General features: G+C 35.9%; 106 protein-coding genes and 1 pseudogene. 73 read left to right on the forward strand and 34 right to left on the reverse strand.

Going from position 1 to position 115,343, the window contains the following annotated elements; genetic code table 11:
- Window positions 1–859 precede the first annotated feature (859 nt).
- The gene (locus tag D1B17_RS00245; protein WP_120144060.1) at window positions 860–1,126 is read left to right on the forward strand and encodes a hypothetical protein; all 267 of its coding nucleotides are present in this window, start codon (window positions 860–862) and stop codon (window positions 1,124–1,126) included.
- Window positions 1,127–1,254: 128 nt separating this feature from the next.
- On the opposite strand, the gene D1B17_RS00250 is transcribed toward D1B17_RS00245, so the two are convergent.
- The 6 genes from D1B17_RS00250 to hflX all read right to left on the reverse strand — a co-directional run bounded on the left by D1B17_RS00250 (window position 1,255) and on the right by hflX (window position 8,704).
- On the reverse strand, window positions 1,255–2,181 hold the full coding sequence (locus tag D1B17_RS00250; protein ID WP_120144058.1) for an ABC transporter ATP-binding protein: 927 nt from the start codon (window positions 2,179–2,181) through the stop codon (window positions 1,255–1,257).
- Window positions 2,181–3,227 carry an ABC transporter ATP-binding protein gene (locus tag D1B17_RS00255; protein WP_120144055.1) on the reverse strand — a complete coding sequence of 349 codons (1,047 nt, stop codon included), beginning with the start codon at window positions 3,225–3,227 and terminating at the stop codon, window positions 2,181–2,183. Before D1B17_RS00255 ends, D1B17_RS00250 begins: the two co-directional genes overlap by 1 nt.
- Window positions 3,228–3,243: 16 nt before the next feature.
- Window positions 3,244–4,269, reverse strand: coding sequence for an ABC transporter permease (locus D1B17_RS00260; RefSeq protein ID WP_120144052.1), 1,026 nt, complete (start codon window positions 4,267–4,269; stop codon window positions 3,244–3,246).
- Window positions 4,269–5,201 (reverse strand): oligopeptide ABC transporter permease, encoded by a 933-nt coding sequence (gene opp3b, locus D1B17_RS00265; protein ID WP_120144049.1) that lies wholly within the window; start codon window positions 5,199–5,201, stop codon window positions 4,269–4,271. Before opp3b ends, D1B17_RS00260 begins: the two co-directional genes overlap by 1 nt.
- Window positions 5,202–5,224: 23 nt before the next feature.
- Window positions 5,225–6,862 (reverse strand): peptide ABC transporter substrate-binding protein, encoded by a 1,638-nt coding sequence (locus D1B17_RS00270; protein WP_120144046.1) that lies wholly within the window; start codon window positions 6,860–6,862, stop codon window positions 5,225–5,227.
- Between the two features lie 549 nt (window positions 6,863–7,411).
- Window positions 7,412–8,704, reverse strand: a complete 1,293-nt coding sequence (gene hflX, locus D1B17_RS00275) for a GTPase HflX (protein ID WP_120144044.1) — start codon at window positions 8,702–8,704, stop codon at window positions 7,412–7,414.
- 498 nt (window positions 8,705–9,202) lie between these two features.
- Between hflX and D1B17_RS00280 the strand changes: the two genes are divergently transcribed.
- A complete protein-coding gene (locus D1B17_RS00280) occupies window positions 9,203–9,484 on the forward strand; it encodes a bacteriocin immunity protein (RefSeq protein ID WP_166806577.1) in 282 nt (93 codons plus the stop codon).
- A gap of 115 nt (window positions 9,485–9,599) precedes the next feature.
- On the opposite strand, the gene D1B17_RS00285 is transcribed toward D1B17_RS00280, so the two are convergent.
- The gene (locus tag D1B17_RS00285; protein ID WP_120144039.1) at window positions 9,600–9,806 is read right to left on the reverse strand and encodes a hypothetical protein; all 207 of its coding nucleotides are present in this window, start codon (window positions 9,804–9,806) and stop codon (window positions 9,600–9,602) included.
- A gap of 386 nt (window positions 9,807–10,192) precedes the next feature.
- On the opposite strand from D1B17_RS00285, the gene D1B17_RS00290 reads away from it, so the two are divergent.
- A complete protein-coding gene (locus tag D1B17_RS00290; RefSeq protein ID WP_120144036.1) occupies window positions 10,193–10,543 on the forward strand; it encodes a hypothetical protein in 351 nt (116 codons plus the stop codon).
- Between the two features lie 12 nt (window positions 10,544–10,555).
- Here the strand turns inward: D1B17_RS00290 and D1B17_RS00295 are convergent, their stop codons facing one another.
- The 6 genes from D1B17_RS00295 to D1B17_RS00320 all read right to left on the reverse strand — a co-directional run bounded on the left by D1B17_RS00295 (window position 10,556) and on the right by D1B17_RS00320 (window position 16,429).
- Window positions 10,556–11,146: a hypothetical protein gene (locus tag D1B17_RS00295; RefSeq protein WP_120144034.1), complete on the reverse strand. Its 591-nt coding sequence runs from the start codon at window positions 11,144–11,146 to the stop codon at window positions 10,556–10,558.
- A 114-nt stretch (window positions 11,147–11,260) separates the two neighbouring features.
- Window positions 11,261–11,866, reverse strand: coding sequence for a hypothetical protein (locus tag D1B17_RS00300; protein WP_120144031.1), 606 nt, complete (start codon window positions 11,864–11,866; stop codon window positions 11,261–11,263).
- 123 nt (window positions 11,867–11,989) lie between these two features.
- Window positions 11,990–12,592, reverse strand: coding sequence for a hypothetical protein (locus D1B17_RS00305; protein WP_120144028.1), 603 nt, complete (start codon window positions 12,590–12,592; stop codon window positions 11,990–11,992).
- Between the two features lie 500 nt (window positions 12,593–13,092).
- The gene (locus tag D1B17_RS00310; RefSeq protein WP_120144025.1) at window positions 13,093–13,842 is read right to left on the reverse strand and encodes a response regulator transcription factor; all 750 of its coding nucleotides are present in this window, start codon (window positions 13,840–13,842) and stop codon (window positions 13,093–13,095) included.
- On the reverse strand, window positions 13,839–14,666 hold the full coding sequence (locus tag D1B17_RS12495) for a GHKL domain-containing protein (RefSeq protein ID WP_166806578.1): 828 nt from the start codon (window positions 14,664–14,666) through the stop codon (window positions 13,839–13,841). The genes D1B17_RS00310 and D1B17_RS12495 overlap by 4 nt, the downstream gene beginning before the upstream one ends.
- 467 nt (window positions 14,667–15,133) lie before the next feature.
- Window positions 15,134–16,429, reverse strand: coding sequence for a GHKL domain-containing protein (locus tag D1B17_RS00320; RefSeq protein WP_120144020.1), 1,296 nt, complete (start codon window positions 16,427–16,429; stop codon window positions 15,134–15,136).
- Between the two features lie 200 nt (window positions 16,430–16,629).
- Between D1B17_RS00320 and D1B17_RS00325 the strand changes: the two genes are divergently transcribed.
- Both D1B17_RS00325 and D1B17_RS00330 read left to right on the forward strand, forming a co-directional pair.
- On the forward strand, window positions 16,630–16,842 hold the full coding sequence (locus D1B17_RS00325; RefSeq protein WP_120144018.1) for a hypothetical protein: 213 nt from the start codon (window positions 16,630–16,632) through the stop codon (window positions 16,840–16,842).
- A 14-nt stretch (window positions 16,843–16,856) separates the two neighbouring features.
- The gene (locus D1B17_RS00330; RefSeq protein ID WP_120144016.1) at window positions 16,857–17,210 is read left to right on the forward strand and encodes a bacteriocin immunity protein; all 354 of its coding nucleotides are present in this window, start codon (window positions 16,857–16,859) and stop codon (window positions 17,208–17,210) included.
- Window positions 17,211–17,538: 328 nt separating this feature from the next.
- Here D1B17_RS00330 and D1B17_RS00335 read toward each other — a convergent pair whose 3' ends face one another.
- On the reverse strand, window positions 17,539–18,150 hold the full coding sequence (locus tag D1B17_RS00335) for a hypothetical protein (RefSeq protein ID WP_120144011.1): 612 nt from the start codon (window positions 18,148–18,150) through the stop codon (window positions 17,539–17,541).
- Window positions 18,151–18,347: 197 nt separating this feature from the next.
- Between D1B17_RS00335 and D1B17_RS00340 the strand changes: the two genes are divergently transcribed.
- The 13 genes from D1B17_RS00340 to D1B17_RS00395 all read left to right on the forward strand — a co-directional run bounded on the left by D1B17_RS00340 (window position 18,348) and on the right by D1B17_RS00395 (window position 27,311).
- On the forward strand, window positions 18,348–18,725 hold the full coding sequence (locus D1B17_RS00340; RefSeq protein WP_338026081.1) for a GntR family transcriptional regulator: 378 nt from the start codon (window positions 18,348–18,350) through the stop codon (window positions 18,723–18,725).
- The gene (locus D1B17_RS00345) at window positions 18,718–19,446 is read left to right on the forward strand and encodes an ATP-binding cassette domain-containing protein (RefSeq protein WP_120144006.1); all 729 of its coding nucleotides are present in this window, start codon (window positions 18,718–18,720) and stop codon (window positions 19,444–19,446) included. The genes D1B17_RS00340 and D1B17_RS00345 overlap by 8 nt, the downstream gene beginning before the upstream one ends.
- Window positions 19,439–20,191, forward strand: a complete 753-nt coding sequence (locus D1B17_RS00350) for a hypothetical protein (protein ID WP_120144004.1) — start codon at window positions 19,439–19,441, stop codon at window positions 20,189–20,191. Before D1B17_RS00345 ends, D1B17_RS00350 begins: the two co-directional genes overlap by 8 nt.
- Before the next feature lie 15 nt (window positions 20,192–20,206).
- Window positions 20,207–20,917, forward strand: a complete 711-nt coding sequence (locus tag D1B17_RS00355) for an ATP-binding cassette domain-containing protein (protein WP_120144002.1) — start codon at window positions 20,207–20,209, stop codon at window positions 20,915–20,917.
- The gene (locus D1B17_RS00360) at window positions 20,914–21,675 is read left to right on the forward strand and encodes a hypothetical protein (RefSeq protein ID WP_120144000.1); all 762 of its coding nucleotides are present in this window, start codon (window positions 20,914–20,916) and stop codon (window positions 21,673–21,675) included. The genes D1B17_RS00355 and D1B17_RS00360 overlap by 4 nt, the downstream gene beginning before the upstream one ends.
- A gap of 116 nt (window positions 21,676–21,791) precedes the next feature.
- A complete protein-coding gene (locus D1B17_RS00365) occupies window positions 21,792–22,463 on the forward strand; it encodes a hypothetical protein (RefSeq protein ID WP_166806579.1) in 672 nt (223 codons plus the stop codon).
- 1,281 nt (window positions 22,464–23,744) lie between these two features.
- Entirely contained in the window at window positions 23,745–23,960 is a 216-nt protein-coding gene (locus tag D1B17_RS00370) for a hypothetical protein (RefSeq protein ID WP_166806580.1), read from the forward strand.
- 84 nt (window positions 23,961–24,044) lie between these two features.
- Window positions 24,045–24,377 (forward strand): helix-turn-helix domain-containing protein, encoded by a 333-nt coding sequence (locus D1B17_RS00375; protein WP_120143987.1) that lies wholly within the window; start codon window positions 24,045–24,047, stop codon window positions 24,375–24,377.
- 119 nt (window positions 24,378–24,496) lie between these two features.
- Window positions 24,497–24,919, forward strand: a complete 423-nt coding sequence (locus D1B17_RS00380; protein WP_137432079.1) for a hypothetical protein — start codon at window positions 24,497–24,499, stop codon at window positions 24,917–24,919.
- Window positions 24,920–24,929: 10 nt separating this feature from the next.
- Window positions 24,930–25,184 carry a helix-turn-helix domain-containing protein gene (locus D1B17_RS12500; protein ID WP_240704419.1) on the forward strand — a complete coding sequence of 85 codons (255 nt, stop codon included), beginning with the start codon at window positions 24,930–24,932 and terminating at the stop codon, window positions 25,182–25,184.
- A 51-nt stretch (window positions 25,185–25,235) separates the two neighbouring features.
- A complete protein-coding gene (locus tag D1B17_RS00385) occupies window positions 25,236–25,787 on the forward strand; it encodes a hypothetical protein (protein WP_166806581.1) in 552 nt (183 codons plus the stop codon).
- 12 nt (window positions 25,788–25,799) lie between these two features.
- Complete coding sequence (locus tag D1B17_RS00390) at window positions 25,800–26,351, forward strand: hypothetical protein (RefSeq protein WP_120143981.1); 552 nt, start codon at window positions 25,800–25,802, stop codon at window positions 26,349–26,351.
- 291 nt (window positions 26,352–26,642) lie between these two features.
- Complete coding sequence (locus tag D1B17_RS00395) at window positions 26,643–27,311, forward strand: histidine phosphatase family protein (protein ID WP_240704420.1); 669 nt, start codon at window positions 26,643–26,645, stop codon at window positions 27,309–27,311.
- Window positions 27,312–27,485: 174 nt separating this feature from the next.
- On the opposite strand, the gene D1B17_RS00400 is transcribed toward D1B17_RS00395, so the two are convergent.
- Together D1B17_RS00400 and D1B17_RS00405 are read right to left on the reverse strand one after the other, a co-directional pair.
- A complete protein-coding gene (locus D1B17_RS00400) occupies window positions 27,486–28,418 on the reverse strand; it encodes a DHH family phosphoesterase (RefSeq protein ID WP_120143975.1) in 933 nt (310 codons plus the stop codon).
- Window positions 28,419–28,490: 72 nt separating this feature from the next.
- Window positions 28,491–29,948, reverse strand: coding sequence for an APC family permease (locus tag D1B17_RS00405; RefSeq protein WP_120143972.1), 1,458 nt, complete (start codon window positions 29,946–29,948; stop codon window positions 28,491–28,493).
- 531 nt (window positions 29,949–30,479) lie between these two features.
- Here D1B17_RS00405 and D1B17_RS00410 point away from each other — a divergent pair.
- From D1B17_RS00410 to D1B17_RS00465, 12 genes are all read left to right on the forward strand, one after another.
- Window positions 30,480–31,232, forward strand: coding sequence for an ABC transporter ATP-binding protein (locus D1B17_RS00410; RefSeq protein WP_120143969.1), 753 nt, complete (start codon window positions 30,480–30,482; stop codon window positions 31,230–31,232).
- 15 nt (window positions 31,233–31,247) lie between these two features.
- Window positions 31,248–33,038: an FtsX-like permease family protein gene (locus D1B17_RS00415; RefSeq protein ID WP_120143966.1), complete on the forward strand. Its 1,791-nt coding sequence runs from the start codon at window positions 31,248–31,250 to the stop codon at window positions 33,036–33,038.
- 414 nt (window positions 33,039–33,452) lie between these two features.
- Window positions 33,453–34,184 carry an amino acid ABC transporter ATP-binding protein gene (locus D1B17_RS00420; RefSeq protein ID WP_166806691.1) on the forward strand — a complete coding sequence of 244 codons (732 nt, stop codon included), beginning with the start codon at window positions 33,453–33,455 and terminating at the stop codon, window positions 34,182–34,184.
- Between the two features lie 11 nt (window positions 34,185–34,195).
- Window positions 34,196–35,023, forward strand: coding sequence for a glutamate ABC transporter substrate-binding protein (locus D1B17_RS00425; RefSeq protein ID WP_120143962.1), 828 nt, complete (start codon window positions 34,196–34,198; stop codon window positions 35,021–35,023).
- Window positions 35,020–35,658 (forward strand): amino acid ABC transporter permease, encoded by a 639-nt coding sequence (locus tag D1B17_RS00430; protein ID WP_120143960.1) that lies wholly within the window; start codon window positions 35,020–35,022, stop codon window positions 35,656–35,658. The genes D1B17_RS00425 and D1B17_RS00430 overlap by 4 nt, the downstream gene beginning before the upstream one ends.
- A gap of 12 nt (window positions 35,659–35,670) precedes the next feature.
- On the forward strand, window positions 35,671–36,324 hold the full coding sequence (locus tag D1B17_RS00435; RefSeq protein ID WP_120143957.1) for an amino acid ABC transporter permease: 654 nt from the start codon (window positions 35,671–35,673) through the stop codon (window positions 36,322–36,324).
- Window positions 36,325–37,036: 712 nt separating this feature from the next.
- Window positions 37,037–38,437 carry a Na+/H+ antiporter NhaC gene (gene nhaC, locus D1B17_RS00440; protein ID WP_120143954.1) on the forward strand — a complete coding sequence of 467 codons (1,401 nt, stop codon included), beginning with the start codon at window positions 37,037–37,039 and terminating at the stop codon, window positions 38,435–38,437.
- Between the two features lie 528 nt (window positions 38,438–38,965).
- Window positions 38,966–39,877 carry an efflux RND transporter periplasmic adaptor subunit gene (locus D1B17_RS00445; protein ID WP_120143952.1) on the forward strand — a complete coding sequence of 304 codons (912 nt, stop codon included), beginning with the start codon at window positions 38,966–38,968 and terminating at the stop codon, window positions 39,875–39,877.
- 12 nt (window positions 39,878–39,889) lie between these two features.
- Window positions 39,890–40,567, forward strand: a complete 678-nt coding sequence (locus D1B17_RS00450) for an ABC transporter ATP-binding protein (RefSeq protein WP_120143949.1) — start codon at window positions 39,890–39,892, stop codon at window positions 40,565–40,567.
- Window positions 40,560–41,711: an ABC transporter permease gene (locus D1B17_RS00455; RefSeq protein WP_120143946.1), complete on the forward strand. Its 1,152-nt coding sequence runs from the start codon at window positions 40,560–40,562 to the stop codon at window positions 41,709–41,711. Before D1B17_RS00450 ends, D1B17_RS00455 begins: the two co-directional genes overlap by 8 nt.
- Before the next feature lie 8 nt (window positions 41,712–41,719).
- A complete protein-coding gene (locus D1B17_RS00460) occupies window positions 41,720–42,172 on the forward strand; it encodes a hypothetical protein (RefSeq protein WP_120143944.1) in 453 nt (150 codons plus the stop codon).
- A 93-nt stretch (window positions 42,173–42,265) separates the two neighbouring features.
- Window positions 42,266–42,754: a prolyl-tRNA synthetase associated domain-containing protein gene (locus tag D1B17_RS00465; protein WP_120143942.1), complete on the forward strand. Its 489-nt coding sequence runs from the start codon at window positions 42,266–42,268 to the stop codon at window positions 42,752–42,754.
- A gap of 191 nt (window positions 42,755–42,945) precedes the next feature.
- Here the strand turns inward: D1B17_RS00465 and D1B17_RS00470 are convergent, their stop codons facing one another.
- The gene (locus D1B17_RS00470) at window positions 42,946–43,779 is read right to left on the reverse strand and encodes a LysR family transcriptional regulator (protein ID WP_120143940.1); all 834 of its coding nucleotides are present in this window, start codon (window positions 43,777–43,779) and stop codon (window positions 42,946–42,948) included.
- Between the two features lie 248 nt (window positions 43,780–44,027).
- Here D1B17_RS00470 and D1B17_RS00475 point away from each other — a divergent pair, with 248 nt between their 5' ends.
- The 6 genes from D1B17_RS00475 (at window position 44,028) to D1B17_RS00500 (ending at window position 50,559) form a co-directional block, all read left to right on the forward strand.
- Window positions 44,028–45,296 carry a YeeE/YedE family protein gene (locus D1B17_RS00475; protein ID WP_120143937.1) on the forward strand — a complete coding sequence of 423 codons (1,269 nt, stop codon included), beginning with the start codon at window positions 44,028–44,030 and terminating at the stop codon, window positions 45,294–45,296.
- Between the two features lie 14 nt (window positions 45,297–45,310).
- Window positions 45,311–47,017, forward strand: a complete 1,707-nt coding sequence (locus D1B17_RS00480) for an FAD-dependent oxidoreductase (protein WP_120143934.1) — start codon at window positions 45,311–45,313, stop codon at window positions 47,015–47,017.
- Between the two features lie 19 nt (window positions 47,018–47,036).
- A complete protein-coding gene (locus D1B17_RS00485) occupies window positions 47,037–47,804 on the forward strand; it encodes an ABC transporter permease (RefSeq protein WP_120143932.1) in 768 nt (255 codons plus the stop codon).
- A complete protein-coding gene (locus tag D1B17_RS00490) occupies window positions 47,804–48,805 on the forward strand; it encodes a taurine ABC transporter substrate-binding protein (protein ID WP_120143930.1) in 1,002 nt (333 codons plus the stop codon). Before D1B17_RS00485 ends, D1B17_RS00490 begins: the two co-directional genes overlap by 1 nt.
- Window position 48,806: 1 nt before the next feature.
- Window positions 48,807–49,559, forward strand: coding sequence for an ABC transporter ATP-binding protein (locus D1B17_RS00495; protein WP_166806582.1), 753 nt, complete (start codon window positions 48,807–48,809; stop codon window positions 49,557–49,559).
- 235 nt (window positions 49,560–49,794) lie between these two features.
- Window positions 49,795–50,559, forward strand: coding sequence for a hypothetical protein (locus D1B17_RS00500; RefSeq protein WP_120143925.1), 765 nt, complete (start codon window positions 49,795–49,797; stop codon window positions 50,557–50,559).
- Window positions 50,560–50,621: 62 nt separating this feature from the next.
- Here the strand turns inward: D1B17_RS00500 and D1B17_RS00505 are convergent, their stop codons facing one another.
- From D1B17_RS00505 to D1B17_RS00515, 3 genes are all read right to left on the reverse strand, one after another.
- Window positions 50,622–52,316, reverse strand: a complete 1,695-nt coding sequence (locus D1B17_RS00505) for a phosphoenolpyruvate carboxykinase (ATP) (protein ID WP_120143922.1) — start codon at window positions 52,314–52,316, stop codon at window positions 50,622–50,624.
- Between the two features lie 338 nt (window positions 52,317–52,654).
- Window positions 52,655–53,314 (reverse strand): histidine phosphatase family protein, encoded by a 660-nt coding sequence (locus D1B17_RS00510; RefSeq protein ID WP_120143920.1) that lies wholly within the window; start codon window positions 53,312–53,314, stop codon window positions 52,655–52,657.
- A gap of 153 nt (window positions 53,315–53,467) precedes the next feature.
- The gene (locus D1B17_RS00515; protein WP_120143918.1) at window positions 53,468–54,121 is read right to left on the reverse strand and encodes a histidine phosphatase family protein; all 654 of its coding nucleotides are present in this window, start codon (window positions 54,119–54,121) and stop codon (window positions 53,468–53,470) included.
- A 110-nt stretch (window positions 54,122–54,231) separates the two neighbouring features.
- Between D1B17_RS00515 and D1B17_RS00520 the strand changes: the two genes are divergently transcribed.
- The 4 genes from D1B17_RS00520 (at window position 54,232) to D1B17_RS00535 (ending at window position 56,985) form a co-directional block, all read left to right on the forward strand.
- Window positions 54,232–54,852: an NAD(P)-dependent oxidoreductase gene (locus D1B17_RS00520; protein WP_120143915.1), complete on the forward strand. Its 621-nt coding sequence runs from the start codon at window positions 54,232–54,234 to the stop codon at window positions 54,850–54,852.
- A 4-nt stretch (window positions 54,853–54,856) separates the two neighbouring features.
- A complete protein-coding gene (locus tag D1B17_RS00525; protein ID WP_120143912.1) occupies window positions 54,857–55,297 on the forward strand; it encodes a flavodoxin domain-containing protein in 441 nt (146 codons plus the stop codon).
- Window positions 55,298–55,429: 132 nt separating this feature from the next.
- On the forward strand, window positions 55,430–56,149 hold the full coding sequence (locus tag D1B17_RS00530) for a sunset domain-containing protein (protein ID WP_120143909.1): 720 nt from the start codon (window positions 55,430–55,432) through the stop codon (window positions 56,147–56,149).
- Complete coding sequence (locus D1B17_RS00535; RefSeq protein WP_120143907.1) at window positions 56,149–56,985, forward strand: DNA/RNA non-specific endonuclease; 837 nt, start codon at window positions 56,149–56,151, stop codon at window positions 56,983–56,985. The genes D1B17_RS00530 and D1B17_RS00535 overlap by 1 nt, the downstream gene beginning before the upstream one ends.
- 28 nt (window positions 56,986–57,013) lie before the next feature.
- Here the strand turns inward: D1B17_RS00535 and D1B17_RS00540 are convergent, their stop codons facing one another.
- The 7 genes from D1B17_RS00540 to D1B17_RS00570 form a co-directional block, all read right to left on the reverse strand.
- Window positions 57,014–57,415 carry a MerR family transcriptional regulator gene (locus D1B17_RS00540; protein WP_120143904.1) on the reverse strand — a complete coding sequence of 134 codons (402 nt, stop codon included), beginning with the start codon at window positions 57,413–57,415 and terminating at the stop codon, window positions 57,014–57,016.
- Window positions 57,416–57,609: 194 nt separating this feature from the next.
- A complete protein-coding gene (locus D1B17_RS00545) occupies window positions 57,610–57,927 on the reverse strand; it encodes a hypothetical protein (protein WP_120143901.1) in 318 nt (105 codons plus the stop codon).
- A gap of 572 nt (window positions 57,928–58,499) precedes the next feature.
- A complete protein-coding gene (gene lacD / locus D1B17_RS00550; protein WP_420022537.1) occupies window positions 58,500–59,489 on the reverse strand; it encodes a tagatose-bisphosphate aldolase in 990 nt (329 codons plus the stop codon).
- 33 nt (window positions 59,490–59,522) lie between these two features.
- Window positions 59,523–60,467, reverse strand: a complete 945-nt coding sequence (locus D1B17_RS00555) for a hexose kinase (RefSeq protein WP_120143897.1) — start codon at window positions 60,465–60,467, stop codon at window positions 59,523–59,525.
- A gap of 398 nt (window positions 60,468–60,865) precedes the next feature.
- Window positions 60,866–61,381, reverse strand: coding sequence for a galactose-6-phosphate isomerase subunit LacB (gene lacB / locus D1B17_RS00560; protein ID WP_120143894.1), 516 nt, complete (start codon window positions 61,379–61,381; stop codon window positions 60,866–60,868).
- Window positions 61,382–61,401: 20 nt separating this feature from the next.
- Window positions 61,402–61,836: a galactose-6-phosphate isomerase subunit LacA gene (gene lacA, locus D1B17_RS00565; protein WP_120143892.1), complete on the reverse strand. Its 435-nt coding sequence runs from the start codon at window positions 61,834–61,836 to the stop codon at window positions 61,402–61,404.
- Between the two features lie 16 nt (window positions 61,837–61,852).
- Complete coding sequence (locus tag D1B17_RS00570; protein WP_120143889.1) at window positions 61,853–62,617, reverse strand: DeoR/GlpR family DNA-binding transcription regulator; 765 nt, start codon at window positions 62,615–62,617, stop codon at window positions 61,853–61,855.
- Between the two features lie 268 nt (window positions 62,618–62,885).
- On the opposite strand from D1B17_RS00570, the gene D1B17_RS00575 reads away from it, so the two are divergent.
- The 10 genes from D1B17_RS00575 to ppk1 all read left to right on the forward strand — a co-directional run bounded on the left by D1B17_RS00575 (window position 62,886) and on the right by ppk1 (window position 74,566).
- Window positions 62,886–63,398, forward strand: a complete 513-nt coding sequence (locus tag D1B17_RS00575) for a PTS sugar transporter subunit IIA (RefSeq protein ID WP_120143886.1) — start codon at window positions 62,886–62,888, stop codon at window positions 63,396–63,398.
- Window positions 63,399–63,413: 15 nt separating this feature from the next.
- The gene (locus tag D1B17_RS00580) at window positions 63,414–63,719 is read left to right on the forward strand and encodes a PTS sugar transporter subunit IIB (protein ID WP_237389412.1); all 306 of its coding nucleotides are present in this window, start codon (window positions 63,414–63,416) and stop codon (window positions 63,717–63,719) included.
- Between the two features lie 29 nt (window positions 63,720–63,748).
- Window positions 63,749–65,167 (forward strand): PTS galactitol transporter subunit IIC, encoded by a 1,419-nt coding sequence (locus tag D1B17_RS00585; RefSeq protein WP_120143881.1) that lies wholly within the window; start codon window positions 63,749–63,751, stop codon window positions 65,165–65,167.
- Window positions 65,168–65,471: 304 nt separating this feature from the next.
- Window positions 65,472–66,698, forward strand: coding sequence for a PTS galactosamine transporter subunit IIB (agaB, locus tag D1B17_RS00590; protein ID WP_240704421.1), 1,227 nt, complete (start codon window positions 65,472–65,474; stop codon window positions 66,696–66,698).
- 69 nt (window positions 66,699–66,767) lie between these two features.
- The gene (gene agaC / locus D1B17_RS00595; RefSeq protein WP_120143876.1) at window positions 66,768–67,577 is read left to right on the forward strand and encodes a PTS galactosamine transporter subunit IIC; all 810 of its coding nucleotides are present in this window, start codon (window positions 66,768–66,770) and stop codon (window positions 67,575–67,577) included.
- Window positions 67,567–68,370: a PTS galactosamine transporter subunit IID gene (gene agaD, locus D1B17_RS00600; RefSeq protein ID WP_120143873.1), complete on the forward strand. Its 804-nt coding sequence runs from the start codon at window positions 67,567–67,569 to the stop codon at window positions 68,368–68,370. The genes agaC and agaD overlap by 11 nt, the downstream gene beginning before the upstream one ends.
- A 10-nt stretch (window positions 68,371–68,380) precedes the next feature.
- Window positions 68,381–68,809, forward strand: coding sequence for a PTS sugar transporter subunit IIA (locus D1B17_RS00605; protein ID WP_120143871.1), 429 nt, complete (start codon window positions 68,381–68,383; stop codon window positions 68,807–68,809).
- Between the two features lie 192 nt (window positions 68,810–69,001).
- A complete protein-coding gene (locus D1B17_RS00610) occupies window positions 69,002–70,648 on the forward strand; it encodes a hypothetical protein (protein ID WP_137432080.1) in 1,647 nt (548 codons plus the stop codon).
- A gap of 513 nt (window positions 70,649–71,161) precedes the next feature.
- Complete coding sequence (locus D1B17_RS00615) at window positions 71,162–72,535, forward strand: DUF2252 domain-containing protein (protein ID WP_120143865.1); 1,374 nt, start codon at window positions 71,162–71,164, stop codon at window positions 72,533–72,535.
- A gap of 27 nt (window positions 72,536–72,562) precedes the next feature.
- Window positions 72,563–74,566: a polyphosphate kinase 1 gene (gene ppk1, locus D1B17_RS00620; protein ID WP_120143862.1), complete on the forward strand. Its 2,004-nt coding sequence runs from the start codon at window positions 72,563–72,565 to the stop codon at window positions 74,564–74,566.
- 204 nt (window positions 74,567–74,770) lie between these two features.
- Here ppk1 and D1B17_RS00625 read toward each other — a convergent pair whose 3' ends face one another.
- The 3 genes from D1B17_RS00625 to D1B17_RS00635 all read right to left on the reverse strand — a co-directional run bounded on the left by D1B17_RS00625 (window position 74,771) and on the right by D1B17_RS00635 (window position 76,744).
- Entirely contained in the window at window positions 74,771–75,676 is a 906-nt protein-coding gene (locus tag D1B17_RS00625) for a proline-specific peptidase family protein (protein ID WP_120143860.1), read from the reverse strand.
- A gap of 554 nt (window positions 75,677–76,230) precedes the next feature.
- Entirely contained in the window at window positions 76,231–76,530 is a 300-nt protein-coding gene (locus tag D1B17_RS00630) for a type II toxin-antitoxin system HicB family antitoxin (RefSeq protein WP_120143857.1), read from the reverse strand.
- A 22-nt stretch (window positions 76,531–76,552) separates the two neighbouring features.
- Window positions 76,553–76,744 carry a type II toxin-antitoxin system HicA family toxin gene (locus tag D1B17_RS00635; protein WP_120143854.1) on the reverse strand — a complete coding sequence of 64 codons (192 nt, stop codon included), beginning with the start codon at window positions 76,742–76,744 and terminating at the stop codon, window positions 76,553–76,555.
- Between the two features lie 164 nt (window positions 76,745–76,908).
- Between D1B17_RS00635 and D1B17_RS00640 the strand changes: the two genes are divergently transcribed.
- From D1B17_RS00640 to D1B17_RS00705, 14 genes are all read left to right on the forward strand, one after another.
- Window positions 76,909–78,225, forward strand: a complete 1,317-nt coding sequence (locus D1B17_RS00640; protein ID WP_166806583.1) for an NEAT domain-containing protein — start codon at window positions 76,909–76,911, stop codon at window positions 78,223–78,225.
- 439 nt (window positions 78,226–78,664) lie between these two features.
- On the forward strand, window positions 78,665–79,429 hold the full coding sequence (locus D1B17_RS00645) for a threonine/serine exporter family protein (RefSeq protein ID WP_205880149.1): 765 nt from the start codon (window positions 78,665–78,667) through the stop codon (window positions 79,427–79,429).
- 2 nt (window positions 79,430–79,431) lie between these two features.
- Window positions 79,432–79,893 (forward strand): threonine/serine exporter family protein, encoded by a 462-nt coding sequence (locus tag D1B17_RS00650; protein ID WP_120143848.1) that lies wholly within the window; start codon window positions 79,432–79,434, stop codon window positions 79,891–79,893.
- 282 nt (window positions 79,894–80,175) lie between these two features.
- Window positions 80,176–82,074: a heavy metal translocating P-type ATPase gene (locus D1B17_RS00655; RefSeq protein WP_120143846.1), complete on the forward strand. Its 1,899-nt coding sequence runs from the start codon at window positions 80,176–80,178 to the stop codon at window positions 82,072–82,074.
- A gap of 387 nt (window positions 82,075–82,461) precedes the next feature.
- A complete protein-coding gene (locus tag D1B17_RS00660; protein ID WP_120143844.1) occupies window positions 82,462–82,692 on the forward strand; it encodes a heavy-metal-associated domain-containing protein in 231 nt (76 codons plus the stop codon).
- A complete protein-coding gene (locus D1B17_RS00665; protein WP_120143841.1) occupies window positions 82,692–83,246 on the forward strand; it encodes a ferritin-like domain-containing protein in 555 nt (184 codons plus the stop codon). Before D1B17_RS00660 ends, D1B17_RS00665 begins: the two co-directional genes overlap by 1 nt.
- A gap of 13 nt (window positions 83,247–83,259) precedes the next feature.
- The gene (locus D1B17_RS00670; protein ID WP_120143838.1) at window positions 83,260–83,946 is read left to right on the forward strand and encodes a Crp/Fnr family transcriptional regulator; all 687 of its coding nucleotides are present in this window, start codon (window positions 83,260–83,262) and stop codon (window positions 83,944–83,946) included.
- Between the two features lie 324 nt (window positions 83,947–84,270).
- Window positions 84,271–84,630, forward strand: coding sequence for a Firmicu-CTERM sorting domain-containing protein (locus tag D1B17_RS00675; protein ID WP_120143836.1), 360 nt, complete (start codon window positions 84,271–84,273; stop codon window positions 84,628–84,630).
- Window positions 84,631–84,773: 143 nt separating this feature from the next.
- Window positions 84,774–85,496, forward strand: a complete 723-nt coding sequence (locus D1B17_RS00680) for a Firmicu-CTERM sorting domain-containing protein (protein WP_120143834.1) — start codon at window positions 84,774–84,776, stop codon at window positions 85,494–85,496.
- Window positions 85,489–86,085, forward strand: a complete 597-nt coding sequence (gene xrtG / locus D1B17_RS00685) for an exosortase family protein XrtG (protein WP_120143832.1) — start codon at window positions 85,489–85,491, stop codon at window positions 86,083–86,085. The genes D1B17_RS00680 and xrtG overlap by 8 nt, the downstream gene beginning before the upstream one ends.
- Window positions 86,082–87,416, forward strand: a complete 1,335-nt coding sequence (locus D1B17_RS00690; RefSeq protein WP_120143829.1) for a TIGR03111 family XrtG-associated glycosyltransferase — start codon at window positions 86,082–86,084, stop codon at window positions 87,414–87,416. Before xrtG ends, D1B17_RS00690 begins: the two co-directional genes overlap by 4 nt.
- On the forward strand, window positions 87,413–87,793 hold the full coding sequence (locus D1B17_RS00695; RefSeq protein WP_237389416.1) for a 6-carboxytetrahydropterin synthase: 381 nt from the start codon (window positions 87,413–87,415) through the stop codon (window positions 87,791–87,793). The genes D1B17_RS00690 and D1B17_RS00695 overlap by 4 nt, the downstream gene beginning before the upstream one ends.
- A 12-nt stretch (window positions 87,794–87,805) precedes the next feature.
- Window positions 87,806–89,350, forward strand: a complete 1,545-nt coding sequence (locus D1B17_RS00700) for a TIGR03766 family XrtG-associated glycosyltransferase (RefSeq protein WP_120143826.1) — start codon at window positions 87,806–87,808, stop codon at window positions 89,348–89,350.
- A gap of 132 nt (window positions 89,351–89,482) precedes the next feature.
- A complete protein-coding gene (locus D1B17_RS00705; protein ID WP_120143824.1) occupies window positions 89,483–90,253 on the forward strand; it encodes a formate/nitrite transporter family protein in 771 nt (256 codons plus the stop codon).
- A 149-nt stretch (window positions 90,254–90,402) separates the two neighbouring features.
- On the opposite strand, the gene D1B17_RS00710 is transcribed toward D1B17_RS00705, so the two are convergent.
- Complete coding sequence (locus D1B17_RS00710) at window positions 90,403–92,838, reverse strand: hypothetical protein (RefSeq protein ID WP_120143821.1); 2,436 nt, start codon at window positions 92,836–92,838, stop codon at window positions 90,403–90,405.
- A gap of 573 nt (window positions 92,839–93,411) precedes the next feature.
- Here D1B17_RS00710 and helD point away from each other — a divergent pair.
- The 3 genes and pseudogenes from helD (at window position 93,412) to D1B17_RS00725 (ending at window position 101,437) form a co-directional block, all read left to right on the forward strand.
- Window positions 93,412–95,732: pseudogene (helD, locus tag D1B17_RS00715) on the forward strand (RNA polymerase recycling motor HelD).
- Between the two features lie 575 nt (window positions 95,733–96,307).
- Complete coding sequence (locus tag D1B17_RS00720) at window positions 96,308–99,928, forward strand: hypothetical protein (protein WP_120143819.1); 3,621 nt, start codon at window positions 96,308–96,310, stop codon at window positions 99,926–99,928.
- 174 nt (window positions 99,929–100,102) lie between these two features.
- Entirely contained in the window at window positions 100,103–101,437 is a 1,335-nt protein-coding gene (locus D1B17_RS00725) for a dihydrolipoyl dehydrogenase family protein (RefSeq protein WP_120143817.1), read from the forward strand.
- A gap of 122 nt (window positions 101,438–101,559) precedes the next feature.
- Here the strand turns inward: D1B17_RS00725 and D1B17_RS00730 are convergent, their stop codons facing one another.
- Window positions 101,560–102,870: an FAD-dependent oxidoreductase gene (locus tag D1B17_RS00730; RefSeq protein ID WP_120143814.1), complete on the reverse strand. Its 1,311-nt coding sequence runs from the start codon at window positions 102,868–102,870 to the stop codon at window positions 101,560–101,562.
- A 137-nt stretch (window positions 102,871–103,007) separates the two neighbouring features.
- Here D1B17_RS00730 and D1B17_RS00735 point away from each other — a divergent pair, with 137 nt between their 5' ends.
- Both D1B17_RS00735 and D1B17_RS00740 read left to right on the forward strand, forming a co-directional pair.
- Window positions 103,008–103,706: an EAL domain-containing protein gene (locus D1B17_RS00735; RefSeq protein WP_120143812.1), complete on the forward strand. Its 699-nt coding sequence runs from the start codon at window positions 103,008–103,010 to the stop codon at window positions 103,704–103,706.
- A 393-nt stretch (window positions 103,707–104,099) separates the two neighbouring features.
- Window positions 104,100–105,269, forward strand: coding sequence for an RNA-guided endonuclease TnpB family protein (locus D1B17_RS00740; RefSeq protein ID WP_120143809.1), 1,170 nt, complete (start codon window positions 104,100–104,102; stop codon window positions 105,267–105,269).
- Window positions 105,270–105,773: 504 nt separating this feature from the next.
- Here the strand turns inward: D1B17_RS00740 and D1B17_RS00745 are convergent.
- Both D1B17_RS00745 and D1B17_RS00750 read right to left on the reverse strand, forming a co-directional pair.
- Window positions 105,774–106,409, reverse strand: coding sequence for a GPP34 family phosphoprotein (locus D1B17_RS00745; protein WP_120143807.1), 636 nt, complete (start codon window positions 106,407–106,409; stop codon window positions 105,774–105,776).
- Window positions 106,410–106,419: 10 nt separating this feature from the next.
- Complete coding sequence (locus tag D1B17_RS00750) at window positions 106,420–107,001, reverse strand: SGNH/GDSL hydrolase family protein (RefSeq protein WP_120143805.1); 582 nt, start codon at window positions 106,999–107,001, stop codon at window positions 106,420–106,422.
- Window positions 107,002–107,692: 691 nt separating this feature from the next.
- On the opposite strand from D1B17_RS00750, the gene coaA reads away from it, so the two are divergent.
- The 4 genes from coaA (at window position 107,693) to D1B17_RS00770 (ending at window position 114,338) form a co-directional block, all read left to right on the forward strand.
- The gene (gene coaA / locus D1B17_RS00755; RefSeq protein WP_120143802.1) at window positions 107,693–108,619 is read left to right on the forward strand and encodes a type I pantothenate kinase; all 927 of its coding nucleotides are present in this window, start codon (window positions 107,693–107,695) and stop codon (window positions 108,617–108,619) included.
- A 57-nt stretch (window positions 108,620–108,676) separates the two neighbouring features.
- Window positions 108,677–110,242: a glutamine-hydrolyzing GMP synthase gene (gene guaA / locus D1B17_RS00760; protein WP_120143800.1), complete on the forward strand. Its 1,566-nt coding sequence runs from the start codon at window positions 108,677–108,679 to the stop codon at window positions 110,240–110,242.
- Window positions 110,243–110,762: 520 nt separating this feature from the next.
- Window positions 110,763–110,924 carry a hypothetical protein gene (locus D1B17_RS12505; protein ID WP_166806584.1) on the forward strand — a complete coding sequence of 54 codons (162 nt, stop codon included), beginning with the start codon at window positions 110,763–110,765 and terminating at the stop codon, window positions 110,922–110,924.
- A gap of 1,137 nt (window positions 110,925–112,061) precedes the next feature.
- Window positions 112,062–114,338, forward strand: coding sequence for an ATP-dependent DNA helicase (locus D1B17_RS00770; protein WP_120143794.1), 2,277 nt, complete (start codon window positions 112,062–112,064; stop codon window positions 114,336–114,338).
- Window positions 114,339–115,343 lie beyond the last annotated feature (1,005 nt).

Below are 115,343 nucleotides of genomic sequence, written 5' to 3' on the forward strand. Positions count from 1 at the left end.
GATATATTAAACGGTAAAAGATATTGTTTAGAAGTTAGCAAACCATATGTGAATGTATGCTTTCTGTTGCTTCAAAATAATATTTTAATGATAGGGGATGTGGGTGAATTCATTTTTTGGGGGAATAAATGGATTATTTTTGTATTTGTCAGTTGCCTTATATGATGTTAATTAATAAAAGTCTAGAATGTTGCATTGCGCTAGTTACTTTTTAGTAATCTCTAGCTATTAAATGTCTGATACTCCGATACGTTATTATTGGTTAAAAAAACAAAAAATAAACAAGCCGGAAGAAACAAGAATTTAGGTCGCTGTGAAGGTGGCGTTAGTGCTTTAGCACTTACACCACGGGACGACTTTTGAAATTCGTGTACTTTGCGAAGTTCAAAATCGAGACTTGAGACCGATTTTTGGCTCAAGTCGGTCCCCATAGCGACCTAAATTTCTTGTTTCTGGAGGCGGAATCCTTCTAACTATCGATTTTTCTTCACATTTACTTACTACTTATTTCTAACTTTCAAAACGTTTCTTTCATAAATTCCCGCTATTATATAAGCATAGTCAAGAAACGAAGAGGTGACTCGGATGACTATAACAGCTTTACTTTAAATAGATTATTAAAAATTAAAAACGAATAGATTTTTTCAATATATCTCCTCCCCCCCTGATATATAACAAAGAATTTAAACTAAAAAAGGAAGAAAAGTTTATGAAAAATACAAATACAAAAAGAGCTGGCCGCAAGGCTAGCTCTTTTCTTTGTGTACCGTAATAAATGATTTACATATTATTTACAGGTTATTTGGTCAAAATTTACAATGATTCGTTATGCTAGAAAAATGAAAGGGTGGGGAGAAATATGTCATATATGCCAAATATGATTAGTTGGGGTGTTCCTTTTAACTTATTGGGATTGATTATTTTGGAAGCTTTTTCGTTATCTCCTACTATGAGAAAGGTAAGGGACCATTTTTTTAATTCTTCGAAACTATCTAAACGTCTTTATTTTTTAGCAATGCAAGTTATTACTTTTGCGATGATTGTTTATATACCTTACTTCTATCAGATATTGATTTTCCTAATGGCATTTTCAATAACGTTTGATATATCCAAGGTAAGTACATGAAAAAGCCCGTACAATCAATGATTGCATGAGCTTTTTATTTAAGAATTTTTTTGAATTCTAAAGTTGTTTGGATTTGGATTTTGTCAGATGTCTTAGAGTAAAGCAAAGTCTGCACTCAATGCTTTATTCTACTTCTTATATTTGGCTGCTTCTTCATTGCTGCAATAAAGGAAGTGGCCAGGTAGTACTTCTTGTAATCTTTGGTTGTCTTTGAAAGGACTCTTGTGATCAAAATCGATTCTTGTACGTTTCTTTTCAATCTCTGGATCAGGGACGGGGATAGCGGACAAGAGGCTTTGAGTATAGGCGTGCAATGGATTGTTGTAAATCTCATTAGAATCAGCCAACTCGACGATTTTACCACGGTACATAACGGCAATACGGTCGGAAATGTACTTAACCATGGAAAGATCATGGGCGATGAATAAGTATGTCAAACCTTGTTTCTTTTGAATATCTTGCATCAAGTTAACAACTTGAGCTTGAATTGAAACATCAAGGGCTGAGATAGGTTCATCAGCGATAATGAATTGAGGATCAACGGCTAGGGCACGGGCAATTCCGATACGTTGACGTTGTCCACCTGAGAATTCATAAGGGTAACGAGTCATGTGTTCTGGATTTAAGTTAACCATGTCGAGCAATTCACGGACTCTAGCGTCACGCTCTTGTTCGTTTTTAACTAAACCGTGAACATCAAGTCCTTCAGCGATAATATCCTTAACTTTCATTCTAGGGTTCAATGAAGCGTATGGATCTTGGAAAATCATCTGCATTTCACGACGGAATTCCTTCATCTTAGGACCATGAGCTTTGATTTTACTAATGTCTTGACCATTGAAGAAGATGTGACCATCAGTTGGGTTATAAAGTCTGATAATACTACGACCAGTAGTACTCTTACCAGAACCAGATTCACCAACGAGTCCAAAAGTTTCGCCTTTGTAAATATCAAAGGAAACGTCATCAACGGCTTTTACTTCGTTAGGTTTACCAATGTTGAAATATTGTTTGAGATTTTTTACGGATACGATTACTTCTCTTTCATCTGCCATTATTTAGCATTGCCTCCTAACTTTTCAAATTTCTTGTAACGATTGAGAATTCCGGCTGGTGGTGTAACTTTTGGTGCATTAGGATGAAGCAACCAAGTAGCCGCGTAATGATTCTTAGATACCTTAAAGAATGGTGGTTGTTCTTCTTCATCGATTTGCATAGCGTAAGCATTACGTGGTGCAAAAGCATCGCCCTTTGGTGGGTCCAACAAGTTTGGTGGAGTACCAGGAATTGAGTTCAAACGATCATTTTCGTTTGTATCAAGAGTTGGCATTGAATCGAGCAAGCCCCATGTATATGGATGTTGAGGATTATAGAAAACATCATCAACCGAGCCATATTCAACGAAACGACCGGCGTACATAACAGCCACACGGTCAGCAATTCCGGCAACAACTCCCAAGTCGTGGGTGATGAAGATGATTGATGTACCGATTTTTTGTTGAAGTTCACGTAACAAATCAATGATTTGAGCTTGAACAGTAACGTCAAGCGCTGTTGTAGGTTCATCGGCAATAAGAATTTCTGGGTAATCAACGATAGCAATCGCAATAACGATACGTTGACGTTGTCCACCAGAGAATTGGTGAGGGTAATCATTCATTCTGGCGGCTGGATTAGGAATTCCAACTAAACGAAGAACTTCTTCAGCACGTTTTAAAGCATCTTTTTTGGAAACGTTGTTGTGAATTAAAAGTGGTTCCGCAACTTGTTTACCAATTGTCATGGTTGGATCAAGTGAAGTCATAGGGTCTTGGAAAATCATAGAAATTTTATTTCCACGGATCTTATCCATTTCCTTATCACTTTTTTGTAGCAAGTCATCGCCGTGATAAAGAACTTCACCTTTGGAGATTGTGGCGTTTGAGGCCAATAATTGTAAGATTGAACGAACTGTGATGGACTTACCAGAACCAGATTCACCAACAATAGCTAAGGTTTCACCGGCATTTAAATGGAAGTTAACACCACGGATAGCATGGACGACACCGTTGTAGGTATCAAAGTCGACATGTAAATCTTTTACTTCTAGAATTTTATCCATTTCGATTTCTCCTTAGTTAATGATCAGATGATTGTGGGTCAAAGGCATCACGTAGACCATCACCAAGTAGGTTAGTGGCAATCATGATAATACTCAAGATAATAGCCGGAGCCCACATTTGATATGGTAAGAATCTGAAGGCTTTTTGACCATCTGATAGAAGTGTACCTAATGATGCGTTTGGTGCGGGAATACCAATACCAATGAAACTTAAGAAAGCTTCGAAGAAAATGGCATTCGGAATTGTAAACATTGTTTGAATAATAATTGTTGAAGATAAGTTAGGAATCAAGTGTTTAGTAGCAATCTTCATCGATGGTTCGCCTAAAGTTCTTGCAGCTAAAATGTATTCTTGTTCCTTTAATTGGAAGGTCTGCGCCCGGACCAGCCGGGCCATTGTAACCCAACCGGTGATAGCAATCGCAATAACGATTGATGTTAGACCTGGTTTTAACACGATCATCATCAAGATAACAACAATCAAGTTAGGAATCGATGACACAATTTCAACGACACGTTGCATGAATGTATCAGTTTTGCCACCTTTCCAACCAGAAACGATACCGTAAGGAACACCAATCAATAAATCGACTAATGTAGCAAGTACGGCAACGACTAGTGAAAGACGAGTACCGTAGATGATTCTGGAAAGTAGGTCACGTCCAAGGTAATCAGTACCTAGGATGAATGATGTTCCCTTAGGAGCACCAGCTTGTTTGTAAGCATCAACCATCTTGCCACCCATGTTTTGGTAACCGTTCATACCAGGAATATTGAGGTTACCTAACTTAGGAGGAAGGTTAGAGAGTGTAACTTGTTGCTCATTGGGATTGTGTGGTGCGATAACAGGGGCAAAGACTGAAATCAAAACAATCAATGAAAGTAGTGTCAAACAAACGACGGCAACTTTATTTTTGAACAAGCGACGACGAACATCTTGCATGTATGTTAATGAAGGTGTACTGATTTTTTCTTGTTCAGCATTGTTTTCATCATGAACTAATTTAAATTTTTCCTTCGGAATTTGAGGGATTTGTTCCATTATTCTTTACCTCCGTTTCCTAGTCTAATTCTTGGATCGATTAGTCCGTAAAGGATATCGACGATCAAGTAAACTATGATTAATAAGAATGAATAGAAGATTGTAAGTCCCATGATTGTTGGGTAATCGTTAGTTGTGATTGACTTAACGAATTGTTCACCAATACCAGGGATTGAGAAGATATTTTCAACAACCATTGAACCAGTCATAACAGAAACGGCCATTGGACCGATGATTGTAACAACTGGAATCAATGAGTTACGTAAAGCATGTTTAGTAACGACTTTCCAATTTGAATTACCTTTTGATTTGGCTAATTCAATGTAATCACTACTCATAACATCGACCATCTCGGTTCTCATAAACCGGGCGACAGTACCTAATGGTAAGGCCGTTAAAGCTAATGTTGGTAGGATACTGGATTGGAAGTTGTCCCAAAGAGCAACTGGGTAAATCTTCCATTTGTAGGCTAGGTAGAACTGTAGTAAAACAGCTAAAACGAAAGATGGAATTGATAGACCAAGAATTGAGATGAATGTTGCAAGTGTATCAACCCATGTGTTTTTACGAATAGCAGCCACGGCACCAAGAAGGATACCAAGGATAGTACCTAAAACCATTGCTTGAGCACCAATTTGCATTGATGGAGCAAGTCTTTGACCGATTAAAGCTGTAACAGGTTCATTGTTGAATTGGAAAGATGTTCCAAGGTTACCGTGTAATAAACCGACCATATAACGAACGTATTGAACACCTACTGATTGATCCAGTCCATACTGTGCTTTAACAATCTTCAACTGATCTGCTGACATACGGTTCTGGTTAGAGAACGGAGTACCAGGCAGCATCTTCATTAAGAAGAATGTAATCGAAGCGATGATGAACAGGGTCAAGAATAAATAAAGTATTCTTTTGAGAATATATTTAGCCATTATTTAATCTCCCTCACCTATGATTATTTTTTGTAAACAGTAACTAAGTTATAACTACCGTTTGGAGTCATTCTGTAATTCTTGATGTTAGATCTAGTTAAGTTAGCTTGATATGACTGGTACAAAGGAATAGCTCCTTGATCGTCAGTCAAAATCTTAGTTGCTTGTAAGAGATCTTGCCATCTGGCGTCTTCATCAGTCGCATCAGTAGTCTTAGATTTCTCAATTAAAGCATCGTAAGCTGGATTTGAGTACTTACCATTATTTTGTGAGTTACCAGTTGTAAAGATATCCAAGAATGTAACAGGGTCTGGATAATCGGCATTCCAACCAGTAACAACAATATCAAATTGACCAGATGATGATTTATCAAGACGAGACTTGAATGGTACGTTTGATAAAGTAATCTTCAAACCAGGTAAGTTCTTTTCAAGTTGACCTTGAATGTACTCATTTTGTTTCTTGGCATTATCAGTATCATCACCAAGAAGTGTGAAACTTAAATTCTTTTGACCAGTTTCTTTAATACCTTCTTCCCAAAGCTTTTTAGCTTCAGTTGGATTGTATTCCGTGTACTTGTTTGAAGATTGAAGAATTTTTTCTTTGGTGAAATCAGTCTTAGTTGTTGGGTTATAAGACATTCCCACTGGGACTAGGGTATGTTCGATACCACCAGTTTTACCAAGAACGTTATTTGTTAATTGATCACGATTGATAGCCATTGAAATAGCTTGTCTGATCTTTTCGTTTTGGAAGAATTTATATTTCTTTTGGTTAAGTTCTAGATAGAAGTTAGCCGTTTGCTTGTCTAGTGAGAAAGTCTTGTAGTTTGATACTTGACGAGCTGTATCACCACCAAGTTTTTCTAGACGATTGATACGGTTTGTGTCGTAAAGGTTAAGACCAGTGTTGGCATCCTTAACAACGTAGTATTGAACTTTCTTTAACTTAACAGCTTTAGCATTCCAGTAAGAATTATTTTTAACTTCAGTCCAGCTGTTGTTTGAAACAGACCAGTTAACAAGTTTGAAAGGTCCGTTGAAGACCATACCTTTACTGTTTAGACCATATTGTTTACCAGCTTTTTCAACTGAAGGTTTGTATTGAGGATAGAAAGTTGAACTAGCCATCAATGTATTGAAGTATGGAATCGCATCTTCTAGTGTAACTTGAAGTGTGTAATCATCCAAAGCCTTGATACCTAAAGTATTAACCGGCTTTTTACCAGCGTTGATCTTGTCAGCGTTCTTGATACCTGTATAGATGTAGGCATATTGAGAAGCTGTCTTAGGATCAACGGTTCTGCGCCATGCATAAACGAAATCGTTAGCAGTTACAGGTTTACCATTTGACCATTTGGTTTTTCTTAAATGGAAAGTATAAGTTTTACCATTATTAGTTGGTTTAACGACTTCTTTAGCAATGGCAGGTTGGAGTTCTTTACCATCGTAGCGATAAAGACCTTCCATTGTGTTGGTAATATTTTGAGCACCAATAACATCAGTGTTCATTGATGAGTCCATTGTTGCGATAACATCACTTGAACTGATTGAAATAGTATCGTTACTGTCTTTTTCAGTTGAAGAACCACATCCGCTCAGAACTAAAGCAAATAGAAATATCGGTAACAATGCAAGGAAATACTTCTTCTTGAAATTCATTGTTCATCCTCCCTAAAATAATTATTCTTAGAATACACTAATAAATATTAAAAGTTAATACCCTTAATTAAAAAAATTCTAATGTTTATAAAATAATAATACATTATGTTATAAAATGCAAAGGAAAACGGAGAATGTCTTAAAAATTCCGCCTCTGGGTGCAAAAAATTAGGTCACTGTGGGGACCGACCTGAGCCAAGGTCTCAGGTCTCGATTTTGAACTTTGAGAAAACCACTCAAATTTCAAAACTCGTCCCGTGGTGTAAGAGCTAAAGCTCTAACACCACCTTCACAGTGACCTAATTTTTTGCACCCAGAGGCTAGGGTATTAGATATATTTCAATTTTATTGTGTGTGAGGATAGAGTTTAAATTTTTGAGGGAAAATAAGCGATTGGTTGGACTGAAAGTAATAAATATTAAAAATTAAAAGATATTTTTTTATATGGTTCAAAGATTGGTTTTAATAATAACCATTCTAAAACTAATCTTTGTTGGAAGAGACGAGGAGATATTTTTTGATAGACACAAAAAAAGCAGAAATATCTGCTTAATCAGATACTTCTGCTTGGATATATTTATTAAATCTTTCTAATTCTTCAGGACTTAAATTAGCATTGATCAATGAACCATCATTGGTGAATTCTTTTTTTAGTACTTGAGAATTCTTCAAAATTTCTTCAGCAACTTTTTGGTCACTGTATGGAATCAATAGTTCAGCTTTCTTATAGTGGTTGAAAGTCTTGATTTTAATTAGGTCGACTAATTTGGCAATTGAAGCTTTATCGATGGCTGAATAGTAAATATTGTCACCTTCGATGGTAGGAAATTGTTGGCCAGGTTTGAGGTCAGCTTTGTTGAAAGCATAAATCATTGGCTTGTCAACGACACCAACTTCTTTCAAAGTCTTCTCGGTAACTTCGATCATGTTGCGCCAATGTTCATCGGACACATCGATTACTTGAATTAATAAGTCAGCGTTTTGAGCTTCTTGTAAAGTGGTCTTAAATGATTCCACTAGGTTGTGAGGCAACTTGCTGACGAAACCAACTGTATCGGAAAGCAAGAAGCTAGTGTTATCTTCTAAGTCAATTCGACGAACACTGGTATCGAGCGTTGCAAAGAGCATATTCTTTTCAAAAACTTTGCGGTCTTGAGAATTTTCCTTGTTGAAATTCAAGATACCGTTCATGGTTGTAGATTTGCCGGCGTTAGTATAACCGACTAGTGAAACAAGTGGTAGGGATGTATTGGTGCGACGTCTGCTTTGGACATCAATCGTTTTATCGACCGTTTTAAGTTCGTTACGTAAAGCGGTGATACGTTTGCGAATAACACGTCTATCCAATTCTAGTTTTGATTCACCGGCACCACGGTTAGCAAGACCACCTGAAGCTGATTGTTGATCAAGTGGGTTACCAGATGGATGGATTCTTGGTAGTTGATATTGTAATTTAGCAATTTCAACTTGAAGTTTAGCCTGTTTAGTTTGGGCACGGTTAGAGAAAACTTGAAGGATCAATTCTGTTCGATCCATGAAACTCAATTTAGTTTCTTTTTCCAAGTTTCTAATTTGTGAAGGTGTCAATTCATCATTCAAAACGATAACTTGCACATCATCAGCGTTGGCGATTTCTTTAACCTCGTTTACTTTACCAGAACCAAAGTAAGTGGCACCGCTGACGCTATTGGCGTTTTGGATAATTGTATCAGCCACTTCCATATTGTTGGCTTCTACTAAAGCTGCTAGTTCTTGCATCGTATATTCGAAGTCAGGCTGTAGATGGCTAACTCCGGCGACGATGACACGTGTTTTTTCAAATGTTGATTTAGATTCAGTCATAAATCCTCCTGGTGGCACTAATTACCCCAGGGTAATAATGCCAATTTATTATTTATTGTTTGAAATGATATCAATTCTTAAGCGCATGATGAAAATACCATCCTTTCGATAAGCTGTATAAATAATACCATGGAAGTTGGTTTTGCGCTATATAATAGGTAGAAAACGATTTTTACTGGGTGCGCCGCCTCCAAGAAAAAGAAATTTAGGCCGCTATGGGGACCGACTGGAGCCATGGTCTCCAGTCTCGATTTTGAACTTCGAGAAAATCACTCGAATTTCAAAATTCGTCCCGTGGTGTAATGGCTAAAGCCATAACGCCACCTTCACAGCGGCCTAAATTTCTTGTTCTTTCCGGCTAGTTTTCTGGGATAGGATACAACTAGTTATTAGTAGCTATTCAGGATTAAAAATTAGAGTGTTCAAGATAAAGCTAATCTATCAGGATTAGTTTTTGGTATGTTTAGGACATTAAAAGAACTTGAGGTGCTGATTATAATGGATAAGAAAAGTTTAATGGATTTGATTGATACAACCGCAAATGAGGATGAAGTTAAGAGTGATACGGGTCTCTCAAGTGCTTTGTTAGTAGCGTATCGTGATTTGAATGATGATAAGGAAATTAGAAATGTAGTTCGAAAATTAGGTAGCGCTCTTTCAGCTTATTTAATGACCCATCAATATAAGGCATCGCCATCGGTTATGAATTTGGCAAAAGTTGTTCAAAAAGATGATCAAAACTTTTGGAAGGGTACTGGCTTAAGTAAATTGTTTTGGTAAAAAGGAGCGTGGAAGACAAAATATAGCTTTTCCCGCTGAAATTAAAAAACTAGCAATCCAAATCGGATTACTAGTTTTTTTACCTTGGTACTCGAAAGCTGACCGTGTTTAGTAATTATAAAGTTGGCGTTTCATCTTTATCCTTTTTAGGCTTAGGCTTGTGAAAGAGACTTAGTAAGAAGAAAACAATTGCCGAAATGATAAAGATAGCATCAACTAATAGCCATGTTGATTTTGTTGAATGGTCAATAAAAATAATTCCTACAACTAGCATAGCCACGCCATACCAGAAGTTAATTGTCTTATAAAATAGTTTATTCATTCTAATATCTCCAAAATTGTGAAATGTATACGTTTTATTATACACCATCAAAATAAGAGAGAGTTTAAAGTAAATAGTACTGAATATGTTATACGGATAATTTTATTTTAACGATAACTCAGTCGGAAGAGAGGGACAATAGTAGCAGGCAGTGAAAGTGGCGTTATGGCTTTAGCCATTACACCACCGGGCGTGTTTGGAGACTTGCTTGCAAGGCTTCAAACCGAGACCTGAGACCTTGGCTCAGGTCGGTCCGTACTGCCAGTTACTATTGTTCCGCTCTGGAGACGGCACGTATATATATATCATTAATACAAAAAATCTTCATCAAAATCGTATCTATTAATCCCAAAATCGGTTATATTAATATACGGGTGAAAAGACAAATGGAATATTCTAAACAAAAACTATTGCTTTCGATATTGATCAAGTTCGATGAATCATTTAACAGTCAAATTAATGAATCAGCGGTTAATCAAGAGATAGGGCAATTTATCAAGCTATCTGTCCAAGAACTCTCAGAGAAGCAGTATCGTGGTTCACTGTTTGATGAAAAGATTGATTATATCATTAGCAAAGTTAATCATGAGCGTAATGCTAATAAATTGGTCTTCAATGATTATACAGGTCGTTTATGGGACCAAATTTTACAAATAAAACAACGGACAACTAGCTTTGAAACAGCTTATTCTTTGATAGATATCCTAAATAGCAAAAATGCTTCTCTTAAATTATAAGAGAGGCATTTTTTAGTTAAAACTGACGTTGTTGTGGTTTGGATAATTAATAATTTTAATTTGCGAGTCATCAAGGCTATCGAAGAATTGATTTAATTTTTCGATGGTCTTTTTGTTATCATAGGCAAAATCACGAGAAACGCTTAGCTCGATGGTTTGACCATCTGTCATAACTAGATTTAACGTGATAGGATTCTTGAGCATTGAAAGTAGTGGCGTCAAAACGGCAAAGTAGCCGGTAACTTCGAGAGGAGTAGTGATTTCATCAGGATTATTAATCTTACCTGTAACGGTGATTGATTGAATATCCTTCTTATTAATCGTGACTAGTTGATTTTTGTGTGGCACTAGAATCATTGAAATGCGGCGCTTGTAAGTGGTCATATCATTGTAACTGATTGTATCTTGGTCTGCTTCCCAGTAATTAAAAATAAGAGGTAAATTTGGCAAATAGTAAGCCAATAAAACAGTTAAGAAGACTGCCAAACTTACTAAGTACATAATTGGAAAGTGACCAGCAATGGCCGCGATAAGTGGAATCAATGTGAAATAAAAACTAACTAAGATAGGTCTATAAGAAACTTTTTTACCGAATTTTAACATGATAATTACCTTCCTTTTAAGATATTCATTCATGAATGATTCCTTTGACTACACCTAAATTATAGGAATCTATTAGGTAAAAATGCACGCACTTATCGGTTGCAATGAGTCTTTTTAGCTGAAACTGATATTATGATTTGGATAATTGATGATTTTAATTTGACTATTATTTAAACTATCGAAAAATTGGTTTAATTTAGCAATGGTTTTCTGATTGCTGTATGCAAAGTCGCGTGAAACGTTTAACTCAATAGTTTGACCATCCTTAAGCGTTAATTTTAATGTGATAGGATTCTTTAAAACAGAAAGTAGTGGTGTCAAAATCGCATAGATCAAGGAGAAGTCCATTGGATAGGCGATATTTTGGGGATTGTTAAAGTCGCCAGTGACAGTGATTGATGTGATGTCTTTCTTATTAATAGTAGTTAATTGATTTTGATATGGGAAAAACATCATTGAGATGCGATGTTTATAGTTCATAGCGTTGTAACGAATCGTAGTTTGATCGGCTTCCCAATAAGTAAAGCTGTTGGGTAGATTGGGAAGATAGTAACCAAATAAAATGGCACAGAATATAGCCACAGATGCCAAGTAAAATCCGATTGCTGGCCAGTACATTGTTGCTACTTGCAAGTAAACGGCAACAATTAATGTGAATAGTGAATAAAATAAACTAACTAAAATGGGGCGATAAGAAACTTTTTTACCAAATTTTAACATGATAATTACCATCCTTTTTTTCTGATATCCCTTTGAATACAACTAAATTATATGGATTAACCTCGGGCTTATGCACGCACATAAAAGTTGCAAGTTATTTAGCTACCGTTATAACGGTAAGATTTATACCGTTGAAGTAGATGAATCTGCTTTATTATTGTTGAGATCAGCATGGATGGGAATATTGTCCAAATCTTGAAAGAACTTATCTAGCTTTTCTAAAGTGTTATCGCGACTGTAAGTATAGTCACGAGCAACACTTAAATCGGCCTTTGAACCATCTTTAAGTGTCAAACGAATAATCTCTGGCTGATGAATCATCGATAGAACGGGAGATAAAACGGCGACATAACCAGAATATGGAATAGCCATGGGCATTTCGTATTTTTTGTGAAGATCACCCATGACAGTTACTGATTTGATAGAAGCTTTTTTAATCGTAACCATTTTAGCTGCAGGTGGGAATATCATACCGAGTAAGCGATGTTTCCAAGTATAAATATCGCAGTACCGGATTTCAGTTTTATCACTTTCCCAGTAGACAAAGAGTGTTGGCATATTAGGGAAATAATAAGCTAAGAATACAAAAAGGAAAAAGACAGCCCCAATTAATATTCCGTATAGAACTGATTCCAAGATATTAGTAGCCATAATGCCAGGCAAAATGGCAATTAATAAGCTAAGTAGTAAAGGTCTGTAGGTTATTTTTTTACCAAATTTCAACATAGGATTACCTTCTTTAATTCGTTTTCTTGATAATCATAATTTACCATCATTGAATGAAAGCGAATTCAAAACATCCTGAACCAAGCAAATCTGTTCCTGAAACATAAAAAAATTAGCTATGAGAAGTGGGTAAAAATTTCTCATAGCTAATTTTTTTGTTTTGTCTAGATTAGTAAGATATTTGATATTACGGTATACGTTGATTTTTTGACTACGGATTTAAAATATACATTACATCCTATAACACTATTCATCAATGACATAATATTCACTCTTAATTCAAAAACAAAGAATGAACTAGCCGGAAAGAGCAAGAAATTTTGGTCGCTGTGAAGGTGGCGTTGGCGCTTTAGCGTCTACACCACGGGACGACTTTTGAAATTCGAGCGGTTTTCTCGAAGTTCAAAAGCGAGATTCGAGACCGTTCTTTGGCTCGAATCGGTCCCCATAGCGACCAAAATTTCTTGCTCTTGGAGGCGGCATATTTACAGTACGAAAACTTAAAGTGTTTCTTGAATGATTTTCTTCAATTTTTTCGATTTACCAATTGAAAACTTTTTAGTCGAACCGTCACTAAAGCCAACCTCTCGAATGGAAAAATCAACGTGATGAATATTTTCAGGATTAATCAAACAGGAACGACTGATTCGGAATAGGAAGGGGTATTTTTTTTCTAATTCAGTCAGTTTTCCATAAAACTCGAATTGCCCGTTAGTAGAAATAAGATTGAGTCGATGGGGAATATCGGATGACTCCAAAAAAATGACTTCTGATTTGTCCAAATTATAAACTTGGCTGCCAACTTCAAAGGAAAATCCCTTTTTTTGAACGGTACGTGTTTCATCAATTATCTGTTTAGCATAATCTAGTGTTTCATACAATTCTTGGCGATAATCGTCTAAAGGTTGATCTTTCTCGATAAAATCTAGTGCTGCCACTTTGCGTTTTAATGTTAGTGGAGCCAATTCGTCATGGGTAGTTACGAAAATAATTTCTGCTTGAACGTCTTTTTGACGAATGATCTCTGCCAATTGAATGCCATCGATGTCAGCCTGTAAATCAATATCAAGAAAGTAAATTCCTCTTTGGGGTTCAGCTTCATTAAGATAGTTAACGACTTGTTGAGGTTTAGATGCCTGGAGTTCCACTTTAAAAAGATTACTGTGAAATAAAATATAATTTTCAATCAATTTATTTAGTTGTTGTAGTTGAATTTGGTTATCTTCGCAAATGATGATAGGGTAGCTCATTTGATTACCTCCTTGGTAATTAGTGTGATGTGTAGACGAAACCATTTAGCATTTTTACTGTGTTGGATAAAAATATTCGAGTATTTTTTCTTTAAATCTTTAATCTGAAGCAGTTCTAAATAATCCTTTGAACGTTCAGTAGTCGGTAAGTTGGCTAAAGAATTGTTGATTAAAAATGCTAACTGCCGGTCTTCCTTGGTGATAGCCAGTTGAATCTGACCGTGTTCTTGTCGCTTGGTGAAATGAATGGCGTTATCAATTGCCTGGTCCAAAAGTTTAATCAAGTCCAAATCGTTCATCGGTAAATTATTCAATTCATCGGTACAACTGAAAGAACATTTAATGTTTTTTTGATTGATAGTATTGAGTTTATTGATAAAAAGACTTTTTAAGTAAGGATTCTTAACATTATTGAGATCCTGATATAAATCCATTGATAAATTATTTAAATAATCGTCTGAATAATTCTCTAAATTGTCCAAGGCCTGATTCATGGCGGTGTAATCTTGTTCAGCAGCAACCGTTTTCAGACTGAAAAGTAAATTTTTATAATCATGTTTAAAATGACGTAATTTTAATTGATCGTGCTCGAGTTGGTCGGTGTACATTTTGAGATTTTTAACTTGTTCTTCAGAAAATCGGTCACGATAAATTTTTAATTGGCGTCGTCGGGTAATTGTGAAAACAACGATAATAAAAAGACACTGTAAAATAATAAATCCGAAGATTCCCATAATTAGTGGAGCATAAGTCCGAAAATTTTGAGTTAATTTCAAAAATAAGAAACAAATGATGTAGATATATCCTAGTACAATGCTGGTCATAGGATTTTGCCGTGATTGGAAGAAGTCATTGAGTTTAAAATAATTGTAAAAATAGACGAATGTGATGGATAAGATGAATTCGACAAGACTAATAATTAGGTTAAATCCGTACGAAACGATGTTGGAATTGGGGAAATAATGCATGAGAAGGGGGCTTGGTAAAATAAAAGCCCAGAATTTTACGAGGAAACTCACTAAGATGATATTAATTAAATAATAATCAAACTTTTGGTCTGGCCAAAGGACTAAATAAATTAAGATGGCGATTAGTAAATTGGCGTATCCGCTTAGCAAAATATTTAAAATAACTGAGAGCAACCACAATAAGGCAAAACTAAACGTTTGCCGCTGAATTGATAACTTTGAATGATAAATTAACATGAATACGTAGTAAAAGATTCCCCAAGCCAAGCAAATACGTAATAAATGCGGCCCTGTTATAAATAAATTCATAAAGACTCCCCAAATTATTTAGTAATAACGATACTAAGGTTAAACCATTGGTTATTTTTTCGGTATTGAACGAAAAGGTTAGGATATTTTCGCTTGATGTCCTGCACATTAACTAAACCTAATCCGGAATGATGTTTTTTAGTAGTGAAACCTTCTTGCATCATTTCCGTTACATCAGCTTGATTAGAAGTAGTGTTATTGATGACAAAAGATAGTTGCGCAGTTTCCTCAATAATTGCGATTTGGATTTCTCCATTAGTTTGTTTCTTCGTCGCTTCGATGGCGTTATCGATCGAAATTCCCAGCAATCTGACTAAATCGAAAATATTAATGAAGCCATCACTAACTACATCTCGGCATTCAAAATGACATTCAATTTGATTTTGGTGAATTAAAGTTAGTTTACTGATCAATAAACTTTTCAAATACGGATTTTGAACATTGTTGAGATCTTTAAATAGTTGCATCGAAATATTATCAAAATAACTATTAGAATAATCTTCCAGTGTGCCTAGGGATGTCTGCATTTGTTGAAAATCGCCAGTTTTAGCAATCTCCTTTAACCCAGCAATCGTACCCTTATAGTTGCGTTCAAAGCCTCGGAGTTTAATTTGGTCATGTTCTAGTTGGTCGGTATACATTTTGAGGTTTTTTAATTGTTCCTTAGTTAATTCACGAGTATAAGTTTGTCGTTGTGTTTGGTTACCCTTTAGGAAAATAATGACGATAAAAATGCACTGAATCAAAATGAACAGCATGATGCTTGAAATTAAATCAGAATAGGCTTGATAATGCTGAATAATACGCATAAAGAGAAAAATAACAATAAAGAGATAACCGATTAATAAGCCGAATAAAGCGGACTTAGCAATGTTCCAATTCTCTTCGATGTTGAATTTCTCATACAAGTAAATAAGAGTGATTGAAATAGCAAGTTGTACTAGCAGATTAACGATAATGAACAAGATACTGCCCCAGACGGTTTTGGTGGAAATGTTTTGATTATCAAAGAGGATAATTATCGGATTGGCCAGAGTTTCTGAAATTAGTTTAATTAGTGAACTCAAAAGGATGGAATTTATTAAAAGTAACTTATCCTTGTTGTGCCATTGAAATAATAAGAAAAGAACAGCGATATTAATAAAGTAGCCGTAATTTGGCAAAAGAAAATCTAGAACGACCAATAAAATTAAGGTGATTCCTAAAAAGTAGTTTTTAGAAATATGAGCGAGATGACTGAAGACGAATAGGAAAATTAAGCAGGAAAAAAATAAGCCAATTTCGTAAACAATTGGATCTACATATATCATTTTTTCGCCCCCTAATAACCTATCTTGATATATTAATTATCACATACAAGTTGAGAATAAAAATAAAGATATCGTGAAACAAGAAAATTTGTTCCTGAAATCGTTCAGGAAGAAAAACAGAGTGTTTCAAGATATTTTGCTTCAAGTCAATTTTGCGGATGCTATCTTAAAGTCAAGAAGTAAGAAAGGAAGCGTTTCAAATGATTTGGAATTATATCTTAGGTCTTGTCGCCATCGTTTTTGGAATTTATCAGGCAATAAACTCAGTTAAATATGTAAAAATATTGCAACAACATGGTAATAAAACGACATCCAACTTTTCCGCCATAGCGGTTTGGTACAGCTTGATTTTTGGTATTGGATTTCTAATTGTTGGCGTTTTTTTATTCGTGCTTAAAAATCCATTATTTTAAAAGGGAGATAAAAAATGGCTAAAAATAGCAATATTACAGAAGAAGCCAAAAAATACATTCATAATTTGTATGACTCATTAATGGAACGTCCTGAAAAATCGAGTCATTTATTGAATATTACGGATGTGCTTAAGCAAGTTTATCTAAAAATTGATAAAGCAAAAGATCCAGCCGTTTTGATAAGTCGGTTAGTGAAGTATATTTATGTTGAAGGATTCAGTCGTATTAACTTGTCAAAAGACGAGGAGAAAGACTTAATTGAATTGGGCAATCTATCAAAGAGTGCCAGTTGGAATGGTATGAATCAGGGCGATTTTAACGATAAATCACAATTTTACAGTTTTAAGGAACAAATGCCTCAAAGATAAGTGTGTTTTGATGCCGCCTCTGGGTGCAAGAAATGTTGGCGCTGTGGGGACTGATTGGAGCCGGAGCGCGGTCTCCAATCTCGATTTTGAACTTCGCAAAGTACACGAATTTCAAAATTCGTCCCGTGGTGTAATGGCTGAAGCCATTACACCACCTGCACTGCTGCCAACATTTCTTGCACCCAGAGGCTGGGGTATTAGTAATCTTTAATGTGACGTATTTAAACTATAAAAAATATGATTGGAATATAATTCCAAGGAAATAGGGTAGATAAATTTAATTTCAATTTATCTACCCTATTTTTGGTACTGCAGGTTTAAAAAATAGTTACATCACAGCATCATCTTTTATTTGTTCATCAATAAGCGTTTTAACTTCACTGGAGATATTGAGTTCATTGAAACTGAAGTCTTTCAGAAAAATATGTAGTTTGGCCAGTGTTTTTTGGGGATGTTTAACGTAATCGCGGGAAATGTCTAGGTCAATAATTTGCTTATCTTTCATTGTTAGTCTGACTTTAATGGGTTCATTGATCATCAAGAACAAGTTGTACATAAAGCCACCTTCTTCGGACAGAATCAATTCTGAAGATAAGGAGGGATTATGTTGTGGCAATCCAATAATAGCCACACGCTGAATATCCTTTTTCCTAATGACTTTGATGGGAGCTTTGAAGGGAAGTAATAGTGCTAAAAGTCGATTGTGTAACGCTTTGATATCGTTATAACGGATAAAATAATTGCTTGATTCCCAATAGTTAAAGATAATTGGTAAAACTAAAAAATAATGACCAAGTAACAAAATAAAAAAAATGATTCCACCAATTTGTATCCCTAATGTTCGAGAGATATTCAGTCCGAAGATAGAGCCGATAATTACGCCAATAAGCATACTAATACAGATAGGACGATAGGAAACTTTTTTACCAAATTTAATCATGATACGTCAGTTCTTTCATATCAGATCCATTCCCAATTTGTTTTAATATAGCATGGTTGTAGTCCCAGCTAGATATAAAAGGGCTGTTACATTTCGTATGCTTATAAAAATTTAAATAAAATAATCGTCGTTAATTAGTTGCTTTTTTTTGATGTCCGTTATACTGTATTAGTGTACTAGAACAGTCAGAGGGTGAAATGATGGAATATATAGATAACATACCTATTTACCTCCAAATCAAGGATATCTTGTACCGTAAAATTATTAGTAATGAATATGAATTAGGTTCACAACTGCCTTCTGTTAGACAGTTAGCCGTTCAATTTTCAGCTAATTCTAATACCGTTCAAAAATCGCTTAAGGAAATGACGGAAGAAAATGTCATTCTTCCCCAAAGAGGTAAGGGTAATTTCGTAACTGAAGATCCAGCAATTATCGAAATGCTAAAAGAGCATATTGTTAAAGAAATGTTTGATGCGACTTATGACAAGTTACATTCATTGAACATGGACGATGTAGAGATAGTGAATAGTTTCAATAGATATATTAAGCAGCGGGAGGCCAGCAATGGGTAAAGTTTTAGCAATTAATGATTTGAATTATAAAAAGAATAATAAGTTAATTTTAAAAAATATTAATTTGCAATTAGATAACGGCAAAATTGTTGGTTTACTCGGTGCCAATGGGACTGGGAAGACAACTTTGATGCGTTTGATTTCTGGAGTTAAAGCTAAGAATTATGGGCAAATCATGGTTGCCGGAATTGACGGAAAAGCAGCTCGAAAGTCCTGTGTCAGCATGACTTATCCGTTAGATGGATTTCGAAAAGGAATCGGTGAAAAAAACACTAAAGTTAAAGATGTGGTGAAATTTTATATTGATATTTATCCAGATTTTTCACTTGAAAAATACCAAGCAATGGCAAAATACTTAGAAATTTCCTGTGATGAAAAGTTAGCTAATCTTTCGACCGGAACAAGTGAAAAGTTAGTTATTGCGTTAGCCTTGGCAAGACAAGTTCCGCTTTATTTATTAGATGAACCCTTAAATGGGGTTGATATTATGGCACGGAAGAAAATCATTAAAAGCATTATTCAATGGAAGGGTGATGATTCAACAATTATCATCAGTTCCCACTACGTTAAGGAAATATCGAGTCTGTTGGATGATGTGGTCATTTTAAAGGACCAAACAATTTACCAAATGTGTTCAGTTGAGGATATTCAAACGAAATATCATCTGGGAATTGAAGAGTATTATGAGAAAGTTTACGAAGGGGGTCTTGAGAATGAGTAGTTTAGGACGTTTAAATAAAGAACTTTCCAAAAATAAATTCAAAATAATCAGTTGGATTTTAGGAATACAAATTCTCTTCTCTGTAGTTTATCAAGGTTGGAAATCTTTCACCTCACCGACTGATGTTACTAGTTTTACAGGTGAAATTTTCGGTGCGGTCATTATTGGTATCGTTATGTTGTCCATAATAAATGAACGCGTTTATATCAGTGATAAATTTCGTTTGATTCCAATTAGTGATGGAGCGCTTTACTTAAGTAATATGTTGACGTCGGTTCTCGGATTAATTTACCTGATTGTTAGTGAAATAGTTATTTACACCGTATCTATAACGGTCTTTCCTAATAAATATGATGATCTTATGGTTAGAAGTTTCAATTCGACACAACAATATTTATTCAAGTTCGAAATTTTAGTGGCATTTGTTTTGGGGATTATGGTCGTTTGGGCCGGAGTTACAGCACTTCATTTATTGGTCAATTGGGTGAATGATTTTCTACCATTCAGAAGTCAAAGTTTTGTCAAAGTAATTGTGGCAGTGGTTGTAGTTTGGTTATTCATGATACCGTTCAACTTTGTGACAGGTAATGTTTTGAGAATTATAGGATTTAATGACTTGAACAATAGCTTTGCTTCAGTCAATCGAGTGATGTACTCAAGTATGGCGATGATGATCATTTGGATTGCTATATTTACAATTATTAATCTCTACTTATTGAATAAAAAAGCTGAAACAGTTAATTAGGGAGGGGGCATTCAGATGTCAAATTTACTAAAAATTGAGAATTTAAATTATAAAAAGAATAATAAAGCAATTTTAAAAGATGTTAACTTACAGTTAGACGGTGGCAAAATTGTTGGCTTACTTGGTGAAAATGGTGCCGGTAAAACGACGTTAATGCGTTTAATAGCCGGGGTTAATTCGTTGCCTGAAGGCGTTATAACGGTTAACGGAGCCACAAAAAAATGTGATATAAAGCTAAATGTTAGCTTGAGTGATCAGTTAGGTGGTTTCGGTCGCAATATTAAAATTGGTGACGTTGTTAGATTTTATCAAAATGTTTATCCCGATTTTTCCGAACCCAAGTATCTAGATATTGCTCAATTTTTGGAACTGGATGAAAGCAAACGACTGTCTGCTCTTTCAACTGGTACAAAAGGAAAATTGATTATTGCTTTAGCTTTAGCACGGAAAACAAAATTGTATTTATTGGATGAGCCGTTGAGTGGAATCGATAGTATGTCGCGAAAGAAAATCATTAGCAGCATTATTCGTTGGAAGGATGATGACTCGACAATTATTATTAGTGATCATTATGTGACGGAAATTGCTAGTTTGTTGGATGATGTGATTATTATTAAGGACCAAACAATTTATCAAGTCAGTTCAGTTGAAGCAATTCAAGAAAAGTATCATTTGGGTGTCGAAGAATATTATGAACAGGTTTACGAAGGAAGTGTTTCAAAATGACTGAATTTAGAGGTTTAGTTAGAAATTTAATGAGTGAAAAATGGCGAATGATGAATTGGATTATTATCGTTGATCTAATTTTTCTGGTAGTTATTGATTTATTACGATTCTTCACTAATGGTTGGAATGTGAGTTTGATATCTGAATATTCCGTTAATGTATTTTACTTCAGTGTGGTAATTGCTAATTTTGTTGGTTTTATTTTGATTTCACGTAGTAATGAACAAGTGTTTACCAGCAATAATTATCGCCTGATTCCTGTATCGGATACTAAATTATATTTCAGTAATATTCTCACAACTTTTTTTGCATTTACGTATCTTCAAATTATTGAGGCTGTCATTGGAAATATCATTTACTTTGCTAGTGGGACAACTAAATTTGATAATTCATCAATGAATATTTTGACCTTTTTCCAAATTACGCTTTTAATAATTTTCAGCACAATTTTACTTTGGACAGCTATTACAGTAATTCATTTCCTAATGAACTGGATTAGTGCCTTTCTACCTTTTGCTCGCCAGAAGTTTGTTAGTTTTATTCTCTATATTGTTACTGCAATGGTAGGGGTGGGAATTTTCAATGTGACAACTGCTAAATTCTTTGAAATGGTTTATAGCAATTCACAAGGTAATGTTAGTTTGCATCAATTAAGCAATGTTATTTGGTTGATTTTAGGCATTATATTTGCTTGGATTGCAATTTTCACAGTATTAAACATCTATCTCTTAAAGAGATGGACCGAAACAATTCGCTAAAGACATTACAAAATAATGACTAGGGATGGTCCGTTAATATGAGTAGCCTTCTGGGTGTAAACAAAGAACTATTTTGGGGTAAATTCAAACTCATCAATTTGATTTTGCTCATTAATATGATTGTAATTGGTATTATTATCGGCATTACAAGTTTTGATGCTATTAATTTCCGATCTTTTCCGCAGGGAATCATGATAATTAGTGCGACAGTATTTTTCATTTTAGGTATCGTTTTTTTAGTGAACTGCAATGAGAGGGTATTTTCTAGTAATAGATATAGGCTAATTCCAATATCGGAAAGTCAGTTGTACTTTAGTAATTTACTAACATCAGGTCTGACTTATTTTTACTTCTGTCTGATAGAATCGATTATTTTCTTAGGTTCGCTATATTACTACATGCGTAATGATGTTTTTTACCACACGGTAATAGATGACAACATTCAATTTGAATTATTATTGAAAGATCTAGTTTTGATAGGTTTAGCTGTTATCTTGATTTGGACCGGTAGCACGTTGGTACATTTGTTGATGAATTATATCAGTGATTTTTTGCACGTAGAAAATCAAAAGGTGCTCGCTGTAGTTTTTAACTTATTAATTCTAGCGGCGGCACTTGCTATCATTTTTTGGACGTTAACAGAAATGTCTAAAGTAGGGATGTATCGGTATACTGATGTGCCGAATTATATTTTTCCAATCGTTTGTTTGATTGATATCGCGGGCATAGTAATATCGATTGTTGGCGGGTTATATCTGTTGAAAAACCAAGCCGAAACTGATCGATAATTGACGTTCATGACCAAAAATCGGACGTTGATGATTAATCTGGCACAAAAATACTTTTTGGTAGTATTATCGTTTTTATAAAACTATGGAAGGGGAACCAATATGAGATTCAATAGTAATTTTTATAAAGGAAAATACTTTTGGATAGGAATTTTGGGGCTAACATTTTTGGCCGATTTCCCGTGGAATAATGTCTGTACGATTCAAGGGATTACTTCTTTGATAATGGTAGTTGCTGGTGCAGTGTGCTTGGTTGGATCTATGTTTAATTTTTCCAAGTATTTCAATTCGTGAGGTCCTCCGGGAGAGCGGGATTTAACTTACTGAGGGACCGGCTCGAGCCAAGGTCTCGAACCTCGATTTTGAGCCTTGCATAGACCGCAAGTCTCAAAATACGTCCGTGGAGTAAGAACGGAAAAGCGCCGTTCTTACTCCACTTTCACAGCAAGTTAAATCCCGCTCTCCCTCCGGTTTGTTGTAGGCTACGTATTAGGTTGATTACAAATAATAAATAAAGTTTTAAAATAGATTTTCAGTTATGATGCCATATTTTTTAGAGTATAAAAATAGCAACTACCGTATGTTTCAAGTTCAATATCATTATGTAAAAAAACAACGAATGAACAAGGGTCTGTCTTCCAACTAGTTTGATAAGAATTTACTCTGATACGGATAAATATTTGAAGTATCAACCTATTCTTGAGTTAATAAAGAACTAGTCGGAAGATTTGGACAGTGGTTACTGGCAGTGAAAGTGGTGTTAGGACGACCGTTTTTGTCGTTCTTACAGCACCGGGCGCGTTTAAGACTTGCCGAACTTGCAAGGCTTAAACCGAGGTCCGAGACCGTGGCTCTGGCCGTTCCGCACCGCCAGTAACCACTGTCCAAATCTGGAGACGGCATATCACCGATACCACAGCATACCTTTAATAATGTGTTCAAAGATTCGATTATAGACAGCTTGTCTATGTTCGAATCTTTTTTTATTGGCGGGTGGAAACTATTATGTGGGTTAACTTAGGATTAAATATTTATATTTTAGTTCTGTGAAAGAAGTGACCAATATGTCTGATTTCCTTGCTTTTCTTGCATTAATTTTTGGTTGTACTGAACTTTTTTTGACGGTGAAGTCGTTTTTCCAAATTAGAAGAGAACCTAAAAATAAGTTTCCTAAAGTGGCTAGATTGTTACTTCTATTTGGTTCGACTTTTGGGATGATCTTAATCTTTTTTAGCTTTGATCTTATTTTCAAATGGATTTAATATCGGCTCAAAGTAGCTTATGATTAAAGCAAAAGGGGGAATAGTTATGGGGATTGAACTGATTGGAATTGTTGTCATCTTAATGGGTATCTATCAAATTTACGTTGGTCGAAAAATGTACTTTAATATCAAGAAAAATGTCAAAAATCCACAACCTTATGTCTTCATGGGGGTCTATTCATCTTTAATTATCGGTGTCATTTGTCTAGTAGTAGGAGCATTTATGATTAAATAAGCGTTATATAACGGTAGAAAGCAATAAGTGCGTGCATTTTCCTCAACTTAGCACCTATACTTTAAGTATAGAGGAAGTGACAAAATGACCTTAGCAAGTAATATTGTTAAATATCGTAAAAAAAACCAACTGTCACAAGAACAATTGGCTGAAGCTTTGAATATTTCACGGCAATCTATTTCCAAATGGGAGACGGGGGAAAATTTACCCAGTATTGATAATTTGATTTCCTTGAGTGGATTGTTGGATATTTCACTAGATGAATTGATTACCGGTGAGCCATATCTACATTTTCCTTATAATTATGGAAAGCCAAGAAATCGTTGGCCGGTTTTCTTTCTAGTATTGATGACATTAATTGCGGCCTTGATTTTTCAGGCTTTCACAATTTTTATGCACCATTATTTGGAGCTTTAGCCGGGTATACGATGGTTGTTTTGCTCCTTCCATTTGATTTCAAGCGATACTACACTTATTGGACGTTAAAAAAGATGGGGATAGCATACGTAGTAAACAATAAGGATGTTTACAACAGTTTGGAAGAATTAACTATACCGATTAAGACACTTTTTCACGCTCGAAAAACGGCTTTTATACCATATCAACAAATTAAAAAAATTACGGTTAAACTGGATTTGTTTGCGACTAATCCTAATTCGGTCAATGCGCCAAGGGGTGGTTATGCACCTGGAAGAGCCCAGTATATGCATGAAGGATTTCATTTAATAATCACTACTAAGCAGGACCAAGAGATTTATTTAGACTTGCGACAATATTATTGGCCACGTTCCTCAGAGCGTCAGATGTTATCGACTATTCTTATGTTTTTACAACGGAAAAATATTGAGTTTGTTGACGAACAAAATATCTCTGAGTTAGTTAAAGATAGAAGCATCAGTCTAACAAGGACGTTGTATGAATTGCGCGATAACCAAGGAGTTATTGGATCTAAAATTTAAAGGGAATGGGATGATGTCTGAAATGGCTTTGGCAGATAACATTGTTAAATATCGAAAAAAGAATCAGCTATCACAGGAACAACTGGCTGAATCGTTAAACATTTCAAGACAGTCCATTTCTAGATGGGAAACAGGCGAGACTTTACCGGGAATCGATAATCTTATTTCTTTGAGTGGTTTGTTGGATATATCTTTAGACGAATTAATTACTGGTGAACCGTATCTGCATTTTCCGTTTGATTATGGGAAACCAAAGAATCGTTGACCAGTATTTTTTCTGGTGTTTTGGATAATAATTTTGGGTGGACCAGTAATAATGGCAAATATTTTCATTTCGTTGTTAATGGTCACAATATCCTATTTCATGGGAATTTTTTTATTTCCATTTGATTTCAAGCGTTACTACACTTACTGGACTTTGAATCGAACAGGAATCATTTATATTAATGGAACAAAGGGAAAATATACAAGTTTAGATGAAATGATAATTCCTTTTAAGGCATTATTCCGTCTTAGAAAGCCAAAGTATATTTCATATAGAAAAATTAAGAGTATTGAAATTAAGGTGGATTTATTTGCCTATAACCCCAGTGCCATGATTACCTTCGATAACTATGTTCCTAATTTTGGTCAAACTATGCATGAAATGTTTTATCTAGAAGTTACAACCATTGATAATCAAAAAATTTATTTAGACTTACGACAATATTATTGGCCAGATTCAAAAGAACGTAAGATGCTAGCGACAATCTTGACATTTCTAAGGCGGAAAAATATTGAGTTTATCGATAAGCAAAATATTACGGAAATTGTAAAAGATAAAAATATTAAGTTAACCAAAGAACTGTATCGATTACGTGATGAATAATAGGGGGTAGTTATGGAAGAATTGACGTTTGGTCGCAAAATTAATTATGTACCTTTGGTTATTAGTTTAGGTATCGGCATAATTATTAGTGTATTTTTCTATACTTTCGTTCACAAAATGGGCATTAGCATTTCCTTTGGGCTACTTTGTTTCGTCGTAGCTGTGGCCTTATATGCGGTTAAATTGTCTGATACCTATGGTTACTGGTGCATTAACCGTCAACAAATAAATTATTACGATTACAAAACGATTGGTAATAGGATAAAGGCTATTTTGTTACCATTTAACAGTAAACAATCGACTGTGGATGTTGAACAAATTGTTGCGGCCAGTTTAGTTATTGGAAAGAAAATGCAAGTTCCGGCTAATATTAAAGCGGCTCCAGCTAGTGCCTATCTTGTGTATTTTTACCCAAGCGCATATTATTTGGGCTTGAAGTTGAAAGATAACCAAGAAGTAGATTTAGATTTGTCATTTGATGAAATGGATAATAAAAAGATCGGACAAATGGTTCAGCTATTGAACACGCAATTAAATAGTCCAGTAACTTTGATTGAGAAATAAGGTTTTTTCTCAAGTTTGGTTATTTGCCATTTCTTGCACCCAGGGACTAATATATTCGTTATTTTTTATATAATGTAACTAACTAATTCGATAAACAAGTGCGATATTATTTAAGATTTAACATAATCAAAAGGCTATATATTTTTCTGGATACCAAGAAAAAATATATAGCCTTTTTATATTCGCTTTTATAACCAAAGCTGAGAAAGAACCGAAATAAACCGATTTCAAAAATTGTCTTTTGTTTCGGACAAGCCTACAATTTTCTTTGTAATCACTATTCAATAGGAGTTGATTAAGAAGATGGATATCTACTTCGTTCGTCATGGAGAAACTTATTTTAATCATTTCGGCAAAATGCAAGGTTGGTCTGACACGCCATTGACTAAATCGGGTCATGAAGAGGCTTATCAAATGGGGCGAACTCTAGGAAATTTGGGTGATATCTCAGATACGATTTATTGTAGTGATACGAATCGCTCTGTCCAAACAGTAACTGAAATGAATAATGGTTTTAAAGTTGCTACTGGAAAAACTTTTAAGATGGTCACGATGCCTGAATTGAGAGAACAATTTTATGGCAGTTTTGAAGGCCAATCTAAAAAGGAAACTTATGCCAAAATTTCTGGTAAGTCAGTTGAAGAAACTTTAAAAGAAATGAATGCTAATGAAATGCAAGATAAAATTGCCAAACTTGATCCAACTCATTTAGCAGAGACAAGTACAGAATTTTGGCATCGTTTTGCCAGTGGGATTGAAAAAATTCTCAAAATGGAAACTAAGCCAGTTATCGTTGTAACGCACAGTGCCATTTTGACTGCACTAGTTGATACTTATGCGCATGAAATGTTAGATGAAATTGAACCTAGCAATTTATCATTAACCAAAGTTCATTTTGAAGGAAAGAAATTTGAACCAGAGATTGTTTATTATAATGTAAAAGTTGAACAAAATATTTAAATTAATAAGAAAGAAGCGTTTGGGACAAAATTAGTATTGTCTTTAAATGCAGCATAAACGTGGAACAAAACATAGCTTTTTCCGCTTAAAACAAAAGGCACCAGCAATCCAAAATCGGATTACTGGCGCCCTTCGCCTTAATGCTCAAAAGCTGAACATGTCTTGTTCCACTCTTTATTTGTTCAAAGCATCCATATCTTTAATCAAAGCGTTAACTTCATCCATGCTACCGACATAAACGCCACTAGCTAAGGGATGACCACCGCCACCGAACTTTTCAGCAACGCCGTTAATGGCAACATTCTTAGAACGTAAGTTAACTCGGAAATGATTGGGCACCTTTTCACTGACAATGATCCAATTGTTAATGGTATTGATTCTACCGATTAATGGAACTGCGTGGTCGAGTTCACCATCATTCAAATGGAATTTATCAAGTTCGGGTTTACGAATAATAATATAACCAAACCCAGAGTCAGTTATTTTAAAATTATCCAGAATATAAGCTTCCAAACGAGCAACTTGCAAGGACATCTCATCTTCATGTAAAGCAATCTTAGAAATATCGATACCTGTCTTAGCTAACTCTGCAGCGATTCGTAAGGTACGATAATCTGTTTCCCCATATAGGAAACGATTGGTATCACCAACAACTCCAGAATAAAGGCTGAAAGCTGTTTCCCGTGAAACTTTTAATGGTTCTAATTCGTCGGCCAAAGTATAAATCATTTCAGCACAACTTGAATATGATTCATCGACCCAATTAATGTCGCCAAAAGCATCAACGTTTGGATGATGATCAATTTTGATGATTTTATCAGCTTTTTGATAGTCACCGTTATTGTCGATACGTGGTGAATTGGCGGTATCAACAGCAATGACGAGTGCATTTTGGTATGTAGTTGTCGAAATTTGGTCCATTTTACCAATCCAATCGAGGACGGCTAAATCAATTCCAGCTGCATAAATTTTTTTATTTGGAAAGGATTCTTGAAGTATTGTCTTCAACCCAATTTGTGAACCAATAGCATCAGGGTCAGGATTTTGATGTCTGATAATAATGATTTTTTGATAGTGCTCAATTGTTTTTAAAATTTCTTCTATCATAAGAAGACCCCTCAGCATTTATAGATTTATTTATATCTTAACATCAATTCAGTTAGGCGAGAATCAATATGGTTAAGCCTTTTCGTGTGAACGTTGAATACGAGCAATCACTGGCAAGATGATACCAATTAAAATCATCAAAAGTGGTTCCAAAATATTCAAAGTTAAAACGTGTGTCCAAGCAGCCGTACCAGGTGTCTCATCAGTTGGGAAGATACCTAATGTGGCAGCTCCGAAAGTAATAGCAAAGCACCAAATACCAACTAGAATAGCGAAGTATTTATTTTTAATATAGACGAAATCAGATTGGAATCTATCTTCATGCAAACGCACAAGAATAAAGGAACTGAACAAGAAACAAGTTGTATATGGCGAAACGATTCCGTTCAAGTTCAACAATTGATTAAAGATAGAGTTCATATTTGGCAAAGTAGCACTCATAATCATGATAACTGTACAAATACCAGTCGTTAGCCAGTAACCATTGATTGGCAAGCCACGTTTATCAGTTTTGGTGAGGCCTTTTGGTAAGTACTCTTTAGCAGTATCAGAAAGGAACATTCTCGTCCCAGCGTCCAAAAGGACAGCCAATTGCGCCATCATGTAGAGAGCTTGCGTTAGAGCAAATAAGTATAGGAAGAAACGACCCATGCCGAATTCTTGTCCCATGTATTGGAAAGCATAGTAAGAACCATTCATCTTCAAGTCATTTGGCAAATGGTGAGCATTGAAGAAGACACCTAAGGCAAATGATCCCAAGACAGTTAAGAAACCAGTCATAATAGCTAGCATCCACATGGCTTTAGGAAAATCACGTTTTCCATTTTTCATCTCAGTAACATATGGTGCCGCAAATTCTGAACCGTTCATCGCAAAGATGACAAGTCCGAAAGTAGAAAGATAATGCATATCAAACTTAGGAATAAAAGATTTAACTGTAAATGGTTGAGTATGTGGCATGTTACCTTTGCCTAAGTAAACAAAAGTCATAACAACATACAAAATTGTGATGATGAACATCGCACCACCACCGAGAATACTTAAAATCTGTAATGAATTACGTAAATAATGTTGAATAAAAATAAAGATAGTAAAAATGACAGCTGTAAGTAGTGCAAACATAGAATTACTCATTTTGTCTGACATTGAACTGTTACCGTTAATCAACCAACCAAATGAAATCAAAGTTGAGTTCGCAACATCGACAATATAAGGCAAACTAGAAACCCAAACAGTCCAGGCACAAATATAGCCCCAGACATTACCACCAGTGGCACGTACCCAAGAAGTAACGCCACCACCTTCTTCATTGAAAGTTGAACCTAGATGACCAACCATCATTTCATAAGGTACAACGAATACAAATAGCATAACGATCCAAGTAAAAACAATTCCCAAACCTTGGTTATGGAAATTATAAACAATATCATCGAAGCCAATAACGGTTACGAAGTCCATTAAAGCAACGACAGGCCAACTAATAAACGACTTTTTAGAGTTAGCGTCCATATCTGGCAAATTTTTCCCCATCGGAAATACACCCTTAGTATTTTTTATTTTCGGACATCTTTGCGAATAGTCCTCAAACATTATATCTCAATATTAAAAAGTAGTTGGGTGGGTGCCGCCTGTGGGTGCGAGAAATTGAGTTCTGCTGTGGGGACCGACGAAAGCCAAGGTCTTTCGTCTCGATTTTGAACTTCGAGAAGACCGCTCGAATTTCAAAACTCGTCCCGTGGTGTAATGGCTAAAGCCATAACGCCACCTTCACAGCAGACTCAATTTCTCGCACCCACAGGCTAGGGTATTGGTTTGTTTTGGAAGTTATTTTAACTAGGAAAATTAATGATTGATAAGTATAGGAATATTAATTTTATTTAAAAGCAGTTTTAGGAGCTATTGTTGCGAGTAATAGAAAAAAACATAGCCAGTGAATGTTTCTCCACTCTGGAGACGGCCCGTAAGGCCGGCTTACAAAAGTGTAAGGAAATGTAAGGAGAATCGAACGACCCAAAATGGGTTAGCAGTTATGATAGATATATCAAATGGAGGGAAGTACAAATGCAAAAAATCGTCGATGTACAAAATATTGAAAAAATTTATGGTAAGGCTGGCGAAAAGCAATTCAAAGCTTTGTCTGATGTAAATTTTGAAGTTAAACCCGGCGAATTCGTAGGAATTATGGGTGCTTCAGGTTCAGGTAAAACAACGCTTTTGAATATCTTATCTACATTGGATACACCAACTAGTGGTCGTGTTGAAATTGCTGGCCAAGATATTACTAAATTAAAAAACAATCAAATGGCCGATTTCCGTGCCAATAAAATTGGTTTCATTTTTCAAGACTTCAACTTATTGGAAAATCTAACTGCTTATGAAAATATTGCTTTGCCATTAGCTTTGCAAAATAAACCAACTAAATCAATCAAGCCAGCGGTTATGAGTATTGCTGAAAAACTTGGCTTAACAGAAATTTTGAACCATTATCCAACTGAATTGTCAGGTGGTCAAAAGCAACGTGTTGCTGCTGCCCGAGCGTTAGTACATGAACCATCAATTGTCTTCGGTGATGAGCCAACTGGTGCCTTGGATTCCAAGAGTGCTCGTGCTTTGATGGATACTTTGACAAAAATTAATCGTGAAGATAATGTTTCAATTTTACTTGTAACGCACGATCCATTCTCAGCTAGTTTCTGTGACCGAATTCTTTTCATCAAAGATGGTGAGATTGGTCAAGAGTTGAAGAAAGAAGACGCTAGTCGTGCAGAATACTATCAAGAGATTCTAGATTCATTAGGAACATTTGCTGAATAGGAGGGAGAGAACGGTATGTTAAACAAATTAGCCTTAAGTGGCATTAAACATCGTATGCGTGATTATAGCGTGTTATTTTCAGGTTTGATGATTGCTTCAGCAATATTTTATATGTTCATGTCACTGGCAACTAACCAAACATTTTTAAGTTCTAATTCTCCAGCCGCAGCCACGAGTTTTATTTTCGGTTTTGGGATTGTTTTATTAGCAATTATCACGATTGTTTACGTGAATTATGCCAACTCCTTCCTGTTGAGTATGCGTCAAAAGGAATACGGGATGTTCATGATGCTGGGAGCCAAAAGTAGTAAAATATCGCGCATGATTTTTGTCGAAACATTTGCTATCGGTGCTATTTCTACCCTAATTGGTTCAGCAATTGGTATCGTCGCTACAGGTTTTGTAAGTAAGTGGATCATTAGCGCTTTGGATATGCAAGTTAAGCATTTCAACAGTTTTTATTTACCAGCTTTACTTTGGACCTTTGTTTTCTTCATCGTTATCTTCATGTTTTCAGCAATTAGAAATTCAATTTCATTGCGTCGTAGCAAGGTTTTAACGTTATTGAACCGTGACAGCCAACCAGTAAAAATTAAACGTAACGGCGCTTTGAAAACAGTTCAAGCTGTTTTAGGAATTGTCCTACTAGTCATTGGCTATTTTGCAATGTGGTACATGGGTACAAATCCAGCATTTATCATGCTAGGTGTTCCGTTGGCTTTGGTTACGATCGTAGGTGGAACGTATTTCACAATTAATTCGTTTGTAACGACAATTATTTCAATGCTAAAACGTAATACTAAGTATTCTCAAAAAGGATTGAACAATTTTACCCTTTCGCAATTGAGTTTTAGAATTAATGATTACACAAAGATTTTATCAATGGTTTCCATGATGTTTGCGTTAGCACTTGGTGCTATTACAGTTGGACTTGGTTTCAATAACCAAATTGACAATGTAGTCAATGGTCAAAATTATTACGATGTGCAACTAACTAATCCTGACGCCGCACAACAAAAACGTTTGAAGAGTTTAAATATTAAAACCAAGAACGTTTATAAGTTCAAGTCAGATGGTAAGGCAGTTTATTATCGTGCCAGTGAATTCAAAGAACAACCAGTAGGTTATTCACAAATCAATACAAAAACAATGGTTTCAAAAACTGGCAAAACAACTGATCCTAGTAAGAATAGCAACGCCCAATATGAGTTGATGAATACTCGCTTACCAAATGAGCGAGCCAAAGAGGCTAAGTTTGTTAGTGATGCAGATTATAACGCTATGAACGCTAAAGAAACAACGACCGTTTTAGTGAAAACTAATTCCTTTAAAGACAATTTAGCCGGTATTAAAGCTATCTCCAAGGCTGAAGTTAAGCGTTATCCAGTGTTGAAAACAGCTGGTGGTGATAAATTTAGTGCCTATAACTTAATCAACGGTTTCTTCTCGGGACTAGAATTTATGGGCTTCTTCCTAGGGATTGCTTTCTTAGCAATGTTAGCAAGTTGTCTCATGTTCAAGATTCTCTCAGGTGCTAACGGTGATGTTAAGCGTTATAACATGCTTTATAAGATTGGTACACGTCAAAAAGTGCTCCGTTCAACTATCAATAAAGAAATTGCTGTTCTCTTCTCAGTGCCTGCAATTTTAGGTGTGATCCATGTTTTACTTGGTTTACAGATGTTCAGTAGTATTCTTTATAAACCATATGCACATATTGAAATCCCATTTGCTATCTTCATCGTGCTCTATCTTGGCTACTATTTCTTGACTAGATATCTCTATAAGAAGATTGTTCTTAAATAGTTTCAGCAGTTCCTTTCCGAGGAACTGCGCACAGCGGGTATTGACCTTTTGTGCGCAGCTTCTCGGAGACGAGAAGCACTTCCCCTTAATAATTAAGCTAATATATTTCGAAATCCTCAACAATTTTTCGAAAGAATTAAAAAGGTTCACATATATTCTAATATGTGGATTTTTTGTTTGTTCGTAAAAATTTTTTTGAACGCAAAAGTGTTTCAATTATAATCCCTATAACATTGGTGTTATAGTTTTTCTGGGAGTATGGCCAACCGGCAAAAAGACGAACAATAATTTCACAAAATGTTTTTTGTTGCCAAACTTCATTTTAAACATTAAAATTTTCTTAATATAAAAATGATATATATGCCGTAGGTGTATTGAATAAGAGTATGAAGGGAGTATTTAACTATGTCATCAATGATTGAATTCCGCGATGTTCAAAAGTATTACGGAGATTTCCATGCTTTGAAAGATATTAATTTGGAAATTGATAAAGGTGAGACGGTTGTCTTGATTGGACCTTCTGGATCAGGTAAGAGTACTTTGGCCAGAACAGTTAATGGTCTAGAAACAATTCAAAGTGGACAATTAATTGTTAATGGTCATGATATTGTTGGTAAATCAACTGATATCAACCGTATCAGACGTGACGTTGGAATGGTTTTCCAACACTTTAACTTATATGCGAATAAAGATGTTTTAGAAAATATTATGCTGGCACCTCGTATCGTCTTAAAAATGGATGAAGAGGAAAATAAAAAACGATCTATGGCGTTGCTTGATCAAGTTGGCTTAGCTGATAAAGCTCATAATATGCCTTCACAAATTTCCGGTGGTCAAAAACAACGTGTGGCAATTGCTAGATCTTTAGCTATGAAGCCTCGTTGCATGTTATTTGACGAACCCACAAGTGCTTTGGATCCTGAAATGATCGACGATGTTTTGCGTGTTATCAAATACGTTACAAGTCAAAGTGATATGACTTCTTTGATTGTTACGCACGAAATGGGCTTTGCTCAAGAAGTAGCCAACCGAGTTATTTTTATGGCTGACGGAGAAATCTTAGAGGATGATGACAAAGACAAGTTCTTCAATCATCCAACTAATGAACGTGCTAGACAGTTCCTAAGCAAGATTATTAAACACTAGGGGATAAGAGTATGAAACGCTTGAAATATTTAGCAGTAATTATCACTTCTTTTCTTCTAGTCTTAACATTGACTGCTTGTGGATCCCAATCACTGTCGTCACAAAATGTTTATGAAAATGACAAGAAGTCGAAAACAGTTACTTGGGGTGTCAAAGCTGATACTAAGCTGCTTGGTTTGGTAGATGTTAAAGACGGACAAGAAAAGGGATTTGAAATTGATTTGGCTAAAGCCATTACTAAAAAAATGTACGGTAAAGATGCCAAAGCAAAATTCGTGACCGTTACCTCACAGTCACGTATCCCTTTATTGAAGAATGGTAATATTGATGCCATCATCGCTACAATGACCATAACGCCGGAGCGTAAAAAAACAATTGATTTCTCAAACTCATATTTTGACGCCGGACAATCAATTTTGGTCAAGAATAATTCGCCGATTAAAAAAGTTGAAGATTTAAACAATCGCACAATTATTGGTGTTGTTGGTTCCAACTCAGTACAAAATGTTAAAAAATTTGCACCAAAAGCTCAAGTTCTACAATTACCAGATTATGCTCAAGCTTTAACAGCTTTGAAGTCAGGCCAAGGAGATGCGTTGACAACTGATAACGTCATTTTAGCTGGTATGGCCGTTAATAATCCAGGCTACAAGTTACAAGGGAAAGCCTTTACGACAGAACCTTATGGTATTGGTATTAACAAGGGTCAAAAAGACTTCAGAGTGGCTGTTAATAAGGCTTTAGACGACGTTGTGGCTGACGGGACATATAATAAATTGATTGTTAAATGGTTTGGTAATGTGCCCGGATTTAATTACAAGGAGGTGCTACGCAAATGATTAATCTATTAACAAATAACTGGAGTGCCTTTATCAGTGGTTTTGGTTGGACATTGTTATCAAGTGTTCTAGCACTATTCTTTAGTTTGATCATCGGCTCGCTATTTGCCATTTTGGAAGTAGTACCTAATAAATTTTTACGAATAGTTGGTAATGTTTACGTTGAAGTTTTCCGTAATATTCCATTGCTAGTTATTACAATGTTCTTTTACTTAGTAATTCCACTTTATGTCGTTAAAATCAATGGTTTCACTGCGGGGACGATTGGTTTAACGATTTATACATCAGCCTTTATTGCTGAAACCGTCCGTGCTGGTATCAACTCTGTTGATATTGGTCAAATGGAGGCTTCCCGTGGACAAGGTATGACTTTTTGGCAAGCAATGCGTTATATCGTTTTACCACAGGCCTTTAAATACGTTATTCCACCACTAGGAAACCAATTCGTTAACTTGGTTAAAAATTCATCAGTTCTAGCCTTTGTAGCTGGATTTGATTTGATGTACCAAGGAAATGCGATTGCATCACAAACCTTTGAAACAGTTAATACTTACATCATTGTCGGTATTTTCTATTTGATTATTACCTTACCAATTAGTTATTACATGCAACATCTAGAAAGAAAACTAGCTTAGGAGGAGTAAATTATGCAAAATTGGATTGACGCTTATTCGTGGATCAATATCAGATTCCTTCTCCAAGGCTTGTGGATCACAATATTGATCTCCGTTATATCGGTGATTTTAAGTTTCATTATTGGATCAGTCTTAGGAATTATTCGTTATGCGAAAGTTCCTTATTTATCAAAAATTGTCGGCTTTATTATTGATGTTATCCGTAACTTACCATTGTTGCTGATTATTTTCTTCGTATATTTTGGCTTACCAGCCTTTGGATTCAAGCCAGATACAATACCAGCGGCAATTCTAGCAATGACCGTCTTCGAGTCAATGATGATTGCGGAAATAATCCGTTCAGGAATCATGGCAGTTGATATCGGACAAATGGAAGCCTCAAGAGCGATGGGGATGAAGATGTCTCAAGCAATGTGGCATATCGTTTTACCACAAGCATATAAAAAGATGATCCCAGCCCTAGTTAGTCAATTTATCTCATTGATCAAGGATACATCATTGGCAACAATTATCGTGGTACCAGAATTAATGCAACACGGCCAAGTAGTTTACGGACAAGATCCCAACTACATAATTCCAGTATTCGTCGCAATGGCAATTATGTATTTCGTCGTTTGTTATGCATTGTCATTACTTTCAAAATTCATCGATCGTCGAATGGCATAGGACCATTAATGGATGAGAATAAATTTTGTTAGTTATAAAAAGTTGAAATTGAAACGTTATAACGGTGTGAATTAATAACTCATACCGTTATTTTTTGAAAGAATTATTTGAATTAAGTTTAGTATGAAATCAACAGATGTACTAGCCTTCGGGAGCGGGAAAATCTGGCAGCAGTGAAGGTGGCGTTAGGGCTTTAGCCCTTACACCACGGAACGAGTTTTGAAATTCGCGTACTGTGCGAAGTTCAAAACCGAGGTTGGAGACCTTGGCTCCGACCGGTTCCCACAGCAGCCTGATTTTTCCGCTCCCGAAGGCGGCAAGATATAAATTAAAATGTTGACAGATTAAAATTAGCCTGTTATTGTTGATGTCAATCAAATAAACAAATATAAGTGTCTGAAACAATTAGTAATGTATCTGGGTGTAAGAAAGCCGGTGGTTGATGCGAACCGGTCAGGGTGCAGTTATGAAATACCAGGCATGACTTGGTTTTGCCAAGCGGAAAAAGAGAGCCGTTATTCTCAAGAGTGGAGTAATAGTTTATTTAACTATTCTCAAGCTGGGTGGTACCACGGTAAATCGTCCCTGTTGCATATTTGCAGCAGGGACTTTTTTTATACAAGGGGTACGGAAAATGATTATTAGTACATGTGGTGGGAATCCTCGATATTAGTTTTTCTTGCAATCGATATAACAAATTGGAGGAAACGAAATGAATAAGAGTAAAAAAGATGTAAGTTTTAGAGAAGCAGTCACAATTTTGGTAATTATGTTGATTGTTTTAGGATTTGGAGTTATTAAGTTTGGTTTATCGCCTCAAACGCCAGTTTTAGTAGTTATCGGCCTATTGATTTTATGGGCTAAGGTTCGAGGTAGTAGTTGGGATGAAATTTTTGATGGTATTAATGACGGTGTTAAAAACGGAATTATCCCAATTTTCATTTTTATTTTAATTGGTGCTTTGATCGGTACGTGGATTGCGGCCGGAATTATTCCATCAATGATGGTTGCCGGTTTCCACATGATTTCAGCTCAATGGTTCGTACCATCAGTTTTCTTGGTTTGTGCTCTGATTGGTACTTCAATCGGTAGTGCCTTTACCATTGTTTCAACTATCGGTATCGCTTTATTCGGAATGGGGCAAACGTTAGGCATGAATCCAGCTTTAGTTGCCGGTGCGATTATCTCAGGTGCCATTTTTGGTGATAAAACTTCACCACTTTCAGATTCAACTAACTTGGCTGCCGCAATTGCCGAAGATGATTTGTTTGATCACATTAAAAACTTGATGTGGACAACGATTCCAGCCTTTTTAATTTCATTAGTTCTTTACGCTATTTTAGGCAACGCCGGTTCCGGTGCTAGCTTGAGTAAAATTGATACAACGTTGAATGTTTTAAATACACATTTTGTTATTACATGGTGGTCCATTTTACCAATTGCATTATTGTTTGCTTGTTCAATTATGAAAGTTCCTGCTATTGCAACGTTGATTTTAAATATTACAGTCACCGTAGGAATGATTTTTATTGAAAAACCAAATACCCCAGTTAAAGATATTGCTGGTTTTATCGAAAATGGCTTTGTTTCAAAAACAGGCAATGCCAATGTTGATGCCTTATTGACGCGTGGAGGAATTACATCGATGATGGGTACTGTCTCATTAATCTTCTTAACACTGTCATTAGGTGGCTTATTAATGAAGTTTGACGTCATTCAAACAGCTATGACACCATTAGCTAAGAAATTAAAGACACCAGGTTCAGTCGTTACAGCAACAATTCTTTCTGGAATTGGCGTTAACATCTTCGTCGGTGAGCAATACTTATCAGTAATTTTGCCAGGAAAAGCATTTAAAGAAACATTTAATGAACGAGGCTTGGACAACTTAGCCTTGAGCCGTGTCCTAGAAGACGGTGGGACCGTTATTAACTACTTGATTCCATGGGGAGTAGCTGGAGCTTTTGCAGCTAATACCTTAGGAGTACCAACCTTAACCTTCTTACCATTCTGCTTCTTCAGTCTCTTGTCACCAGTTCTTTCTATTATTAGTGGATTTACGGGGATTGGATTGAAACGTCAGACGAAGAATGAAAAAGTAGCTACAGCTTAAAGAGATATTAAAACTTTTATGATAGATAAAAATTGATGACCTTGAGTTGTTGGAAAATTCATCCAATTACTCAAGGTCATTTTTATATGTATTTGGATGTTTGAAGAAAAGATTTGTTTTAAAAAAATAGATAATAATAGATAAATTAACTAGCTGGAGGAGATGGGGACCGAAGGTACCAGCAGTGAGAGTGGCGTTAGGGATTTATCCCTTACACCACCGGGCGTGTTTGGAGACTTGCCGAACTTGCAAGGCTTCAAACCGAGACTCGAGACCTTGGCTCGAGTCGGTCCGCACAGCAGGTACCTTCGGTCCCCATCTCCGGAGGCGGCATCTAAGTAATAATTTTTTTTATAATCACTGTAACCGCTAACTACATTGGTATCATTTATTTTTCATCAAAATATTCGTAAATTATAGGATAAAACTGTTCTAAATTTTTATTAGCAAGCATTGACAGTAAGCCAAATTTTGTCTAATTTAAGACTGTTATGCTATTTAAGATAAGCGAATTTAGGGAGATTATTTATGAAGAAAATTAAGATTGCTATTTGGGGTATTAATGTTGTCCTAATTGCCGTTATTCTTTTTTTAGTTTTAGGAAACGGTTTTAAGAATGATAATAATAAAACAGATTATAAAACTTATACTGTTCAACGTGATAATACTAATTATTTCAACGGTATTGTCCAAGAGACAGATAAGCAGGCGGTCAGTGACCAACCAAAATCTGAGGATGAAACTTTGACTTCAACTCATGTTATTAATGGTCAAAAAGTAACTAAAGGTGAGGTTCTATTCAGCTTTTATCGTGATATGAGTAGTGATCTAGCTAGTGCTAACGCTGAGATTCAACAAGCCCAACTTGCTATCCAAGCATATAATTCAACTGACCAAACAACAGCTGACAAGATTGAGTTAAGTAAAAATCAAGAAGTTTTAGCTGAAGCACAAGCTAAGATCAATAAAATTAATAAGGCTCAAAGTAGAACAGTTTTGGCTCCAATTAGTGGTACTTATTACAAAGACGATGCAGGCAGAAGTTTCATTTATGGTGCCCCTGTAATTCAAGGAAACGTTAATGAATACAGTCTTGATAAAATCAAACTTGGTGCCAACGTTACAGTTATTAAAAACGATGGTACTAAGGTTTCTGGTAACTATGAACAAAAGGATGTTATTCCATACAGTACACGAAATGTTTCTTACTATCATTTCCGTGTTGCTACTGATGACAAGCTCCCATACGGTATGCATGTTCAAATCAAAACTGAATCAGATGGTTATAAGATTCCATCTAAAGCAGTCTGGAGTAAGAATACTGTCTATCTCTTGAAGAATGACAAGAAGCATAAGAAACACGTAACAATGACGAAAAAAGATCAAGATTATTACGTGATCGATGGGCTTAAGGCTGGCGACAAGCTAGTCTTAAAATAAGGCGGTGAAATGATGCTTAAAGTTACTAATGTAGGTAAAACTTATGGCAAATTCACTGCTTTAGAGAATATCAATTTAGAAGTAGCTGATGGTGAGTTTTTGGCTGTCATGGGACCTTCTGGATCAGGTAAATCAACTTTGATCAATGTTTTAGGGTTACTGGATCAAAGCTATACTGGTGAATATTTGCTTGAAGATAAAAATTATAAAGATGTTAATGACAATGAATTGTCACAAATTCGTGGCGATCAACTAGGATTCGTTTTTCAAAATTTCAAATTACTAACAACTTATAATGTTTATGAAAATATTGAAATCCCGCTCGTTTATAGTAAGAAAAAACAAAATAAGAAACATGAAATGGTTGAAGATGTCATAAAAAAGGTTGGCTTGACTGGGAAAGAAAAGAACCGTCCCTCCGAGTTATCTGGTGGTCAACAACAACGTGTTGCGATTGCTCGAGCAATTGTGAACCGTCCTAAGTTGATTATCGCTGATGAACCAACCGGGGCGTTGGATTCTAAAACTGGTAAAGAGATTATGGAAATTTTCACGAAATTAAACCAAGTCGGCACTACGATTATTATGGTTACGCATGATAGCGAAGTGGCTGAATATGCTATGAGAACCGTTTATATTCGTGATGGTCGACTATATAATGACGAAAAGAGTGTGAAAAATCATGACTGATAAAATTATGATTGCTCTTAAATCAATTGGTAAAAATAAGAATCGTAATTTCTTAACTATGCTCGGTATTATTATTGGTATCGCTAGTGTTATTTGTATTTTAGCCATTGGGGATGGCTTTACGCATACTGTTACGAAAGGTATGGGAAATCACAATACTCGTAACAAAGTGATTTTACAGTGGCAACCAACCTCAGATTATAATACTGACGGTGGTTTTACACCGATGGATGCCTCTGTTTTGAGCAAGGTGCCAGGTGTTGATCATGTTAAATTAACTAGTAGTATTGTTGAAGCCGGTGCTAAGGCTCAATATAAGACGAAAAATGTTTCAATTGGGTTGAACAAACAGCCTAAGCATTTGAAATTGGTCAAAGGTACCTACTTTACCATGACCGGTGCTTCAAATGGTGTTTATATTTCTGAAGATTTAGCACATAAACTCTTCAAAGAAAACGCCATTAATCGTTTGATCTCCATTGATGGGACCGTGTTTGAAGTCCAAGGAATTTATCATATTGGTGGGATGGATTATCGTCCAGACGCCTATGTATCTAAGCAAACTTTCAAAAATTTATTTGCTAGTCAAATTTCTAAAGATCAAGCTAAACTCTATGTTCAAGCTGATGCTAATAAGAAACAAATTGGTAAGACAGCCGTTAAGCAAATGAAGAAGATGGGCGAACAAAAGAATACTGGACGTTATTCAGTTTCTAACCCTGATGCTGTAAGCAAACAATTTACAAGAATTTTGAATGATATTACATACTTTATTGCCTTTATTGCTGGAATCTCATTATTGATTGCAGGTATCGGCGTTATGAACGTTATGTACATCACCGTTTCCGAACGTCGTAAAGAAATTGGTATCCGTCGAGCATTCGGTGCTACAGCTAGTGATATAAGAAATCAATTTTTGATTGAAAGTGTTGTTCTCTGCGTTATTGGGGGACTAATTGGTATTATCTTTGGATATATCTTCGTTTCAATTATCAATGCATTCTTACCATTTAAGGCCGTTATAACGGCGTACGCAATAATCCTTTCGCTATCAGTTTCGACCGCAGTTGGTTTGATATTTGGATTTATTCCATCAAATAAAGCTGCAAACTCCGAATTAGTTGGATTATTGAAAGAAGAGTAGGGGAAAATATGAAAAATTTATATAAATTAGATAGACTGTCTGTTTTGGGAACTGCCTTGATCAGTATTTTAATGATAATTATTAAAACAATTGTTTCTGATCCTAATATTGCAGGCATGCCACAAATGGGTAAATGGCTAAAATTACTTAGCTATGTATTAGGTGCCGTCGTGGGTGTTGCAATTATTTATGGATTATTTAATTTGTTGTTACGTAATAACGACAATTATAAAACTAAATTACTAATTAATTTAGCCATTGGTTTGACTATTCAAGCTGGGTTAGTTGTAATCACGTATTTGATTGCTGGTAAAACAAACATTTGGGCTAATGCTATTGCGGGAATTATTGGTTTTGGTACTTTAGCTGGTTTAAATTGGAAGTTTTTAGAAGTTTCACAATCAGACAAGATTAAAGTGAGCGTCTTAACAGCCATTTGGTTCATTTTGACATTATTCTAAATTGTAAATGAAAAGCTACTCCCATCGAATTAGATGAGGGTAGCTTTTTTAATGCTAAAATGTAACTAAATCTAGATTCAATGGGGGAAAACAATGAGTCCATATGAACAAGTTATAGCTGAATTAGAAAAGTTGAATATTTCCTATGATATGGTTGAACACCCGGCAGTGTATACGACTGATAAAGCTGATGAATACATTAAAGGAAAAGCTGGTATTAGAACGAAGTCATTGTTTTTAACTAACAGGAAGAAAAATGCTTTTTATTTAGTGTTCATGGATGATGATAAACGACTAGATATGAAACATTTTGCGGAAATAGTGGGTGAGAAACACGTTAAGTTTGCCGCAGAAGAGTTATTGATGGAAAAGTTAGGTTTGAAACCAGGATTCGTCTCGATCTTTGGTTTGCTGAATAATAAGGAAAAAGATGTTCAAGTTTATTTTGAAAAAGAGATTGTGGGAGATGTGCCTTTGACTTTTCATCCTAATGATAATACGAAGACACTTTTTGTTAAGATGGATGATTTGGTTAAGTTTATGAATGATCTGGGGGTTGATTATCAGGTGATTGCATTATAAAAAAGTGAAAGCTTAAATAACGTTGTATGAATAATGATATGGTATTTCTAAGGCTGACTTAAACTCTAGTTTCTTTCACCTTTTTATTTGGAATAGTTTGATTCTTTATATAAAAGGAAAAATAGCCGTCATAAAAAGTAGGATTGGACTACTTTTTATGACGGCTATTTTATTATGCTGTAAGTGTTTTTTCAAAATCGTAATTGCGGTAATAACGTGGTTATCCAAGCAATTAGTTTTTGTGTTTCTGTTGAGCCAGCAACTTTAGGATGTATTAAATAAAATTGATTACAAAAATCATCTGATAATTGCTCGTAAGGTAATAAAGTGCCCTTTATAGAACGTTTTGAGACTACCGCTTTTCCAATTCTTCGAGAGACTAGTTTGATAATTAGGTTGTTATCATAAACCTTAATGATTCTTGTTGGACGAATATGGTGCTTGTTAAAATATTTTTCGGTATATTCACGCTGTGTTGAACCTGGTTTACCAATGATCCATTCGGGGCTATCAATATCACCGGCCAACACCATTTCATCAGAAGCAAACGATACTTGTTCAACATCATTAGTTACAATAGGCTTTTCAACAATACCGAAGTCTATTTCGTGTTTGATTATTTCCTCCAAAATTCTTTCAGAATCACCAGTAACCAATTCGAAATCAAACCGATTGAAGTATTTTCCAAGACTTTGCATTAGTGGAGGTACAACATGGTTGGCAGTTGTAGGAGAAGCTCCAATAACGCATTTTATCCGATTACTGCGGTGCTTTTTAACTAAATGATTTAAAGAATTTTCCCAGTTATTTAGGATGATTTGGGAATCACGATAAAAGCGGTTAGCATTTTCTGTGGGAACCAATGATTTGTTTCCATTACGTTTAAATAATTGAACTCCCAGTTCATCTTCGAGTTTTTTTATTTGGATAGATACACTGGGTTGCGTTACATACAGTTCTTTGGCAGCCTTTGTAATACTACGACTTTCATAGACCTTTTGAAAAATAGTTATGTCTTTAAACATAGCTAAGGCCTCCTTTATAAATAATATTTATGAACTCATTTATAAATATAATAACGAGAAAACTTTGTGATAAAGTTATTTTGATAATATATTATGCTAGAGCCATTTATTCATATGTAATGGAATTAAATTTACAATAAATAACTTTTTTCACAAATATATGACAAGAAAATAACTTCACTAATAATTACATATTAATATAATTTATGCTAAATTTACACTGTAAATATGTTAAGGAGGCGAATCAAATGAAAAATTGGGACAGAATTATTGGATTTATTTTGCTTTTGATTTTAGTTGTTGGTGCTCCATTTGTATTACCATCAAGTATGCATTATTTGAGGCTGCTTATGGGATTAGCCTTGGGTTATATATTATCTAGATCTTATACGGGATTTGCAGGCAGTGTAAACCGTGCCTATAAAACAGGTTCAACAAAATTAATGAGAACAATGATGTTTATGTTCTTAATAACTGCTGTTGCTAATGTTACGTTCTTAATGTTCTCTAAGAATTTGACGTCATTTGATTTATCAATTAATCCAATCAATATCGGTTTGATTCTAGGTGGATTATTGTTTGGATTCGGTATGGCTTTTTCATCGTGTTGTGCTACTGGTGTGATGACTGACTTGGCAACTGATTTGCCAAGGGCTGGTATGACACTTATCTTTTTCTGTTTAGGTGTTTTCTTGGGATTTCCTCTTCAGGCAACACAATCATGGATAAAAGGTTCAATCGCGACTTCTAAAACAGGTACTAAATTTGCTCAGGGTGTCTATATGCCTGATTTATTCAAATGGGATGGCTTAGACGGTTACCTTGGATCAGTTATTTTGACAGCTCTATTAGCTGGTATCGTAGTATATCTTTCATATCGTTATGAAAAAAAGCGCCGTCAGTCAGAAACATACGTCGGTGTTCCATCAGAAAAGGTACAGGATAATCCTAAACCTGCTGATGTTACACATTTTACTATGAATAGTAAATCTACTTATGATGCATTGTTCATTAAACCTTGGACTCTGAAGCAAGGCGCCGTTGGTATGACACTTATTTTTGTACTAATGATGGGATTAACAAAGTCAGGTTGGGGAGCTTCCACACCATATGGTTTTTGGTTTGGTAAGACATTAAACATTTTTGGTGTATCAGCTTCTTCACTTTCGAATTTTACTCATCAACCGGCCGAGGTGTTCTCAGGCCCACTTCTAGCAAATGGTGTGACGGTTCAAAATTTAGGTATCTTTTTAGGAGCAATTATTTTTATTTTAACTGCAGGCCTATTTAAAGAAACAATGCATTCTGTTTCAACCTTGAATATGAAGAGTGCATCATTGTTTGCCTTAGGTGGCTTTACAATGGGCTTTGGAACTAGATTATCAAATGGATGCAACGTTGGTGCTTTATATACTCCAATTGCCCAATTCTCAGTTTCTGGTTGGATTTTCTTGGCTGCCTTAGTTTTGGGTGGTATTTTCGGTAATAAATTATCTAAAATAGCTTATGGATATTAGGGAGGAATTTTACAATGGATAATAAAAAAATTGTTGTTGTTGGTGGAGTTGCTGGTGGAGCATCAGCAGCGGCACGTGCACGTCGATTAGATGAATTTGCAGATATTACAATGTTTGAAAAGGGACCTGATGTTTCTTTTTCTAACTGTTCATTGCCATATCATTTAAGTGGATTGATTCCCGATGCAGATAGTATCGTTTTAATGAACCCTACGCAATTTAAACATCAATATGCGATTGATGCTGAAGTAAATTCTGAAGTTGTTGATGTAGATTCAGATAAAAAAGAAGTTGAAGTTAAAAATACACAAACGGGTGAGATAAAACAGGTCCCATATGACGAATTAATTTTGTCACCAGGAGCTAATCCGATTTTACCAAGTTGTATTAAAGGAATTGATAACGACAACGTTTTTACAGTCCGCAATGTTGTTGATATCAAGAAAATTCAAACATACTTGGAAGTTAATAATGTAACTGATGTAGCTATTATTGGTGGAGGATTCATCGGTTTAGAGGTCTGTGAAAATTTGGCACAAACTGATAAAAAAGTTTCCTTAATTGAAGCTTCTAGTCATGTTATGGGAACCATTGATGATGATTTTGCTGAATTAGTTCATAAAGAACTTTATGATCATGGAGTTAATGTTGTCTTAGATGATGGTTTGGCTGAAATTACGGATAGTAATGTGAAATTAGGTTCAGGTCGAGAAATAAAGGCTCAAGCAGTAATTGTAGCTATTGGTGTTAAACCAGATACGACGTTAGCAAGTAAAATCGGTTGTAAGTTAGGGTTAACCGGTGGAATTGCAGTTGATCAACATTATCAGACATCAATTCCAGATATTTATGCTGTCGGAGATGCCATTGAAGTTACACATATGATTACTCGTAAAAAGACCCGTTTGGCCTTAGCTTTCCCAGCTCAAATGGAAGCAAGAGATGCTGTTGACCATATTTACGGTCGTACAGTTGAAAATAGAGGTGTTATTGGTTCTCAAGCTATCCATATTTTTGATATAAACGTTGCTTCAACAGGATTAACTGAAAGTGAATGTCAAAAGGATGGCATAGATTATCGTACAGCTACCGTTATTCCAAAGAATCAAGTAGGTTTGATGCCAGATGCAACGCCGTTATACTTAAAATTGATTTTTGGTTACCCAAGTGGTGAAGTTCTAGGTGCTCAAGCATTAGGTAAGTCAGATGTTGATAAACAAATTGATATCGTTGCAACGATGATTTCCATGCATGGTCATATTTCCGATTTGACACATTTGGAAGTTTGTTACTCACCTTGGTTCAGTACGGCTAAGAATGCTGTAAATATGGCGGCATTAGTTGCAGAGAATATTTTGAATGGTGAATATCAACAGGTCCAAGTTAGCGATGTACGTAAACTTGTTGAGGGTGGCGCATTTATTATTGATGCCAGAGAACCAAAAGAATATGAAGAAGGACATCTTACAACTTCAGTTAATATTCCACTTAGCCAATTCCGTCAACGTTTAGATGAAATTCCAATGGATCGACCAGTATACGTACACTGTTTATCTGGCCAACGCAGTTATAATATGGTTCGTGCTTTAAATAACCGTGGTTATAAGAATGTCATTAATATTTCAGGTTCATATTTGGAAATTTGCGAGTATGAGTATTTTAAAGATCAAACAACAGATCGTAAACCAATTGTGACAAACTATCGTTTTGATTTATTGTAGTAGGTAAAGGGGTGATGAGATGAAGAAAAAATCATTACTAATAACTACTAGTGTTTGGATTATCTTATTAGCAATTTGGTTTTTGGTAACTAATTTGAAATTAGTTTCACCTATTTTGTTTCCATCACCACAAGACGTTTGGTTTACATTTACTAGTATTTTAGTTCATGGTTACAACAATATTTCTTTTTGGCAACATCTGGGGATTACCTTATTTCGCCTATTCTCAGCCTTGATTTTGGCAATTGTTACTGCTGTACCTTTAGGTTTGGCTTCGGGGATGTCTGAAGTAATCCATGCTGTTGTCGATTCCGTTATTCAATTTTATCGTCCTATCCCACCATTGGCCTACTACACCATTTTGATTTTGTGGCTAGGTATCGGTGAAGGTTCTAAAGTAATATTGCTTTATTTAGCAGCATTTGCTCCTATATACATTGCCTGTGTTGAAGGGGTTAGGCATTTAAATAAAGACTATATTTTAAGTGCCAAATCGCTTGGAGCTGATAAATGGTCGGTTTTTAGATGGGTCATTTTTCCAGGAGCTTTGCCTGATATTTTTACTGGAATTAGAACGGCTATGGGAGTCTCCTTTTCAACATTGGTTGCTGCGGAGATGGTGGCGTCGACATCCGGAATTGGCTGGATGGTTATTGATGCATCTAAATACCTGAAGAGTAGTGTTATGTTTATGGGCATTTTTATTCTGGGAGGATTAGGTTTATTAATTGACTGGCTTTTACAATTATTGGAGAAAAAGTGGATTTTTTGGAAGGGTAAAAACTGATGAAAAGACTACTTAAAGTACTGTTAATTGTATGTGTGATGGTGGTCGTTGTTGGATTGAGTGGCTGTTCACCCAGAAATAAAATAAAGTCTAATGAAATACGAATTGGGATTCTAAATACACCAAATGATGTTGCCGTGGCTCGAAATAAAGGTTATTTTCGAAGTGCTTTTCCAGATAAAAAAGTTAGTTTTATAACATTTGATTCTGGTGTTGATGCTAATAAGGCACTGATGTCGGGTGGGGTTGATTTTGCCACGATGGGAGATACTAATGGAATCGTGGCATTGACAGCAGGCATTCCCGTGAAGTTGTTATGGATCAATGAAATGTGTGGTTCCAATGAGTGTTTGATTGTGAAGAGAGATTCCGGAATTAAACGTATCTCTGATCTTAGAGGCAAAAAGATAGCAACACCGTTTGCATCAACTTCTCATTATAGTTTGATGATTACTTTAAAACGGGCAGGGTTAGAAAACAAAGTTAAATTGCTCGATATGGATACACAAAATATCGTTGCAGCTTGGAAACGCGGTAATATTGATGCTGCTTATACTTGGCAACCGACATTATCACAATTACAAAGCGACGGGCGAGTTTTGACAGACAGTTCAGATTTGTCTAAAGCTGGATATTCAACGGCAAATATAACTTTAGTGAGTAAAGCCTTTTTGAAGAGTAATCCGGGGGATGTGAAGAAGTTTGTTGAGGTTTTGAATAAATCTCATAAATTACGCCAAACAAGCTATTCTACCGCCGTTAAAGCAGCCGCTAAGCAAACTGGAATTAGTATCAGTGATGCTGACAAACAGATGAAAGGAACGACATGGCCGTCATTAAGTGCGGAATACTCTAGAAACTATTTGGGAAATCAAGACAAACTCGGACAATTCATGGTGGAAATGCAGCGTGCAGGTGAGTTTATGCAAAGTCAACAAACAATTAGTTATGCACCGACATTGAAACAGTTTAAAGCGTTTGTTCATCATGGAGGAATTTAAAATGGAATTAATTCAAGCTGATAATTTGTCAATTAAATATCCCAATTCTGATGTGCCAGTGATTGTTAATACTAGTTTTAACGTTGCTAAAAATGAAATATTTGTTTTAGTGGGACCTTCAGGATGTGGTAAGAGTACAATTTTGCAAGCGATAGCCGGCTTTATTTCTTCTGATGGTGTCTTAAAGATGAACGGAGAAACAATAACAGGGCCAGATTGGCAACGGGGAGTAGTTTTTCAAAATTCTTCTTTATATCCATGGTTGACAGTAAAAGATAATGTTGGATTCGGACTAAAAGTACGTAAGTTTCCTCAAAAGAAGATAGATTCAAGGGTTAGATATTTGTTGGATTTGATTGGATTGAGTGATCAAAGTCAGACCAAGACTTTTGAGTTGTCAGGTGGTATGAGACAGCGGGTTGCAATAGCTAGAGTTTTGGCTAATAATTCACCGTTATTATTAATGGATGAACCTTTTGGTGCTTTAGATGCATTTACTAGAGCTAAGATGCAAGGATTAATTTTAGATATTTGGCGAAAAGAGAAAACAAGTATTTTCATGATAACTCATGATTTAAATGAAGCGATTCGTTGTGGTAATAGAATTGCTATTATGAACAGTCATGACAAAAGAATAGTTAAAATAATGGACAATCCGTTTCAGGATACAGACTTAGAAGAAATAAGTGATTTTGAGTTAGAAAGAAAAATTGATGGTTTTCGAAAAGATATTCTCAAGATTATTAATCAGTGAGTTAAAAAATCAAAGTCTAAATGACGCTCTGGCCCTATAAAAAGTTTTTAGATATATGGTCGAGTAGACTGATTGTTTTAGTACAAATTTTGTTACTTTTAAATCAACGATGACTAGAATATTAAGAGTTACAATTTAATTATTTTGAAACACAATAAAATATTTAAATTATATAAAATAATCGCGGTACAATCCCAACTCCGAACGTGCGATAATGTCCTCGGGGAGAATTGCGATGAAAAAGACACTCATGATTATCGTGGCACTATTGATCTTCGTTTTGCCACTGTCGGCGTATAGTGTTAATGCACTGAGCAGTAACGATGTCCGGCATATCAAACTAGAACAATCCTCTAAATTAATTCGTAAAAATCGAAAAATCTGGCAAAGAAGTACTGCTAAGGCTGAAGTGATTCATAGCGATGAATTTACTAACAAGTCTATGGTTGCTAGTACCTCATTGGAACAATTACAAAATCACAGTCAGACGGTTATTCAAGGTACGGTCATTAATTTGCAGAAAATGCATAGTCCAGAAGGGATGTCCTATACTAAAGCAACCGTTTATGTTGACCGTGTCATTAGCGGGGATGATTCTCTGCGTGGTAAAAGTATTTATTTAGCATTAGATGGTGGACTCGTCTCCTATGATTGTTGGTATGCCAAAAATATTGGCAAAAGCAAAGATCCTAACCATGAAATGTTAATTAAAAATGATGAGTTTCCATTGCCAGTGATTGGATCAAAAATTATTACCGGATTGGTCCCTAATCACCTAGATGAGCCGAGTGCTTATAACGCCGCTCTGAAAGAAAGTGGCTTTACAATCAATAATTCCTATGCTGTTGACAGTCCCCGTTATGACTTTTGGGTCAAAGATTCTAAGTCAGCAAAATATCAACTGAACAATCCTAAAATGAGAAAAATAACAAATAATCAACGTGCCAGGCAATTACAAAGATTAACTGTATTAATAAATCAGAAATATAATAAAAAATAAGAGCAGCAATCCGAATTTTGGATTGCTGCTCTTTTGAGGTTAAAAGAAAAAATATATTTTTTCTAGTTATTCATTAATTCTGAAAGTAGCTCTTTAGCCGATTCATGCAAGCTGTCCTTAGATTTGTCATAGCCTAAATGAGTATAAATTTCACCGACATAAACGTTATCTTGATAGAGTTTGTTGAATACTTTATCAATAATTGGGCGAGTCTTGGCTTCTTCTTGTACTGGTCCAAATGGATTAGCAAAGAAAGTTGTACTCATACCGACTTCATCAGTTGTACCTAAGGCTTTTCGTTTACCAGCAATGAAAGTTGCCTTAGCTTGGTCTTCATCTGGGAATTGATGCAAACCAATTTCAGCATCGTAATTATTAGCATATACCCACATGTCGATTGAATGATGTTCAACGACGTTTTTGTAAGTATTGGCAGGCAAGATAACTCGAGCATTCTTCAGCTCTGGATTCAAGTAAATACCACGGTCCATGTTGTTAAAGGCGACAGAACTACTCAAGTCGTCCAAACGAACAAACGCACCGGTTTCAGTACCTTGGGCATAGACATTACCTTCATCATCGAAAGCAAAGCTACCCATGTCATCGAAGATAGTTTCAATATTGATAATTTTGTCATCCGCAATTTCTTGCAATGCTTCGATAGATTCAGACTTGCCGGCACCTGAGTCTCCAAAGAAGACAACTGATTTAGTTTTACCGTTAGAAAAACTAATTTTAACCATTGAACCGTGAATTGGTAGATGGTTTTCATAAATCATGTGTAAATTATGAACTGTTAGACACATTTTCTTCATATAACCGAAGTATGTTGTCTTATCGTTATAAGGGACTTCACCGACCCAAATATCGTTTTCTTCATCGTGATAATAATGGCTCACGCCACCCTCAGTTTCTTTGAGACCGAAGAGGATTATTTCGTCAGGCTTTTGACCAGCGATACTAGCTTCGTCAGCAACTTCAAATAAGTTGGCTAGAGCGATACCACTGACAAAGTAATCGCGATGGAAATAGATAAAAGCTAAACTTTCACCAATTTTAGCAGGGAAGCAGTACCAGTCTTTTTGGTCGCCATCAAATTTTTCGATAGGATTGTTTTCTACGGCACTGAAGACACCTTCGCGCTTGTTACTCTTAGTGTGCATCATCATCGGTGGGCGTAGCATGATCGTATCTAAGAAACGAATACTTTCCAAAGCTTGATATTTCTTGGGCATGTTCCATTTGATTGATTGCGTTAAAACACAGGCATTAGTCCCAGCATTGATTTGACGGTAAGTTCGATTAGGAAAGCCTTGAAGCTTTTCTTCGATAGCCCGATAAAGGTTAATGACGACTTCGTTAAAACGATTATCAATCGTCATAAAGTTACCTTTAACGATGGCACTATTATGTTTATTAATGAGAGAAACTCTAAAATATGAACGATAGTAAGAATAGAAATCTTCAATGCTCTTGAGAATCTGTTCGTTACCGTATTTTTCATATGTAGGTTTGTCATCAATTAAGATAGCTTTCAAAATATTGATGTAAGTATCGGCGGCTAAGCCCTCAACTTTATTAGTTACAGCAAGTTGACTTTCTTCAAGATAGAGGTCAACCAAATTGTGAAAACCTTTGCTGTTGATTAGTTGAAAAATATCTTGAATATATTCCTCATTATAATTAATCACAGCAACTGATCGATTAGGATTAATGTAAAATGCTTTTGATTCGATAGCTTGTAATGAATCAGACATATGTCAAAGTTCCCCTTTCAAATATGAGATTAATACACAGTTTATAGTATTTTTCAGTAAATGAATAGAGATAAATTAGAGAAAATTTAATCTTTGAAATATTTAAAGTGCTTTTAACATTGAATTTATCGATTTATGTAAATGTTATTTGAAATATTTTAAATAAAAAAATTATTTTATTAGACTGATTGTAATTTTCATTAAGGCTACTCTTCAATATGCGGAACATGCTAGATAAGTTGAAATTGGATTATTAAATTCAAAAATCTTTTTGTTGATACATTGAATAATAAAAAAATCGACAGATATTACTCTGTCGAATTCTTGTTTTCATAGTTTTAATCTAACATTTGATTATAACTAGTAACTGTATTTTGGCCGTTATCACGGGTCATCATTGTTAGACTAGAGTTTCTGGGACTAACCGTTACATCGAAGTTTCCATCGTTATAACGGTCGGTGATAGAACGGATAGTTGTTCCATGTGAGACTAAAAGAATCTTATCGCCATCTTTGGCTACTTTATCTAATTTTTCGAAACCTTTGTTAACACGGGTCCAATATTCTTCAGCATTTTCAGCGTCATGGAATGGATCGGCTTCTTTCATGAAGTCTTTTGTAGCGTCCATTCCGTATTTAGCAATAATTTCGGCAAATGTAGCGGCACCGTGGGGTTGGCCTACCATGTACCAAGCTTCGGGGGAGTTCATTCCTTCATAATAGCCGTAGAACTCTTCACGAAATTCCATTAGTTTTTGTGGTGTGATTTTGTCGTGATTGATATTTTCATCAACTATTAGTTTACAAGTATCAATTGCACGTCTGGCATCTGATGAAAAAGCGGCAGCAAAGTTGACGTCTTTTAATGCCTTAGCAGCTTTTTTAGCTACCTCAACGCCTTCGGGAGCAAGGGGAGTATCAGACCAACCTTGCATTTTATTATATTTGTTAAACCAAGTCCGACCGTGGCGAACTAAATAAATTTGGTATTTTGCCATTATGAAAAAATGTCCTCCTCAATATATGTAACACATTGTGCTAGTTGCCCCTCAGAGCAATTATTATACTTTGTAATTCGTAAACTACACTGCACGTTAATCATAGTTTACTACATTAGATGCTACTTGTATTTTTTCAACTAGTGGTTTGTTTTAGTCAATCAATGATTGGTTATATTTAGTGACCTTGTTGACGCCATTGTCACGTTCCATAATCGTTAAGCTGGCATTGGCAGGAATATCATCAACTTTTAATCCTGGCGTTGGATAACGGATAGCAAAGCCTAAGATAGTAATACTGTGAGTAACGACAAGGATTTTATCACCGTCATGGGCAATGCGGTCGAGTTTCTTAAAGCCACGTTCGATTCTACTCCAATACTCGTCGGCACTTTCAGCATCATGTAGAGGATCAGCTTCTTTAACGAAGTCCATGGTGGCATCGAAACCATACTTTTGGACAATATCACTGAAAGTTCTAGCATTATGTGGCTTACCAATGGCAAACCACGATTCATCAATACTACGACCTTCAAAGTAGCCATAGAATTGTTCTCTGAATTCTGATAATTCTTGTGGTACTAAATTGTTTTTATTTCTTCTTGTAATAATTCTAGTTGTATCAACTGCTCGTTTCATATCTGAGGTGACTGCGGCCGCAAAATTAACGTTCCGTAATGCTTCGGCTGCTTTTTGAGCGACTTCAACTCCGTCATCAGTTAAAGGAGTGTCAGACCAACCCTGCATTTTCTCGTATTCGTTATACCAAGTTTTACCGTGTCTTACAAAATAAATTTGATATGCCATAAGTTCCGCCTCCCAGCACGATAAGTTTACTATATTGGAGCCAATTTCTTGGTGATTTTGCTTAGAAATATGTAAAGTAAGTTTGTTGAAAGAAATTGGAGGCATTAATTATGAAAATAGCCGTTATTGGTGCAAATGGTAAAGAAGGTTCCTTGATTGTTAAGGAAGCCTTGAGTCGAGGCTTAGATGTAACTTCGATCGTACGTGATGCGAAGAAGTCACCGACAGACGAATATTTAGTTCGGGATGTTTATAGTTTACAAGCTGAGGATATTAAAAACTTTGATGTTTTAGTTGATGCGTTAGGATTCTTTGGACCAGCTGTGAAAGAATATGTTCCAGCAACGAAACATTTGATTGAAATCATTGGTGGTTCAAAGACAAGATTATTAGTAGTTGGTGGAGCAGGATCATTGTATCTTGACGAAACCCATACAAAAAAGCTTTATCAACAGGCTGATTTTCCAGAGGTAGTTAAGCCCTTGAGTGAAGAAATGGATAAATCATTGGATGTTTTGCGCGAAAGCAAGATTGATTGGACGTTCATTAGTCCGGCTGCCGATTTCCAAGCAGATGGTGAACGTACTGGTAAATATGTCTTAGCTGGTGAGGAACTAACTTTCGATGCCGATGGTAAAAGTGAAATCAGTTACGCTGACTTTGCCATTGCGATGGTCGATGAAATTGTAGAGGCAAAACATTCTAAAAAACGTATTAGTGTAAGGTGGTAATTGAATGAAGATATTGTTAACTTATACCAGTTTGACTGGTCGTAATGAGGAAATAGCCAAACATTTGGCAGATTATTTAAAGGATAAAGGTGCTGATCTTGATTTGGAGCAAATCGTTGATACAGATGCCTTTGGTTTAAGTGACTATGACGCCGTTATAGTGGAAACATACACTTATCATGATGGTGAAGTGCCTGACGAAGCACAGGATTTCTATGAAGATTTAGCTGATGTGGATTTAAAGAGAACTAAATTTGCGGTGTTAGGGTCTAGTTCGAAGACCCATTTACACTTTGGTAGAGCCGTTGATTACTTCACGATGCAACTGAACTCTAGCAATGGTGAACAGGTTGCTGACTCTGTGAAGATTGACCGTGATCCTGATGAGGATGATTATAAGCGAGTTGAAGCCTTGGGTGATTATATACTGAAAAGTTTGAAATAACAAATTACGAAAAAATATCGAAAATTCTTATGGATTTTCGATATTTTTTTTATGAGAACACTTTTTAACTTGTTTATAAAAAGTACCTCGGATAACATAAAATTATAAATACAGTTAGGGGGATTCAAGGGGATGGCTAGTTTTATAAGTATGGTGGCATTTGGATTTATGATTTATTATGCCATTAGACTGTTCAAAGGTCATAAGGTAAGAGTAACAAGCCGAGCTAATAAGAAACTAAAGAAGCGCTATCAAGTGGGTTTGGTTATTAGTATGTTTATTATGCTGATTTTTGGGAGTATGAGTAGTCGTAACGAAACTACTTCCAAGCAGTCAAGCAGTGCCGATACGACTAAGGTTGTTAAGAAACCCAAATATGTTGGTAAAGACAAGTACGATATTGCTAAGAAAGAAAATGTTGCTTTGTTAGCTAAGCAAAAAAAATTGCGGGCTAAAGAAGATAAACTGCAAGAACAACAGGATAAAATCGCTAGTGATGAAGCCGAGGCTAAGCGTAAGGAACAAGAACAACAAGCTACTGCCCAAAAGGAGCAGGAGGCACAAGCAAAGGCTGCTCAAAAGCAAGAACAAGAAGCTGCCGCTCAACAAAAACAACAAGAAGAAGAACAACAACAATCACAACAATCACAACAATCACAACAATCTGCTTCACAGACGCAAACTAGGGGAGATATGAATACGTCTGACACAGGAACAATTGTTGGAAATTCCAAAACCGGTGTTTATCATATGCCTGGTCAAGCTGGTTATCGCATGAACTCTGCTAATGCAGTTTACTTTCACAGTGAACAAGAAGCAATTGCTGCCGGTTATAGGAGGGCCAAGAGATAATGAAAAAATTAGTTAAACTTTTAGTGCTATTATCTTTATTTCCAGCAACAACTGCCGTGACAACGCAAAGTCAGGCAGCTACTAAGAGTAATGTTAGAACTGAATATGTAAAGAATTATTCTTATCAAAAGAAGACTAAGAAATTAGTTGCTAAAAATAAGAAATTAAAAAAATCAATTGCTAAATTACAACAAGAAATTGCTGATAAACAAAAAGCGGTTGATCAACATGAAAATAAACCTACACAAACTGCCGATAATACTGATTTAGCTAATATGGATTATAATGGAACTCAAGAAATTGTGGTTAATAACAATAATCCTAAGTTTTCTAATGAGGATTTAAGTACAGCTAAAGGTGCTTGGCAACAATATGGCGACCTAGATAATCTTAACCGAGTCACAGCTGCTAATGCATTATTGAACGTTTCATTGATGCCAACAGCTAAACGGGAGCCATTGCATTGGAATCCAACTGGCTGGCATAATAAGCGTATTAATGGTGGTTGGTTGTACAATCGTAGTCATTTGATTGGTTATCAACTGACTGGTCAAAATAATAATCCTAAGAATTTGATGACAGGAACACGCTCATTGAATAGTCCTGAGATGTTAGCTCATGAAATGGATATTGCTTATTACTTGAAACAAAGCAGTTCAAATTATATTAGATATCGAGTTACACCAATTTTCCGTGGGGATGAGTTGTTACCTCGTGGTGTTCAAATGGAAGCTCAATCAATTGGGAGTAATTCAGTTCACTTCAATGTTTATATTTTCAATGTGCAAAATGGTGTAACGTTGAATTATAACGATGGTACAAGCCAAATAGGGTAAAAAAAAGACGATCATTGATCGTCTTTTTCTATGTGCTAAATCTACGTGCAGCGCTTAAACTGTCCGTTTTTTGACCCTTAATAATCTTCTCTTCAAGTTCAATTTTGCTTTCCAAACGTTGCAGCCGTTCGGAAGACTCGTCAACATCTTGTTGAGCCTTTTCATATTGATTCAAAAGCATCTCATGACGCTTTCTCAATGCTGCTGGACCAGTTTGTTGGCTTAACTGAATATAGGTTTGAATTTCAGAAAGTGAGGAACCAAGTTCCCGCTGAAATTTGATTCCCTCGAGCCATAAAACAGCTTCACCATCAAAAATTCTTTCACCATCGACATCGCGCCGCAAAGAAGGCACCATACTTAAGTCACAGTAATAACGAATAGTAGGGACAGTCAAGCCAACTTTTTTACTTACCTCAGAAATTTTCAAGAGTGATCACATCCTTTACCATGAGTATTTTTTTATCAAAATAAAGGATAGCATGTTTTTTCACAAGTAAAGGTTACAAAACGCTGTAAGTACTTGAGGAAAAATGGATTAGCCGTGTGTAAGTAAGGAAGTGCTAGATAGTAAAATACGGAATGTACAAAAAAGCGGACAATCACTGTGATTATCCGCTTTTGTTATTTCTCTTTAGACTTGCTAGTTGCTTTTTTATAGATTGAATTAATGATAAAGGCTATTACAACTATCATAAATACAAAAGTAACAACGGTATTTATATAGCCCAGATTAGCCGGTAATGTGACAAAATTCATTAAGGTAATGTAAACGCAGTAAATAGCGATAAATGTTAAAAGAATCGTATCAGCAGTCCAAACCTTATCTTTGTCACGATGTGAGTATTTTGAAATCATATAGATAATGTAAATAACAATTAAAAGCACCGCAACCATTGATGTAATGGCATTTCGGGCTAGTTCAAAGTTAGCAGGTACCATGTAGTTTTACCCCCAGATAAAATGTCTAAATAAGTGTTTTTGTTTTTGCCGTCTCCAGAGCTGAGAAATGATTGCTTGCTGTGCGGACTGGCCTGAGCCAAGGTCTCAGACCTCGGTTTGAAGCCTTGCAAGTGCGGCAAGTCTCCAAACACGCCCGGTGGTGTAATTGCTAAAGCAATAACGCCACTTTCACAGCAAGTAATCATTTCTCAGCTCTTCCGACTATTTTGTTGGTTAGATTGATGTTGATTGGTATAGGGTTTTTAAATAAGAATTTAATTCCCAATACTAAATATATTATCATATCAAAATACACTAGCCGGAGGGAACAAGAAAATTGGGCAGCAGTGCAGGTGGCGTTAGGGCTTTAGCCCTTACACCACAGGACGAGTTTTGAGACTTGCTTGCAAGGCTCAAAATCGAGACTGGAGACCTTGGCTCCAGTCGGTCCCCACAGCAGCCTAATTTTCTTGTTCCCGGAGGCGGAATACAAAAACTGGCTTCTCCTGAACAAAAAAGTTTGTCCAAGAAAACCCAGTTTATTCAAAGTGCGTAATTTTTAAAGTTTTAAATTAGTCTTTTGAAACTTTGTCTTTCCATGAAGTTGCAGTTTCAGCAAGAACTTCGTTTAATTCTTCGATGTTCTTCTTACCTTGATCGTTCATCCACTTCTTACCAGCTTCTTCACCATCTTTAGCGAATGGTTCGATGGCACCTCTCCATGTGGCACGTCCACATAGAACACCATTGAACTTAGCACCAGCATCTTTAGCTAGGTGTAATTCATCTCTGAAGGCTTGTGCTGAAACACCGGCACTCAAGAAGATGTATGGCAAGTTTGTAGCATCACTTTGTTCCTTGAAGTACTTGATAGCTTCATCCTTTGTGTAAACAACAGGGTTGTCGCCGTTAAATCCTTCAACGTAATCAAGGTTAATAGGAACTTCAACCTTCAAAACATCAATGTGATATTGTGGCTTTGAGAATTCTTTCATAGCTTCGATAACCTTGTGTGGCTTTACCTTAGCATATTCGGCACTCTTAACGTCACCGATTGAGTCATCGTATGTAACCAATTCAACGAAGAATGGGATATCTTCGGCAACACATTCGTCACCAACTCTTTCTACGAAGGCTTCCTTTTGGTCAATGATTGATTTATCTTCATCTGGATCGATGTAAAGCAAGAACTTGATTGAGTCGGCTCCGGCTTCCTTCAAACGACGTACTGACCATACTGAGATCAAATCAGGTAATCTACCTGGTTCTGTAGCATCGTAACCAGTCTTTTCGTATGAAACTAATAGACCTGAACCTTCAGCTCTAACTTTTGAAGCTGGAAGACCATATTCTGGGTCCAATAGGATTGCTGAAGCGTAAGGTGTCAATTCTTTAGAAATCGCTTTCTTGAATTCGACAATATCTTCCTCATTAGCTGGCTTGTTTGCGGCTGCGGCTAACATTTTCTTTAGTGAACCACGTTGGTCAATAGCAAGAGCTGCAATAACTCCGTTCTTGTCAGACATTTTTTCTAGTGCTGCGTACTTTTTTGGTGTTGTCATATACATTCATTCCTCCGAATAATAAATTAAACATTAGTACTTAACTATGTCTACCTGTTCAAAATAATCTTTATATTGGCTAATGTCAATATTTCCAGTCTTTTCCTGTAAAGTATTTAGGATACCGACTGTCATAGCTCTTTTCATAATATCTTCTGGTTTTTCATCTTTAACCAAACCTGCAGCTAAACCAGCTACAGTGGAATCACCTGATCCAACAGGGTTAACGGCGTGAATTTTTGGAATATTTACTTTGAAGAAGTTATTTTGGTATTTAACGAATGCGCCCTGTGAACCTAGTGAAACTACAACCCAAGGAATACCTTTGAAGATTTCCTCAGTTGCTAATTTATCCTTCAAGTCGTTCAAATCGCTAACTTTTTTACCAATTAATTGAGCGATTTCGTCTTGATTAGGTTTGATCATAAATGGCTTAACGTCGCTTTCTAGAGCTAAACGCAATGCTTCATTTGAACTGTCTAAAATAACAGGGACATTGTGTTTGGCAGCTACGTTGACCATCTTAGAATAAAGTCCCGTTGAGAGACCTTGTGGCAAACTACCAGAGATAGTTACTAATTTGAAACTACTTACTTGATTATCGAAATGTTCTAGAAAAGCAATTTCGTCATCTTTTGAAAGGATAGGACCTGCTTCAAGGATCTCAGTTTGGTCACCATTGTCGTGTAAAATAGCGATACAGTTCCGAGATTCTTGACTAATTTTCATGAAAGCGTGATCGATGTCATTTTCATCAAGTTGGTTTGTGATAAATTGGCCAATTGTTCCACCAATAATACCTGAAGCTGTGACGTCAACGCCGAGTTGCTTGAGAACCCTTGTAACGTTTAATCCCTTACCACCAGCTGTCTTGGAAACATCCTTTACACGATTGACTGTATCAATATTTAGATGTTCTAGTGGATATGAGATATCAACTGAAGGATTCATGGTGATTGTTAAAACTGAATTACTCATTGTGCGGACCCCTTTATTAAATTTAAAATAGTCTGTTTTAGGCCATTAAAAATGGGTTCTACGAAATAAAACCTCTCAGAGTTAGTCCAGCTTCATGCACTGTACAAAATTGTTCAGTGCATGAAGCCGGGCTAACTTTTTCATTTCATATAGCCCTTGATGAGTTACACAATGGCAGCTCATTTTTTACTTTTTAATATCTTTTTTGATTGGAAGGTTAGAGTTTGTGTAGGCTGTGGTTTTTAGACCATAGGACTGCAACAGCTCTAAAACGAGCTCCGACAGGGCAACTCCTTCCGCTTTTCATAGGACTGTAAATCGCACACAAAAGCGGTGTGCAATTCACAGTCCTACGAAAATGCTCGGGAGCTGGGCGCCCTGTCTCCGCTCTCTAGTTTTTAGTCATGGTAGAATCCTTCGTCCCATAGCTTCATTTCATGGTCATAGAAGTGTGGATTGTCATGTTGTTCTGGGTTGTCTTTAGATTCAACGGCATCAATCTTCTTAACTAGATCGTCGTCTTCACCTAGATAATCAGCAGCAAGGAATGTCTTAACGATTTCTTCAGCTAGATGTTCACCGACAACGGCACCACCGAAACTGATAACATTTGCATTCAAGTGTTCTTTAGCATATTTAGCTGTTGTTGTATCAGCAACTAGGGCAGCACGAACGCCTTGGTTCTTGTCTGCAGCTGTTGAAATACCAACACCTGTACCACAAAGTACAACACCATAGTCAGCTTTGCCGTCACGAACAAGGTTAGCTACACGTAAGCCGTAAATAGGGTAGTGAGTTCTTGTGTGGTCGTATGTACCAACATCAATAACCTTGTGGCCCATAGCCTTTAACATTTCTGAAATCTTGATTTTAGTATCTGTAACAATATGGTCGTTTCCTAATGCAATAATCATAAATTAATTCCCTCCTACTATTAATATAGTTTTTCCAACATGTCCAAACGGATTTGGTGACGTCCACCAGCGTAGTTAACACCTAAGTATTCATCAACGATTGATTCAGCACGCTTCTTACCAACGATGCCTGCACCAATAGCGATTGACTTAGCACCATTGTGTTGTGTTGTCATGTGAGCTGTGTTTTCTTCAGTAACGTTAGCTGTTACCATGCCATGGATCTTGTTACTTGCCATAGCTGAACCTGTACCATATTCATCAAACATAATTCCACGGTCTGTCTTACCATCAAGAACAGCGTGTGCAACGGCAGTTGATGAATCAACGAAGTCAGCAGCTGGTTCTTCTGAAAGGTCAACGATTTCGTAATCTTTGCCTTCATTTTCAAGATAACTCTTGATGTAATTCTTTAATTCAAATCCTGCTTTATCTGAAGCTAATGCGATTTTCATAAAATAATCCCTCCAATTATTTGGTAATAAGTCTTACATATTGCTGGTAGTAATCCATTGTTTCTTTTGAAGTGCTCTTGTTAGTAACTAGATAATCTACATCGTCTAAACTATAGAAAGTATAGAAATCATTACGATTCAACTTATATTTGTCAGTCACGATGTATTTTGTCTGAGAGTTATTTAAAGCAACGCTTTGAATCCGACCTTCTTCAGTGTTGGCAGTCATAATTTGTGAATTTTGAATACCATTGACACCGACGAATGCTTTGTCAAATTTCAATCCACTCACAGCATTGCTTGCCAAAGCACCAATTAATGTTCCTGAACGGCTACGATAAATTCCACCTGCTAAAATCAATTCACAGTTAAGATCTGAATTTTTAAAGCTTTCAAAGACAGGAATACTAATTGTCACGACTCTCAAAGAATTAATGTCTTTATTAATATTCTGAGCAATCAATTCAAGCGTTGTTCCTGGACCGATAAAGATAGTATCAAAATTATCAATTTGGTTAGCTGCCAGTTTAGCTATTTCTTGTTTTTCTTTGATATGAACCTGACGTTTTTCCACATGTGAAGCTTCCTCTAATGGAGAAACGCTAACTTTTTGGGCTCCACCGTGAATCCTGATCAACTTGCCAGATTCTGACAATTCCTCAAGATCACGACGGATGGTCATATCAGAACAATTCAATAATGTAGTTAAATCGTTAACAGTAACGATATCGTTCTTATCTAATTCCGATAGTATCTTTAGAAAGCGTTCTTTCTTTAACAAAAGATCACCTCTTTTTGTTTACTATTGTTCGTTACAAACATAATTTAGCATCTACATGTTCACTTGTCAATTGTTTTTGGGAGTTATTGTTCATTTATTTGAAAGTGCTTTCTTTATTAATAAAGCAAATAATATATTGGTACATGCTCTAATATAGGAAAAACATATCTGGTCTTATATTTTTATATTTAGTATTGACATATTTTGTGCAAGCGTTTACTATTGTTCTTGTAAACAAAAACAAACAAACGGGTAGGTGATGGTGTTAATGGGTGAATTAGCTACTGATCAACTATTTAGCGAAAACGAAGTTTATATCTCAAAAGCTTCGACACAAGAGGAAGTGTTTCGCGAAATAGCTGATTCTTTATTAAAGAAGGACCTTGTAACTAAGGACTTCATTAACAATTTATTGGAACGTGAGCAAAACTATCCAACTGGAATTGACATGTCAGTCGTATCACCAAAGATACCAAACATTGCCATTCCACATACGGAGAGCGAATTCGTTAAGGCTCGAATGATTGTTCCGATTAAATTGGACAAAGAAATTTCTTTCCATAATATGATTGATCCATCGAAAGAATTTCCAGTGAAGTTTTTGTTCATGATTTTAAACAATGATCCAGAAGGTCAATCAAACATTTTGGCTCAAATCATGGACTTCATGGCTCGTACTTCTGAAAACGAGCTTGTACCATTCTTCAAGAGTGAGGATCCTAAAGAAATCTATTCATTCTTGAACAGAAAATTTACTAAGTATGCAAAGAGTAATGAATAAAGGAGAGTGTAAATTATGTTTAAAATTTTAGCTGCTTGTGGTGCCGGAGTTAACTCAAGTCACCAAATCAAAGACGCTTTGGAAACAGAAATGAAGAACCGTGGATATGACGTTCAAGCCGATGCCGTTATGGTTAAGGATATTACAGAAGATATGTTAAAAGACTACGATCTATTCACACCAATCGCTGCCACAGATCTTGGATTTACACCAAGTTGCCCAGTTATTGATGCTGGTCCTATCCTATATAGAATGCCTGCTATGGCCAAACCTGTTTATGACCAAGTAGAACAAGCTATTAAGGACAGTGGCAAGGCATAAAAAAACGCTTCATCTAGGGGGAAACGGAAATGTCAGGAATAATTGATTTTGCCAATGCGATATTCAAACCGTTAATTGATCTTGGTGCCGCACCAATGATGTTAATCGTTTTGACAATTATCGCTTTGATCTTTAGAGTTAAATTCTCTAAAGCTTTGGAGGGTGGTATTAAATTAGCCATCGCTCTTACCGCTATCAGTGCCGTTATTGGATTGTTGACAACAGCCTTCCAAGACGCATTGAATGCGTTTGTTAAGTCAACTGGTATTCAACTATCAGTTACCGACTTAGGTTGGGCTCCACTTGCTACTATCACTTGGGGTTCACCTTACACATTGTTCTTCTTGCTAGTTATGGTTATCGTTAATATCGTTATGATCGTTCTAGACAAGACAAACACACTTGATGTTGATATTTTTGATATTTGGCATCTAGCTTTCGTTGGTTTGCTAGCTATGTTCTTTGGCGCAAACTTACTAATCACTACACTTCTTGTTATTTTCATTGGTGTTTTGAAGATTATCAATTCAGATTTGATGAAACCTACTTTTAATGATCTATTACATGCACCAGCTTCAAACCCAATGACAACAACACATATGAACTACATGATGAACCCAATTATCATGGTTTTTGATAAACTATTTGATGTTGTCTTCCCATGGTTAGACAAATTTGACTTCGATGCTGCTGCATTGAACAAGAAGATTGGATTCTGGGGAAGCAAGTTCGCAATTGGTATTTACTTAGGTATCTTTATTGGTTTACTTTCACACCAAGGTATTAAAGAAATCTTTACACTATCATTTACAGCTGCTTTCTGTTTGGAACTATTCTCACTTATCGGTTCATGGTTTATCGCCGCTGTTGAACCACTATCACAAGGTATTACAGACTTTGCTAACAAGAGACTTAAGGGTCGTACAATGAACGTTGGACTTGACTGGCCATTTATCGCCGGACGTGCTGAAATCTGGGCTGCCGCTAACGTTCTAGCACCTATCATGCTTCTTGAAGCACTTGTATTACCTGGCAACAAGATCTTACCTTTAGGTGGTATCATCGCCATGGGTGTTACACCAGCTTTGCTAGTTGTTACACGTGGTAAGATTATCCGTATGATCGTTATTGGTGCTATTGAATTGCCTCTATTCCTATGGGCAGGTACATTGTCAGCACCTATGGTTACTGAAACAGCCAAGAAGCTTGGCGCATTCCCTAAGGGATTAGCTTCAGGAACATTAATTTCTCACTCAACTATGGAAGGTCCTGTTGAGAAGTTCTTGGCTTACTTAGTTGGTAATGCTTCAACTGGTCAAATTAAATTTGTTCTTTACGCTGCATTAGCACTTGTTGCATACCTATTGATCTTTATCTGGTACGCACAACAAATGAAGAAGAGAAACAAAGTTTATGCTGACGAAGCTGCTGCTAAAGCTGCTAAATAGTATATGAATTTAAAAAAATCCCGAATATTGTATTCGGGATTTTTTTATGCTTTATTTTGGATAATAATAAGCATTATATGGTTGAGTAGTATTTAAAACTTAAGTGGTATGTATTTTACAATCTCTTATTAAAAAATACCACTGAGTGAAAATAACCATGGAATACAGTCTGCACTTGGGTTTTCAAAATAAACCACCCTTTAAATATTAGTTCTTAGAACTTATTAAATTTTGAAAGCGTTGACATTAATCAAATACAGGCTTTATAATAAAACCATGGTTGTTATATCGATATGACAAGTTGGTGAAAGTATTGAAGAAACAGCCATTCTGGCAGTATGAGCAAATAAGTGAAGAATTAATTCGTGATATTGAGACCGGTCAATTATCAATTGGTTCTAAATTGCCATCGGAAAAAAAATTATGTGAACAATATGGAGTTAGTCGGATTACTATCCGAAAAGCGTTAGCGGAGCTTGATGAAAGTGGATACATCGAAAAGCGCCAGGGTCAAGGTAGTTTTGTTAAATCACAAGATCCTGATGATTTGGGTATCAGTTATGTTGATACACCTAGTGTGCAGTTAAAGCGTTATGGACATGATGTAAAAATACAATTAAAGACCTTTCAAATATTAGCTTTTGGTGAATGTCCTGAGATACGCAGCGTTATGAATTTAACTGATACAGATTATATTTACAAAATAGAGCAAATATATGTATCCGATAAACAACCATTAATTAAAAGATTGACGTATTTATCTTTTAAGGATTTTCCATTAATAATGGCTAACGAAATTGAGGATCGCGAATTGATGCCTATGCTAATTCATAAATATAAAATGAATCCAGATTCTTTACAACACGATATTGATACGAGTGTTGATGACAATCCGACCAAGTCATTCGTTATTCCTAATTATGCAAAGCGGAGAACCTATGTTGAAACAACCACTAAGGGTATCAATGACGATGGTTTGATTGATTATGTTAGTACTGCTATTGCTCCATCTGCATCAAAGATATTCTTTTTAGAAAATGAGGGGGAAAATGATATGTCAGATCCACATATTTTACTTACTAGAATTGATAATCGTTTAGTTCATGGGCAAGTTGGTGTTACATGGACTAAAACATTAGGTGCCAACCTAATTTTGGTTGCTAATGACGAGGCGGCAAATGATGTTTTACAACAAAAGCTGATGAAGAGTACTGCTGATTCTTCAGGGGCTCAGATTAGATTCTTTACTTTACAAAAGACAATTGACATAATCAGCAAAGCTGCAGATCGTCAAAAAATCTTCATTGTTGTTAAAACTCCAGCTGATGCAGCTACCTTGGTAGAAGGTGGTGTGCCAATTAAAGAAGTTAATGTTGGAAATATGCACTTTGCCCCTGGAAAAGAAGAAGTAACTAAGAAAGTTTATGTCGATGAACAAGATAAAAGTGATCTTATGAAGTTAGTTAATGCTGGGTTAGACGTCTATATTGAAGATGTCCCTGGTGATCATAAGACTCAAGTTAATTTTTAATAACCAATATTGTATAGAAATATTTACCTAATAAATCAAATATGTATTTAATTATGGGGGGGAAACAATATGTCTATTACGTTGGCTCAGGGTCTTGGCCTAGCAATATTTGCTATGATAGCCGGGCTAGATTCATGGCTTGAAGTATTTTATATTTTTAGACCAATTATTAGTTGTACCATTGCAGGATTAATATTAGGTGACCTACGTTTAGGTATTATAGCTGGTGGTTTAACAGAATTGGCATTCGCAGGATTGACGCCTGCTGGTGGAACACAGCCGCCTAATCCAGCTGTTTGTGGAATTATGACAGTTGTCATTGCACATACAACTAGTGTCGCTCCAGCAACTGCCATCGGTCTATCGTTACCTTTTGCTATGTTAATGCAATATTTACTACTCATGTTTTATTCGATTTTTTCAGTATTCATGCCAGTTATGGATAAAGCTGCTAAGGAAGCTAATACAAAGAAATTCGCGTCAATTCCATATTTGATTATGATAATTGTAAGTATCGCATTCTTTATTGTTATATTCTTGTCAGCATATGCAGCACAAGGTCCTATGGCCGCACTTGTTAAGGCAATGCCAGCATGGTTGATTCATGGATTTGAATTAGCCGGAGGAGCTCTTCCAGCCGTAGGTTTCGCTATGTTACTTAAAGTCTTACTACGTGTTGAATATGTTCCATATCTTCTCTTAGGATTCGTAGTCGCATGCTTTATTAATTTTTCAAATGTTTTGCCAGCCGCAATTATTGGTATTGTTTTTGCAATGATCGAATTCTTCCGTGATAAAAAGAACAAGAAATTACAAGATCAAATCGATGAAATGAAAGAATCTGGAGTAAATGGCGGAGGTGAAGAAGATGGTATCTAATACACAAGACCCTAAGAATAATGACAGTAAGTTGACCAAACATGATATAACAATGCTTGGTTTACGTTCAGCCTTTCTCCAATCGGCATTTTCATACGAAAGAATGCAAGCTGGTGGTTGGGCTTGGTCACAAGTACCAACATGGAAAAAGATTTTTGGTGACGATAAAAAGGCAATGTCAGAAGCAATGCAAGATAATATGGAATTCATTAACACGTCACCACCACTTGTATCTATCCTAATGGGATTGTTAACAAGTTTGGAAGAGAAAAGAGTTAATAGACAAACAATCAGAGGTTTGAAAAATGGATTGTTTGGTCCAATGGCTGGTATTGGTGATGCCATTTATTGGTTTACTTTAATGCCTATCGTTGGTGGTATTGCAGCATCATTTGCTTCCAAAGGAAATATTTTAGGACCTATTATCTTTTTCATTGTCTACCTAGGAATTTTTCTATGTAGAGTTCCATTCGCTCATTTAGGTTATAACTTGGGTGTTAAAGCCATTGATGTTATTCAAGATAACTCAGAAATTATTGCTAGAGTTGCTACAATTATGGGATTAACTGTAATCGGAGCTTTGATTAGTTCATATGTATCTCTATCGTTAAAAGTAAAAATTGGCTCTGTTTCATTACAAAAGGACTTTTTGGATAAAGTATTTCCCAATATCCTACCACTAGCTTTTACATTCTTTTTATATTGGTTACTTAGAAAAAAGGTATCTCCAATTGTATTGATTGCTGTAGTATTTGTACTTTGTATTTTATGTTCTTTCTTAGGAATTATGTAGGAGGGGAAACATGCCACAATATAAAACAATTGTTACTGGACACGGAAAGTTTGCATCGGGATTTCAAGGTGCAATAAAATTATTAGCCGGTAAACAACTTAATATGAAGTTTATTGATTTTGAAGATGGTATGAGTGAAGTTGATCTTCGTGAAAAATTTTTAAAGTCGATGGACGATGAACCTACTCTGTTCTTTACGGATTTAACTGGAGGAACACCATATAAGGAAGCTGCTAAGATAGCTTACGAATCATCGAACATTTTAGTGGTGGCGGGTTGCAATTTAGCGTCGTTACTTGAAACCACATTTAATAATTACAAGAGTTTAAAAGATTATGCTAATGATTTAGTTTCTATTACAAAGCAAAGTGCAGAATTATTTGAAATTGATACCGATGAAGATGATTCAACTCCTGAGAACTTTGATGATGGAATTTAAGTAAGTATAGAAATAAAATAAAATCTCCACATGAAAAAAGAAGCATGCCTATCCTTAGGAATGCTTCTTTTTTATCAATAATTAAATCAAAATAAAATTAATAAAATAATTTAAAAGCAAAATAATATAAATGGAACTATAATGACATTGGATGACAATATTATAAAACTATTATTGGCTGGGGGAATTTTTGTGAGAACTAGTAATTATAAATTAAGATTATTACTTATCTTCTTGGTAGCATTATTTTCATTATTACTATCTACAAATATTTCTCAAGCTGCCACGATATCGACGGCAAATTTTTCGAATACCGTAGCTAATGGTGATTATTATCAAACCGAAATCAATTTTCAATTATCAAATGAGGGTTCTCAATTAATTTTGTGTTCACCCGATTACAATAATTTGGATATTCCAATGTTAAAAAGTGAATTAGGTAAGAATAATGTTATTGAGAATGCTAATAAAAAACAAGTTCTGATTAATTTGAAAGATAAGATGGATCAAAGTAATTCGGGTTCATTTTTGCTTACGATGAAGAAGTCTGACAGTGATATCATTTATATTCGTGATATCGATAATAATGAGTTAGCCAATGAGAACTTGGTAACTGAGAAAGCAGTTGATAGTAAGGTGACTTTCAATGCTTTGCAAGCTACTAATTTAATGACTAATAATGATGCCTTAACGACCGATAATACGGTGGGAGCATTACCTAGTCGAGCTGATTTGACCAAGGCTACAACTAGTGCGGAAATTTATGTTGAACCGGTAACTGTCTCAGACATTGACCAAGATTTGACGGTACATGGCACGTGGAAATCGACATCTAATAGAGTTACGTTATACTATCGTTTTAATAGCAGTGGTTCGGTTCCTAAGCCTGGTGCAGACTACATTCCCGGAATTGAAAAATGGGGAACGCTAGGTACTTTCACAGGAACAGCTGGAGCAGTTAATAGCTTTACAGCAACGATACCTAGTTCAACCATGAAGGCTTTGACGTCGGGAAGTCTCAGTCTATATACTAATTATGTAGATCCTAAGGCTGGAGATTTGGGAACTCCATACAGAAGTGTTGTAACAAATCCTCCATATGCTAAAGATTTAAAAATTTTAAATAACGGTGTAGAGAATAACACGAGCATTAGTAATCCATATATCGCTAGAGGTACAAAACTGACGTTGAGCGGCAGTATAACGACCAATACTCCTGGTACACTTAAATTCGTTGTGGATGATGACGAGACCAATGCTCCTTCTTTGAACCTCACGATTCCAGGAATTAATAGTTCATATACACAATCGATAAATTTAAGTAATTTAGGAAAAGATGATAGTAAAGTTCACGAAGCCGTTTATGAATATATTGCTGGTGGTAAGGTTCTAGCTGCTACAAAGTATTACTTTGTTGTCGGTAATGAGTTAAAACTAACGGTTCCACAAACAATTGATTTCGGTTCGCATATGTATACTGACTTTATTAATGGTTTTACGGCGACCCCAGATGTTAATGGAGAACTAGCAATTTTTGATGGTCGAACTGGAAATTACAGTGGCAACATTGGCTTGATGGCATCAGCGACACCATTTAGAAATGCTAAGGGTGATAAATTATCTGCAAATCTATCTTGGGATGGAAAGGTGATCCCAGATGATGGTACCGGAGTTAAAGTCGGCGAAGTCACACCACCAACAGCAGCTGAACCAGCCTATCAAAACTTTACACAGAACTTAAAGAATGATTTGAAATTTACTTCACCTAAAGGTACTGGACCTCAAAGTGGAAACTATACAAGTACCTTGACATGGACAGTAGATGATACGTTGAAGTAGAGAGCGTGTGATAAAACATGGTAAGACTAGTAATCTAATTTTGGATTGCTAGTCTTTTTGATTATATTTAATTAATACAGCACTTTTATATCGAATTAGTTAGTTGGACTGTACTAAAAATAACAAATATATTAGTCTCTGGGTGCAAAAAATGTTGGCAGCAGTGCAGGTGGCGTTATGGCTTCAGCCATTACACCACGGGACGAGTTTTGAAATTCGCGTACTTTGCGAAGTTCAAAATAGAGACGAAAGACCTTTGCTTTCGTCGGTCCCCACAGCGCCAACATTTTTTTGTACCCAGGGACGGCAACGGACCAAACTTGGATAAAGAACCATGTTTACATTTGACGTCCACTTTTGTGCATTTTAAGTTAATATTCAGTTATAAAAGATAATATTTTAGTCATACTTAAAATATATATTTCGGTATAGTAAACAATAATGTAAAAAATCATGAAAGCTGGCAGTTATCCGAGCTAGCTATTGTATAATTAAATTTGAGGAGATGAGGGTATGAGCAGAACACCATATACTTTCCAAGATACTGATGCTTTTAAAAGTACGGAACAATTAATTATCAGAGGTCGATTTTTCGCGACCACAGTATCTGATCAATTTGATCAATTTGAACCTGAGAAGAGAAACATCCATAAAATCTTAAACATCAAAAATAAGCTGTTAGTTCCGGAACTACTAGCCGTTAAGCGTGAACGAATGTCGAAGTCACTTTTTGCATTTTTCCGTGGAACAGTTGATGTAATGCATTATGATCTATCACGTAATGAGAATAGTGGTATCAAGGTATTAGTTGGTGGCGACGCTCATCTCGGTAACTTCGGTTTCTATGGTTCGTCAGAAGGGCAATTGCTCTTTGACATGAATGATTTTGATGAAGCGCATTTGGGGCACTGGGAATATGATTTGAAACGTCTATTGGTCAGTGCTTTGATCGTGGCACGCTCACACGGCTTTGTTGAAACAGATGTCCAGGAATTCTTGTTAACGGTGGTTGAGACTTATTTTGATACACTCAAACATATGACAAAAATTTCGGAAATGAAGCGGTTTATTTTACCTAATACGCTTCAAAATATTACGGAAATATTTGGAATGTTAAAAGATAACGAAGAATACTTCCAAGAATCATTTAATAAAATGATTGCTAAGAGCATTAAAAAGGCTCAGAAGAGTAATTCACAATTAGTTATTGAAAAGTACACTGAGGTTGGTGCTAATGGTGAGCGTCGTTTTATCGAAAGCAAGCCAGTAACTCAACATATTAGTGAAAAAGATTACAAGAGTGTAGTCGACGGTTACAAACGTTACAAGAAAAACCAACGCAGCGATGTCAGATTGTTTTTGGAAGATTTCGATATTATCGATATCGTCCGTCACAGTGTTGGCGTAGGAAGTGTGGGGACACTTTGTTATTTGATTTTGTTACAAGACTTGGATAGTAACTATTTAGTACTTCAAGCCAAGCAAGCTCTACCAATTTATAATGACGACAAGCTTTACTCTGACGATGAGGTTAGTCAGGGTCAAAACATTGTTAACAGTCAATTGATTTTACAAAGCGCTTCTGATCCATTTTTGGGGGCCTTCGATACTAAGAAATATAGTTTTTATATGCGTCAATTTAAGGATATGAAATCATCTATCAACTTGGATAAGTTAGATTTTGAATCATTTGAGGACTATACGAAGGTTTGTGTCATTTTACTAGCCAGAGCTCATTCACATTCACCAAACTACCCACTAATTATTGGTTTTGGCGAAGAATACGCTGATATTGCTAATTCTTTGATGAATTTCACGAATAGCTACGTTAAGCAAGTAGAATATGACTACGCATCATTTAAAAAAGAACAGAGGGATGAAGGATAATTATAGGAATGAAGGTTAATTAGTTATATGAAGGATAAATATTATAATAGGGATTTAAGTTGGATATTATTTGATAATCGAGTAATTGATCAAGCTTACGATGAAAAAGTTCCATATTTAGAAAAGTTGCGCTTTTTAGCAATTGCTTCTAATAATTTGGACGAATTTTTCCGTGTTCGTATGCACAATATTCATACTATGGTTAAGCAAGATAAGTCGGAGAAACGAACTGGTTTGTCGGGGGAAGAATTGCTGGGCCTAGTTTATGATTTCAATACTAAGAATATTGAAAAGCAATATGTTGCTTATAAGTCACTGATGAAAGAAGCTAAGGAAGCCGATCTTTTTAAATTGATGAAATTTAAAGAGTTGAGTGATGCTGAAAAGAAAAATATAAAAAGGCTTTTTAATAAGAAAATTTTGCCAAGATTAGATTTCCAACGATTCATGAAGGGGTTCAAGTATCGTCGTAATTTGAATTTATTGATGGAAACACCACATTACGTTTATACTTGTCCGATTCCAGAAGATTTGGGACGTTTGATTGAAACTGGTGTTGATAATCATTATATTTTGATTGAGGATGTTATTCGTCACTGTGCATCTGACTTGATTCGTAAGTATCAAATTTCAAAATTTTACGTTTTTCGTGTGACTTATGACCAAAATAAGCCATATGATTTCTTAGATGAGAATTTAACAGATGAAGAATATCTCAATAAGATGATTAAATATGTCGACACGCGTAATTTGAGAAAAATCACACGAGTAGAGTTTTCAGAAAACGGCGATAAAAAGGGTCGAGAATACTTTGCTAAATTACTCAACATTAGCAAGAAGAGTGTTTATAAGATTCCGGGACCGGTTGATTTAAAATTCCTTGGTAATATTTTCAAGCTTTATAAAAATCATGCAGATTTGATTTTCCCACCGTTTGAAGCTTTACAGTGGAATAAGTCTAATAATATTTTGCAATATTTGGATAGATCACCAATATTTGTTCAATATCCGTATGATTCATTCCAAGTTTTCATTGATTACCTAGAAACAGCGGTCAATGATCCGAAAACAACTAAGATTTGTATTACCATATATCGTACTGAGAAAAATTCTGATTTATTGAGACTGCTAAAGGAAGCTGCGGCCAAGGGAATTGATGTTACAGCGGTTGTTGAATTGCGGGCCCGTTTCGACGAAGTCCATAATATTGAAGTTGCTAAGGCACTCAAGGAAGTTGGCGTCAGAGTTTTATTCGGCGATAAAGTCAATAAAGTTCATTCCAAGATTTGTTTGGTTTTACATGCAGATAAAACTGGATATGTTCAAATTGGTACAGGTAATTATAATGCTATTACGGCTAACGTTTTCTCAGATGTCAGCTACTTTACAAGTAACCAAGATTATATTGATGACGCAACGAAGTTTTTCCACTATTTGATTACTGGTGAAAAGACGCCTTATAAGTATTTGACGGCATCGCCCAATGGGATTAACGATAAAGTTATTGCCAATATCAAACGTGCAACGGCAGCTTACAAGCGCGATGGCCAAGGTGAAGTCTTTATGAAAGTTAATGGCTTGACTGATGTTGATATCATTGATGCGATTTATGATGCCGCTAAGGAAGGCTTGCCATTTAGAATGATTGTACGTGGTCCTTGTTCATTAAAACTGGGAGTCTGCGGTTCTAAAGAAGATATCCGAGTAAAGAGTATCGTTGGTGAGTTGCTAGAGCATAGCCGAATTTTCAAATTCCAATATGGTAGTGACCACACTGATATTTGGATTTCATCGGCTGATATGATGACTAGAAATCTGGAACGTCGGGTTGAGATTGCAGTACCAGTAATGGAAGAAAAGCCTAAACGCCAATTGTTGAAGATTGTTAAGATGTTCTGGAAGGATACCGAGAACTCTTATCATTTAACTGATGAGGGAAATTATGTGAAGATACATGATCCCCATGGTATTTCTGCGCAACAGACATGGCTAGAACGTCTACAATATCGTAAATATATCCATACAAAGTAAAACTACGTAAAAAAATCCTTCAAAATTAATTGAAGGATTTTTTTGTTGTGTTGAATTTAGTTTTTTTGTGTAGTTTTTCTGAGAAGAGTTACACAAGGGCAACTCCTTCCGCTTTTCAAAACTAGCTAAATCGCCCGCAAAAAACAGCGTGCAATTCATCTAGTTCCGAAAATGCTCGGGAGCTAATCGCCCTTGTTCCACTCTCTAATCATTAAAATTGTTATTCTCAACGTCTTTGATGAATGTCTTCAAATGATCGAAGTAAACTGGTGCGTTATCAATCATATGATGGTGTCCACCGTTTGGTGTTGTAACTAAGCGTGCATGTGGAATTTCCTTTTGCATAATCTTAGCTGTTGGGATTGGCATTGTTTCATGTTCACCGAAAGTAATCAATGTTGGTACAGTGATTTCTTTAAGATGTTTTCTGAAGTGCCAATCTTTTAGTTTACCTGTGATAACAAATTCATTGTCACCTTGGAAGGTATTGTAAACAGGAGTTCCCGTTGTATCAACTAAATGTCTGATAGCTTTTGGTTGTTTACGATCAACGTATTCAGCGTTCAAAATATCAACGTAGCTTTGGTAAGTAGGGTCAGATAGGTTGTTGTCAGCTTCGACTTTTTCCATGTATTTAACTTTGTCAGGACCTAATGTGTCCAAACGACATTTGTTAATATTCTTTACATAGTCATCAATTTCGTCAACCATACTTGAGATGATAGCACCCTTAAGATGTTGTCCATATTTAGCAGCGTACATTTGAACTAAAGCGCCACCCCATGATTGTCCAATAAGGTAGAAATTATCTAGTCCAAGCTTTTGTCTAACTTCTTCAACTTCTTCTAGGAAGTAGTCGTATGTTAAATACTTTTTAGCAATTTCGGGATCGCTGTAGTCAGGTTGATCAGAATACCATGAACCTAATTGGTCATAGAAAGTAACTTGAACACCTAAGTCGGCTAATTCATCACCAAAGTTTTCCCAGTATTCGTGATTTCCACCAGGTCCGCCGTGAAGACAGAGCAATTTGATATCACCATGACCTTGAGTGTGAGTCCATAAATGGTAACCGTTGTCTAAAGTAAGGATTGTTGTTCCTTGTTTCATAAAAAATTCACCTTCCTGCAAATGATAATAATAAGTATATATCTATCTCTTAGTTTATTTCAAATAATCTATAATATTATTTTAATCATTTTAATGTAAAGCTTATTTTATATTTTCTGAAAGATGCCATATAAATATTCCGTCTCCAAGAGCAAGAAATTTTGGTAGCTATGGGGACCGATTCGAGCCAAAGAGCGGTCTCGAATCTCGATTTTGAACCTCGCAAAAATCACGAGTTTCAAAAGTCGTCCCGTGGTGTAGGCGCAAAAGCGCCAACGCCACCTACACAGCGACCAAAATTTCTTGCTCTTTCCGGCTAGTTTATTCTTTGTTTCTAAATCAATAGTGAACAACTGTCAATATCATAATGTCACTGATAACTAAAGTCGTAGGATAAGGGGTATATTTGGATTTTAAAAGTGATTTTAAATCTATAGTCAAAAATAAATCAGCACCATGCGTAGTTCAATATAAAAAATGAATTGGTCTAATGAATATAGCCTTTTTCAAAAAATGTAAAAATAAAAAGAACTGCTCGGCTGAGCAATTCTTATTTAAAACATCGTATTTTTAATCTTTGCTTGAGATTTAATTTGTTCTAAATCAACTGTAATAAGATTAATAGTTACGTTGGGATTACTTCTTTTCAGTTGGTTGAAGTCAGAAGGAGTTGGAAGTTTCTTTTGTTCATACAAGGATAATCCTAAAGCCTCGGGAGCACGTTTTAGAGCCTCAGCCATACCATTTCCATAAGTTAAAGCTTCAGGAACATCTGGAAATTCGACACTGTAGACTCCAGGAGTATTGCCATTATCATCAAAAATAGCAGGATATACAACTAATCTTTTTTTCATTCATATTCTCCCTATTCAGGCGTTATTTTAAATTTGCTTGTTTTAAAATTAGATTGTAGGTCTTGAGAGGAATATCATCTTTTAGTTCAGAATAGGCAATCGTAACAAATTTGCCTTTGCCGTTAGTAAGACGATGGTGGTCTCCAACAATCCGAATTTCGTAAAAACCATGTGATTTTAATAAATTTAAGACATCTTTGACAGTATGTTCCATGATTATTCCTCGAATTGTTCTTATAATAAATACTGATGAAGTATAAGTCAAAAAATATGAATGGTAATTACAGATTCGAATAATTTATATTTCAAGAAAGATATCGTAATATTTAAGTGTTTTAAATGATTATGATAAAATTGGTATATGTTAAAAGGGGCGATATGATGAAAAAAGTATTAATTAGTCTATTGTCTGTGGGGATGCTTTTGGGAGTTTTTGGTGGAACTGGATCGAATAATTCTGGTTCACCTAATTTAATAGAAGAAACAGTACAAGCAGATTCGACAAGCAATAGTAAAACTATCAATTATGAAGTCTATAAAAATGGTTCAAATTCACTTTCACCAATGAATGCACTATTTACTAAGAGTGCTACGATAACACCAAATGATGATGGAACTTATAAAGTTACCATCACTGGTCGTGGCACTAATTTGAGTGACTTAGATGTGTCGACAATTGATGGACAAACACCTAAGATTTCAAATGGTGATAATAATCAAAAAAATATTAGTTTTAATGTAAATAGTTTAGATGATTTGGATAAAGATATTCCAGCAACAGTTCAAACCAAGGTTTTAAATTTAAATATTGATCAACAAAATGTCACATTTAAATTTGATTTGAGTTCCATGTATTCAGATGGCAATAATTCCTTTGCGGACAGTCTGAATAAGATTACGCATGCTGAGAATAATATTACTAATGGTCTTAATAATGCCAAAAGCATTGTCAGTGATTTACAAAGTAATGATGACAATGACAAAATTATTTCAACACCAAGTGATGATACCGATACTAATACGACGACAAATAATAACGACAGTAGTAATACCAATCAAGTCAGTCCAAAAACAATTTTAAAAGAATTGACATATAAGATTGCTAAAAATAATGGCGATGGTTCACTAATTTCACCATATTTTACTAATACGGCTAAATTGATGCAAAATCCTGATGGCAGTTATTACGTTGAGGCAACTATTAAGTATCCTAAGAAATTTGGAAACAACGCCTTTGAGATTAATTCAATCAATCATCAGAAACCTTTCAATGTCAGTTTTAGAAGTGAAGGCGACAGTAATTACATAACCTTTGACTTCCCAATTAAAAAAATAACAGATTTGAGCAATCTTATTCCAGGCGATATAACGATGAATATTCCTGATTTTGGGTTGAATAAAGATTTGGGCTTTGATTTGAACTTTGATGGCCTCGACCCATCCGAATTATCTAATTTGATGAGTGGAGTAGATACATCAGGCTTATCAGATTTGATTTCAAATTTAGGAAGCATCAGTGACTTGGGTGACGCTAAGCCAGTGGCAGCCAACAATAATACTGCTACCAAGAAAAGTGCGGGTACGTTACCTCAAACTGGAAATACTACTAATTACGTTTTGGTAGTTATTGGAAGTTTAGTTTTAATTTTAACAATGGTCTTATTAAAGGGTACATATTTTAAAAAAGCAAAATAGTTTATTTAATAAAAAACAGTTGTAAGAATTCTATTTTTTTAGATAATTCCTACAACTGTTTTTGTGATCTAAATTAAAAATGGTTTAAGCCTTACCACCATAATAGTCAATCCTTTAAGGTTAAAAGATTTATGCCGTAATATTCAAGTTGATTAAGATATTTATCAAGTAATGAAAAAACTAGTCGGAAGGAGCAAGAAATTTAGGCCGCTATGAAGGTGGCGTTATGGCTTTAGCCATTACACCACGGGACGAGTTTTGAGACTTGCGTTTTTTGCAAGGCTCAAAATCGAGGATGGAGACCTTGGCTCCAACCGGTCCCCATAGCGACCTAAATTTCTTGCTCCTGGAGACGGCATACTACACTTTTGCTTTGTTTTATTATCAGAATGTGTTAATAATATTCTAATAATAAAATTACTACTTGGAGGGCACCATTATGGGGGCTATCAGTGAACGCGATATTGTCACTCTTTGTGGTCAAGTGGGTACAATTCTACTAGAGAATGGTGCCGAAACGGCTCGAGTTGAAAATACAGTTGAATATGTTGGAAGAGCTGCGGATCTACCGGTTGTTTGTCACGCGACAATGACTGGTATTTTTGTTAGCTCTGAAAAAAGCGCTACGACCAGAATCTTTAAAGTGCGTGTGGGTGACTTTAATTTACAAAAAGTGGATGAAATCAATACTTTGTCCAGACAATTTACTAGTCATCAGATTACGTATGATGAATTACAAGAAGCAGTTGATCGGGTTGATCAAGAGACGCTTGATTTCTCATGGTTAACTAAATGTTTTGGAGCTGGCTTAGTTTCGATGCCACCGATGTTATTGTTTAAGGCTACTTGGGGTGATTTAGGATTAGCTTTTTTCGTGGGAATTATTGGCTATGTGGCTTCCCAATTTGTCGGACATCATACGAAAATCCCTTATATACCAGTGGCAGTCGGTAGTTTAGTAATCAGCATGTTGGCACATATACTGGGTATTTATGGAATCGCTCACGATGCTAACTACATTATTATTAGTGCTTTGATGCCACTAGTACCTGGTGTTCCAATGACCAATTCGCTAAGAGAAATTATTGAAAGAAATACTATTTCCGGATTAGTGCGAGCCACCGATGCAATTATGTCAGGTATTTCCATCGGTAGTGGTGTAATTATTGGTCAAATCGTTATTAGGACACTATTAGGAGGGTAATCATGTCAGAAATTATTTATGGTTTCATTTTCGGCTTTTTATCAAGCGTTGGTTTTGGCATCATTACGAATAATCCCCGTCGGACTTTAATACCAGCAGGACTAGTCGGAGCAGTTGCCTGGATCGTCTACATAATTGTCGGTTGGTATAATCATGGATTGATTATGCCTAATTTGATGGGAGCCGTGGTCATTGTAATTTTAGGAAATCTGTGTTCTATTTTGGTCAAAGCACCAGTTAATATTTTCTACGTTCCCTGTCTAGTTTCGTTAGTTCCTGGAGCAATTTTGTATGACAGCATGCGTAATTTTACCTTAGGACATGATAGTTTGGCAGCATATGGCTTCGTTAAAGCTTTAACAGTCGGGATGTCATTAGCCATTGGTTTCATTATTGCGGAAGTAATTGCCAATAAACTTTACCCACCTGTTAAGCGCTATTTGGCTAAGAAAGAAAAGAAGTAGTTTACAAAGAATGCAATTTAAAAAATTAGTTTGGGACAAAATTATTATTGTCTTTAAATATGCAGCGTAAACGTGGAACAAAACATAGCTTTTTCCGCTTAAAACAAGCGAGACTAGCAACCCAAAAATCGGGTTACTAGTCTCGTTTGCCTTAATGCTCGAAAGCTGAACATGTTTTGTCCCACTTTTTTTAACTATTTTTTGAAACTTGATTAACATCAAGTTCTTATACTGCCGAACCCTTTAGAATATGTCTTGTAAGTTAAGGGAGAGGTAAGCAAAATGACAAAATTAAATATATGGATTACAAAACATCAAAATAAAATAACTGCATCCATCGCAATCTTGATTGCTTTAAGTTTGCTTTCGGGCTTTGTATTAAAAATAGAAACAGCCGCAACGGTCTTTATGATCATTGCCAGTATTCTTGGAGCTATTCCAGTAGCTCTACATGCTTTTAGTGCATTGCAAAATAAAGTTATCAGTATTGAATTATTGGTAACCATTGCCGTTATCGGTGCCTTTATTATTGGAGAATATGAGGAATCCGCTGTTGTAACTTTCCTCTTTCTCTTTGGTAATTATTTGGAACAAAAGACTTTGGAAAAGACTCGTTCTTCCGTTAAAAGTTTGACCAAGATGGCTCCAACAACTGCCGAATTAGTTGATGAAGATGGCAAAACTGAAACGGTTGACGTTGACGATTTGGACGAAGGTGACCATGTTTTAGTTAAACCAGGTGGTCAAATTCCCGTTGATGGCAAAATCATTGACGGTACTGGATATATGAATGAAGCTTCAATCACTGGTGAATCAACACCGGTCAAAAAAGGTATCGGTGATAAAGTTTTCGCCGGTTCATTAACTGATAATGGGACAATTACTGTTGAAACTACTTCGGTCGGTGAAGATACAACTTTTGGTAAGATCATTGAGCTTGTTGAAGAAGCCCAAGATAGTCAATCACCTGCCGCTCGTTTCATTGATAAATTTGCTACATACTACACACCTGCTGTTTTGATTATCGGGATTCTCGTTTGGGCAATTACACGTGACTTTCCATTGGCAATCACCGTGCTTGTTCTAGGTTGCCCCGGAGCTTTGGTTATCGGTGCTCCTGTTTCAAACGTTGCCGGAATTGGTAATGGTGCTAAAAATGGTATTTTAATGAAAGGTGGCAATGCCGTTAATAGTTTTTCACATGTGGATACTTTAGTTCTTGATAAAACTGGTACATTAACTACCGGTAAAATGAGTGTTACTGATGTGGATAACTTTGGTGACAAGGAAAAGAACCTAGCTTTACTAGCCGCTGTGGAAAAAACTTCTGATCACCCACTAGGTCAAGCTATCGTTAAATATGCAACTGACCAAAATGTGACCGCAACACCTACACTACCAGAATTAGATACTGTTAAAGGCCAAGGTTTAGTTGGTCAAAATGATAATTTCAAAATCCTTGTTGGTAATGAACGTTTGATGAAAGCCAACGATGTTCAAATTTCTGCTGAGCAAAAACAAGCTATTACTAAACGTATGAATGATGGTGATTCAGTCGTCTTAATGGCTATTGATCAAGAATTACAATTAGTTGTCGGTGTTAATGACCAACTAAGACCAGATGCCCGTGAAGGACTTCAAGCTTTGAAAGATGCTGGCTTAAAGAGAATCGTCATGTTAACTGGTGACAACAAAGTTGCAGCTCAACGTGTCGCTGATAGGTTACCAATTGATGAAGTTCACGCTGAACTATTGCCAGAAGATAAAGTTACTTTTGTTAAGAAGTTTCAAGAACAAGGTAGTACCGTAGCATTCGTAGGTGATGGGATCAATGATAGTCCTTCACTAGCTACTGCAGATATTGGTATCGGAATGGGTACAGGGACTGATGTCGCTATTGAAACAGCCGATATTATCCTTGTTAAATCAAGCTTCGACGCTCTAGCACATGCTTATGTTTTGGCTAAGAAGACTGTTGCTAATACGAAAGAAAATATCTTCATCGCTGTTGGAACAGTCGCATTACTACTATTAGGTTTGATTGTTGGTGTTATCCATATGGGTAGCGGAATGTTCGTCCATGAAATTAGTATTTTAGTCGTTATCTTTAATGCGATGAGATTAATTAAAAATAAATCTTCAAAACTTGATTCAAATCAAGTTCTCAATCCAGCAAACTAAGTAAGATAGTATTTGTAAGTTAGTTGAGCGAGTGAGTTATTACTCGCGAGCTGTAAGTGGTTTAAGGGGGGGCCGCCTCCAGGAACAAGAAATTTATTGTTGCTGTGGGGAACGACTGGAGCCAAGGTCTCCAGTCTCGATTTTGAACTTCGAGAAAGTCGCTCGAATTTCAAAACTCGTCCCGTGGTGTAAGCACTAAAGTGCTAACGCCACCTTCACAGCAACATAAATTTCTTGTTCCTTCCGGCTAAATTATTCGTTGATTTTAATAAATGAATATGAATGATTCATGAAACGGAAGAAATAAGTAAAAAAGCTTAAAACATTTACAGCTCGTGGGTAATGAGACTTCACCGCGAAGAATTTAGATATATGGAGGAATCAATTATGGCAAAAGCAATTTTACAATTAGGTGAATTAACATGCCCATCATGTATGACTAAGATTCAAAAGGCTGTTGAGAATCAAAATGGTGTTTCTAACGTCAAGGTTCTCTTCAATGCAGGTAAGGTTAGAGCTGATTTTGATGAGGGTCAAACTTCAGCTGATGATTTAGCTAAGGTAATTACAGATTTAGGATATGAAGTATTAAAAGTTAAAGTTAAGGAGCTTGCATAATGACTGAATTAACAATTGATGAAAAATTTGCAGCTGAACAAAAACAGGCTGATGCAGATCACCATAAACCAACTGCTGGGGCTATGACTGGACATATTGTTTCCAATCATTTCCTATTGAATATTAAGTTACATCAAATCAAATGGTTTATTAAAGGCGCTAATGCCGAGAATTACAAAGCTGTTTTGAATCAAACAATTGACGAAAATAATGCTTGGTATGATAAGATAGCCGATGAATTACTAGATGAAGGTGAACTTCCTCCTTCAACGATGAAAGAATATTCTGACTATGCGATGATTAATGAAGATGGCAAGAACAAGTACTTGAGTGCTGAAGAAATGTTACAAACAGTCGTTGATGATTTCAGTACTGATAATATGTTTGTCACACGTGCTATCAAGTTGGCTGAAAAAGAAGACCGTCCATTTATGGCTCAAGTTTTAGTTCAACTATTAGGTTTCAATAATCACCAAATCAGAATTTATCAAGCTTTGCTAGGCAAGAGTGCCCGTGAAGGCTTTGAAGAGGAAGATGACGAAGATTTCGATTAAGGGGCAAGAATAAATGGCAAAATTAGCGCATGACCATACCGCAGAGGATTGTGTAGAGTTAGTTTCGATCTTTGAAAATTTATCAAAGGCTGATAAAAATACCATCGCAACTTTGGTGACTCACCATCACTATAAGAGTGGAGAATATTTATTTTCTGCTGGGGATGCAGCTGACTCACTAATCATTGTGGCTCATGGTCAGGCGAAAGTTTTCCAAATGTCTGCCAATGGCAAAGAGCAGATGTTGCGCATTTTACAAACAGGGGACTTCGATGGAGAAGCAGCCTTGTTCGCAAATTCCGATCACAATAGCTTTGCTCAAGCTTTAATGGACACCGCCGTTTGCCAGATTACACGTAGTGATTTCCAAAAGTTAATGCAAGAGACACCAGAGTTGGCCGTTAATATGGTTAATGCCTTAGGACGCCGAGTTGGACAACTAGAGCAACAAACAACCGAAGTTACAACAGCCAGCGTTGAAAGCCGCTTAGCTAACTATCTATTGGAAACAAGCGCTGGTTTAGATGACGACGTATTCACCCTTCCACTTAAAAAGAAAGATATTGCGACGTATTTGGGAACAACACCTGAAACAATCAGTCGTAAATTAACATCCTTGGATAAACAAGGCATGATTAAAAAAATCACTAATAATAAATTTAAAATCTTAGACGCTGATCGATTAATGATGATTGATTAAAGATAGAGAGTGAGGTGGGGCGGTAAACTCCCGAGCATTTTCGTAGGATTGCGAATTACACACTGAACTTGCGTGCGATTTGTAATTCTATGAAAAGCAAAAGGAGTTGCCTCACCGTAGCTCGTTTCAAAGTTATTGCATATATAAGTTTTTCAATCATCGTAAAGATAAAAAAATCTTTGGATTAATAATCCAAGGATTTTTTTCTATTAAATTATTTAATAACTAAAGGCCAAAGGATTACAAATATGATTTAAACTTTTGTGCTCGGGTTGTCGTTGATACAGAAGTAGTCATGATTATGAATTGACGGTTGGTGGAAAAATGCACGTTATTTATATTAAAAATGCGGGTAATTTACCTGAGAATGCTAATCGGAAGGTAATGTTACAAGATACCAGCATGGGTGATTATAATATGGTAAATTCGCCGGCGATTGTACATACATATGCTAAGAACGGTAATTTGTATGCATCTATGGAAGCAAAGATTCCTTTCTCTGATTTACATGGGGCAGTAGCTGGAAATCAAGATATTTCGATGAAAACACCGCTTCTAGGTAATAAAGTAGTTTATGCCAAAGGAGCCGGAACAGGACCAGTTGTTTTGGCCAGTGTTGGTTTCGGAATCGCTGTATTAAGTCTCTTTACAGTTCCAAAATTAAGAAAGAAATTTGCAAAATAAGTAAAAAATAATTATAAATTGTTGCTACTTTTGCAAATTGTTATTATTTTGTTGTCTTCTCTATGACATTTAAATGTGTATACATTAGTCGTATTATGTCTATCATATGATGATATAATGGAATTGATGAGAGAGGGGATTGCATGAAAAAATTAATCGTAGCAATGTTAGTTCTATTAGGATTAGCATCTTTTAGCGTGACGACAAATGTTCAGGCTGCTGTAACAAGCAATCCAACAAACGATACAACAGGTATTAAGATTGATGGACATTTTAATGATTGGAAAGATAAGCCAATCACTGACATTAAATCTGGTAATGATGATTACAATATTAAACACGAATCTTTATTAGCTGATCAAAATAATATTTATTTCTATTTAAATATGTCACCAGAGCATGGTTATGGATATTCTACTATCCAACCTTCAGGTTATGAGTTGACTGTTGGAGATAAGCAATTCTCTTTAACTGTTCAAAATCCGTATAACTTACAAGTAAATCAACCAAGAAAAGTTAACTTACAAATCTGGGAGCATGATAAAGCCGGTTACGGTAAGGTTAATAAAGTTACTACCAAAGCGGATGTCTATCTAAATAGAATTCCAATCAATGTTGATAAGGGTGTTGGGCAAGGATATACCGAAGAAATGGAATTTAAACTTCCATTATCAGAACTAGGTATTACCGGAACGACATCTCAAGAAATAACTATGACAAACAGAAATCTAGGGGACCAAACTTTACACGTAATGGGTGGAAGTACTGGTCCAGTTGTCTTAGCTATTAGTGGCTTTGCAATTGCATTATTTGCAGTTATTAAAATGCCCAAGATAAACGAATTAAGGAAGTCGCTACATGAATAGTATTTTGCTATTCGGCATTATCATTTGGATATATATGCTGTCAGTTCTAAAAAGAGCGAAACTGACAGCATTTTCTTTTATCGTCGGTAGTGTCGGATTTTTCTTCATTTTAATGGCAATGAGTACACCATATTGGATATGGTTTTTTACCCATGCCGTGATTAATGGTGTTGCTGGTCTAGGGAAATTAGGTCATATGTGCCAAGTTTATTTGAAATATGGTCTAGTTTATATTTCCAATCAATATTCACCAGTAACGATGCAAATTGACTATGAATGTTCCGGTATTATTGAGACGATGGCTTACATTAGTTTGCTAGCCTTTTATCCAACTTATTCTCGCAAGGAAAAAGTTTTCTATCTATTGATGGGAATGCTTTGGATATATTTGTCTAACGTTTTGCGTTTGATGATGGTTATCGTTATGGTCCATTTTGGAGGTGCAGGTTTATTTTACTTGTCACATTCCATCTTGGGTCGGATTGTCTTTTACTTGTTAGTCATTATCCTTTACTACAATGTCTTCACGTATTCTCGACTATCCCGAGGACTATATAAAATTTTTAAGGAAAGAATAAGACGAGCATGAGATATTTTTGGTATCTAACAGTCAGACAAATGGGATTTTGGCTAACTTGGATTTTGATTCCAATTGTAGTTGAGATTGTGCCGGCATTTATCTCAGCTTTCATCTTAATGTTTAAAAATAGACATCCAGTTGAAGAACCAATGCCCATGAAATTACCGTTTATTACGGTAATTGTGCCGGTTTATAATTCAGAAGATACGCTTTATAACTGTGTTAAATCAATTAAGGATTCAACTTATCCGAGCAAACTGATTCAAGTTATTTTGGCTGATAATCAAAGTACAGATAATAGTTTCAAAGAGTTTGCCCGAGCACAGACTGATTTTGGCTTGAATATGCAATTGATCAAGACTAAAAAGGGTAAAGCTAATGCCTTAAATGCGTCCATTTATCAATCAATTGGGACTTATATTATCAATATTGATAGTGATGGGACACTTGAAGAACACGCTTTAATGAATGTTGTATTGAAATTTGAAAATAATTTAGATATCTCAGCATTAACAGGAACAATTTTACCTCGTAAGGATATGGTTAAGCGGACCAAGAATTTCCCATTAAGATTATTACGACAAAATGAGTATTTTGAATATGCACAAGCCTTTCTATCTGGGCGAGTTATTGAATCATACAGTGATCAGTTATTTACAATGTCGGGGGCTTTTTCAGCTTTTCGGAAGTCCACAATTATGAAAACTTTCATGTATGACACACAAACTTTGGGAGAAGACACGGAAATGACTTTTCAAATTCGTGATCGCCTGAAGAAAAAGGTTTTGATATGTACTGATGCTATTTTTTATATTGAACCAATTAGTGGCTTAGATGAATTGTATCGACAACGGCAACGCTGGCAACGTGGTGAACTAGAAGTGGCCAAGTCATATATGCGTAATAATGCCAGTTTGAAAAACTTTTTTACTAATTTCTTAGTTAGAAGAATGTTGATTGATCATACGTTTATTTTCCCCAAGATGATTTGGATGTTTGCTAGTTTTGTTTTAATATTTTTGCGGTATTCACCTGTGATTTTGGGAATGTCTTATATAATTATTTACTTCTTATACGTTCTAGTTTCGGCACTAAATTATGCTTGCGTTAGAATGTTACTGAGAAGGTTTGAGAATGAAGAGCGCTTTTACGCCAAGCTATTTTGGGTGGCACTTACTTTACCAATGTATAACTTTATTTGTTCATGGTTCAGATTGATTGGTTCTTTAAATGTTTCCGGTGAAGAGCAATGGAATTCGTTGGGATTTAAGGATGAATCAACTGCCGTTAAAAAGGTTGTTAAAGGCGACGTTCGGAATTTAGAGAGGAATCGAAATTGAATATAGATGGTTTTGAAACATATAGTACTTATAAATTAACGTCATATATTAATGCCAGTCATGCTGTCCGTTGGGAAGGTGGCATGGGAAAAGAGCACATGCATACGTGGGCCGTTATTTGTGAGATTCATGTTAATAATAATCAGATGGTGCCATTCAATCAGATTGAAAATGAACTAAAGGAAGTCTCTTCGAGGGTTTCTGGTAAATTTTTAAATGAGGTACCACCTTTTGACCACGTTAATCCGACATTGGAAAATTTGACGACATACTTCTTCCAAGTTATCACGGAACTATTGCGTAAAAGTAATGCCGTTTTGACACGCTTGGAAATTGGTGAATCACCAACCAGATTTTATTGCATAACTTTGAAGTAATAGGTGATGAGGATGAAGAAAAAGTTTTTTAAATTTGGGAGTAAAGTTGTTAAATATTTGTTTTACTTCTTGTTTTTACTGACGCTTTATTTTGCTATCACATCGCCTAATTTAATTTTAGGTGACAATAGTGTGACGGGTTCAGGAACAACACTTTATACGACAGCGTTCATTATTTTAGCTATCGCCTTATTAGTGACTTTTTATACGTATAATTCATGGTCAGATTTATTGAAGTTTATTTTTATTGATCGGCGATGGATTACGGCTAGTGTAATGATTGGGTTGGCTATAATTGTGCAAATCATCTTTGTTTGGAATGTTCATCCGGCAATTGGATTTGATCCGGGTGCCTTACATCAAGCGCTCTATAATACGACTGACCCAGAGACAAAAGCTTATTTTTCGCTGTATCCAAACAATATTGCAACGATGTTGATCATGCATCAAGTGGCCGTGTTGTTTCACAGTCGTTCGTGGTTATTGTTTGATATTATAACGACGTTATTAGTTGATATATCGGCGTTATTTAATATCTTAAGTGTTGCGGTGATTGACCGGAAAAAAGTGCCTTTAGCGATGTACATTCATGCGTTATGGCTGATGCTATTTCCAATGATAATCGTTCCATATACTGATGCTTGGGTATTGCCATTAGTATCGTTGTATAGTTTTTTGTATATCGTGATGCGTTATGGAAAGTTTGCTTGGGGCTGGAAAATTCCAATTGCGGTGTTATTTGGGATGACAGTTGTTTTCTCATACTTTATTAAACCCTCGGCAATCGTTGGGATTATTGCAATTGGCTTGATTGAATTTTTGTATTTATTCAAAGGCAAGTTTTCGTTTAAAAAGGCCTTGAATGAATTCATTTTTGCTTTGATTGTGGTGATTGCCATGGTACCAACGTATTCGATTAGTAATTACGCTATTGATCATCAAAAATATATGGAAATCAATACTTCCCGTGCTATCGTGCCACTTCATTTCATGAGTATGGGTGTTTCTGGTGAAGGTGGATATAATGCCCATGATGCCTTAATGATGGCCAAAATGCCTAATAAACAAGCTCAAGTAGATTATTCTAAAAAGGTTTTGATTAAGCGTTTGAAGAAAAAAGGCTTTTTCGGATATATTAAGTTTCTCTTTAAAAAGCACGCTAACAATACAACTGACGGAACATTTGCCTGGATTAAAGAAGGTCACTTTATTATTGGTAATACGAATCCATCGCATAAAGGTTTTGCTGGAAAAATTCGGAATTTCGTCTATTTGTACGGAACCAATTTAGGTGATTTTCGATATGTAGCCCAAGTTTGGTGGGTCTTCTTGTTAGCAGCGATTGCCTTTAATTGGAAAGATGATCGTAAATTGATTCAGATGTTAAGATTGACGATTATTGGTGGATTCATCTTCTTGCTACTATTTGAAGGTGGCCGTAGTCGTTACTTAATTCAATATTTGCCAGCATTCTTGATTTTAGCAACCTTGTCGTGGAGCAATTCGTGGCAATGGCTGAAAGGTATGCTTTGGTGGGTCGATAAAGATAAAAAATAACGCAGATTATAATTAATCTGCGTTATTTTTATGGATACGTGTTATCCGTATGATTTTGCCATATTAGATTGATATGTTCGGTAATTGATGATATTTTAATTACACTAAATGGTGTGTATGGGAGATTAAAATATGTTTACTCTAGAAGAAATTCTGCAAAAGGGTGTTACCGCCGGGGTTAATAAGTTAAAAAAGACACTGGTTGCCAAGATGATTTTAGGATTCATTGGTGGGGCAATGATTTCCATTGGCTTTTTAGCCTATGTCCGCGTGACAGCATCAATTCCGAATGATTTGGCGAGTGTTAAAGCTTTAGTTGGTGGGTCAGTCTTTCCAATCGGTTTAATTGTTATCTTGCTAGCAGGGGGCGAGTTGGCGACGGGAAATATGATGACAGTGGGAACGGCTATTTTCTCTAAGAAAGCTAGTTTATTAGATTATGTTAAAAACCTAGCCATTATCACTTTATTCAATTTTATTGGAGCTGTTTTTGTGGCTTATTTCTTTGGCCATGTTGCTGGGTTAACTCACGTCGCTCCATTCCAACAAGCTGTAATTAATATTGCTGCCGGTAAAACTGGGGCTAGTTTTTGGTCAGCCTTTGTTTCTGGTGTCGGTTGTAATTGGCTAGTTGGACTAGCGGTTTGGCTATCCTTTGGTGCTAAAGATGCTGCTGGTAAGATTCTAGGTATTTGGTTCCCAATTATGATTTTCGTAGCCGTTGGATTCCAACATAGTATTGCTAATTGCTTCATCATTCCAGCAGCTATTTTTGAGAGTGGTAGTACATGGTGGTTATTCTTACAAAACTTTGTGCCTGTTTTTCTTGGTAATATTGTTGGTGGATTGGTATTTGTTGCCGGATTTTATTACTTGAGTTATAAAATAAAAAATACAGATTAGATTTGAGCCTTTCGTTTAAAACAAAATAACTTCAACAATCCAAAATTGGTTCTTTCTCAAGCTTAGTTACAAAATCGAAATCAAAAGACTAGTTTTTCATCATCATTTTTGTCACTGTGCGATGATGAAAAACTGGTCTTTTTTGTATTTTATAAACTATTATCGTAATCCATAATTGTCCAAGTTAACGTTCCACTATATTTCTTAGAACTAGATAGACCATAATTCCTTAAAAGTAATCCGGAATCTGTAGTCCACTTATTCAATTTAGAAATTGAAGTAGTTGTTTCTGTATCATATGACTTATTATCACTAGCAATTATCGCAGGGTTATTTGTCAGAATGGTTGTAGTTGAGGCATTCTTATTAACAATCACACCATTGAATTTAGAATCGCCATTGGTCAATTCACTAGCTGATACTTGTAACATCCAAGGATTTCGATAACTAGTAACTGAAACGTCATAGTTATTGGCACGATGAATGTATTCTTTCAAAGATAGGTAATTGATGGATTGGAATTGGAGTGCCTCATCGGCGTTCAATTCTAATAGGTGATTAGGTTCAACTTGAATATTATAAGTGGTTGTATTCGAGGTGACACCATCGTTATCAATAGCACTGATAGTAACCTTTTGGGTTTCGTTGTTCGGGAATAAACTCCAGAAATCTAAACCAGCTTTTTCAATGACTGTTCTTAAAGGAATCACGTCGCTTAAAGTATCAGAATTGGCTGAAACGGTCGTATTATAAGTTAAATTGTGATTACCGACACTGATTTGATAATGAATCGGATCATTGGCTGTAAACTGGGGACTAGTTTTTCCAGTGTAATTAAGTTTTGTGCTTAAATTTAACGTTGCGTCATCCTGTTGATAAATAAGCGTAACAGGGTCAGTCATTGGATTAGTTAGATTCAAAGTCCAATCTTTTTTGTAAAGAACCGTAAATCTAGGAGTACTTGTTGATTCAATATTGTTCGAACCAGTGAAGATTGCGGGCTGGTCATTAACTTTAATGTCAGCGTCGGTTTCATTGACTGCAGTTCCGTTGATGATGATGTCAGCTATTTTTGAGGTCGCTGAAATGTTACCGAGATTTTGTAAGAAAGTATAATTGATTGTTTGAAGTCCGTCGGAAGCGGTTGATAGTGCTGAAGCTGGAATAGGTTCTGTTTTACCATTTTCATATTTAATGGTACCGATGTTTCCATCAGCAGTATCATAAGTAATATTTTTAGGTAAAATAATTTTTGCGGCAATATTCTTCCAATCTTCACGACCATCTTCGTAAGTCAATTTGTAGTCAAGTTGCATTTTATCACCACTAGCAACTTTACGGTCTGTCGTATCACCAGTTCCACCATCAGGATCATCGAACATGACTTTGTTCTTTGTTGTGTCGGTTACGGTTGTGTCGATTGAAGCATTAACCAAATCTGGAATCGATTCGACGGAAACTAATTTACTGGCAACATTTTTATTAATGTTGTTATTGGCTCCTGTGAATCCCCAATAAATTTTGCTGTCTGAAGTGATATTACCTAACTGAGCCATATCAACCGTGATATTATCGTCAATACGATTGTCTCGATTATTTATTGATCCATCAGGATCTCTATCGTTAAATGAATAAGAAATAGTTGCTGTTTTTAAATCAGCTGAAGGCATCCATCTAAAGGTAAGATGATGCCAGGCAACCTTGTTACCCTCAGCGTCGGTACTATCAGAAAGGTCAGCACCTTGTTGACGATGAATGTGAAACATGGAATATCCCTTATCAAGTGAATTATAAAAAGAGGTATTATCTATGGACAGTGGATAGTAGGTTGCAGGATCACTTGGATAAGTTAAGGCAATATGACCGTAGGATCCAGCTGCACCCAAAACTGTATCGTCTGGGAATCCGGCTGGAGCAGGGACGGAAATACTTTTTGTGTCAAAAGTATTGGCAGAATAGTAGGAATAAAGAGCATCTATAGAATACATAATTGGTGGATAGATAGCCGAAGCAGAATCTTGTTTTTGGGTATCAAATTCAAGTGCAATACTGTTCTGGACTGCTGTTTTAGCCACAGCCTCAGGGGTAGCTAGAGAAGTAGAAAGTCCTTTGTTAGTAGTCTTATCGTAGCCATAAACGCCAAGGCCCTCTTGACCGGCGCCCATTTCAGTTGAACCATCTTGATTGTTTTGTAGTACTAAAGCCATACCTTGTCCATTGACTGTTTCTGAACTTTCACCAGAACCGAAACTCAACCAAGCAGAGAGTGTTTGTGGTTTACCCGCTTTAAAATAAGCTGTGTCAAGATTTGACCAAGCAGCGCCGTATGAACCGGTTTTGTCAGTGACAGCTGGATATATTGGGAATGGCCATCCTGAACCAGCTGCAGTATTATCTGCGCTATTGGTACTAGTGCCATGAGCCAATACTAAAACCTTATTATTGTTGGAAATAAATGCTGAATTAGACTTAAATCTGAAAGAACTGTCAGACGAATTATTAGTTGGATTTTTAATAGTAAAATAATTACTCATCAATAGACCAGTTGGAGCTTTACTAATAGTATCTTGGTCAGCACTGCTCAAATCAGAATCTGTTGCGGCTGAAACTTGTGTAAAGCTAAAAGGTATTGCTAAAGAAAAATGAGCAAAGCAAATACTACTGGTAACTTAAGTTGGTTTAGTTTTTTCATCATTTTTCCCCCTCACAGAAAAGTTAATGAAATAGTATACATAATGTACACTATTTTATTTGAAAATTTAATTCATAATTTGATATAGATTTATACAAAAATCGAATTAATTTATAGATTAATAAATTGACATTTTAAGACCAAATAGAGAAAAGAAGCTTTATCTGTGGGGATAGATAGATATATTTTTATTTATAGAAATTATTATTATTGTTGATAATTATTCATAAAATGAATGAGTTTGGGACAAAACTATTGTCGTCTTTAAACATGCATCATAAACGTGGAAAAAGCTGAACATGTTTTGTCCCACTCTCAGCTAAAGATGGTTGAATTTGATTGCAAAGTATGAAACAGCAGTTATTTAAATTTCAGTCCTTAACGGAATTGTTATAAGATTGTCGTCTTTGAAATCGTTAAATTTTAGTGGTAACATTATATAACTTAAATTTAAGAGGTTATTATGATGACAAACAAACCTAAAGTTAATGAAGTAGACGAAAAACAAAAAGAACAAGCACATTTAAATGATGTGGTTGCTCAAATTAAGAAGTCTGAAAGTCGTCTTCAATCACATATGGATGTTGCTGAAGAAGATTTGAAAGTTATCAATAATGCTTTTGATGATATTCATATTGGGATGGATGGCGATTCGATTTCGATGGATGCTGCTTTATCCATTCATCAACAACAACAAATGCTCGACGAGAGAAATAATAGTTGGCAACAATCAAAACAACGCTTAGGAATTCTTAAAAAACTAGAAAAGACACCATTCTTTGCTCGTTTGGATTTCCAAGAAAAGGGTGAACCTAAGAAAGAAACTGTTTATATCGGATTGAGTTCTTTCACTGATAAAGCAGATCATTTCTTGGTTTATGACTGGCGTGCGCCGATTTCTTCGATTTATTACGACGGAAAATTAGGTGACGTGACTTATCAAACACCTGACGGGGAACAAGCAGTCAACTTGTTCTTGAAACGACAATTTCTCGTTGAAGATGGCAAAATCAAGGCTTATTTTGATACCCAAGAAACCATTGGTGATCAAATGCTTTTGGAAGTTTTGGATGGTAAATCTTCAACCCATATGAAGGGTATCGTTAAGACTATCCAGAGTGAACAAAACAAGATTATTCGTGATACGAAATCAAAACTTTTGTTTGTTCAAGGTGCTGCCGGTTCTGGTAAGACGTCAGCTATTTTACAAAGAATCGCTTTCTTACTATATAGATATCGTGGAACATTGACATCTAGCCAGGTTGTTATGTTCTCACCAAACTCGTTGTTCAACGACTATATTAAGAATGTTTTGCCTGAAATGGGTGAACAAAATATGGTCCAAATGACATATAAGCAATTTCTAGCACGCCGTTTGCCTAACTTGAATGTCGAGAGTTTGTCTGATCAATTTGAAACAGTTGTTGATACAGATAATAAAAATGTTAGTAAATTTGTCTCGGATATTGAATTCTTTAAGATATTGACTAATTACAGCAAGCTACTTGGACAAAGTGGAATTGCCTTCAAAGATATTAAATTCCAAGGCAAAGTCTTTATTCCTAAGGAAAAATTCAAGAATTCTACTATAGTTACGGACCTCAATACAATCTGGGTAACCGTTTGGATGCGACTGTAGAGCGTTTGATTAAATTGTTGCATCGTAAGATTGGTGCTGAAATGCGTTCTAACTGGGTTTCCGAACAAATCGAAAACTTGAGTAAAGAACAATTGCAAGCTTTGTATACTACGGCTGACCAAGAGTTTAAAAACGGGGATGAAGAAAAGAAGTTCTTGGCTCGAAAGATTGTCACAACAATGATGCAAGGTGTATATAAGAACATCAAACATCTGCGTTTCTTAAATGTAGCGGCTAATTATTTGAACTTTTTAAAAGCTGTTCCTAAGATTGTTGATTTGAGTAAACATGGTATCAGTAACGAACAGTGGGACAAGTACGTTGAAAGTTTTGTTGGCTCGTTCAAGAATAAGCAAATTTCAATGAATAACTTGAGTCCATACCTTTACTTGTATGACTTAGTGGTTGGAAAGCACGGAGAATTAGATATGAAGTTTGTCTTTATTGATGAAATTCAAGATTATACTCCGTTCCAATTGGCCTATATGAAGTACAAGTTCCCAAGAGCTCGTTACACAATGTTAGGTGATTTGAATCAATCTATTTTCACTAAGAAAAATAGTCAAACATTATTGTCAGAGGCTCAAAGTCTCTTTAATGCTGACGAAACAAGAGTTGTGCAACTAGTTCATTCATACCGTTCAACTAAGCAGATCACTGACTTTACTAAAGCTATTTTGACTAATGGACAAAGAATCGAGCCGTTTAACCGTGATGGAGATTTACCAAATCTGTTGATGTCACAAAGTGTTGATGAATCGGTTCAACAAGTTATTGGTCAACTCGAAGAAAATAATAAGCGTAAATTTACAACTGCTATCATTGCGAAAACTTTGGAAGATGCAACGAAACTACATGAATTGTTGAAAGCCAAGGGCATAGCGTCGACCTTGATTCGTTCTGAAAACCAACGTTTAGCGAATGGTACAATTGTGTTGCCATCATTCTTAGCCAAAGGTTTGGAATTTGATGCAGTTATTATGTGGGATGCTTCAAAGGATAAGTTTGATGAAGATGAACAACAATTAGTTTATACAATTGCTTCACGTGCAATGCATAAGTTGACGATTACTTCGATTGGAGAATTGTCACAGTTGTTGCAACGAGTACCTGAAAAGTATTATCAAGTTGCGGAACCAAAAGCTTAATTAAATATGCCGCCTCCAGGAACAAGAAAATTTAGGTCGCTATGGGGACCTGTCGGAGCCAAGGTCTCCAACCTCGATTTTGAATCTCGCAAAAGACGCGAGTTTCAAAAGTCGTCCCGTGGTGTAAGAGCTGAAGCTCTAACGCCACCTGCACAGCGACCTAAATTTCTTGTTCCTTCCGGCTAGTTTATTTATGGCAATAGTACCAAGGGGAAAGTCTGTTTTGAATCCTCGGTTAAAAGTGTAAAAATAAACCGTACAAAAATATATATACAGAAAAACATCTATGAGAAAGCGTAATTCTTTTTCATAGATGTTTTTTGATTTTGTCCTAGGGTCTGTCTTCAAATTAGTTTGATACGTTCAAAAGCACAGTTGTTTCCGAATCTGGAGACGGCATATCCATAGCTTCTTTACCAACAAAGTAGCATTTTATTTAAAAATATATTTTAATAAAATGATAATTCTCACAATATATAATGAACCTTTACTATTTATGGAATAAGTTACATAAATTATTCGTATATATTATATGTATAGAAAAGTTTTTTACTATTATTTTTGGGGGACTAATAATGAAAAACAAGAAGATGCTATTTTTATGGTTAATGACATTTTTTATATTTATTTTAGGATTATCGACTGAGGTTTCGGTAGTTAAGGCGGTAACACCACCGACAAAGACTGAAGTATATGAAAATGCGCCTGATGGATTATCGTTGGAAGGATTGATTGATAACCCCGATTATGATGGTGGAACTAATGGGGCAACTTTATTAACTGATTTTCCAACTAATATAGTTGAGATGTTGAGTGCCAACAAGCCCAATAATCAAATTAGTTCGTTCTGGGGTAAGAAATATAGTGATACAGCCAACACCAAACTGTATAACTCGTTTCGATTAGATAAACCGCAGACTATTTCAGCCTGGCTTTATTTTGGAGATACTTATCATTTTTATAGTGATAAGCAAGGAAGTAAAGAGGATCTTTATGACGATAAAGTGAATGAGGATTTAACTTCTGATGGTATGGCTTTAGTTTTGCAAGATGATGATAGAGGCGCCAAGGCAATCTCAACGGCCTTGGATGGCACTGGTAAAGGAAAGCCTTCTTATGGGGAAACTTTGGGTGTCTGGGCTGGTAGTAGTGTAGACCATAGTCCGTTAATAGCCACTGGCGGATCACTCTTATCACCACCCGCTGCTAATCTGTTTGATAATTTATATACTACTGGTATCCAAAAGAGTTTTGCCTTCGAAATGGATGCTGTTCAAAATTATAAGAAACCAAAATCGGTTATAGACGGATTAATTTTTGAAAAAGTTGAGGGAACGGATGACTACTTTGATGCTAGTAGTGATTATAAAGGTCAACATTTAACAACTGGATATCCTGGCGATAAGGATACGTACATATCAGGAATGGGTAAGTATAATGGTAATAAGGGTTACTATTACTTTTCACAGAAATATCAAGCTGGTACGGCTAATAATATTGAAGTTTCAGGATATGCAACTTCAAGTTCCACTGATACGAATGTTGATAAAGCCTGGCGCCACCTGACGTTTAATTACATTCCTCCAGCAACGGCTGATTCTAATATGGCTTCGTTTAAGTATAGCTTTAACGATCAGAAGATTGACGGAACAGCCACCGCTTTTAATATTAAAAGTTCAGGTAGCGGGTCAATTGATCTTTCCAAAGTAAGTAAAAATGACAATATTCGTTGGGGCTTCACTGCATCAACAGGTTCAAAATATTCGGCCGCCAAAGATTATGCGATTATCATGCAACAAATGCCGAATACAGCCAATGTTGAAAATACGGCCAAACTTTATGATATGTCACAATACGATAGCAATGGGGAGCTAGGCCGTGAAATTAGTGATTTGAATCAAAATGGTCAATATAATCCTACTCTTGACAATACTTTAGCAACTTTCTCAAAAAGAGCAGCTTATAATGTTTCTAATAATGATAAATTACTATTCCAATATGACTTAAAATATGACTCTGGAACTATGAATACAGGTGATATTAAAGCCGTACTTCATCTTCCTAAAAAAATTGATTTTAAAACAGGCCTTTCCTCAACTGTCGGTGATCAAAGTATTGGGAAAGTAGTTTATTCAGGAGCTGGATCTGATGCAAGTAAGTCGTTTGAAATTTCACCGAGCGATATCACGACTGATGCTAAGAGTGGAGACCAAGTGTTAAATATGAACTTGGCTGACATGGATACCGAAGGTCAAAAAGCGACAATTTATCTTTACGGACAAGCAAATGTTACAACGACGCCACAAATAGTTGATGGTGAGCCGATTTCCTATCGGGCCCAAAATTATATTTCTGATGTTACAACGCCGGTGTTTATCATCAACGATCAACTACAAATTTCTGATGATAAAGTCGATCAAACAGTTACTTCAAATGAAGATGTCACGCTTAATGGAAAAATCAATTATGTGAATAATTCGACTTTTGATAGTAAAGCTGTGCAGATTCATACCACAATCAATGGTGAAAAAATCGATACTGCTACTGCCAATACGACTTCTGGATCAACGACCGGTGATTACATGATGGTCGCAACTAACGCCTTAAGTGAAGGCAGTCTCTTGAAAATTGGTACTAACAAAATTGAAGTTTACGCTACAGATTCGTTGAATCGAGTTTCTAATAAGATTACTTATACGATAACTGTTAAAGATTACAAAGATTTACTTTTGACAGCCACTGGTGACAATCCGCAAACAGTTAAAGCGACAGATACGATTGTTTTGACGAATGATTTTTCATACAGTAATGGGGATACAGTTAATCTGGGCAACTTAAGTGGTTCTTATAAAATAGATAATGATGAAAATTATACTAAAATTGCTCCAAGTAAAAGTGACGCAGAAGCAACCGTTGGACATTTAACATTCAAATTGCCAGCAGGTACATTAAGCCCCGGAAAACATACAATTAAACTTTATATAACTGACGTTGATGGACGTAACTCTAATGAAATTACGTACGATATTATCGTTGTTGGCGGAGATTTAGTATTGACTCCTACAGATTTAAATCAAACCGTACACGACAATAGTGATGTGAAGCTGACCGGTAAATATGGCTATTCCGATAATTCTGATTTTACGAATAAAGTCACAACGGTTAAATATCAAATAACGGATGCTGACGGTAATAAGCAAGCAGAAGTAACACAAAACGTAACGGATAAGATAGTTAATGAAAGCAAATTTACAATTGAATTAAAACCAATTGGAGCCGAATTATTTGATAATAATAGTCAACAATCAGTAGAAGATTACCTTAAAGAAGCAACTGGCTTGAAAGTCGGTCGAAATCAAATTGATGTCACAGCTTATGATGGTGAAACTGCCTCTAATACGGTGACATATGTTGTGGATGTTCCAGATATTGCTCCAACGATTGAAGCTACCAAGACCGATTTGACAGCTATTTCAAATTTGGCTGTCCGTTTGCCAATGACTTTTACGTATCCAGATGTAAATGCAATGGCTTATCAATTGCAGGCCAATGATTTAGCTGTTTTCGCACAGATTTCTGATAGTTCTGATACTCCAGTTATGACAATGGCAGATCGTCCCAAACAGGCTGATGGTAAAGTTACAACTCCTTATAAACTAAATCCTAAATCCACTTGGACTGATGATTTGGCAGAAGGAGATTATCATTTAAATGCTTACGTAATGGACCGTTATCTTAGAAAGACAAATACGGTTGAATATACTGTCGAAGTATTACCAACTGGTGCACAAGTTGAAGTTGAAAATTATCGCTTTAAACCAATCGACCCTCGTGGCAACATTGTTCCAAAATATGTTCAACGCGATGGTGGCTGGAATATTAAAGTTGATAGTTATAAATCTAAATGGAAATTACATGCACAGTCTGACAATATGAAACGCCAAGATGAGTCTGGAGATTATAGCGAGAGCTCTAATTTACAGATGGTGCAATTGACTGATAATACTCCAATCTCCTTGTCAGAAAATCCAGTAGTTGCAACCGGTGATAGTACTGGTACGGATGAACCTACTTCATATTCATTATTTGGTGAAAATAGCGATCCTAATCAGGGGATTTTATTAGGTACTAGGGGAGTTCCGTTATCAGGCGAATATCAAAGTACAGTTACGTGGTCAATTAATGATGCGTTATAAATTTTTGAAAAAATAATTAGCTTTCGAGCGTTAAGACTAGTGGCCCCAGTTATCCGAATTTTGGATTGCTGGGGCTTTTATTTTATTTGCAATTCTCTATAATCGAATTTATTGTCATGGCATCCGCAATGCTTTATCTTGGATATACATAGAAAAAACTTTGGAGGTCAGCTGATGGTTAGAAAATATGATTATGACGTACTTTATATTGGAGCAGGTCATGCTACTTTTGACGGGGCAGCACCTTTAGCTAAAACTGGTGTTAAAGTCGGGGTGATTGAAAGCGGCTTAATCGGAGGAACTTGTCCAAATCGTGGTTGTAATGCCAAAATCACTTTAGATGAACCAGTCAAAATGGTCCGAGCATCTGAACGAATGGGTGATATTTTAAATGGCGATATTCAGTTGAATTGGACCAAAAATGTTGAACACAAACAAGAAATTATTGAACATTTGCCGGAAGATTTAACTCATCGTCTTGAAAGTGGTGGTGCAACGATAATCAAGGGTCATGCGACGTTTAAAGATAATCACACCGTAATTGTTGATAATGTGGGTGAAGTTACGGCTGAAAAGATTGTTATAGCAACGGGCTTACGACCTCATCGCCTTGATATTCCCGGAACGGACTTGGCGCATGATAGCGAAGACTTCATGAATCTGAAGAATTTACCTCGGAAAATCACGATTATTGGTTCAGGCTATATTGGTATGGAATTTGCGACGATGGCCAATGCTGCTGGTGCTGAAGTAACAGTGATGCTGCATTCAGATAAAGTATTGCGTGATTTTTACCAGCCATACGTTAAGTTAGTCGTTGATGACTTAAAGCAACGTGGTGTTAAGTTTATCGAAAATTCCAATGTTCAAGCTTTTGAAAAAGTAGCTGACAGTTATCAAATTACTTATGGTGATAATCAAACATTGTTAACCGACTGGATATTGGATGCCACTGGTCGAATTCCAAACTTAGATAATTTAGGTTTAGACAAAATTGGCGTCAAGTATGACAAACATGGAGTCTATGTGAATGATTATCTGCAAACTAATGTAGAGAATATTTATGCGGCTGGGGATGTTGTAAACAATGATTTACCAAAAGTTACACCAGCAGCTTTCTTTGAATCAAAATATTTGATGAAGCTCTTTTCTGGTCAGACGAAGGAACCAATCAAAATGCCAGTTATCCCTGCAGTTGTTTTTACATCGCCTAGAATTGCTAAAGCTGGTGTATCAGTTGAAACAGCGAAAGTTAAAGGATATCAAATTTCTGAAAATGACTTAGCTAACTACTGGTATTACAAGGTTGATAAAGAGCCAATTGCTCAAAGTCGCCAAATTCATGACGATGAAGGCCATTTACTGGGCGTTACAGAAGTTAGTGATCAGGCGCAAGATGCTGTTAACGCCTTGTTGCCAGCAATTGAATTCAAATTAAGTCCAGAGCAAATTGGGCGTTTAACAAGTCTATTCCCAACAATTGGTTATGCAGCTTGGCATAGAGCCTAAACGTGGAATAAAACATAGCTTTTTCCGCTTAAAACAAATGACGCCAGCAATCCAAAATCGGATTACTGGCGTCATTTGCCTTAATGCTCGAAAGCTGAACATGTTTTGTTCCACTCTCGATATTATTTTCTCCAATAGCCATGTTCTTGGTCAACGGCTACTTGAGCTACTAAGTTCAAATAATTGAATGGTTCGTCAAAGTTAGGTGAGAACAACATATCAAGAAAGGCTAATTCATCAATCGTATTGCCATTTTGAATGACTACGGAAATGGTATTAGCTGATTGAGAAATTTCGTGGTCAGACATCATTTGTGCGCCTAGAACTTTGCGAGTGTTTTTATCATAAACTAATGAAATCGAAACTTCAGCGGTCGTGGGCATGAAGTCTGGTCGGTAATTTCCATGATAATGAGCTACACCGGTGTTAAAGTTAGCTTCGATAGCTTTTTCATAAGTTAGACCTGTGCAGGCAATTGTTTTACCAAACAGTAGCATACCAGTTGTTGCTTGAGTACCAATGGATTTTAGACGTTTGTCAAAAACATTGATACCAGCCAAAGTACCTTGGCGCACGGCATGTGATGCAAGTGGAATATATGATTGACTGACAGTTGGATTGTAACGAACTTCAGTCGCGTCACCGGCTGCAAAAATGTCAGGATCAGATGTACACATGTAAGGGTCAGTAACGATTGCACCATTTTTCGACAAATCAACTTGGCCCTTTAGTAAATCAGACTGAGGAATGACCCCAGGAGCAATGGCAATCATGTCGACGGCATAGTCACCGTTAGTCGACTGGATGTTAATTTGCTCGTTCTTCAAGTCGCTGAATTGTGTTACGGTAGTGTTAGTTAGGACTTTAACGCCGTGTTCGACGAGTAAGTTTTCAACTTTTTTGGACATATTGGTGTCCATATATTCATTTAAAACGTGTGGACTACGTTCAATTAAGATAACTTCGTGACCAGACTTGATGTATCCTTCTGCCAATTCAACACCAGCATAACCACCACCAACGATGGCAATCTTATGATGCATTTTAGCAGCTGCATAAAGTTCATGTGCTTGGTCGCAAGTTTTGCATAACATTATTTTAGGATTTTCAATACCACTAATAGCAGGAATTGCGGTGATAGATCCGGTAGCCATAATTAATTTGTCATAACTGTCGTGAACAAGTTCCTTTGTTTTCAAGTTTTGGGCCAAAATAGTATGTTCTTTAGCATCAATACTGATAACATCGTGAATCATACGCATCTTAACGCCCTGTTTGGTAAATTCGCTAGGGTCAGCGTAGAAAACATCGTCAAGATTTTTAACTTCACCGCCTAAATGGAGGTAAGTTGCACAAGATAAATATGAAATTTCTGCATGACGTTCGTAAACAGTTATGTCAGCATCTGGATAATATTTTAAAATTTGTCTCATGGCCGCAATTCCAGCATGTGTACAGCCAATAATAACTACTTTCTTTTTCGTGATATTGCTATCCTTTCCTAATGACGTATACTACAAGTATACAATGGTTACTACAAATGTAAACTCATCTTTGGGGGGATGAATGTATGAAACCGATTTATCGTTATTTTGTTCAACCACAGTTGGACGGCAAGACAAAAACAGTTTTTGGATACGAATTATTGATCAAGGAATTGACACCGGAAGGTTGGAGATTGCCTGAATCTTTTACAGCGATTGATCCACAAGTTATTTCTGATCTGTTATTGGAAACAACCCGAATTTTAGGTATTAAAGTTCAATATTGTTCTGTAAATATTAGCCGTGAGCAGTTGATAGATACGACCGTTGCTAAAGCAATTATCCAAAGTCAAAAGCAACTCTATCCAGCCAAATTAGTGGTGGAGTTGACTGAGGAAAAGGGTCCAGAGTGTTATCCTGACACAAAATTGATTCCACACTTGCGGAAGTTTATTGAGTATGGCATGCAAATTTCTTTGGATGATGTTGGAACAGGAATTAATGATTTTAAGAGTATTCAAGAACTTTTGCCATTAGCATCAGAGCTGAAATTTGCATTACAAAATTTCCGGACAGGTTTAAAGGATCCTAAAATTCAACAAAAATTGCATTTCTGGCACGCTATCAGTGAAGAATATGGATTGCGGATGATTCTTGAAGGAATCGAAGATTCTGATGATGCTAAAATGAGTAAAGACTTTAATATCTCATTACGTCAAGGTTATTATTATGGAAAACCAAAGCTGTTGAGATTACCTGGAGATCCAGTTGATTTCGGGTTTTAAGGACCTCCAGAAACAAGAAAATTAGGTCGCTATGGGGACCGACTGGAGCCAAGGTCTCCAGTCTCGACTTTGAACCTCGCAAAGTACGCAAGTTTCAAAGCTCGTCCCGTGGTGTAAGTGCTAAAGCACTAACGCCACTTTCACAGCAACCTAATTTTCTTGTTTCTTCCGGCTAATTGGTTAGATTTTAGATAATGGGTAAAATTAAATGTCATAATATGTTTCGACGATTTTATAAAAGTTGCTAATTGAGAAAACTCGGTAATTCATTGCCGAGATGAATCAATGTCTCGAGCAACTTTTTTTGAAATATATTTAAACAATCGTATTTTTTAACCAACATAAATCTCCTCATGATGATATGATTTAATCACATCGAGGGGAGGTGAACATTTGACCCTTAAAGGAATTAAGCTTCGAATATACCCCAATGGATTCCAAATTCAACATATCGAAATGAACTTTGGTTGTGTTCGCAAAGTTTGGAATGTGATGTTAGCCATGCAAAAAGATAGATATGAGAATAATCCTGATTGTAAATTCGTATCAAATTTTGATATGAACATACTTCTGCCACTTTTAAAGAAAGAGCATCCTTACTTAAAACAAGTGGAGAGCACAAGTCTACAATGTGCCAATAAAGATTTGTCAGAAGCGTTCAAAAATTTTTTTGAAGAACATACTGGATATCCAAGATTTAAAAGTAGAAAGTATCCTCGTCAAAGCTACCAATCAAAATGTGTGAATCATAATATCAAGCAAATTAATAACTCATATATCAAGTTGCCAAAACTTGGTGAAGTTAAATTCAAGTGTGGTAGAGATATACCCGAAGTTATCAAGTCAGTCACTATCCGTAGGAGTCCAGCTGGTAAATACTATGCTGTGTTAACAGTCGAAGACGAAAACCAAGTATTCGATAAAACGCAAGCTCAAGTTGGACTGGATATGGGTATAGCAGATTTGATTATCACGTCAGATTCTGTTAAATATCCAACTATTCGTTTTGACAAGGCCTTAGCAAAAAAGAAATTAAACTGGGAGCGTAAACTCGCTAGAAGACGATCACTTGCCGTCAAGGACAGAGCAAAAACTAAAAAGATTGGCTTAATTGAACCAAGGCCACTTGAAGACTATAAGAATGTTCAAAAAGCTAAACGAATAGTTGCTAAATATTCAGAAAAGATTGCTAATCAACGTGAGGACTATATCCATAAGATAACTACACAACTTGTCAGGGATTATGATGTTATAACGATTGAAGATTTGAAAGCAAGTAATATGTTAAAGAATCATAATCTAGCTAGAGCGATTGCCAATCAATCGTGGAGAATGATTAGAACAATGCTTGAATACAAGTGTGAATGGTATGGTAAAGAGCTAGTCGTCGTGAATCCTTTCAAGACAAGCCAATACTGTGCTGCATGTGGGTACGATGATGGTAAACATGAATTGGATATCCGACAATGGATATGTCCAAATTGTCATTCAAATAATGACCGAGACATCAATGCAAGTAGAAATATTCTAAATAAGGGCTTGGAGCAAGCCTTAGTAAAATAGCTATGACCAATGCCAAAAGGTTGAAATACCTGGCGGTAAGTCAAGTGTTCCTAGAAGCTCGGTACTTTAGTGCCGAGTAGTTCACTTTTAGTTAGATAGTAAAAGCCCCAAGTCAGTTAAAAAACGGTTCTTTCTTAATTTGGGTTATAGAATAGAAAATAAAAAGGCTAGGTATTTCTTCTAGGTATGAATCCAGAAAAATATCTAGCCTTTTGCTTAGGTTCGATTTCAAATAATATAGCACTTGTTTATCGAATCAGTTAATTACATAGTATTAAAAATAATAAATGTATTAGTTCTCTGGGTGCAAGAAATGTTGGTAGCAGTGCAGGTGGCGTTATGGCTTTAGCCATTACACCACGGGACGAGTTTTGAAATTCGCGTACTTTGCGAAGTTCAAAATCGAGATTGGAGACCGTACTCTGGCTCCAATCGGTCCCCACAGCGCCAACATTTCTTGCACCCAGAGACGGCAACTAACCAAAACTGACTCAGGTTTTTTTGTTAGCTCAATAATGTGAGTGTAACGCGATTCAACTTTTTGGAAAGCTCAAATAGTTTCTCATAAGTTGGATCATTTTGATAAAGTTCAATTTTATTCTTCAATTGTTTTTGTTCAAATTGAGAGAAATAGAACTTCAAGTCATGATTTCCGTATAATGTGGCTAATAAAGCGAAGGCATCGGGTGATATTTTTTCACCGGTCAAAATTTCCTTGCGTAAATCAGCAACTAATTCACGTTTGACGCTACGGTTAGGTAGGTAGTTGTTAGTTTTGAACACTAAGCCAGTGATAGCTTTAGTGACATCAACTTTATCAACTAGTGAATCACCGATTTCATTGTAAATAATGCGAGTGATTTTTTCGTTAGTTGCCATCGCACGTAGAACATGATTGACACTCTTGCCTTGGTTCTTGTTGATAATTTGGAAAAATTCATTCAGATATTTTTTGTCGTCGGGTAAAACCTTATTAATGATGACACTGTTGTCTGTTAAATCGATAATATCATTCAGTGCTAAGTCGAAAAATGAACTTTCGGCTAAATAAGCACGACGTCTGGTATTCTTAAAAATACGAATACTACCTTTTTCGTTACACGATAAAATAAAATATTTTTGAGGAATATTTAAATCCATAAAGTGCTCCTTAATTTGACACTAGCTCTGATTTTCTAGCTAGCATGGCTTTAATTTCTGGTATTAACTCGTTTTCTAAGAGATTATAACCTTGCTTGGTAAAATGTAATCCATCTTTTTGTAGTAATTCTTTTAGGTTGGCACAATTAGCCATGTCATGTAGTAAATCAATGTAGGATACGTCTAATTGCTTACTGAGGTGTTCCGTTACTAGTTCAAATTGCAATTGGCGCGTCCATGGTCTCGTTGGGTCTTTGATCCAATCAATGTATGGCGGTGAAAGCAAAATAACACGTTGTGTTCCTAAAGTTTCTATTATACTAGTCAGATTCGCTGCAAATTTACCGGGTTTGATTTCATCATCTGTGGAAATATCGTTGGCGCCGAAACCTAAGATAATAATTTCAGGGTTTAGTCGCGCTACACGATCAACACGTGTCATAGCATTATTGGTTTTGTAGTCCGAGATCGACATATTAATGACTTCATAACCAGGAAAGTCTTTCCGAATACGTTTGGCCAGTATATCACTAGCCTTACCATTCCGAAATCCCATCATGGTCGAGTCCCCAAATAATACTATTCTTTTCATATATGTTTCCTTTTTTGAAAATGTTCTATACTATACTAGAATACCAGAAAACTAGTAAAAGTTAATTATAATCTGAGGTGGGTGGGAGTTGTTTAAATTTGCCGTCTCCGGATATGGAAATATTCTCCTGCTGTGCGGACCGGGCAGAGCCAAGGTCTCGTCCCTCGGTTTGAAGCCTTGCAAGTTCGGCAAGTCTCCAAACTCGCCCGGTACTGTAATGGCTGAAGCCATAACAGTACTTTCACGGCAGGAGAATATTTCCATATCCTACGACTAATTTAATTGTTGGTTGGTTTGTATGTTTAAGTTAACGGATTTAAATAATAATAATGGGTGAAATTTTGTGTCAATAGTCCTATTTTTCAGATGTCTGTTTAGCTTATACTGAAGAAGTAGTCCCACGCTACCGAAAATTTTTAACTAAAACTTACTTTAGATACAATAATTAAAGCGTATTTATAATTGAACTAATAGAACCTAGTCGGAAGGAACAAGAAATTCAGGCCGCTGTGAAGGTGGTGTTAGCGCTTTAGCGCTTACTCCACTGGACGAGTTTTGAAACTCGCGTACTTTGCGAGGTTCAAAATCGAGGGTCGAGACCGCCCTTTGGCTCGAGCCGGTCCCATAGCGGCCTGAATTTCTTGTTCCTGGAGACGGCATATATATAAAAAGACAAGCAAGGTAGAATAATATGCAAAGTTTAACTAACTACGATGAATTTACTCGAAAGCAATGGGAAAGTTTCCATGGCGAATATACTAAACAAGCGATTACTGACGGTGAGTTAAGGAAAATCAAGTCTTTGGATGATGAGATTTCTATCGATGATGTGCGCTCGATTTATGCACCGATTCGACACTTACTTCATATATATTTAAAAAATTATCGCAAGTTATCAAAATTAAAAAATGAATTGATCAAACGTTCAACGCGGAAGATTCCATTTATTATTGGTGTTTCCGGTTCGGTGGCTGTGGGTAAGAGTACCACGGCTCGTTTATTGAAGATTATGTTGGAACGGGCTTATCCGCAATATAAAGTTTCACAAATGACGACGGATGGCTTTTTGTATCCTAGTAAAATTTTGAAGGAACGCAATTTAATGGATAAAAAAGGTTTTCCTGAAACATACGATATGGAAAAACTTTTGAAATTCTTGGGTGATGTCAAAACTAAGGGTGGCAAAATCAAGTATCCACTGTATTCACACAACATTTACGATATTATTCCTGACCGTTATGAAGAAACAGATAATCCTGATATTTTAATCGTTGAGGGGATAAATGTATTACAATTGCCTCATAACGAACAGATTTATGTCAGTGACTTTTTTGATTTTTCAATTTATATTGATGCCGAAGTGGATGATATTGAGAAATGGTTCTTAAATCGTTTCGAAAAGCTACTAGATTTGGCTAGAAACGATCCTAATAGTTACTACTATCAATTCACCCAGATTCCGGAAAAGAGTGCTATGGACATGGCAAAGCATGTTTGGGAGACGATAAATTATCCTAACTTGCGTGATTATATTAAGCCGACAATGAACCGTGCCAACCTGATTTTACACAAGTCAGAGGACCATCAAATTGATAAAATTTATCTTCGTAAATATTAAGCGCTAACAATATATGACATGGAACTGAATTTCGTATACAATAGAATAAATAAAAAAATGGGGGAAATTGATTTGAGCAAGCAATGGCCTGATGCTGATAGCATCATCGTTCTAGACTACGGTAGTCAATATAACCAATTGATTACTCGTCGAATCAGAGATATTGGTATTTACTCTGAATTATTACCAAACACTATTACTGCTGCAGAAGTTAAAGAAATCAATCCTAAGGGTATTATCCTTTCTGGTGGACCAATGAGTGTCTACGATAAGGATGCCTTTTCAATCGACCAAGACATTTACAAGCTAGGTATTCCTATCTTAGGTATTTGTTATGGTATGCAATTGATGTCTTATAACTTAGGCGGAAAAGTTGAATCAGCTGACAACCGTGAATACGGACGCGCTGACATTACTGTTAAAGATACAGATTCTGTATTGTTTAAAGGCTTACCTGAAAAGCAATATGTATGGATGAGTCACGGTGACCTTGTAAGAGAAGCACCTACTGGCTTTGACGTTGTTGCTACAAGTAAGAATGCGCCTATTTCTTCAATCGCTAATGACGAAAAGAAGATGTATGGTGTGCAATTCCATACCGAAGTTAGAAATACTGAATTCGGTTCAGAAATCTTAAAACACTTTGCCTTTGATGTTTGTGGAGCTGAAGCTAACTGGTCAATGGATGATTTCATTGATCAACAAATTGAAAAGATTCGTGAAACTGTCGGTGACAAGAAGGTTCTTCTTGGACTATCCGGTGGTGTTGACTCTTCAGTTGTTGGTGTTTTGCTACACAAAGCCATTGGTACTCAATTAACAAGTATCTTCGTTGACCATGGTTTGCTACGTAAGAATGAAGCTGACCAAGTTATGGATAGTTTGAAGGGTAAGTTTGGCTTGAACATCATTAAAGTTGATGCTCAAAAACGTTTCCTAGACAAACTTGCTGGCGTAACTGATCCAGAAAAGAAACGTAAGATTATTGGTAACGAATTTATCCAAGTGTTCAATGATGAAGCAACTAAGCTTAAAGGAATTGATTTTCTAGCTCAAGGAACACTTTATACAGACGTTATCGAAAGTGGTACAAGTACTGCTCAAACAATCAAATCACACCACAACGTTGGTGGACTTCCAGAAGACATGCAATTTAAGTTGATCGAACCATTGAGAACCTTGTTCAAAGATGAAGTTCGTGAACTAGGTGAAAAATTAGGTATGCCACATGACCTAGTTTGGCGCCAACCATTCCCAGGCCCAGGTCTTGGAATTCGTGTAATTGGTGAAGTTACCGAAGAAAAACTCCAAATCGTTCGTGATAGTGATTGGGTCCTACGTGACGAAATCGCTAAGAACGGCTTAGACGAAAAAATCTGGCAATACTTTACAGTCTTGCCAGGAATTCGTTCAGTTGGTGTTATGGGTGATGGTCGTACTTACGATTACACAATCGGTATCCGTGCCGTTACTTCGATTGATGGTATGACAGCTGACTTTGCGCAGATTCCTTGGGATGTATTGCAAAAGATCTCAGTTAGAATCGTAAATGAAGTTGGTCACGTTAACCGTGTAGTTTATGATATTACTTCTAAGCCACCTGCAACTATTGAGTGGGAATAAAGCGACTAATTAGGTTTAGTGCCGGAAGACCACTAGTTCGTTATTAAAAAATAATAGTTGTCGTCAGTCATTTAATGGCTAACTGCAGACGTGATCTTCAGTGATGAGGGTCACGTTTTATTTTGTCAAAAATAGGATAAGTCTGGTGTCCATTCGCCTACGCTAGTTGTTGAAGAGGTGCGTGATTATCATTTGAATACACTGAAATTAATAGTTCAAATAGAGATATTCCAGTATTTGTGAGCGTCGTTTTTTAAGCTGGCGCTTTTCTATATTCTGATTGATTTATGGGTTTTAAAATAAGGCGTCAATTTATAAAGAAGATATATTGAAAGCGCTTTGCCGTAATGGTATGTTTGATTACATAGATTCGATTGATGCCATCTAGTCAAGGGGTCAAAAGTATGATCCTAATTGATACAGATAGCATTCAATTATGTGTATATTTTCCTCTCTGACGTAGCGACATGGTCGATGTAATGACGCAACTCAAGATGACGCGTAGAAAGGACGAAAACATATGAAAAATTTACAGGCAGGCGGCTTTCTCTTCGTCGGCGGTGCGATAATCATGACTACGACGGAGTTTGGTAAAGTAGTTCCGATGATAGGCGTGGCGTGTGCGATACTCGGCGTGGGTATGCTGATCTATTACTTGTTTAGCAACGACGGTAAATACTAGTTGCGGCGGTTACTGACAATGCAAAGATAACGAAGTTCCTCGGTCTGCATTCAGCGTTCGTTTTGGTTCTGGGAAGTTGTGAGGTGGCAATCCATTTTTTTGTAGTTACTGGTTTGATAGAGGTTAGTGATATTGAGCTAAGAAAGAGAGCCTGTGACAGTGTTTTTGCTGTGGGAAATACTACCTCTTAGGCACACAGATTAAATAAATAAAAATGGCTCTTTGTCAAATCATATTGATGAATGATTTTGGGCTTAAAAGCATCTCTTAAGTGAGGTGTTTTTTTTATGTACAGATAAGCATTGCTCTTTTAAGTTATTTGGCAATGCTTTTATAGATTCATCAGAAATCGTATTTAAAATTAAATAATTACTACCGGAGCTGTCAACTAGTAGACCATTCAGTTGTTTTATTAACCAATTAAGCACTTCAATAAATGTAATATCGTGCAAACAACAACTATAATCGTAAAAAATATCTTCTAGAGTTCTATCATCGATATTTTCTCATTGATTTAGTGAGACGGTTGCCAGACAACCAACATAAGCAACTATAATTCTGAATTTGATTTTTATTGAGTTGAAGATATTGTTTGTAAACTTTAAAGTGGTCTTCAATTTTCCATCTTTTATTGTATGTTTGAATAATTTCTTGTGACATTAGACTTGTTTTGGTTTTTCCAGAAACAATATAGTTGTCTTTATCTCACTGTTTACTTACAAACACTAATTTAACTAGAAATTTATCACCATCCATATCAAAAGATACTATTGGACTGTATAAGTACTTTTCTCTTTGTGGACCATTTAGTCCGACAAAGGTTGGCATAAAGTGTTTTTGTATTCATAGGACGATTGCTATAGTGGAAGTAGCTCTTCTTTGTTTTCTTAAACAGACCAATGCAGGATAATCTCCAATTTAGTAATTTTGAGGGCATTCGAGGAGAAGTAAACTAACTTCCAAAAAGAATGTGTTTTACCTTTAAACTGTTGTTAATTACGAAGTTTAACAGCTCTAAAGTCACGTTGTTCATCTTTCATTTATAATCCAATTATTAGACGTTGTTGTTAATGAAAATATTTTATTTAACTTAAAAATGGTGTAAAATACAAACACACGTTCTAATGGAGGGAAGAATTGGATTTTACAAAAGAAATAATTAATTTATTTGAGAAAGATATTGCGAATGTATATAAATCAAGTCCAAGACAGTCACAGGTTCAAATGGCTCTCGACGTTGAGGATTTTTTAGTTAATTCGTTAAAACAAATTATGTTTATTGAAGCACCAGTTGGAACAGGAAAAACACTTGGAGTGTTAGTCCCAAGTCTTCTTTATTGTAATGAATTTCGGCATACAATCACGTATGCAACAGCTACCAAAAATTTGCAGTCACAAATCATGAATACCGAAGTGCCACAACTAGAGAAATTGCACCTAGTTAACGCTGGGGAGACGGTTTTAGCAATGGGAAAATCGAACTATGCATGTTTAAGCCAATTGAAAGAAAATGAATCTTCATTTTTATCGAGTCGTTATTCTGAAATATATAATGCAATTGTGAAGTCCAAGACTGGTTCTAGGGATGAGTTGGAAAAAGTCTTTTCAATACACTTTGCAGATAACGAATGGAAAAAAATTAGTCTTTCTAATTATGTAGGACATTGTTCTGACTATTTATGTAAAGGACATGGGTATCGTGGGGAATTTAATCGTAGACATACTGTAACCGTTACTAATCACGATATGATTATCCAATCATACATAAATGAGATGGATCAAAAAGGTCCTATTGTTCCAATTATGGGTGGGGTTATGATAATCGATGAGGCACATTTGTTTGATGAAAATTTTTTGGGTCGAATACAGCAGGAATTAAGTTTAGGGGAATTACAAAAATTTTATGAGAAACTAGACGTTTATGGGAAAAATGGATTTAAGGATATAAGAAATCTTTTTGATGACTTATATAATCAAAATTATGGTAAATCAGGGCGGCATCCCATAACAGATAAAATTCAAAATGACTTACGTAGTATATTGAAAAGCTTACAGAGTTTGGAAACAATCGAGGAAGATAAGTATAGTTTTTCTTTTTCTAATTCACTTTATAATTTAACCACGCGTATAGGTTATATCTTAAATAATAAAGAGTGGACTTGCTGGTTTTCTATTGAGGATGGTCCTTGTTTTAATATGATTCCCAACCACTTTTATGATGATTTGGCAGATACAATTAAATTTTTTGCCAAAGGGAGTAAAGTTATATTTTTATCCGGTACATTGACGGCAACAGATGATCCAATTGGAGAACTGGAAAACAATTGGAAATTGGAAAAGTTTAAATATAAATCGTATGATACTCCTTTTAATATTTACAATCAGGCATATATATATGTTCCCAAGGGTATTCATGATCCAAAATATAAAGAATCTCATCAGAGAGAAGTATCATATGAATTAGATAATATTTGTAATAATGTTTCAGGAGGAATCCTTTTACTTAATAATTCTTTGGAAATGATGGACTCTATCAGTTCGGCGATTGGTAAAAGATTTCAAGGAAGAAAAGTTCTGAAGCAGGGAGAAAAATCAAACGAAATGTTGACTTCAGAGTTTAAAAGAGATAAAAATAGTATTTTACTTGGGTCAGGTAGCTTCTTTTCTGGTTTTTCTATTCCTGGAAATGCATTACAAGCGGTTGTTATTACTTCATTACCCTTTCCAGTTCCAGATGATCCGTTTGTACAACTACAGCAGAGAGAATTTGGTGTAGAGAATAAGACTAAGTTTGTAGTATTACTAAATATGATGTTAAAAAGACTAGAACAAGGAATAGGGAGACTTATACGCCAGAGTAGTGATTATGGAATTGTATGTATAGCTGATCCAAGAATATATACGAAAGGTTATGGAGAATCAATAATAAACTGGATGTCCTTAAACGGCTATAATATCAGGCATGGGTCGGAATCAATGAGTCTATTTCAGAAACAAATTTCTGGTGTTATTGAGAATCAACGTAACGTTGATGAAAAGAGTTATGACAAGAAATTATTAAATATTCCAAATATTGTACGCAAAAGGGAAAAGAATAGTAGTGATAAATTACGTTCTACGCATAAAAAAAATACTGGGAATGACGATATAATCGTTGATTTAAAAAAATCTGCGAATAAACGTGTGCGAGAAATTAGAAAAAAATATCCCGAAGCTAAAATTACTTTAACTGGATTCTCTAAAGTCAATACCATTGAGGGTTTGGCACAAGTCTTAGTGGATTCAGCTTTTACGTCAGGCATTGATAGGTCTGAATTTGTAGATATTTTGCCTATGCCTAAAGAAAAATGGGATAGTATCTATCCAAATCCTAGATTGTCTGGACCAGTGATTGTTACAAGAGTTGATGATTGATATATGACACGTGTAATACTTAGTAAGGTTTTGGTTATGAGCTAAAGAGGTAGTACGTTGTTTATAATGGATAATAATTTTTTAGATAGTTAAAAATCAGTAGTTAGCTTTGATGTATTCAAAGTTAACTACTGATTTTCGTATCTGCCTTAATTTAATAGTCCAATACTACCAATAAAAGCAATATGTATTTGAGTGGGAGGAGAAATCAAGAATCAAAAAATATGGACAAAACATAACACAGTAGAGCTACTAATGATAACTCTAGGTTTGTGCAATCTATGCTTTCAATTTTCAGTAGCCTAGCGGATGACGGCCTAAGTGGTATTACACTGGTTATTCGATATTACCTCTATATTAATCCAACCTGAATTATTCGGTAACTAATATTTCATGAATAATAATTGACTTCAAATTAATCGTATGTATCATGACTCTAGTCAGCATCAAAGGATGCAGCGTTACCGTTGATACCTAGACCAACACTAGGATCAGAATAAATTAAAGCAGCTCGGTGACCGTAATGTCCAGCTCGTCCACTTCCAGTAAGATTTCCACCTTCATCGCACCAGTTTGATAGTAAGTAGTGTCTTTATCAGACTTAACACAGGCCCATTTAAGCATGTAGTTAAATCCGGTACCAGATAAGCTTTCAGAAGTTGGTCTAGTAGCAGTTGTATGGTCTAGATTATTACCAATTTGTTGTTCAGAACGTTATTGAGAGTAAGTTCATCATATCTGTTGTTACGTCAACAGGTGCTCTGCCATTTGCTTTGTGTAGAGTGTTTAGATATTTTTCAAAGTAATTATTGATATTAGTAAGGTTGGGCTTGTAAGTATTACCTCTTGGCCAGTATCAGAATCGAAATTTTATTCAAATCAGTAAGATGATGCAATTCTACTTTAGAAAGAGTACCTTCATCACCATGAAATTGGCAATTATATAAAGTGATGTGAGGTGACCGACTTGGGCATTAGCCGTTCCGTCATGGTTATCATTATTAC

It is taken from the genome of Companilactobacillus zhachilii (assembly GCF_003606365.2).
GTDB lineage: Bacteria > Bacillota > Bacilli > Lactobacillales > Lactobacillaceae > Companilactobacillus > Companilactobacillus zhachilii.

Bases quoted from the DNA above. Each gene is read 5' to 3' on its own strand.
- D1B17_RS00245 (WP_120144060.1), top strand. From the start codon at position 860: ATGTCATATATGCCAAATATGATTAGTTGGGGTGTTCCTTTTAACTTA.
- D1B17_RS00250 (WP_120144058.1), bottom strand. From the start codon at position 2,181: ATGGCAGATGAAAGAGAAGTAATCGTATCCGTAAAAAATCTCAAACAA.
- D1B17_RS00255 (WP_120144055.1), bottom strand. From the start codon at position 3,227: ATGGATAAAATTCTAGAAGTAAAAGATTTACATGTCGACTTTGATACC.
- D1B17_RS00260 (WP_120144052.1), bottom strand. From the start codon at position 4,269: ATGGAACAAATCCCTCAAATTCCGAAGGAAAAATTTAAATTAGTTCAT.
- opp3b (WP_120144049.1), bottom strand. From the start codon at position 5,201: ATGGCTAAATATATTCTCAAAAGAATACTTTATTTATTCTTGACCCTG.
- D1B17_RS00270 (WP_120144046.1), bottom strand. From the start codon at position 6,862: ATGAATTTCAAGAAGAAGTATTTCCTTGCATTGTTACCGATATTTCTA.
- hflX (WP_120144044.1), bottom strand. From the start codon at position 8,704: ATGACTGAATCTAAATCAACATTTGAAAAAACACGTGTCATCGTCGCC.
- D1B17_RS00280 (WP_166806577.1), top strand. From the start codon at position 9,203: ATGGATAAGAAAAGTTTAATGGATTTGATTGATACAACCGCAAATGAG.
- D1B17_RS00285 (WP_120144039.1), bottom strand. From the start codon at position 9,806: ATGAATAAACTATTTTATAAGACAATTAACTTCTGGTATGGCGTGGCT.
- D1B17_RS00290 (WP_120144036.1), top strand. From the start codon at position 10,193: ATGGAATATTCTAAACAAAAACTATTGCTTTCGATATTGATCAAGTTC.
- D1B17_RS00295 (WP_120144034.1), bottom strand. From the start codon at position 11,146: ATGTTAAAATTCGGTAAAAAAGTTTCTTATAGACCTATCTTAGTTAGT.
- D1B17_RS00300 (WP_120144031.1), bottom strand. From the start codon at position 11,866: ATGTTAAAATTTGGTAAAAAAGTTTCTTATCGCCCCATTTTAGTTAGT.
- D1B17_RS00305 (WP_120144028.1), bottom strand. From the start codon at position 12,592: ATGTTGAAATTTGGTAAAAAAATAACCTACAGACCTTTACTACTTAGC.
- D1B17_RS00310 (WP_120144025.1), bottom strand. From the start codon at position 13,842: ATGAGCTACCCTATCATCATTTGCGAAGATAACCAAATTCAACTACAA.
- D1B17_RS12495 (WP_166806578.1), bottom strand. From the start codon at position 14,666: ATGACCAGCATTGTACTAGGATATATCTACATCATTTGTTTCTTATTT.
- D1B17_RS00320 (WP_120144020.1), bottom strand. From the start codon at position 16,429: ATGATATATGTAGATCCAATTGTTTACGAAATTGGCTTATTTTTTTCC.
- D1B17_RS00325 (WP_120144018.1), top strand. From the start codon at position 16,630: ATGATTTGGAATTATATCTTAGGTCTTGTCGCCATCGTTTTTGGAATT.
- D1B17_RS00330 (WP_120144016.1), top strand. From the start codon at position 16,857: ATGGCTAAAAATAGCAATATTACAGAAGAAGCCAAAAAATACATTCAT.
- D1B17_RS00335 (WP_120144011.1), bottom strand. From the start codon at position 18,150: ATGATTAAATTTGGTAAAAAAGTTTCCTATCGTCCTATCTGTATTAGT.
- D1B17_RS00340 (WP_338026081.1), top strand. From the start codon at position 18,348: ATGATGGAATATATAGATAACATACCTATTTACCTCCAAATCAAGGAT.
- D1B17_RS00345 (WP_120144006.1), top strand. From the start codon at position 18,718: ATGGGTAAAGTTTTAGCAATTAATGATTTGAATTATAAAAAGAATAAT.
- D1B17_RS00350 (WP_120144004.1), top strand. From the start codon at position 19,439: ATGAGTAGTTTAGGACGTTTAAATAAAGAACTTTCCAAAAATAAATTC.
- D1B17_RS00355 (WP_120144002.1), top strand. From the start codon at position 20,207: ATGTCAAATTTACTAAAAATTGAGAATTTAAATTATAAAAAGAATAAT.
- D1B17_RS00360 (WP_120144000.1), top strand. From the start codon at position 20,914: ATGACTGAATTTAGAGGTTTAGTTAGAAATTTAATGAGTGAAAAATGG.
- D1B17_RS00365 (WP_166806579.1), top strand. From the start codon at position 21,792: ATGATTGTAATTGGTATTATTATCGGCATTACAAGTTTTGATGCTATT.
- D1B17_RS00370 (WP_166806580.1), top strand. From the start codon at position 23,745: ATGATTAAAGCAAAAGGGGGAATAGTTATGGGGATTGAACTGATTGGA.
- D1B17_RS00375 (WP_120143987.1), top strand. From the start codon at position 24,045: ATGACCTTAGCAAGTAATATTGTTAAATATCGTAAAAAAAACCAACTG.
- D1B17_RS12500 (WP_240704419.1), top strand. From the start codon at position 24,930: ATGATGTCTGAAATGGCTTTGGCAGATAACATTGTTAAATATCGAAAA.
- D1B17_RS00385 (WP_166806581.1), top strand. From the start codon at position 25,236: ATGGCAAATATTTTCATTTCGTTGTTAATGGTCACAATATCCTATTTC.
- D1B17_RS00390 (WP_120143981.1), top strand. From the start codon at position 25,800: ATGGAAGAATTGACGTTTGGTCGCAAAATTAATTATGTACCTTTGGTT.
- D1B17_RS00400 (WP_120143975.1), bottom strand. From the start codon at position 28,418: ATGATAGAAGAAATTTTAAAAACAATTGAGCACTATCAAAAAATCATT.
- D1B17_RS00405 (WP_120143972.1), bottom strand. From the start codon at position 29,948: ATGGGGAAAAATTTGCCAGATATGGACGCTAACTCTAAAAAGTCGTTT.
- D1B17_RS00410 (WP_120143969.1), top strand. From the start codon at position 30,480: ATGCAAAAAATCGTCGATGTACAAAATATTGAAAAAATTTATGGTAAG.
- D1B17_RS00415 (WP_120143966.1), top strand. From the start codon at position 31,248: ATGTTAAACAAATTAGCCTTAAGTGGCATTAAACATCGTATGCGTGAT.
- D1B17_RS00420 (WP_166806691.1), top strand. From the start codon at position 33,453: ATGATTGAATTCCGCGATGTTCAAAAGTATTACGGAGATTTCCATGCT.
- D1B17_RS00425 (WP_120143962.1), top strand. From the start codon at position 34,196: ATGAAACGCTTGAAATATTTAGCAGTAATTATCACTTCTTTTCTTCTA.
- D1B17_RS00430 (WP_120143960.1), top strand. From the start codon at position 35,020: ATGATTAATCTATTAACAAATAACTGGAGTGCCTTTATCAGTGGTTTT.
- D1B17_RS00435 (WP_120143957.1), top strand. From the start codon at position 35,671: ATGCAAAATTGGATTGACGCTTATTCGTGGATCAATATCAGATTCCTT.
- nhaC (WP_120143954.1), top strand. From the start codon at position 37,037: ATGAATAAGAGTAAAAAAGATGTAAGTTTTAGAGAAGCAGTCACAATT.
- D1B17_RS00445 (WP_120143952.1), top strand. From the start codon at position 38,966: ATGAAGAAAATTAAGATTGCTATTTGGGGTATTAATGTTGTCCTAATT.
- D1B17_RS00450 (WP_120143949.1), top strand. From the start codon at position 39,890: ATGCTTAAAGTTACTAATGTAGGTAAAACTTATGGCAAATTCACTGCT.
- D1B17_RS00455 (WP_120143946.1), top strand. From the start codon at position 40,560: ATGACTGATAAAATTATGATTGCTCTTAAATCAATTGGTAAAAATAAG.
- D1B17_RS00460 (WP_120143944.1), top strand. From the start codon at position 41,720: ATGAAAAATTTATATAAATTAGATAGACTGTCTGTTTTGGGAACTGCC.
- D1B17_RS00465 (WP_120143942.1), top strand. From the start codon at position 42,266: ATGAGTCCATATGAACAAGTTATAGCTGAATTAGAAAAGTTGAATATT.
- D1B17_RS00470 (WP_120143940.1), bottom strand. From the start codon at position 43,779: ATGTTTAAAGACATAACTATTTTTCAAAAGGTCTATGAAAGTCGTAGT.
- D1B17_RS00475 (WP_120143937.1), top strand. From the start codon at position 44,028: ATGAAAAATTGGGACAGAATTATTGGATTTATTTTGCTTTTGATTTTA.
- D1B17_RS00480 (WP_120143934.1), top strand. From the start codon at position 45,311: ATGGATAATAAAAAAATTGTTGTTGTTGGTGGAGTTGCTGGTGGAGCA.
- D1B17_RS00485 (WP_120143932.1), top strand. From the start codon at position 47,037: ATGAAGAAAAAATCATTACTAATAACTACTAGTGTTTGGATTATCTTA.
- D1B17_RS00490 (WP_120143930.1), top strand. From the start codon at position 47,804: ATGAAAAGACTACTTAAAGTACTGTTAATTGTATGTGTGATGGTGGTC.
- D1B17_RS00495 (WP_166806582.1), top strand. From the start codon at position 48,807: ATGGAATTAATTCAAGCTGATAATTTGTCAATTAAATATCCCAATTCT.
- D1B17_RS00500 (WP_120143925.1), top strand. From the start codon at position 49,795: ATGAAAAAGACACTCATGATTATCGTGGCACTATTGATCTTCGTTTTG.
- D1B17_RS00505 (WP_120143922.1), bottom strand. From the start codon at position 52,316: ATGTCTGATTCATTACAAGCTATCGAATCAAAAGCATTTTACATTAAT.
- D1B17_RS00510 (WP_120143920.1), bottom strand. From the start codon at position 53,314: ATGGCAAAATACCAAATTTATTTAGTTCGCCACGGTCGGACTTGGTTT.
- D1B17_RS00515 (WP_120143918.1), bottom strand. From the start codon at position 54,121: ATGGCATATCAAATTTATTTTGTAAGACACGGTAAAACTTGGTATAAC.
- D1B17_RS00520 (WP_120143915.1), top strand. From the start codon at position 54,232: ATGAAAATAGCCGTTATTGGTGCAAATGGTAAAGAAGGTTCCTTGATT.
- D1B17_RS00525 (WP_120143912.1), top strand. From the start codon at position 54,857: ATGAAGATATTGTTAACTTATACCAGTTTGACTGGTCGTAATGAGGAA.
- D1B17_RS00530 (WP_120143909.1), top strand. From the start codon at position 55,430: ATGGCTAGTTTTATAAGTATGGTGGCATTTGGATTTATGATTTATTAT.
- D1B17_RS00535 (WP_120143907.1), top strand. From the start codon at position 56,149: ATGAAAAAATTAGTTAAACTTTTAGTGCTATTATCTTTATTTCCAGCA.
- D1B17_RS00545 (WP_120143901.1), bottom strand. From the start codon at position 57,927: ATGGTACCTGCTAACTTTGAACTAGCCCGAAATGCCATTACATCAATG.
- lacD (WP_420022537.1), bottom strand. From the start codon at position 59,489: ATGACAACACCAAAAAAGTACGCAGCACTAGAAAAAATGTCTGACAAG.
- D1B17_RS00555 (WP_120143897.1), bottom strand. From the start codon at position 60,467: ATGAGTAATTCAGTTTTAACAATCACCATGAATCCTTCAGTTGATATC.
- lacB (WP_120143894.1), bottom strand. From the start codon at position 61,381: ATGATTATTGCATTAGGAAACGACCATATTGTTACAGATACTAAAATC.
- lacA (WP_120143892.1), bottom strand. From the start codon at position 61,836: ATGAAAATCGCATTAGCTTCAGATAAAGCAGGATTTGAATTAAAGAAT.
- D1B17_RS00575 (WP_120143886.1), top strand. From the start codon at position 62,886: ATGGGTGAATTAGCTACTGATCAACTATTTAGCGAAAACGAAGTTTAT.
- D1B17_RS00580 (WP_237389412.1), top strand. From the start codon at position 63,414: ATGTTTAAAATTTTAGCTGCTTGTGGTGCCGGAGTTAACTCAAGTCAC.
- D1B17_RS00585 (WP_120143881.1), top strand. From the start codon at position 63,749: ATGTCAGGAATAATTGATTTTGCCAATGCGATATTCAAACCGTTAATT.
- agaC (WP_120143876.1), top strand. From the start codon at position 66,768: ATGTCTATTACGTTGGCTCAGGGTCTTGGCCTAGCAATATTTGCTATG.
- agaD (WP_120143873.1), top strand. From the start codon at position 67,567: ATGGTATCTAATACACAAGACCCTAAGAATAATGACAGTAAGTTGACC.
- D1B17_RS00605 (WP_120143871.1), top strand. From the start codon at position 68,381: ATGCCACAATATAAAACAATTGTTACTGGACACGGAAAGTTTGCATCG.
- D1B17_RS00615 (WP_120143865.1), top strand. From the start codon at position 71,162: ATGAGCAGAACACCATATACTTTCCAAGATACTGATGCTTTTAAAAGT.
- ppk1 (WP_120143862.1), top strand. From the start codon at position 72,563: ATGAAGGATAAATATTATAATAGGGATTTAAGTTGGATATTATTTGAT.
- D1B17_RS00625 (WP_120143860.1), bottom strand. From the start codon at position 75,676: ATGAAACAAGGAACAACAATCCTTACTTTAGACAACGGTTACCATTTA.
- D1B17_RS00630 (WP_120143857.1), bottom strand. From the start codon at position 76,530: ATGAAAAAAAGATTAGTTGTATATCCTGCTATTTTTGATGATAATGGC.
- D1B17_RS00635 (WP_120143854.1), bottom strand. From the start codon at position 76,744: ATGGAACATACTGTCAAAGATGTCTTAAATTTATTAAAATCACATGGT.
- D1B17_RS00640 (WP_166806583.1), top strand. From the start codon at position 76,909: ATGATGAAAAAAGTATTAATTAGTCTATTGTCTGTGGGGATGCTTTTG.
- D1B17_RS00645 (WP_205880149.1), top strand. From the start codon at position 78,665: ATGGGGGCTATCAGTGAACGCGATATTGTCACTCTTTGTGGTCAAGTG.
- D1B17_RS00650 (WP_120143848.1), top strand. From the start codon at position 79,432: ATGTCAGAAATTATTTATGGTTTCATTTTCGGCTTTTTATCAAGCGTT.
- D1B17_RS00655 (WP_120143846.1), top strand. From the start codon at position 80,176: ATGACAAAATTAAATATATGGATTACAAAACATCAAAATAAAATAACT.
- D1B17_RS00660 (WP_120143844.1), top strand. From the start codon at position 82,462: ATGGCAAAAGCAATTTTACAATTAGGTGAATTAACATGCCCATCATGT.
- D1B17_RS00665 (WP_120143841.1), top strand. From the start codon at position 82,692: ATGACTGAATTAACAATTGATGAAAAATTTGCAGCTGAACAAAAACAG.
- D1B17_RS00670 (WP_120143838.1), top strand. From the start codon at position 83,260: ATGGCAAAATTAGCGCATGACCATACCGCAGAGGATTGTGTAGAGTTA.
- D1B17_RS00675 (WP_120143836.1), top strand. From the start codon at position 84,271: ATGCACGTTATTTATATTAAAAATGCGGGTAATTTACCTGAGAATGCT.
- D1B17_RS00680 (WP_120143834.1), top strand. From the start codon at position 84,774: ATGAAAAAATTAATCGTAGCAATGTTAGTTCTATTAGGATTAGCATCT.
- xrtG (WP_120143832.1), top strand. From the start codon at position 85,489: ATGAATAGTATTTTGCTATTCGGCATTATCATTTGGATATATATGCTG.
- D1B17_RS00690 (WP_120143829.1), top strand. From the start codon at position 86,082: ATGAGATATTTTTGGTATCTAACAGTCAGACAAATGGGATTTTGGCTA.
- D1B17_RS00700 (WP_120143826.1), top strand. From the start codon at position 87,806: ATGAAGAAAAAGTTTTTTAAATTTGGGAGTAAAGTTGTTAAATATTTG.
- D1B17_RS00705 (WP_120143824.1), top strand. From the start codon at position 89,483: ATGTTTACTCTAGAAGAAATTCTGCAAAAGGGTGTTACCGCCGGGGTT.
- D1B17_RS00720 (WP_120143819.1), top strand. From the start codon at position 96,308: ATGAAAAACAAGAAGATGCTATTTTTATGGTTAATGACATTTTTTATA.
- D1B17_RS00725 (WP_120143817.1), top strand. From the start codon at position 100,103: ATGGTTAGAAAATATGATTATGACGTACTTTATATTGGAGCAGGTCAT.
- D1B17_RS00730 (WP_120143814.1), bottom strand. From the start codon at position 102,870: ATGAGACAAATTTTAAAATATTATCCAGATGCTGACATAACTGTTTAC.
- D1B17_RS00735 (WP_120143812.1), top strand. From the start codon at position 103,008: ATGAAACCGATTTATCGTTATTTTGTTCAACCACAGTTGGACGGCAAG.
- D1B17_RS00745 (WP_120143807.1), bottom strand. From the start codon at position 106,409: ATGGATTTAAATATTCCTCAAAAATATTTTATTTTATCGTGTAACGAA.
- D1B17_RS00750 (WP_120143805.1), bottom strand. From the start codon at position 107,001: ATGAAAAGAATAGTATTATTTGGGGACTCGACCATGATGGGATTTCGG.
- coaA (WP_120143802.1), top strand. From the start codon at position 107,693: ATGCAAAGTTTAACTAACTACGATGAATTTACTCGAAAGCAATGGGAA.
- guaA (WP_120143800.1), top strand. From the start codon at position 108,677: ATGGGGGAAATTGATTTGAGCAAGCAATGGCCTGATGCTGATAGCATC.
- D1B17_RS12505 (WP_166806584.1), top strand. From the start codon at position 110,763: ATGAAAAATTTACAGGCAGGCGGCTTTCTCTTCGTCGGCGGTGCGATA.